The sequence below is a fragment of the Roseateles sp. So40a genome, assembly GCF_048081605.1.
GTDB lineage: Bacteria > Pseudomonadota > Gammaproteobacteria > Burkholderiales > Burkholderiaceae_C > Roseateles.
Map to the genome: position 1 here is coordinate 4,741,088 of NZ_CP182288.1, position 113,484 is coordinate 4,854,571.

General features: G+C 64.4%; 105 protein-coding genes and 3 pseudogenes (2 of these 108 only partly in view). 67 read left to right on the forward strand and 41 right to left on the reverse strand.

The window, feature by feature from the left end:
* Both gshA and ACNI65_RS21590 read right to left on the reverse strand, forming a co-directional pair.
* Positions 1-910, reverse strand: partial view of a glutamate--cysteine ligase gene (gene gshA, locus ACNI65_RS21585; RefSeq protein WP_416759280.1) — the 5' portion only. It extends 386 nt beyond the left edge of the window; the window shows 910 of its 1,296 coding nt (coding positions 1-910); the start codon lies at positions 908-910; its stop codon lies off the left edge, out of view.
* Positions 911-1,000: 90 nt separating this feature from the next.
* Positions 1,001-4,654, reverse strand: coding sequence for a hydantoinase B/oxoprolinase family protein (locus ACNI65_RS21590; RefSeq protein ID WP_416759281.1), 3,654 nt, complete (start codon positions 4,652-4,654; stop codon positions 1,001-1,003).
* A gap of 142 nt (positions 4,655-4,796) precedes the next feature.
* Between ACNI65_RS21590 and ACNI65_RS21595 the strand changes: the two genes are divergently transcribed.
* Entirely contained in the window at positions 4,797-5,705 is a 909-nt protein-coding gene (locus tag ACNI65_RS21595; RefSeq protein WP_416759284.1) for a hypothetical protein, read from the forward strand.
* Between the two features lie 75 nt (positions 5,706-5,780).
* Here ACNI65_RS21595 and amt read toward each other — a convergent pair whose 3' ends face one another.
* The 3 genes from amt to ACNI65_RS21610 form a co-directional block, all read right to left on the reverse strand.
* Entirely contained in the window at positions 5,781-7,322 is a 1,542-nt protein-coding gene (gene amt / locus ACNI65_RS21600) for an ammonium transporter (RefSeq protein ID WP_416759285.1), read from the reverse strand.
* Between the two features lie 37 nt (positions 7,323-7,359).
* Complete coding sequence (glnK, locus tag ACNI65_RS21605; protein ID WP_416759287.1) at positions 7,360-7,698, reverse strand: P-II family nitrogen regulator; 339 nt, start codon at positions 7,696-7,698, stop codon at positions 7,360-7,362.
* A gap of 69 nt (positions 7,699-7,767) precedes the next feature.
* Entirely contained in the window at positions 7,768-8,493 is a 726-nt protein-coding gene (locus ACNI65_RS21610; protein WP_416759289.1) for a TorF family putative porin, read from the reverse strand.
* A 287-nt stretch (positions 8,494-8,780) separates the two neighbouring features.
* Between ACNI65_RS21610 and ACNI65_RS21615 the strand changes: the two genes are divergently transcribed.
* From ACNI65_RS21615 to ACNI65_RS21640, 6 genes and pseudogenes are all read left to right on the forward strand, one after another.
* Positions 8,781-9,323 (forward strand): ImmA/IrrE family metallo-endopeptidase, encoded by a 543-nt coding sequence (locus ACNI65_RS21615; RefSeq protein WP_416759291.1) that lies wholly within the window; start codon positions 8,781-8,783, stop codon positions 9,321-9,323.
* Between the two features lie 100 nt (positions 9,324-9,423).
* Positions 9,424-9,600 (forward strand): annotated as a pseudogene (locus tag ACNI65_RS21620) (magnesium chelatase domain-containing protein); the annotation flags it as partial.
* Positions 9,601-10,018: 418 nt separating this feature from the next.
* On the forward strand, positions 10,019-10,825 hold the full coding sequence (locus ACNI65_RS21625) for a metallophosphoesterase family protein (RefSeq protein ID WP_416759292.1): 807 nt from the start codon (positions 10,019-10,021) through the stop codon (positions 10,823-10,825).
* Complete coding sequence (locus tag ACNI65_RS21630; RefSeq protein WP_416759293.1) at positions 10,822-11,163, forward strand: hypothetical protein; 342 nt, start codon at positions 10,822-10,824, stop codon at positions 11,161-11,163. Before ACNI65_RS21625 ends, ACNI65_RS21630 begins: the two co-directional genes overlap by 4 nt.
* Before the next feature lie 243 nt (positions 11,164-11,406).
* Complete coding sequence (locus tag ACNI65_RS21635) at positions 11,407-11,769, forward strand: hypothetical protein (protein WP_416759294.1); 363 nt, start codon at positions 11,407-11,409, stop codon at positions 11,767-11,769.
* 296 nt (positions 11,770-12,065) lie between these two features.
* The gene (locus tag ACNI65_RS21640) at positions 12,066-13,694 is read left to right on the forward strand and encodes a transposase (RefSeq protein ID WP_416759296.1); all 1,629 of its coding nucleotides are present in this window, start codon (positions 12,066-12,068) and stop codon (positions 13,692-13,694) included.
* An 86-nt stretch (positions 13,695-13,780) separates the two neighbouring features.
* On the opposite strand, the gene ACNI65_RS21645 is transcribed toward ACNI65_RS21640, so the two are convergent.
* Both ACNI65_RS21645 and ACNI65_RS21650 read right to left on the reverse strand, forming a co-directional pair.
* A complete protein-coding gene (locus tag ACNI65_RS21645) occupies positions 13,781-14,299 on the reverse strand; it encodes a GtrA family protein (RefSeq protein WP_416759298.1) in 519 nt (172 codons plus the stop codon).
* On the reverse strand, positions 14,253-15,914 hold the full coding sequence (locus ACNI65_RS21650) for an alpha-D-glucose phosphate-specific phosphoglucomutase (protein ID WP_416759300.1): 1,662 nt from the start codon (positions 15,912-15,914) through the stop codon (positions 14,253-14,255). The genes ACNI65_RS21645 and ACNI65_RS21650 overlap by 47 nt, the downstream gene beginning before the upstream one ends.
* 146 nt (positions 15,915-16,060) lie before the next feature.
* Between ACNI65_RS21650 and ACNI65_RS21655 the strand changes: the two genes are divergently transcribed.
* Positions 16,061-16,480, forward strand: a complete 420-nt coding sequence (locus ACNI65_RS21655; protein ID WP_416759302.1) for a hypothetical protein — start codon at positions 16,061-16,063, stop codon at positions 16,478-16,480.
* Here ACNI65_RS21655 and ACNI65_RS21660 read toward each other — a convergent pair.
* Positions 16,469-16,885: a zinc ribbon domain-containing protein gene (locus tag ACNI65_RS21660; protein ID WP_416759303.1), complete on the reverse strand. Its 417-nt coding sequence runs from the start codon at positions 16,883-16,885 to the stop codon at positions 16,469-16,471. The two genes, ACNI65_RS21655 and ACNI65_RS21660, sit on opposite strands and share 12 nt — an antisense overlap.
* Before the next feature lie 114 nt (positions 16,886-16,999).
* Between ACNI65_RS21660 and ACNI65_RS21665 the strand changes: the two genes are divergently transcribed.
* From ACNI65_RS21665 to ACNI65_RS21720, 12 genes are all read left to right on the forward strand, one after another.
* Complete coding sequence (locus ACNI65_RS21665; protein WP_416759304.1) at positions 17,000-17,500, forward strand: MgtC/SapB family protein; 501 nt, start codon at positions 17,000-17,002, stop codon at positions 17,498-17,500.
* A 130-nt stretch (positions 17,501-17,630) separates the two neighbouring features.
* Positions 17,631-17,960, forward strand: a complete 330-nt coding sequence (locus tag ACNI65_RS21670; protein ID WP_416759306.1) for a CzcE family metal-binding protein — start codon at positions 17,631-17,633, stop codon at positions 17,958-17,960.
* A 93-nt stretch (positions 17,961-18,053) separates the two neighbouring features.
* The gene (gene czcI / locus ACNI65_RS21675) at positions 18,054-18,425 is read left to right on the forward strand and encodes a cation efflux protein, CzcI family (protein ID WP_088404262.1); all 372 of its coding nucleotides are present in this window, start codon (positions 18,054-18,056) and stop codon (positions 18,423-18,425) included.
* A gap of 103 nt (positions 18,426-18,528) precedes the next feature.
* On the forward strand, positions 18,529-19,824 hold the full coding sequence (locus tag ACNI65_RS21680) for a TolC family protein (RefSeq protein WP_416759308.1): 1,296 nt from the start codon (positions 18,529-18,531) through the stop codon (positions 19,822-19,824).
* Positions 19,825-19,850: 26 nt separating this feature from the next.
* Positions 19,851-21,458: an efflux RND transporter periplasmic adaptor subunit gene (locus tag ACNI65_RS21685; RefSeq protein ID WP_416759310.1), complete on the forward strand. Its 1,608-nt coding sequence runs from the start codon at positions 19,851-19,853 to the stop codon at positions 21,456-21,458.
* Positions 21,459-21,472: 14 nt separating this feature from the next.
* The gene (locus ACNI65_RS21690; RefSeq protein ID WP_416759312.1) at positions 21,473-24,652 is read left to right on the forward strand and encodes a CusA/CzcA family heavy metal efflux RND transporter; all 3,180 of its coding nucleotides are present in this window, start codon (positions 21,473-21,475) and stop codon (positions 24,650-24,652) included.
* A gap of 98 nt (positions 24,653-24,750) precedes the next feature.
* Complete coding sequence (locus ACNI65_RS21695; protein ID WP_416759313.1) at positions 24,751-25,698, forward strand: cation diffusion facilitator family transporter; 948 nt, start codon at positions 24,751-24,753, stop codon at positions 25,696-25,698.
* A gap of 108 nt (positions 25,699-25,806) precedes the next feature.
* Entirely contained in the window at positions 25,807-25,956 is a 150-nt protein-coding gene (locus ACNI65_RS21700) for a hypothetical protein (protein WP_416759315.1), read from the forward strand.
* A 39-nt stretch (positions 25,957-25,995) separates the two neighbouring features.
* The gene (locus tag ACNI65_RS21705; RefSeq protein ID WP_416759317.1) at positions 25,996-28,116 is read left to right on the forward strand and encodes a heavy metal translocating P-type ATPase; all 2,121 of its coding nucleotides are present in this window, start codon (positions 25,996-25,998) and stop codon (positions 28,114-28,116) included.
* Positions 28,117-28,144: 28 nt separating this feature from the next.
* On the forward strand, positions 28,145-28,831 hold the full coding sequence (locus ACNI65_RS21710; RefSeq protein WP_088384632.1) for a heavy metal response regulator transcription factor: 687 nt from the start codon (positions 28,145-28,147) through the stop codon (positions 28,829-28,831).
* The gene (locus tag ACNI65_RS21715) at positions 28,828-30,165 is read left to right on the forward strand and encodes a heavy metal sensor histidine kinase (protein WP_416759318.1); all 1,338 of its coding nucleotides are present in this window, start codon (positions 28,828-28,830) and stop codon (positions 30,163-30,165) included. Before ACNI65_RS21710 ends, ACNI65_RS21715 begins: the two co-directional genes overlap by 4 nt.
* A 121-nt stretch (positions 30,166-30,286) precedes the next feature.
* Complete coding sequence (locus tag ACNI65_RS21720; protein WP_416759319.1) at positions 30,287-30,685, forward strand: hypothetical protein; 399 nt, start codon at positions 30,287-30,289, stop codon at positions 30,683-30,685.
* A gap of 17 nt (positions 30,686-30,702) precedes the next feature.
* On the opposite strand, the gene ACNI65_RS21725 is transcribed toward ACNI65_RS21720, so the two are convergent.
* A complete protein-coding gene (locus ACNI65_RS21725; RefSeq protein ID WP_416759321.1) occupies positions 30,703-31,269 on the reverse strand; it encodes a hypothetical protein in 567 nt (188 codons plus the stop codon).
* Positions 31,270-31,494: 225 nt separating this feature from the next.
* On the opposite strand from ACNI65_RS21725, the gene ACNI65_RS21730 reads away from it, so the two are divergent.
* Both ACNI65_RS21730 and flgB read left to right on the forward strand, forming a co-directional pair.
* Positions 31,495-31,839, forward strand: a complete 345-nt coding sequence (locus ACNI65_RS21730) for a CzcE family metal-binding protein (RefSeq protein ID WP_416759323.1) — start codon at positions 31,495-31,497, stop codon at positions 31,837-31,839.
* A 45-nt stretch (positions 31,840-31,884) separates the two neighbouring features.
* Complete coding sequence (gene flgB / locus ACNI65_RS21735) at positions 31,885-32,355, forward strand: flagellar basal body rod protein FlgB (RefSeq protein ID WP_416759324.1); 471 nt, start codon at positions 31,885-31,887, stop codon at positions 32,353-32,355.
* A 46-nt stretch (positions 32,356-32,401) separates the two neighbouring features.
* Here flgB and ACNI65_RS21740 read toward each other — a convergent pair whose 3' ends face one another.
* Both ACNI65_RS21740 and ACNI65_RS21745 read right to left on the reverse strand, forming a co-directional pair.
* Positions 32,402-32,596: a hypothetical protein gene (locus ACNI65_RS21740; protein ID WP_416759326.1), complete on the reverse strand. Its 195-nt coding sequence runs from the start codon at positions 32,594-32,596 to the stop codon at positions 32,402-32,404.
* Between the two features lie 108 nt (positions 32,597-32,704).
* Positions 32,705-33,751, reverse strand: a complete 1,047-nt coding sequence (locus ACNI65_RS21745) for a porin (RefSeq protein WP_416759328.1) — start codon at positions 33,749-33,751, stop codon at positions 32,705-32,707.
* Positions 33,752-34,129: 378 nt separating this feature from the next.
* On the opposite strand from ACNI65_RS21745, the gene ACNI65_RS21750 reads away from it, so the two are divergent.
* The 5 genes from ACNI65_RS21750 to ACNI65_RS21770 all read left to right on the forward strand — a co-directional run bounded on the left by ACNI65_RS21750 (position 34,130) and on the right by ACNI65_RS21770 (position 39,637).
* Entirely contained in the window at positions 34,130-35,704 is a 1,575-nt protein-coding gene (locus tag ACNI65_RS21750; protein ID WP_416759330.1) for a hypothetical protein, read from the forward strand.
* A 1-nt stretch (position 35,705) separates the two neighbouring features.
* On the forward strand, positions 35,706-36,740 hold the full coding sequence (locus ACNI65_RS21755; RefSeq protein ID WP_416759331.1) for a glycosyltransferase family 2 protein: 1,035 nt from the start codon (positions 35,706-35,708) through the stop codon (positions 36,738-36,740).
* Positions 36,734-38,257 carry an ArnT family glycosyltransferase gene (locus ACNI65_RS21760; RefSeq protein ID WP_416759333.1) on the forward strand — a complete coding sequence of 508 codons (1,524 nt, stop codon included), beginning with the start codon at positions 36,734-36,736 and terminating at the stop codon, positions 38,255-38,257. The genes ACNI65_RS21755 and ACNI65_RS21760 overlap by 7 nt, the downstream gene beginning before the upstream one ends.
* A 148-nt stretch (positions 38,258-38,405) precedes the next feature.
* Positions 38,406-39,266, forward strand: a complete 861-nt coding sequence (motA, locus tag ACNI65_RS21765; RefSeq protein WP_416759335.1) for a flagellar motor stator protein MotA — start codon at positions 38,406-38,408, stop codon at positions 39,264-39,266.
* Positions 39,263-39,637: a diacylglycerol kinase gene (locus ACNI65_RS21770; RefSeq protein ID WP_088404246.1), complete on the forward strand. Its 375-nt coding sequence runs from the start codon at positions 39,263-39,265 to the stop codon at positions 39,635-39,637. The genes motA and ACNI65_RS21770 overlap by 4 nt, the downstream gene beginning before the upstream one ends.
* A gap of 311 nt (positions 39,638-39,948) precedes the next feature.
* Here the strand turns inward: ACNI65_RS21770 and cadR are convergent, their stop codons facing one another.
* Positions 39,949-40,395 (reverse strand): Cd(II)/Pb(II)-responsive transcriptional regulator, encoded by a 447-nt coding sequence (gene cadR / locus ACNI65_RS21775; RefSeq protein ID WP_088404245.1) that lies wholly within the window; start codon positions 40,393-40,395, stop codon positions 39,949-39,951.
* An 85-nt stretch (positions 40,396-40,480) separates the two neighbouring features.
* Between cadR and ACNI65_RS21780 the strand changes: the two genes are divergently transcribed.
* Together ACNI65_RS21780 and ACNI65_RS21785 are read left to right on the forward strand one after the other, a co-directional pair.
* Positions 40,481-43,069 carry a heavy metal translocating P-type ATPase gene (locus tag ACNI65_RS21780; protein WP_416759338.1) on the forward strand — a complete coding sequence of 863 codons (2,589 nt, stop codon included), beginning with the start codon at positions 40,481-40,483 and terminating at the stop codon, positions 43,067-43,069.
* 135 nt (positions 43,070-43,204) lie between these two features.
* Positions 43,205-45,124 carry an FTR1 family protein gene (locus ACNI65_RS21785; RefSeq protein ID WP_416759340.1) on the forward strand — a complete coding sequence of 640 codons (1,920 nt, stop codon included), beginning with the start codon at positions 43,205-43,207 and terminating at the stop codon, positions 45,122-45,124.
* 33 nt (positions 45,125-45,157) lie between these two features.
* On the opposite strand, the pseudogene ACNI65_RS21790 reads toward ACNI65_RS21785, so the two are convergent.
* The 8 genes and pseudogenes from ACNI65_RS21790 to ACNI65_RS21825 all read right to left on the reverse strand — a co-directional run.
* A pseudogene (locus ACNI65_RS21790) lies at positions 45,158-45,418 on the reverse strand (MFS transporter); the annotation flags it as partial.
* Between the two features lie 67 nt (positions 45,419-45,485).
* Positions 45,486-46,208, reverse strand: coding sequence for an arsenical resistance protein ArsH (gene arsH, locus ACNI65_RS21795; RefSeq protein ID WP_416759342.1), 723 nt, complete (start codon positions 46,206-46,208; stop codon positions 45,486-45,488).
* Positions 46,201-47,280 (reverse strand): ACR3 family arsenite efflux transporter, encoded by a 1,080-nt coding sequence (gene arsB / locus ACNI65_RS21800; protein ID WP_416759344.1) that lies wholly within the window; start codon positions 47,278-47,280, stop codon positions 46,201-46,203. The genes arsH and arsB overlap by 8 nt, the downstream gene beginning before the upstream one ends.
* A gap of 9 nt (positions 47,281-47,289) precedes the next feature.
* Entirely contained in the window at positions 47,290-47,778 is a 489-nt protein-coding gene (locus tag ACNI65_RS21805) for an arsenate reductase ArsC (protein WP_416759345.1), read from the reverse strand.
* 3 nt (positions 47,779-47,781) lie between these two features.
* Positions 47,782-48,276 (reverse strand): arsenate reductase ArsC, encoded by a 495-nt coding sequence (locus ACNI65_RS21810; protein ID WP_416759346.1) that lies wholly within the window; start codon positions 48,274-48,276, stop codon positions 47,782-47,784.
* Positions 48,277-48,288: 12 nt separating this feature from the next.
* Entirely contained in the window at positions 48,289-48,615 is a 327-nt protein-coding gene (locus ACNI65_RS21815) for an ArsR/SmtB family transcription factor (protein ID WP_416759348.1), read from the reverse strand.
* Between the two features lie 488 nt (positions 48,616-49,103).
* On the reverse strand, positions 49,104-50,465 hold the full coding sequence (locus ACNI65_RS21820; RefSeq protein ID WP_416759350.1) for a heavy metal sensor histidine kinase: 1,362 nt from the start codon (positions 50,463-50,465) through the stop codon (positions 49,104-49,106).
* 56 nt (positions 50,466-50,521) lie between these two features.
* Positions 50,522-51,202: a heavy metal response regulator transcription factor gene (locus ACNI65_RS21825; RefSeq protein WP_416759351.1), complete on the reverse strand. Its 681-nt coding sequence runs from the start codon at positions 51,200-51,202 to the stop codon at positions 50,522-50,524.
* Between the two features lie 157 nt (positions 51,203-51,359).
* Between ACNI65_RS21825 and ACNI65_RS21830 the strand changes: the two genes are divergently transcribed.
* From ACNI65_RS21830 to ACNI65_RS21870, 9 genes are all read left to right on the forward strand, one after another.
* A complete protein-coding gene (locus tag ACNI65_RS21830) occupies positions 51,360-51,695 on the forward strand; it encodes a copper-binding protein (RefSeq protein WP_416759353.1) in 336 nt (111 codons plus the stop codon).
* Positions 51,696-51,811: 116 nt separating this feature from the next.
* Positions 51,812-52,288: a hypothetical protein gene (locus ACNI65_RS21835; RefSeq protein WP_416759354.1), complete on the forward strand. Its 477-nt coding sequence runs from the start codon at positions 51,812-51,814 to the stop codon at positions 52,286-52,288.
* A gap of 145 nt (positions 52,289-52,433) precedes the next feature.
* Positions 52,434-52,994 carry a hypothetical protein gene (locus ACNI65_RS21840; protein WP_416759355.1) on the forward strand — a complete coding sequence of 187 codons (561 nt, stop codon included), beginning with the start codon at positions 52,434-52,436 and terminating at the stop codon, positions 52,992-52,994.
* A gap of 17 nt (positions 52,995-53,011) precedes the next feature.
* Positions 53,012-54,454 (forward strand): TolC family protein, encoded by a 1,443-nt coding sequence (locus ACNI65_RS21845; RefSeq protein ID WP_416759356.1) that lies wholly within the window; start codon positions 53,012-53,014, stop codon positions 54,452-54,454.
* 17 nt (positions 54,455-54,471) lie between these two features.
* Positions 54,472-55,884, forward strand: coding sequence for a multicopper oxidase family protein (locus ACNI65_RS21850; RefSeq protein WP_416759357.1), 1,413 nt, complete (start codon positions 54,472-54,474; stop codon positions 55,882-55,884).
* A gap of 53 nt (positions 55,885-55,937) precedes the next feature.
* Positions 55,938-56,483, forward strand: a complete 546-nt coding sequence (locus ACNI65_RS21855) for a cupredoxin domain-containing protein (RefSeq protein WP_416759359.1) — start codon at positions 55,938-55,940, stop codon at positions 56,481-56,483.
* A gap of 7 nt (positions 56,484-56,490) precedes the next feature.
* Positions 56,491-56,973: a DUF411 domain-containing protein gene (locus tag ACNI65_RS21860; protein ID WP_416759360.1), complete on the forward strand. Its 483-nt coding sequence runs from the start codon at positions 56,491-56,493 to the stop codon at positions 56,971-56,973.
* Positions 56,974-56,987: 14 nt separating this feature from the next.
* Complete coding sequence (locus ACNI65_RS21865) at positions 56,988-57,347, forward strand: copper-binding protein (RefSeq protein WP_416759361.1); 360 nt, start codon at positions 56,988-56,990, stop codon at positions 57,345-57,347.
* The gene (locus ACNI65_RS21870; protein WP_416759362.1) at positions 57,344-57,727 is read left to right on the forward strand and encodes a hypothetical protein; all 384 of its coding nucleotides are present in this window, start codon (positions 57,344-57,346) and stop codon (positions 57,725-57,727) included. The genes ACNI65_RS21865 and ACNI65_RS21870 overlap by 4 nt, the downstream gene beginning before the upstream one ends.
* 292 nt (positions 57,728-58,019) lie before the next feature.
* On the opposite strand, the gene ACNI65_RS21875 is transcribed toward ACNI65_RS21870, so the two are convergent.
* Complete coding sequence (locus tag ACNI65_RS21875; RefSeq protein ID WP_416763709.1) at positions 58,020-58,178, reverse strand: hypothetical protein; 159 nt, start codon at positions 58,176-58,178, stop codon at positions 58,020-58,022.
* Here ACNI65_RS21875 and ACNI65_RS21880 point away from each other — a divergent pair.
* From ACNI65_RS21880 to ACNI65_RS21890, 3 genes are all read left to right on the forward strand, one after another.
* Complete coding sequence (locus ACNI65_RS21880; protein WP_416763680.1) at positions 58,126-58,299, forward strand: four-helix bundle copper-binding protein; 174 nt, start codon at positions 58,126-58,128, stop codon at positions 58,297-58,299. The genes ACNI65_RS21875 and ACNI65_RS21880 overlap by 53 nt on opposite strands.
* A gap of 226 nt (positions 58,300-58,525) precedes the next feature.
* The gene (locus ACNI65_RS21885) at positions 58,526-58,789 is read left to right on the forward strand and encodes a heavy-metal-associated domain-containing protein (protein WP_416759363.1); all 264 of its coding nucleotides are present in this window, start codon (positions 58,526-58,528) and stop codon (positions 58,787-58,789) included.
* A 112-nt stretch (positions 58,790-58,901) separates the two neighbouring features.
* The gene (locus ACNI65_RS21890; protein ID WP_416759364.1) at positions 58,902-61,322 is read left to right on the forward strand and encodes a copper-transporting P-type ATPase; all 2,421 of its coding nucleotides are present in this window, start codon (positions 58,902-58,904) and stop codon (positions 61,320-61,322) included.
* 96 nt (positions 61,323-61,418) lie between these two features.
* Here ACNI65_RS21890 and ACNI65_RS21895 read toward each other — a convergent pair whose 3' ends face one another.
* On the reverse strand, positions 61,419-62,123 hold the full coding sequence (locus ACNI65_RS21895; protein WP_416759365.1) for a DUF4148 domain-containing protein: 705 nt from the start codon (positions 62,121-62,123) through the stop codon (positions 61,419-61,421).
* A 165-nt stretch (positions 62,124-62,288) separates the two neighbouring features.
* On the opposite strand from ACNI65_RS21895, the gene ACNI65_RS21900 reads away from it, so the two are divergent.
* From ACNI65_RS21900 to ACNI65_RS21945, 10 genes are all read left to right on the forward strand, one after another.
* Positions 62,289-62,633 (forward strand): DUF305 domain-containing protein, encoded by a 345-nt coding sequence (locus ACNI65_RS21900; protein WP_416759366.1) that lies wholly within the window; start codon positions 62,289-62,291, stop codon positions 62,631-62,633.
* A gap of 220 nt (positions 62,634-62,853) precedes the next feature.
* Positions 62,854-63,237 carry a hypothetical protein gene (locus tag ACNI65_RS21905; protein WP_416759367.1) on the forward strand — a complete coding sequence of 128 codons (384 nt, stop codon included), beginning with the start codon at positions 62,854-62,856 and terminating at the stop codon, positions 63,235-63,237.
* 53 nt (positions 63,238-63,290) lie between these two features.
* Complete coding sequence (locus ACNI65_RS21910) at positions 63,291-64,547, forward strand: TolC family protein (RefSeq protein ID WP_416763681.1); 1,257 nt, start codon at positions 63,291-63,293, stop codon at positions 64,545-64,547.
* Entirely contained in the window at positions 64,544-66,079 is a 1,536-nt protein-coding gene (locus tag ACNI65_RS21915; protein ID WP_416759369.1) for an efflux RND transporter periplasmic adaptor subunit, read from the forward strand. Before ACNI65_RS21910 ends, ACNI65_RS21915 begins: the two co-directional genes overlap by 4 nt.
* Positions 66,076-69,255, forward strand: a complete 3,180-nt coding sequence (locus ACNI65_RS21920) for an efflux RND transporter permease subunit (RefSeq protein ID WP_416759370.1) — start codon at positions 66,076-66,078, stop codon at positions 69,253-69,255. The genes ACNI65_RS21915 and ACNI65_RS21920 overlap by 4 nt, the downstream gene beginning before the upstream one ends.
* A gap of 13 nt (positions 69,256-69,268) precedes the next feature.
* Entirely contained in the window at positions 69,269-69,613 is a 345-nt protein-coding gene (locus ACNI65_RS21925; protein WP_377154950.1) for a copper-binding protein, read from the forward strand.
* A 51-nt stretch (positions 69,614-69,664) separates the two neighbouring features.
* Positions 69,665-70,093 (forward strand): hypothetical protein, encoded by a 429-nt coding sequence (locus ACNI65_RS21930; RefSeq protein ID WP_416759372.1) that lies wholly within the window; start codon positions 69,665-69,667, stop codon positions 70,091-70,093.
* 388 nt (positions 70,094-70,481) lie between these two features.
* Positions 70,482-71,936 (forward strand): SNF2-related protein, encoded by a 1,455-nt coding sequence (locus ACNI65_RS21935; RefSeq protein ID WP_416759373.1) that lies wholly within the window; start codon positions 70,482-70,484, stop codon positions 71,934-71,936.
* The gene (locus ACNI65_RS21940; protein ID WP_416759375.1) at positions 71,933-72,793 is read left to right on the forward strand and encodes a DUF3883 domain-containing protein; all 861 of its coding nucleotides are present in this window, start codon (positions 71,933-71,935) and stop codon (positions 72,791-72,793) included. Before ACNI65_RS21935 ends, ACNI65_RS21940 begins: the two co-directional genes overlap by 4 nt.
* A 130-nt stretch (positions 72,794-72,923) precedes the next feature.
* Complete coding sequence (locus ACNI65_RS21945; protein WP_416759376.1) at positions 72,924-73,787, forward strand: DNA-methyltransferase; 864 nt, start codon at positions 72,924-72,926, stop codon at positions 73,785-73,787.
* A 76-nt stretch (positions 73,788-73,863) separates the two neighbouring features.
* Here the strand turns inward: ACNI65_RS21945 and ACNI65_RS21950 are convergent, their stop codons facing one another.
* Positions 73,864-75,600 (reverse strand): hypothetical protein, encoded by a 1,737-nt coding sequence (locus ACNI65_RS21950; protein ID WP_416759378.1) that lies wholly within the window; start codon positions 75,598-75,600, stop codon positions 73,864-73,866.
* A gap of 424 nt (positions 75,601-76,024) precedes the next feature.
* Here ACNI65_RS21950 and ACNI65_RS21955 point away from each other — a divergent pair, with 424 nt between their 5' ends.
* A complete protein-coding gene (locus tag ACNI65_RS21955) occupies positions 76,025-78,400 on the forward strand; it encodes a hypothetical protein (RefSeq protein ID WP_416759379.1) in 2,376 nt (791 codons plus the stop codon).
* A gap of 96 nt (positions 78,401-78,496) precedes the next feature.
* Here ACNI65_RS21955 and ACNI65_RS21960 read toward each other — a convergent pair whose 3' ends face one another.
* Both ACNI65_RS21960 and ACNI65_RS21965 read right to left on the reverse strand, forming a co-directional pair.
* Positions 78,497-78,751: a hypothetical protein gene (locus ACNI65_RS21960; RefSeq protein WP_416759381.1), complete on the reverse strand. Its 255-nt coding sequence runs from the start codon at positions 78,749-78,751 to the stop codon at positions 78,497-78,499.
* Positions 78,752-79,062: 311 nt separating this feature from the next.
* Complete coding sequence (locus ACNI65_RS21965; protein ID WP_416759382.1) at positions 79,063-79,647, reverse strand: hypothetical protein; 585 nt, start codon at positions 79,645-79,647, stop codon at positions 79,063-79,065.
* Positions 79,648-79,725: 78 nt separating this feature from the next.
* Here ACNI65_RS21965 and ACNI65_RS21970 point away from each other — a divergent pair, with 78 nt between their 5' ends.
* Positions 79,726-79,989, forward strand: a complete 264-nt coding sequence (locus ACNI65_RS21970; protein WP_091728574.1) for a helix-turn-helix transcriptional regulator — start codon at positions 79,726-79,728, stop codon at positions 79,987-79,989.
* Between the two features lie 479 nt (positions 79,990-80,468).
* On the opposite strand, the gene ACNI65_RS21975 is transcribed toward ACNI65_RS21970, so the two are convergent.
* Both ACNI65_RS21975 and ACNI65_RS21980 read right to left on the reverse strand, forming a co-directional pair.
* Positions 80,469-80,702 (reverse strand): hypothetical protein, encoded by a 234-nt coding sequence (locus ACNI65_RS21975; protein ID WP_416759384.1) that lies wholly within the window; start codon positions 80,700-80,702, stop codon positions 80,469-80,471.
* Positions 80,671-81,402, reverse strand: a complete 732-nt coding sequence (locus ACNI65_RS21980) for a YozE family protein (RefSeq protein ID WP_416759385.1) — start codon at positions 81,400-81,402, stop codon at positions 80,671-80,673. Before ACNI65_RS21980 ends, ACNI65_RS21975 begins: the two co-directional genes overlap by 32 nt.
* 312 nt (positions 81,403-81,714) lie before the next feature.
* Between ACNI65_RS21980 and ACNI65_RS21985 the strand changes: the two genes are divergently transcribed.
* Positions 81,715-81,963: a hypothetical protein gene (locus ACNI65_RS21985; protein WP_416759386.1), complete on the forward strand. Its 249-nt coding sequence runs from the start codon at positions 81,715-81,717 to the stop codon at positions 81,961-81,963.
* Positions 81,964-82,075: 112 nt separating this feature from the next.
* Here ACNI65_RS21985 and ACNI65_RS21990 read toward each other — a convergent pair whose 3' ends face one another.
* A complete protein-coding gene (locus tag ACNI65_RS21990; protein WP_416759387.1) occupies positions 82,076-82,843 on the reverse strand; it encodes a hypothetical protein in 768 nt (255 codons plus the stop codon).
* A 104-nt stretch (positions 82,844-82,947) separates the two neighbouring features.
* On the opposite strand from ACNI65_RS21990, the gene ACNI65_RS21995 reads away from it, so the two are divergent.
* Positions 82,948-83,304: an H-NS family nucleoid-associated regulatory protein gene (locus ACNI65_RS21995; RefSeq protein WP_416759388.1), complete on the forward strand. Its 357-nt coding sequence runs from the start codon at positions 82,948-82,950 to the stop codon at positions 83,302-83,304.
* 487 nt (positions 83,305-83,791) lie between these two features.
* Here ACNI65_RS21995 and ACNI65_RS22000 read toward each other — a convergent pair whose 3' ends face one another.
* The 8 genes from ACNI65_RS22000 to ACNI65_RS22035 all read right to left on the reverse strand — a co-directional run bounded on the left by ACNI65_RS22000 (position 83,792) and on the right by ACNI65_RS22035 (position 92,951).
* Positions 83,792-85,102: a type II toxin-antitoxin system HipA family toxin gene (locus ACNI65_RS22000; protein ID WP_416759389.1), complete on the reverse strand. Its 1,311-nt coding sequence runs from the start codon at positions 85,100-85,102 to the stop codon at positions 83,792-83,794.
* A complete protein-coding gene (locus ACNI65_RS22005) occupies positions 85,092-85,382 on the reverse strand; it encodes a helix-turn-helix transcriptional regulator (protein ID WP_416759391.1) in 291 nt (96 codons plus the stop codon). Before ACNI65_RS22005 ends, ACNI65_RS22000 begins: the two co-directional genes overlap by 11 nt.
* A gap of 185 nt (positions 85,383-85,567) precedes the next feature.
* A complete protein-coding gene (locus ACNI65_RS22010; RefSeq protein WP_416759392.1) occupies positions 85,568-86,548 on the reverse strand; it encodes a TniQ family protein in 981 nt (326 codons plus the stop codon).
* Positions 86,545-87,750 carry an ATP-binding protein gene (locus ACNI65_RS22015; protein ID WP_416759393.1) on the reverse strand — a complete coding sequence of 402 codons (1,206 nt, stop codon included), beginning with the start codon at positions 87,748-87,750 and terminating at the stop codon, positions 86,545-86,547. Before ACNI65_RS22015 ends, ACNI65_RS22010 begins: the two co-directional genes overlap by 4 nt.
* Positions 87,747-90,008, reverse strand: a complete 2,262-nt coding sequence (locus tag ACNI65_RS22020; protein WP_416759394.1) for a hypothetical protein — start codon at positions 90,006-90,008, stop codon at positions 87,747-87,749. Before ACNI65_RS22020 ends, ACNI65_RS22015 begins: the two co-directional genes overlap by 4 nt.
* Complete coding sequence (locus tag ACNI65_RS22025) at positions 90,008-90,754, reverse strand: TnsA endonuclease N-terminal domain-containing protein (protein WP_416759397.1); 747 nt, start codon at positions 90,752-90,754, stop codon at positions 90,008-90,010. Before ACNI65_RS22025 ends, ACNI65_RS22020 begins: the two co-directional genes overlap by 1 nt.
* Positions 90,755-91,110: 356 nt before the next feature.
* Positions 91,111-91,320, reverse strand: a complete 210-nt coding sequence (locus ACNI65_RS22030; RefSeq protein WP_416759398.1) for a DNA-binding protein — start codon at positions 91,318-91,320, stop codon at positions 91,111-91,113.
* Positions 91,321-91,613: 293 nt separating this feature from the next.
* Positions 91,614-92,951 (reverse strand): TniQ family protein, encoded by a 1,338-nt coding sequence (locus tag ACNI65_RS22035; RefSeq protein ID WP_416759400.1) that lies wholly within the window; start codon positions 92,949-92,951, stop codon positions 91,614-91,616.
* A gap of 138 nt (positions 92,952-93,089) precedes the next feature.
* On the opposite strand from ACNI65_RS22035, the pseudogene ACNI65_RS22040 reads away from it, so the two are divergent.
* A pseudogene (locus ACNI65_RS22040) lies at positions 93,090-94,484 on the forward strand (YifB family Mg chelatase-like AAA ATPase); the annotation flags it as partial.
* 116 nt (positions 94,485-94,600) lie between these two features.
* On the opposite strand, the gene ACNI65_RS22045 reads toward ACNI65_RS22040, so the two are convergent.
* Both ACNI65_RS22045 and metH read right to left on the reverse strand, forming a co-directional pair.
* Entirely contained in the window at positions 94,601-95,266 is a 666-nt protein-coding gene (locus tag ACNI65_RS22045) for a glycine zipper 2TM domain-containing protein (RefSeq protein WP_416759402.1), read from the reverse strand.
* Between the two features lie 162 nt (positions 95,267-95,428).
* Positions 95,429-98,164 (reverse strand): methionine synthase, encoded by a 2,736-nt coding sequence (metH, locus tag ACNI65_RS22050; RefSeq protein WP_416759403.1) that lies wholly within the window; start codon positions 98,162-98,164, stop codon positions 95,429-95,431.
* A 160-nt stretch (positions 98,165-98,324) separates the two neighbouring features.
* On the opposite strand from metH, the gene ACNI65_RS22055 reads away from it, so the two are divergent.
* Positions 98,325-99,530, forward strand: a complete 1,206-nt coding sequence (locus ACNI65_RS22055) for an HD-GYP domain-containing protein (RefSeq protein ID WP_416759404.1) — start codon at positions 98,325-98,327, stop codon at positions 99,528-99,530.
* Positions 99,531-99,679: 149 nt separating this feature from the next.
* Here the strand turns inward: ACNI65_RS22055 and ACNI65_RS22060 are convergent, their stop codons facing one another.
* From ACNI65_RS22060 to ACNI65_RS22070, 3 genes are read right to left on the reverse strand one after another with little or no spacing between them, the layout of a single operon-like run.
* Entirely contained in the window at positions 99,680-100,756 is a 1,077-nt protein-coding gene (locus ACNI65_RS22060) for a homocysteine S-methyltransferase family protein (RefSeq protein WP_416759405.1), read from the reverse strand.
* Positions 100,757-100,796: 40 nt separating this feature from the next.
* Complete coding sequence (locus ACNI65_RS22065; protein WP_416759407.1) at positions 100,797-101,474, reverse strand: DUF4197 domain-containing protein; 678 nt, start codon at positions 101,472-101,474, stop codon at positions 100,797-100,799.
* The gene (locus tag ACNI65_RS22070) at positions 101,455-102,486 is read right to left on the reverse strand and encodes a fumarylacetoacetate hydrolase family protein (RefSeq protein ID WP_416759408.1); all 1,032 of its coding nucleotides are present in this window, start codon (positions 102,484-102,486) and stop codon (positions 101,455-101,457) included. Before ACNI65_RS22070 ends, ACNI65_RS22065 begins: the two co-directional genes overlap by 20 nt.
* 43 nt (positions 102,487-102,529) lie before the next feature.
* On the opposite strand from ACNI65_RS22070, the gene ACNI65_RS22075 reads away from it, so the two are divergent.
* The 10 genes from ACNI65_RS22075 to glcE form a co-directional block, all read left to right on the forward strand.
* Positions 102,530-103,456, forward strand: a complete 927-nt coding sequence (locus tag ACNI65_RS22075; RefSeq protein WP_416759409.1) for a hypothetical protein — start codon at positions 102,530-102,532, stop codon at positions 103,454-103,456.
* Positions 103,457-103,637: 181 nt separating this feature from the next.
* Positions 103,638-103,943 carry a DUF3567 domain-containing protein gene (locus ACNI65_RS22080; protein ID WP_416759411.1) on the forward strand — a complete coding sequence of 102 codons (306 nt, stop codon included), beginning with the start codon at positions 103,638-103,640 and terminating at the stop codon, positions 103,941-103,943.
* A 167-nt stretch (positions 103,944-104,110) separates the two neighbouring features.
* The gene (locus ACNI65_RS22085; protein ID WP_416759412.1) at positions 104,111-106,441 is read left to right on the forward strand and encodes an ATP-binding protein; all 2,331 of its coding nucleotides are present in this window, start codon (positions 104,111-104,113) and stop codon (positions 106,439-106,441) included.
* 50 nt (positions 106,442-106,491) lie between these two features.
* The gene (locus tag ACNI65_RS22090; RefSeq protein ID WP_416759413.1) at positions 106,492-107,556 is read left to right on the forward strand and encodes a TraB/GumN family protein; all 1,065 of its coding nucleotides are present in this window, start codon (positions 106,492-106,494) and stop codon (positions 107,554-107,556) included.
* A gap of 67 nt (positions 107,557-107,623) precedes the next feature.
* The gene (locus ACNI65_RS22095) at positions 107,624-108,295 is read left to right on the forward strand and encodes a MarC family protein (protein ID WP_416759415.1); all 672 of its coding nucleotides are present in this window, start codon (positions 107,624-107,626) and stop codon (positions 108,293-108,295) included.
* A 29-nt stretch (positions 108,296-108,324) separates the two neighbouring features.
* On the forward strand, positions 108,325-108,972 hold the full coding sequence (locus ACNI65_RS22100; protein ID WP_416759417.1) for a PhaM family polyhydroxyalkanoate granule multifunctional regulatory protein: 648 nt from the start codon (positions 108,325-108,327) through the stop codon (positions 108,970-108,972).
* A 28-nt stretch (positions 108,973-109,000) separates the two neighbouring features.
* The gene (locus ACNI65_RS22105; protein WP_416759418.1) at positions 109,001-110,140 is read left to right on the forward strand and encodes an FIST signal transduction protein; all 1,140 of its coding nucleotides are present in this window, start codon (positions 109,001-109,003) and stop codon (positions 110,138-110,140) included.
* Positions 110,140-111,093 (forward strand): substrate-binding periplasmic protein, encoded by a 954-nt coding sequence (locus ACNI65_RS22110; RefSeq protein ID WP_416759419.1) that lies wholly within the window; start codon positions 110,140-110,142, stop codon positions 111,091-111,093. Before ACNI65_RS22105 ends, ACNI65_RS22110 begins: the two co-directional genes overlap by 1 nt.
* Entirely contained in the window at positions 111,090-112,616 is a 1,527-nt protein-coding gene (locus tag ACNI65_RS22115) for an FAD-linked oxidase C-terminal domain-containing protein (RefSeq protein ID WP_416759420.1), read from the forward strand. Before ACNI65_RS22110 ends, ACNI65_RS22115 begins: the two co-directional genes overlap by 4 nt.
* Positions 112,616-113,484, forward strand: partial view of a glycolate oxidase subunit GlcE gene (glcE, locus tag ACNI65_RS22120; protein WP_416759421.1) — the 5' portion only. The gene runs 250 nt beyond the window's last position; only the first 869 of its 1,119 coding nucleotides appear in the window; the start codon lies at positions 112,616-112,618; its stop codon lies off the right edge, out of view. The genes ACNI65_RS22115 and glcE overlap by 1 nt, the downstream gene beginning before the upstream one ends.

Consider the following 113,484-nt stretch of genomic DNA (forward strand, 5'->3'; position numbering starts at 1 on the left):
GCACGTCCAGGTCCTTGGCGTCGCGGATGGTCATCACGCCCAGGCCATGCGTGCCGGCGTCCGGCTTCACGACGACGAAGGGTTTCTCCTGGATGCCGTATTCCTTGTACTTGCGCCGCGTGCGCGTCAGCGTCGCGTCCACCTGCGCCTGCAGCGCGTCCAGGCCGGCGCCGGTGCTGAAGTCCAGACCGTCCACGCCCACCGAGTGCGGATAGATCAGCCACGGATCCATGCCCAGCAGCTTGGCGAATTTCTTGGAGACTTCCTCGTAGGCCTTGAAGTGCTGGCTCTTGCGGCGCTGCGCCCAGCCCGCGTGCAGCGGCGGCAGCAGGTACTGCTCATGCAGATGCGTCAGCACGTCGGGCACGCCCGCGGACAGGTCGTCGTTGAGCAGGATGGTGCAGGGATCGAAGTCCTTGAGCATCAACCGTGAGCGCTGGCGCACCAGCGGCTCCAGCGTCAGCGAGGACCCGTCGGGCAGCGCCAGCGTGGTGGGCTCCTTGACGGACTCGTCCAGCGAGCCGAGCCGCACGTTCAGGCCCGCCATCGAGAAGATGCGCACCAGCGTGGCCAGGTTGGACAGGTAGAAGCTGCCGCGATTCTTCGCCTCGGGCACGAGCAACAGGTTCTTGGCCTCGGGGCAGATCTTCTCGATCGCCGCCATGGCCGCCTGCACCGCCAGCGGCAGCATGTCCTGGGTCAGGTTGTTGAAACCGCCCGGGAACAGGTTGGTGTCCACCGGCGCCAGCTTGAAACCGGCATTGCGCAGATCGACCGAGCTGTAGAACGGCGGCGTGTGCTCCATCCACTCGAGCCGGAACCAGCGTTCGATCGCCGGCATCGACTCGAGCACGCGCTGCTCCAGTTCATTGATGGGCCCGGTCAGGGCGGTGATGAGGTGAGGGACCATGATGAGCGGCGCCTGGACAGCCTTTGGGGCGGGTCTTCTGATTCTAGGCACGCCCACATTGGGGTTATCCGCCCCAACTCAAGGGGGGCCTCACGGGGTGCCGTACCCTCCCCCCCCAGGGGTGCGGATGACGAAGACATCGCCGGGCGCCATCTCGACCTGGCCGATGTGGCCCAGCGGCTCGACGCGGCCGTCCGCCCGCTCGACCACGTTCTCGCCCACCGCCCCCGGTGCGCCGCCGGCCAGGCCGAAGGCACCCGAGGTCCGCCCGTTGCTCAGGATGGACGCCGTCATCGGCGTCAGGAAACGGATGCGGCGCTCCCCGCCCTCGCCGCCCGGCCAGCGCCCCGCGCCCGCCGAGCCCTGCCGGATCGTGTAGCTGTCCAGCCGGACCGGGAAGCGGAACTCCAGCACCTCGGGATCGGTCAGCCTGGAATTGGTCATGTGCGTCTGCACCACCGAGGTCCCGGGGAACCCGTCGCCCGCGCCCGAGCCGCCGGAGATCGTCTCGTAGTACTGGTGCGTCGCGTCGCCGAAAGTGAAGTTGTTCATCGTGCACTGGCCGGCGGCCATCACGCCCAGCGCGCCGTACAGCGCGTTGGTCACGCACTGCGAGGTCTCCACGTTGCCCGCGACGACGGCCGCCGGATACCGCGGGTTGAGCATGCAGCCCTCAGGCACGATCACGTCGATCGGCTTGAGGCAGCCCGCGTTGAGCGGGATCGCGTCATCCACCAGCGTGCGGAACACGTAGAGCACCGCCGCCATCGTGATGGACTTGGGCGCGTTGAAGTTGTTGGGCTGCTGCGCGCTGGTGCCGGTGAAGTCCACCGTCGCGCGGCGCGCCGCCGCGTCCACCGTCACCGCCACCTGGATGCGGGCGCCGTTGTCCAGCGGCAGCGTGAAGCGGCCGTCCTTGAGCACCGAGATCACGCGCCGCACCGAGGCCTCGGCGTTGTCCTGCACGTGCTGCATGTAGGCCTCGACGGTCGCGCGGCCGAACTGCGCCACCATGGCCTGCAGCTCTTGCACGCCCTTCTCGTTGGCGGCCACCTGCGCGCGCAGGTCCGCGAGATTCTGCGCCGGGTTGCGGCTGGGATGCGGCCCGGAACGCAGCAGCGCGTGCAGCTCGGCCTCGCGCAGCCGGCCTTGCTCGACCAGCTTGAAGTTGTCGATCAGCACGCCTTCCTCGGTGATGTCGCGCGAGAACGGCGGCATCGATCCCGGCGTGATGCCGCCGATGTCGGCATGGTGGCCGCGGCTGGCGACGAAGAAGCCGGGGCGGGCTTCGCCGTCGAGGAACACCGGCGTGACGACGGTGATGTCGGGCAGGTGCGTGCCGCCGTGGTACGGGTCGTTGAGCACGTAGACATCGCCGGGGCGCATCGCCGGGTTGCGCGCGATGACCGAGCGGATGGACTCGCTCATCGAGCCCAGATGCACCGGCATGTGCGGCGCGTTGGCGATCAGCTGGCCCTGCCCGTCGAAGAGCGCGCAGCTGAAGTCCAGCCGCTCCTTGATGTTGACCGAGTGCGCCGTGTTCTGGAGCCGCAGGCCCATCTGCTCGGCGATGTTCATGAAGAGATTGTTGAAGACCTCCAGCACCACGGGATCGGCCTCGGTGCCCAGCGCGCGGCTGCGCGCGCGCTCCCGCACCCGCGTCAGCAGCAGGTCGCCGGAGGACTGCAGCTCCGCGCGCCAGCCCGCGTCCACGACCGTGGTGGCGTTGCGCTCGGCGACGATCGCCGGGCCGTCGATGCGCGCGCCGGGCCGCAGCGATTCGCGGTGGTGCAGCTCCGCGTCGCGCCAGCCGGCGGGCTGGTCGTCGGCCAGGCAGTACATGCGCACGCGCTCCAGCGGCTCGGGACGATGCGTGCTGGCGATGGCTGCCTCGGCCGCCCCGTCCACCGCGGCGAGCGACGCGCCCGCCGCCAGCGCCTCCACCGACACCGCCTCGATCACCAGCGCGCGGTCCGGCATCAGGAAGGCGAAACGCCGCCGGTACGCCTGCTCGAAGGCCTCGCGGATCGCCGCGATCGCAGCCGTCGCCGGCCCGTCCAGCGGCAGCGGACAGGTCAGCGCGGTGTCGGTCCCTTGATAACGCACCTGCGCCCGAGCGATCGTGCGCAGGTCCGCCTCGGCCACGCCCTGCGACACCAGCTCGCCGCCCGCCTGCGCCGCCAGCGACGCGGCGATCTCGCGGGCCGCGCCCAGGCCGTCGCCGTCCAATGACCGCTCGATCGAGGCCTCGCGCATCGCGGTCTGATCGGCCAGGCCCATGCCATAGGCGCTCAGCACGCCGGCGAACGGATGCGCCAGGATGCGCGTCATGCCCAGCGCGTCGGCCACGAGACACGCGGCCTGACCGCCCGCGCCGCCGAAACACTGCAGCGTGTAGCCCGTGACGTCGTAGCCCCGAGCGACCGAGATCCGCTTGATCGCATTGGCCATCGCGCCCACGGCGATCTGCAGCGCGCCGGCCGCGGCGTCCTCGGCGCTCATCGGCTTGCCGGCCGCGGACATGCGCCCGGCCAGTTCCTCGAAGCGCGCGCGCACGACCTCGCCATCGAGCGCCTCATCCGCGCCCGGGCCGAAGACCTTGGGGAAATGCGCCGGCTGGATTCGGCCCAGCATCACGTTGGCGTCGGTCGTGGCCAGCGGACCGCCGCGGCGATAACTCGCCGGTCCGGGGTTCGCGCCGGCCGACGCCGGCCCGACACGCAGTCGCGCGCCATCGAAGGCGATCACCGAGCCCCCGCCCGCCGCCACCGTGTGGATGCTCATCATCGGCGCGCGCATGCGAACGCCGGCGACCTCGGTGTCGAAGGCGCGCTCGAACTCGCCCGCGAAGTGGCTGACATCGGTGGACGTGCCGCCCATGTCGAAGCCGATGACCTTGTCGTGTCCGGCCGCCTCGGCGGTGCGCACCATGCCGACGATGCCGCCGGCCGGGCCGCTGAGGATCGCGTCCTTGCCCTGGAAGCGCCGCGCCTCGGTCAGGCCGCCGGAGCTCTGCATGAAGAACAGCCGCACGCCGGGCATCTCCGCGGCGACCTGGTCGACGTAGCGTCGCAGGATGGGGCTCAGGTAGGCGTCGACCACCGTCGTGTCGCCGCGGGGGATCAGCTTCATCAACGGGCTGACCTCGTGCGAGACCGAGATCTGCGTGAACCCGATCGCCTGCGCCAGGCGCTTGGCGGCGAGCTCGTGCGCGGGAGCGCGCCACCCGTGCAGGAACACGATCGCGCAGGCGCGCAGGCCGGCGTCGAAGGCGGTCTGCAGGTCCGCGCGCAGCGCGGCCTCGTCCAGCGGCGCGATCTCCACGCCCTGCGCGTCGACGCGTTCGTCGGCCTCGATGACGCGCTCATAGAGCAGCTCGGGCAGCTGGATGTGGCGCTCGAAGAGCTTGGGCCGGGCTTGCGTGGCGATGCGCAACGCGTCGCGGAATCCGCGCGTGGTGACCAGCAGCGTGCGGTCGCCGCGGCGCTCCAGCAGCGCGTTGGTCGCCACGGTGGTGCCCATCTTCACGCAGTCCACGCGCTCGGCGGTGATGGGCTCATCCGGCTTCATGCCGAGCAGCCGGCGGATGCCTTCGACCGCGGCGTCGCGGTAGTGCTCGGGGTTCTCGGAGAGCAGCTTGAGCGTGCGCAGCGCGCCATCGGGCGCACGCCCCACCAGGTCGGTGAAGGTGCCGCCGCGGTCGATCCAGAACTGCCAGCGATCGGGGGTGGGAGTGGCTTGCATCGTGCGCCGATTATGGAAGCGCAACGCATGGGAGGCCGAGATGGCTCGCCTGTGCTTTCGAGGCATCTGAACTGTCGCGGATGCGCAGAACGATTGCGAGGACGATCCCAACTGAATTCTTCTTCACTGCCAGGAGCCCGGCATGACAACTTCCATCCGATCCCTAGCCCGGCGCGAGGTCTTGAGACGAGCGCTGGAGATGACGGTCGCGGCGGGATTGTCCGGCGCAGCCATCGAGGCATTCGCCCAGCCCAGCCCAGCCCGGCGCGACGTCCACACCATTCGCGGCGAGGTCGGCGCCGACGGAAGCACCCCACGATTTCGTGACAAGTGGAATGGCAACTTCCTGGTGTCGATCGAGTCCATGGGCAGCTTCACCTCCAGCGTCGCCGACATGTCGTCGCTCGACAGCGCACCAGCAACGGCCATCACCCTCAGTCTCCGCCCCCTCATCACCCAGGCCATGACCGAATGGAACCGATCCCGTGTGCCTGTCCGACAAGTCCGGGGCGACGAGGTGCCGAGTGTTCGCATCCGCCAAGGCGCGCTGGCGCAATCCACGACGCTGGGTTGGACCAATGTGCTTCCACACACGCGGGAGATCACGATCTCCCCGTCCAACATCGTCGAGAGCGCCGTGCTGAACTACAGCGAGCTGGTGCAGCGCGGCGTCCTCGACGCCAACGTCACCTCGCTCGGGGAGTACGCCAACATGCTCGCCGCATTGACCGTGCGGCATGAGCTCGGCCACGCGCTCGGGCTGGGTCACACCACGGCAGGCGGCGCCGATCAGCCGGCCGGCAACTTCAGCGTGATCATCCCGGCGACTGACTTCGACCTGGACGAGCCATCGGTCATGGTCGCGGAGCATCGCGTGTACTTCGAGTCGCTCCACGGCGTCCATCTGCGGGCCCTGACGCCCGCCGATATTCGCGTCTCCGAGCGCGACATCGATGGCGTCAACCTCATGTGGGACGGCAGGGCAACGCCCCCGGCCAGTCTTGAGCTGCTCGGATGCGGCATCTCCCCCACGGGCTGCATCTCGCCCTGACATCGAAGCACCAGAAAAAAGGCCGCCCCGAAGGGCGGCCTGAGCATTGCAGGAGACTGAAGTCTTATCGGCAGATCACTTGTGATACGCGGTCTCGCCGTGCGACGTGATGTCCAGGCCCTCGCGCTCTTCCTCTTCGGAGACGCGCAGACCGACCACCAGGTCGACGATCTTGAAGGCGATCACCGAGACCACGCCCGACCACACGATGGTCAGCAGCACGGCCTTGAGCTGCGTCCAGACCTGCGCGGCGATCGAGTAGGCATCCGGAGCAATCGCGGTGGCGGTCACCCAGTCACCGACGGCCGAGGGGCCGCCCAGGCTCGGGGAGTTGAAGACACCGGTCAGCAGCGCGCCGACGATGCCGCCCACGCCGTGCACGCCGAAGACATCCAGCGAGTCGTCCGCGCCCAGCAGCTTCTTCAGGCCCGACACACCCCACAGGCAGGCGAAGCCGGCGACCAGGCCGATCACCAGGCCACCCCCGACGCCGACGTTGCCGGCGGCCGGGGTGATCGCGACCAGACCGGCCACGGCGCCCGAGGCGGCACCCAGCATCGAGGCCTTGCCCTTGAGCAGCGCTTCACCGATGCACCAGGCCAGCACGGCGGCGGCGGTCGCGAACAGCGTGTTGATGAAGGCCAGCGCGGCGAAGCCGTTGGCTTCCAGCGCGGAACCGGCGTTGAAGCCGAACCAGCCCACCCACAGCAGCGAGGCACCGACCATCGTCAGCGTCAGGCTGTGCGGCGTGAACGCTTCCTTGCCGTAGCCGATGCGCTTGCCGACCATGAAGGCGCCGACGATGCCCGCGACGGCGGCGTTGATGTGCACCACGGTGCCGCCGGCGAAGTCCAGCGCGCCCCATTGCCAGATCAGGCCGGCCTTGCCGTTCATCTCATCGACGACCGCGGCGGAGGTGTACGCATCCGGACCCATCCAGAACCAGACCATGTGGGCCATCGGCGTGTAGCTGAAGGTGAACCACAGGACCATGAACAGCAGCACGGCGCTGAACTTGATGCGCTCGGCGAAGGCGCCCACGATCAGGCAGCAGGTGATGCCGGCGAAGGTGGCCTGGAAGGCCGCGAAGACGATCTCGGGGATCACGACGCCCTTGCTGAACGTCGCGCCGTTGGCGAAGGTGCCCGCGACGTTGTCCCAGATGCCCCTCATGAACAGCCGGTCGAAGCCGCCGATGAACTTGTTGCCCTCGGTGAACGCCAGGCTGTAGCCGTACAGGGCCCACAGCACCACGATCAGCGAGAAGGTCACCATCACCTGCATCAGCACCGACAGCATGTTCTTGCTGCGGACCAGGCCGCCATAGAACAGCGCCAGGCCGGGGACGGTCATGAGGATCACCAGCAGGGTGGAGACCATCATCCAGGTGGTGTCGCCCTTGTTGGGGACCGGGGCCGGAGCGGCGGCAGCGGAGGCGGCTTCAGCGGGGGCCGAGGCGGCGGGCGCGATGGCCGGGGCCGAGGGCGCCGCGGCGGGGGCCGCGGTCTCGCTGGCGGCGGCGACGGGCGCGGAGGCCGCGTCCTGCGCCATGGCCGCGGGGGCCAGGCTGGTGAAGGCTGCCGTGGCCAGGGCCAGGCAGGCGAGCAGTTTCTTCATGGTCGGGACTCTTTTCGTTGGGTCTTGGGGGCGGGAATCAGAGCGCGTCCTGACCGGTCTCGCCGGTACGGATGCGGATCACCTGGTCCAGCGGGGAGACGAAGATCTTGCCGTCGCCGATCTTGCCGGTGCGCGCGGCGTTCTCGATGGCCTCGATGACCTGCTCGACGACGGTGTCGGCGACGGCGGCCTCGATCTTGACCTTGGGCAGGAAGTCGACGACGTACTCGGCGCCGCGATACAGCTCGGTGTGGCCCTTCTGGCGGCCGAAGCCCTTGACCTCGGTGACGGTCAGCCCCTGGACGCCGATGGCGCTCAGGGCCTCGCGCACTTCATCCAGCTTGAAGGGCTTGATGACGGCGGTGATCAGTTTCATGACGATTTCTCCTCGATGCGCGACGCGCCGGGCGGGGGACGGGGCCGGCCGCGTCGTCCGGATTCAGATTCAGAAGACCTTCTTGACCGACAGCACGATGCCGTTCTTGCCGAGGTCCTTGCCCTTGCCGCCGATGTAGTTGTCGGTGTTGGTGGCGACGAAGCCCAGGCCGAAGGTGAAGCCCTCGAAGTCCTTGTTGGCGGTCAGCGAGTAGTCCGTGTAGGAGAAGTCGCCGTTGTTCTTGACCTTCTGATGGCCGATGTGCGGCGTCAGGGTGAAACCGCCGCCGACGTCGAAGGTGGCGCTGAGGTCGAGGTAGCCGCTCTTCTTGGAGTCGGCGAAGCCGAACAGGTTGCTGACGCTGTGCGAGTACTTCAGCGTGGCGGGGCCGAAGGAGACGGCGCCGTAGAGCTCGTTGGTGTTGGCGCTGGTCGCGAGCTTGTTGCTCGGGTAGTTGTAGCGCAGGAAACCGACGTCGACGGTGACGCCGCCGCCGACCTCGGTCTTGTAGCCGGCGTAGGTGTCGATCTCGACGTCGGAGTCACCGCCGCTGTCCTTGATCCACTTGATGGTGGAGGCCCAGGCGCCGATGTAGAAGCCGCTGGCGTGGGCGTAGTCCACACCGCCCTGCAGCGCGGGCTTGAGGCGCGACTGCGAGATGCCGCGATAGCGGTAGTCGGAGGTGACGCTGACGTTGAAGGACAGCGGGTTGGCCTCCTGGGCCAGGGCCGGGAAGGCGGTGGCGACGGTGGCGACGACGGCTGCGGCGCGGATGGCGGCGGCGATGGGCTTCATGCGCGGGGGCTCCTGATTTGTGGGGGCGACTCTGGGCAACTGCTTCCGGACGGGGCTTTGCAGCTTTTGTGCCAAGCCGCCGCCTTCCCCCGAAAGAGCCCCATTCCGGCTCATCGCGAGACGAACGGTTGCCGAAGTCGCCCCGTGGAGCGTCAACCCGCACCAAAAGCATGCGCGGACGGGGGATTGGTTAACCCTTGAAACGCCCCAACAGGGTGCTAGCCGTGAAATCCGCCGCTGGCGACACTCCCGGCCTCATGACCCGAGTGGGTGCACGGGGGAAGCGAATGCAGGACGCGAAGGTGGAGGTGAAGACAGAGGTTCAGGTGGCCTGGCCGGTGGACCTGTCGCACATGCGGCCGGAGGACGCGGCGGAATGGGTGGTGGCGAGGTATGGGGATGGCGCGATGCCGATCCTGCCGGAGCGGATCGCCAAGCAGATGGGCATCAAGGTGCTGGCGCTCGCTGAGGAGGATCGGAGTTCCGCCTATGCCGGCCCGGATGGGCAGCTGCGGATCGTCGTGGACCTGAAGGACTCCGCTTACCGTCAGCGATTCGCCATCGCCCATGCGTTGGGTCACATCGTGCTGCGACACGACAACCCGCCGCTGGAAGTCTGGAATTCATTCGCCAACGATGCGCCGGATCCTCGGGATCGGGCGGCAAATCTCTTCGCTGCCAGCTTGCTGGTTCCGACGGAGAAGTTGCGGTGGTGCGTGACGAGCGGTTGGATGAGAAACGTCGACCAGATCGTCAAGACGCTCTGGGTGCCTCGCGGTTTGCTGGACTTTCGATATGCACAGTTGCTTGACCGTCGGCGATCCCGATGAATACACGCATCCACGACAGAAAGGGGAATGACCATGACCGAAGCCTTCAGCACGGTGCTCAAGGGCCCGCCCAAGCGTTGAGCGGAGCGGCGTCATGGCGATGTCCCTCGCGATCATCCACAGCCGGGCGCTGGACGGGCTGTCGGCGCCGGCGGTCGAGGTGGAAGTGCACCTGGCCAATGGCCTCCCCAGCTTCACGCTCGTCGGCCTGGCCGACCTCGAGGTCAAGGAATCCCGCTGTCGTCAACAAATCAGTCCGAACAGGGAAGGATGCGAAATCATGGACTTACGCGCGCCCTTGAGGCCTGGACCTAGGAGGCAACTCCGAACGTTTCTGTTCGGAGTTGATTGTCGAGCACCATTTCAACAATTGATCCCGCGCCGAGGCTGCGGCCAGGCGTCTTTCACTGGCCGAGCCTCTTCGCGGCGCATCTACAACGTACCCGGGCCTGATTCTCTCGAGCCCGCAACCATTTCTCGCTTGCTCAGTATCCTTACCAGCTCAAACGCCAGTGCGCGAGAGGCTTGACGCATTCTGTGACTACGTTGTCCGGCACCGGTTTAGCTGTTAGAACATCGTAACCAACCCGTCCCTCAACATTGCCCCGAGCGCGCGCATGCAGTCCGGCAAGGAATGCGCCTCCCGGCCTGCCTTTCGACCAAGCGCGTCAAATGCGAGGCGCAGCGCCTGTCTCATGACCTTTCGACCCATCCTACTTTGCGGCGATCCTCACGGGCAGTTCATCCACATCCTTGAAGCGACAAGCAAGATCGATCCCATCGCCGTCATCCTCCTAGGAGACATGGAGCCTGACGCTCCCCTGGAGACGGTCCTAGCTCCGGTGGCCGAGCGCGTATGGTGGATCCCGGGGAACCATGACTCGGATCGGATCGTCGACATCGAGCGCACTTGGCAGAGCCGGCTGGCGGATAGGAACCTGCATGGCCGGGTTGTGAAGCTCGAGGATGGGCGAAGGATCGCGGGCCTGGGGAACGTATTCCGCGGCAGTGTTTGGCTGCCCAAGGGAGCCGGCGGCACCGCTGGCGCACCGCCAAGCTTCAGCAGCATGCGCCAACATGCGCGTTCAACACCTCGTCAGGATCGCTACGGTGACGGTCCTCACTTCAAGCACTGGGGCACCATCTACCCCGAAGACTTCGAGCGGCTCAAGCGGCAGCGGGCAGACATTCTCGTGACCCATGAGGCGAGCGGATATCACCCGTACGGGTTCCCCGTCCTGGACGACCTGGCGCGCGCGCTAGGGGTGAGTCTGCTTGCGCACGGACACCTTCACGATGCGCGGTGGCGCTTCGAGGACCAGTTGCAGGTGTGGCGATCTCAGGGCTTCAAGTCCGTAGGGGTAGGGTTGCGTGGCATCACGGCCATCATCGGGGACGGCGAGCTCGAGGTCGTGGTGCCTGGCGAGCTCGACGGGCCAAGCGCAGCTCGCATGAGTCGGGCAACCGTGGCCGCACAGTTTGTTGAAGGAGCGAAGCCATGACCCTTGCCGTTCCAGACGACTTCCCTCACCCGCCCTTCGGCGGATCGCTGTCCGGCATGCAACTCAAGTTCAGCCTGACGCGAGGGCCCGATGGCCGATTTCACGAGCCTGGCTCCCTGCCGGAGGAACGGGCTGGGGACTTCCTGCGCTGTTGCGAAGTGGTTGACTGGGCCGTGGGTTTCCTTCGAGAGAAGGCGCTCAAGCCCAAGTACGCAGCTCTGACGACGGAGCAGATGCTGGAAAAATTCAGTGTGAACCTGGCCAACGATTTCGAAATGCCCGAGAGCTACCGCTCGTGGATCTTGGCTCGCCTGACGGATCGCTTGGGTCAACGGTAGCGCATGGCCGCCAACGCGGCGGTGCAAGTAGGTTCGATGCCAAAGAGGTGCGTTATGAAGCGCGTGAAGGTAGCACCGGGAAAATTCGTCGTGGTCCGCCCGGAACTGTTCGAAAAGGCGGCTCGCATACGGATGCCCACGAAAGCAGAATTTGACGCCACCATCGAGCGGGAGCCAAGAAGCGTCCGTGTGCTGCTTGGCCCCAAAGGCGCTCGTAAGCGCTAGTCAGATCTTGAGCGATAGATGCAGTGGCCCGGCAACCGTGGCGAGGTCAACATGAAGCCGACAGACGACGCCCGTTGGATCACAGCGGCCGAGGCCGCCGAGCGATCGGGTTTGCCGCGACTGGTCGTGGAGAGACTTCTTCGCAATTACCCTGGCGACGTCCGGTGGTCCACCGAAGGTGCGCCGACGAGCGTCCTAGCCGACGAGTTCGAAGCATGGATCAAGCCCATTTTGGCTGCGTCAGATCCGGGTGACCTTGAGCAGATCCGCGCAGAGGCGATCCTCGATGACGTGCCGTCGACCGAGAAGTCAAATCCGGAGGCCCGAGAGGCCTCGCGCGCACGCGCACTGGAACTGGCAAGGAAGCTGAGCGAGCGATGAAGCGGGGCGAACGGCTCCATGCCCTTCGATTGCTCTGTCCTGGATGAGCTGGCGCGGGGCCAGCGTTCGGATGTTGGCGCATCGCCACCTGAACGGCCTGTGGCCCGGACACCTTTAAGCACCGCTCACCGCGGTGATCGGATCAGGGCAGCTGCTCAAGGCCGCCGGAGCGCGACTGGAAGCGCAGAACTCGTGCTGCGTGTGAGGGAGCAGGAGCTTTGCAGGAAGCGCGTACGAACAGGTCTGTGAGATAACTTCGATCTACGATTTCGCAGATTGAGGTGACCATGCGGCTCATGAGGTGGCGTTCCAGCGCGCACGAGATCCAACTGATTTCTGATGCCGGAAGGGAGAGGCTTGCTCGCCTTCACCATCGGCACCGGGCAGAAGTGTCGCTCGATCGAGAGCAGATTCAGGCTGCGTTGGATAGCATGTTGCAGCCTGTCATTCACGCCGCCGTCGCTGAGTTGGTTGCCGCATGCACACCAGAGCAAAGCGACGCTGTCCTGACTTACCTCTCGGAGATATTGGACCAACGAACGGCCACGGCGGCCAAGTCCGTTGTACGGCCGCCCGTCTTCGGAAACGGCGCCAACGGTCCACTGGAGCCACAGGCTCGAACGCTTCGCCTAGCCTTTTCAAAATTGGCGGGCCTCGAAGCGCTGCGGATGATGCTCGAGACCGGCAACATGTCCCCGTGGAAGAACGCGAAGAGCATCAGCTTCGCGAATCTCGCGTCCCTGGACATTGGACTTGAAGCCAAGGTTCGTTGTCCTGCTTGCGGCGAGGACGGAAGCTATCGCCTCAAGACGCTAGACGTCGCCAACCCAGCCTTGCTATTCCGCGGCATGTTCAGTTGCCAACGTTGCCGACACAGCTTGGACACAACGGACGCGAGAGTCTCGTCGAAGTCGTGCGACTGTCATTTCTGCGCTGCCTTGAACAGTCGCCTCGCCTCCGACCTGCGCCAGCTTGTCGCTGACGAATCACCCAGAGCTATGTCAACCTACGAGAGGGAGTTGGAGCACCTGAAGATGCATCAAGAGCCGACACCGGATCAGGACCGTATGCGCCGGGACTGGGTGCTCCACAAGAACGACCCCAACAAGGCCCTACGGGCCTTGATCGAGCTCAAACCGAAAGACGGGGACGATTTTCTCAACTGCTTGAACATGTACCTGAGCAAGCACAATGGGAAGAAAAACGAAATTCTCGGTCTGGCCGAACGCTACAGGCTGATCTATCGGGTGACTGAAGAGTGGCTGCCTGAGTGCCACTCCTTCCAACAGCTGATGACAGCGGCGCCGTGGCCCATCTGGAGCTCCGAGACCAAGCGCTGGTTACACGACGAGCAAGCGACGGAGGCCTTGGATAAAGCGGCAGTTTGGCTGACCAGCGCAGTACTAGATACTCCTGGCGTTCGCCATCTGGAAGTCTCCGAGCAGGCCATCACCCTCGTCGTAGACGGCGCCAGCGTGCAGCTTTATGCCGAAGGCTCGGGATGGATGTGTGAGGCGCTTCACCGCAGCACTCGCGGGCGGCTTGTGCTCAATCCTTACTTTCTGCAAGGCGAATCCTCCCTCCCACCGGAGGCAACGTCGACGCGATTGTTCAGGTCAAATACCGAGTGCAACGCCTTCCATCGGATTCGCGCCGAGTTGCCAAGCTCCATTGTGGTTCCCAACTATCCGATGCGCAGTCTGGTCGACGTGCGAGCGCTCAAGCCGCACTTCAGCGCTGAGGACTGGATGTACGTGCAAAACTGTGAGCTTGACATTGTCGTATGCAACGAAGCCGGCTACGTGACCTACGTGGAGGAGGTGCAGCGCGGTGATCACCACAATACGCCCGAGTGGTCACGCAAGGATGCTTTGAAGCGTCAGGCACTCCGGTTGGCGGGCATCCCGCTTCGCGAGAGCTTCTGAGTTCAAGAAGACTAACGGTGGCAACTGAGGTCTAGTCGAGATGCGGAATGCGCCAAGACCAGCGGAAGTCCGTACGTCGGCAGCAGTTATGGTCGACCCAACGGAGCAGAGAAGGCCCATAAGTTGCTGGCGAGATAGGTCACGCTCGCCGTAAGCAGCAACACCACCGCGAGTGCCGTGCCGTACTGAAATTCGGTCCATCGCAGCAGCGATGCGAACATGACTTGGTTGAGGACGAAGCCGGCGAGTGACACCACCAGAAACCTTGGGGCCGCGCTCCTCGTGGCGGCTCGCCTTGAACCGAACGTCCAGCGTTGGTGGCCGATGAACGACACGCCCGCGGCTGTCAACCACGCCACCAGATTTGCCCTCAAAGGCTCCCAACCGAAAGTCGAGACGGTGGCCGCGACGACAACCCAGTGAACCATAGTGGCAGCGACGCCAACCAGAAGGAAGCGTAGCGGGCGAGCGTTCGCCGCAGCTGCGAGCGTGTGATCAACGGCGAGATCGGCCGACGCACCGAGATCTTGCGCAGGTTCCGAGCGCGGCGACCGCGAGTCAGCTGTCCGCATTCGCCATCGCACCGTCGGCCAGCAACAGTGCATCGCAAAGCAGCTTCTGAAGATGCTCCTCGCTTTCGAAGCTCTCCGCGTACACCTTGTATACGTCCTCGGTACCTGAGGGACGCATCGCGACCCAGCCGCGTCGCGAAGTCAGCTTGATGCCGGCGATCGGTTGATCATTGCCTGGCGCTCGCGTTTGCACCTGCGTGATCTCATCGCCGGCGAGCACGCGTTGCTGAAAGTCTTCGGCTTTCGCGTTGGCCAACCGAGCTCGCTGATCCCGAGTAGCGGGTGCATCGATGCGATCTGACCAGGTCGAACCCTGGGTCGCGCTTAAAGTGCGGTAGTACAGCCCGGGATCTGCACCGGCACGGGCGGTGATCTCCGCGGCGAGCAGCCCCGCCACGATTCCGTCCTTCTCCGTTGTCCACACCGAACCGTCACGTCGCAAGAACGAGGCCCCTGCGCTTTCTTCACATGCCACTGCCAGTTGGCAGTCATGGAGCCCCTGGGCGAACCATTTGAAGCCCACCGGAGTTTCCAGGACGCGGCGATCCATGGCCTGCGCGACGCGGTCGATCATGGACGTGGTCACCACCGTCTTTCCCACCGCCGCCGCCATGGGCCATTGGGGTCGGTGCATCAACAGATAGTCCGTCGCGACGCTGAGGAAATGGTTGGGCGGCAGCAGACCGCTGCTCGGACATACGACGCCATGCCGGTCATGATCCGTGTCGCAGGCAAACGCGACGTCGAACAAGGAACACTGACGTGTGAGCGCCTGCATGGCGAATGGGGAAGACGGATCCATGCGGATCTGGCCGTCCCAGTCCAGCGGCATAAACGAAAACGTGGGGTCGATGTTGGCGTTGACCACGGTCAACGGGAGGCGATACCGGTCGGCGATCGCTTCCCAATACATGACGCCGGCGCCACCCATCGGGTCGACCCCGATGCGAACCCCTGAGTCTCGAATCGCTTGAAGGTCGATGACGTGACTCAGCGCCACCACGTAGCGCTGCAGAAAGTCGTAGGGGCGCGCGGCGCCAGAGGCCAAAGGCCTTGCAACTTCAACGCGTCTTACGCGCTTGCAGTGCTCGGCAAGATGCTGGTTGGCCAGCTCCTCGATCACCGAGGCGGCGTGGCTGTCGGCCGGCCCTCCGTGGGGAAGGTTGTACTTGAACCCGCCGTCTCGCGGTGGGTTGTGGGAGGGCGTCACGATGACGCCGTCGGCCAGCGGGCCGGGCGCGTGCATCCGGTTGAAGTCGAGGATCGCGAGGGAAACAGCGGGCGTTGGCGTGAACTGGCCTGACGGCGCCACACGGACATCTACGCCGTTGGCCGCGAGAACCTCCAGGGCACTCGTACGCGCGGGTAGGGAAAGCGCATGCGTGTCGATGCCAAGGAAGAGTGGGCCTGTCGTGCCCACGCTCTTTCGATAGTCACAGATGGCCTGCGTGATCGCCCAGATGTGCCGCTCATTGAAGGAGCCATCCAAGGACGAGCCGCGGTGTCCAGAGGTGCCGAACCGCACGCGTTGCTGTGGGTCTTCGGAGTTGGGGATCAGTGAGAAATAGGCTCCCCGCAGGGCGCTCACATCGATGAGGTCCTCCTCGCGCGCCGGCTCGCCGGCCCGAGGGGAAATGCGTGTCGTCATCAGAGTTCCTTGGTCCGATCGTGAGGAGCTGGGACCTCGAACGATCGGAAGTTGTCAGTCTTGTAATCCAGCGGTCAGTGTTTGGCGGGGCTGGCAGTTCCACAGTTCGACCCTTCTCGGCAATCGACGGGCACAGGGTGGTGGAAATGGGGCGAGCCAAGCAGATCGATCGGCACCGGCCTCACTGGGGCATCGTCCTGGTGACGCTGGCGCTCTTCCTGTGGGGATGTACGACGCCAGGGGTGCAGACTCACCTCGAAAGCCAGGGTTGGCGTCTTGCGACGCTTTGGGCGGTGCGCCCCGCGGCAGAGTTCAAGGTGCCGGCTGCGTCGCTGGATTGCCGCCGACCCGAAGACACGACCGCGCCCTATGCCATGGCCAGCTACCGGAGCAACCATCGGGGCTGGATCCTGCTGCTGCCGGCGGGAACGACCCGACCGATATCAGACCCTCGGTTCGTTTTCGTCAAGCCACGGTCCTGCGAAGCACCGATCGAAGAACTCGCTCAAGGCGAGTCATCGCTCTTGCAGGTCGAACGCCCGGATGAGCGGAGTTCAACCAGATGAAGCGGGAGTTGAAGCGGGAATGGGCGTGCCGCAATTTGGGCAGAACTTGCCTTCCGTGCCCAGCGGTTCGGCGCACTTGCCGCAAGCCATCGGGCGCAGCGAAAAACCGCACTGGGTACAGAAGCGTCCTGCAGCGTTATTGCTCACGCCGCAGCGCATGCAAGCGATGGTTTGTTCGTTGGAGCGCGCCACTGGCGGCTGCGACGGTTCAGACCATCCCGGATTCCGACTCCCATGAGAGTCGTACCTCGGGTCGCCGAGACGGCGATGCCCGCCGTGGTGATCACTTCGTCCGTGGCCACCGCTGTGGTGACCGCTGAACAGGCGGCGAAGAATGGACATGGTCGCTCCGATACATCGTGGTTGGCGGGCTGGGGGCCATGTGGCTGCCCAGTGCGTCGCCATGATGAGTTGCCGCTGCGGGCAAGCCGCTGACGGCGCGATTACGGTGTTGTCAGGAATGCTTGGCGCTCGCCGCGTTGCCGATCGTTCTCACTATCAAACGGCCAGGAGCCACACATGACGGGTCAAGTGAATTGGGTCGAGATCGCCTCCCACGTGATGGACTTGGCGATCGCCTATGCGCTCGCCTTGCCCATCGGCTGGGACCGGGAACGCAAGGAGCGCAGCGCCGGGATACGCACCTTCCCTCTCGTGGCCATCGCCAGTTGTGGCTTCGTCCTGGTAGCCATCCGCGTGCTGGGCATCGAGTCGATCGGTCAGGCTCGCATCCTGGAAGGTCTCATCACCGGCGTCGGCTTCATCGGAGGTGGAGCGATCCTGAAGCACTCTGCCGGCGCCTCGGGAACTGCGACTGCGGCAAGCCTTTGGGCGACCGGCGCGGTCGGTGGCGCGGTGGGATACGGCCTGTACGACATCGCCGTGATCCTTAGTCTGGTCACCTACGCCACGCTGCGCTGGATGGCGCCGCTGAAGGAGGTCGCACGCACCGACGATGAAGGGACGCCCGCAGGTGCTCAAGGTGCGCCTGTGGCGGACAGAGGCACCCTCAGAAGCTGACAGTTTTGTAATCAAGACGCACGGTTTGCTGGAAGGTGCCGACTTCTAAAGTTCACTCCGCGATGAACGTCATGTCGCCTCCGTCGGAGGTCACGTTCACCAACAAGGAGTACATAAAGTGAAGGTTTCCATGTCGATCCTCTCCGCAGTTGCCGCCCTGACGCTGACTGCCGGCGCCCAAGCTGCAACGCAGTCGGAGCTCATGATGAACGGCCGCTCGCCCCACGGCGTGGCCGTCGCCGCCGTGAAGGCCGACAAGGTGGTCGACGTCAAACAAGGCGGCTTCGTCAATGTCGACTGCGGCCAGATCGTCGAGTTCCGTGACGGTGCGAAGACCTTCACCTGGAAGTTCGACTCGGCGCAACATCGCGCCGTGAACCTGCCCGTCATCGCACCGGAAGGCTTCGCTAACACGAACTTCACGGTTTACGTCGGCCGCAACGAGTCCGAAGGCAGTTAAGCCCGGTCGGGCTGTGCCCGATTGCCTACACGTGTCCCTTAAAGGCTAGGTCAACGGCTCTTCTGAACCGTTGACCGCACTAGACTGCGCCATATGCGTCGCTGGCTCTCAATCTTCTTGCTGGTGCTGCTGCCCTTCCAGTTCACCTGGGGAGCAGCGGCAGCCTATTGCGAGCACGAGAGTTCGAGGGAGGCCAGTCACTTCGGTCATCACGTGCATTCGCACGCCGATGTTGGGCAGCAGGCTCAGGGCAAAAAGCCACAGCCCAGCGACAAGACCAAGCTCGGAAAAGCCAGCTTGGACAACGACTGCGGTGCGTGTCATCTCAGTGGTGCCAAGCCGGTCTCCAGCACCAGCATGGCGCTCGCGGATCTCAGCGCGCAGATCATGCGTGGCCTAAACGAGCAAGTCTTCTCGACTCGGGCTCCTGATCATCCAGAACGCCCCAATTGGCGCATCGCCTGATTCGGCGATCGCAGCGGGTTCCTTCCTGTTCCTCGTTTAGCGGCTTGAGCCGCGCTGCCTTCGTCGAATCCTTCGAGTTGTTTCCACAACCCTGGAGTTTTCGATGCGCAGATTGCTTGTGCCGCTTGCTTGTGCGGCACTCTTCCAAGTTCAAGCCTTCGCCCAAGCTGGCGAAACCCGTCCCGCAACCCCTGAAGCCGCGGCATCTGTCGCTGGTTCCTCGGCCGGAACTATCTATCCTCAATCTGGACTGACGCTCGATGCGGCCGTGCAAACGGCGTTGCGTCAGAATCCGCTCTTGCGATCGTTCGGCTACGAGCTCGAGTCCAACGACGGCGCGATTCGACAGGCGGGCCTGATCCCGAATCCCACGCTCGGCCTGAGCACTGAGGACACCCGCAAGGCCACGCGTACGACGCAGCTGACGCTCAGCCAGACCATCGAGCTGGGAGGCAAGCGATCCGCTCGCGTCGAACTGGCTCAGCGCACCCGCGATGTCGCAGCGCTGGAGTTGGAGGCGCAGCGTGCTGAAACTCGCGCCGGCGCCATCCAGGCCTTCTTCGAAGTGCTGATCGCGCAGGAACGCGTGAAGGTCGCCGAAGAGTCTCAGCGCATCGCCACCAACGGCGCGGACGCCGTTGGTCGTCGTGTGACCGCGGGCAAGGTGTCTCCCACCGAAGAGACGCGGGCTCGTGTTGCGCAGTCCACGGCGCGGATCGAGCAACGGCTGGCACAGGCGGACCTGACCGCAGCCCTGAAAGCGCTGAGCGCAGTGATGGGAGTGCCTCAGGGGTCGATCTCGCTGGTCGACGGCAGCCCTGACGCGCTGCCGGCACTGCCTGGTGCTGAGACCCTTGGGGACCGCATCCAGGGCTCTCCGATCCTGCGTCGGGCGCAGATGGAGGTCCAGCGCGCGGAAGCCGCCTTCAATCTGGAACGCGCTCGCGGCGTCCCCGATGTCACGTTCGGCCTTGGCGCGCAACGCGCCCCCGACATCGGCCGCACGCAGCCGTTGATCAGCGTCTCGATTCCGATTCCCTTGTTCGACCGCAATCAGGGCGCTCAATTCCAGGCGCTGCGCAAGCGCGACGCGGCGCAGGCGATGGCTCAAGCGGAGGAGCAGCGACTGCGTTCCGAGGTGCTGCAGGCCGTCGACCAGCTCGACGCGCGTACCGACGAGATCGAGGCACTACGTCGCGATGTGCTCCCCGGGGCCCAGACCGCCTACGAGGCCGCGCGCCGCGGCTTCGAGCTGGGCAAGTTCGGCTTCCTGGATGTGCTGGATGCGCAGCGCACCTTCTTGCAGGCGCGCGGGCAGTACTTCACCGCGCTCTCTCAAGCCCATCGCCTCTCCGCGGAGATCGATCGCCGGCTCGGTAGCGCCGACGCTCGTCCCTGAACAACGATCCATCAACGAGTTTCCAAATGACATCCAAGAACGAACTCAAGGAACGCCTGCGCAGCGGCGCCGGCAAGAAGCAGGCGATCGCCATTGCCGTGGTGCTGGCGCTTGGCGCCGCAGCCGCCGTCGGGCTGATGACCACGGGCGGGAAGTCTGGCGGCGAAGAGTCGCACGCACACGAAGAAGCCAAGGGCCATGGCGACGGCGAACATCACGGGGAAGCCAAGGCCGGTGGCGAAAAGGGCCACGACGACGCCAAGGGTCATGGGGACGGCGAACACCACGAAGAAGCCAAGAAGGGCAGCCGTGGTGGTGAGCTGATCTCCAAGGGCAACGTGACCGTCGAGGCGCTGCTGTCCGAGGATCAGGGTACTCCGCGCCTCAAGATCTGGGTGTCTCAGGCAGGCAAGGATGTCGCGCCGGGTCAGCTGCAGGTGACTGCGCAGATCAAGCGTCCGGGCGGCGAGGAGCAGAAGCTGACGTTCGCGGCTCAGAAGGACGCGCTTGTCAGCGCCCAACCTGTTGAAGAGCCGCATGTCTTTGAGGGCGTCATTCAGGTCGTGGTGGGCGGTCAGACCCAGTCGTTCCCGTTCTCGCCCAGCGAAGGCGTGATCGCGTTGACCGCCGAACAGCAGAAGTCTTCTGGCATCGTGGTCGAGGCCACCAAGGCCGCTTCGCTGGCGGCCAGCTACCAGTTGCCCGGCGAGGTCAAGTTCAACGAGGACACCACCGCCCACGTGGTGCCACGCGTGGCCGGAGTCGTCGAATCCGTGCCGGTGGCGCTGGGCCAGATGGTTCGCAAGGGCCAGGTACTGGCAGTGGTGAACAGCACGTCGATCTCCGACCAGCGTGCCGACCTGCAAGGTGCGCAGAAGCGCCTGCAACTGGCCAAGATCACGTACGAGCGTGAGAAGAGCCTGTACGAGGCGAAGATCTCGCCGCAGCAGGATGTTCAGATCGCCGAGCAAGCCATGCGCGAGGCGGAGATCGCGGTGTCGAACGCCCGGCAGAAGCTCCAGGCCGTCGGCGCCACGCTGGAAAGCGGCGCCCTCAACCGGTATGAGCTGCGCGCGCCGTTTGACGGCACGATCGTCGAGAAGCACATCGCGCTCGGCGAGCAGGTGCGCGAGGACGCCAATGTCTTCACGGTCGCCGACCTGCGCACCGTGTGGGCCCAGATCAATGTGCCCGCCAAGGACCTGCCGCTGGTGCGCGTCGGCGACAACGTCGTCGTGCGCGCGGCGGCGTTCGAGCAGTCCGCGATCGGCAAGGTCGCCTACGTCGGTTCCCTCATCGGCGAGTCGACCCGCACGGCTCAAGCGCGCGTGACCCTGGAGAACCCGAAAACCGCGTGGCGGCCGGGCCTGTTCGTCAACGTCGAGATGAAGAGTGAGACCTTCGACGCGGCGGTGACCGTGACCTCTGAAGCCGTTCAGACGATGGAAGAGAAGCCCGTCGTGTTCGTCAAGACCGGTTCGGGCTTTGTCGCCCAGCCCGTCAAGGTGGGCCGCACGGACGGCAAGCGGGTCGAGATCGTCGAAGGTCTGAAGGCCGGTGTGCCCTACATCGCTGTGGGCAGTTTCGTTGCCAAGGCCGAGGCCGGCAAGTCCACGGCTTCCCACGCCCATTAAAGAGATGACGCAACATGTTTGAACGCATCATCCGCTTCGCCATCGAGCACCGATGGCTTGTCATGCTTGCCGTCTTCGGGATGGCCGCACTCGGGGTGTTCAGCTATCAGAAGCTGCCCATCGACGCCGTGCCGGACATCACCAACGTGCAGGTGCAGATCAACACCGGTGCGCCAGGCTATTCGCCGCTGGAAACCGAACAGCGCGTCACCTATCCAATCGAGACGGTGATGGCCGGCCTGCCTGGCCTGCAGCAGACCCGTTCGCTGTCGCGCTACGGGCTGTCCCAAGTGACGGTCATCTTCAACGACGGCACGGACATCTACTTCGCCCGCCAGCTCGTCAACGAACGAATCCAGTCCGCGCGGTCTCAGCTGCCCGAGGGCGTGACGCCCAACATCGGGCCGATCTCGACGGGGTTGGGTGAGATTTTCCTTTGGACTGTCGAGAGCGAGCCGGGCGCGAAGAAGCCCAATGGTGAGCTGTATACGCCGGCAGACCTGCGCGAGATTCAGGACTGGGTCATCAAGCCGCAGCTGAAGAACGTGACGGGCGTGACTGAGATCAACTCCATTGGCGGCTTCGCCAAGGAGTACCACGTCGCCCCCGATCCGTCCAAGCTGTCCTCGTACGGCCTGACGCTCAGCGACGTGGTGACTGCCCTCGATCGCAACAACGCGAACGTCGGCGCGGGCTACATCGAGCGCCGCGGTGAACAGTACCTGATCCGAGCCCCGGGCCAGGTGCGCTCGATGACCGACATCGGCAACATCGTCCTGCTCAACGCAGGCGGCGTCCCGGTGCGCGTGCGCGATGTCGCCACGGTCGAAATCGGCCGTGAGTTGCGGACCGGCGCTGCGACCGACAACGGCCGCGAGGTCGTGCTCGGTACCGTCTTCATGCTAATCGGTGAGAACAGCCGGACGGTCTCGCAAGCGGTTGCCAAGAAGATGGCCGAGATCAACGCGAACATGCCCAAGGGCGTCCATGCGGTCACGGTCTACGACCGAACCAAGCTGGTCGACAAGGCGATTGCCACCGTCAAGAAGAACTTGATCGAAGGCGCTGTGCTCGTCATCGCCATCTTGTTCTTGTTCCTGGGCAACATCCGTGCGGCCATCCTGACGGCCATGGTGATTCCGCTTTCGATGCTGTTCACCTTCACCGGCATGGTGAATCAGAAGGTCAGCGCCAACCTGATGAGTCTGGGGGCACTGGACTTCGGCATCATCATCGACGGTGCGGTGGTGATCGTCGAGAACTGCGTACGGCGCCTGGCGCATGCGCAGGAGCACAAGGGACGGCTGCTGACGCGATCGGAGCGCTTCCATGAAGTGTTCCTCGCCTCGCGGGAAGCTCGTCGTCCGCTGCTGTTCGGGCAGCTGATCATCATGATCGTCTATCTGCCGATCTTTGCTCTGGCCGGCGTCGAAGGGAAGATGTTCCATCCGATGGCCTTCACGGTCGTGATCGCCCTGGTCGGCGCCATGATCCTGTCGATCACGTTCGTTCCCGCAGCGGTCGCGCTGTTCATCGGCAAGAAGGTTGCTGAGAAAGAAAACTGGCTGATGAGCTGGGCGCGCCGCGCGTATGAGCCGTTGCTCAACTACGTGATGGGTGCCAAGGCGGTGGTGTTGGCGTTCGCAGCAGTGATGATCGTGCTGACGGGCCTGATCGCCGCGCGCATGGGTAGCGAATTCATCCCCAGCCTGAACGAGGGCGACTTCGCGATCCAAGCGCTGCGAATTCCGGGCACGAGCCTCACGCAGTCGCTGGCGATGCAGCAGCAGCTGGAGTCGACGTTGAAGGCCAAGTTCCCTGAGATCGACCGTGTCTTCGCTCGAACCGGTACCGCCGAGATCGCGTCGGACCCGATGCCACCGAACATCTCGGACGGCTACGTGATGCTCAAGCCGCAGGACGAGTGGCCTGATCCGAAGCGCACGCGTGACGACCTGTTGGCCGCCGTGCAGGCCGAGGCGGCCAAGCTGCCGGGTCAGAACTACGAGTTCTCGCAACCGATTCAGCTGCGTTTCAACGAACTGATCTCGGGCGTGCGTTCCGACGTCGCGGTGAAGATCTTCGGCGACGACATGGACGTCCTGAACGCCACGGCTCAGAAGATCCAGGGCTTGCTGCAAGGCATCCAGGGTTCGTCCGAGGTGAACGTGGAGCAGACCACCGGCCTTCCGATGCTGAGCGTGACTGTCGACCGGGAGCGCACCGCGCGCTACGGGATCAACGTTCAAGACGTGCAGGACACACTCGCAACGGCAGTCGGCGGGCGTGACGCGGGGATCATGTTCGAAGGCGATCGCCGCTTCGGCATCCTCGTCCGACTGCCCGAAGTGCTGCGCGCCGACGTGGAGGCCATCAAGCGACTGCCTATCCCGATGCCAGTCGGGGCTGATGGCGCGCGCCGCTTCATCCCGCTCAGTGAAGTCGCTGACTTCACGACTGCACCGGGTCCCAACCAGGTCAGTCGCGAGAACGGCAAGCGCCGCATCGTGGTGAGCTCGAACGTGCGTGGTCGCGACCTGGGCAGCTTCGTCGCCGAGGCCCAGCAGTTGATTGGCGCGCAGGTCCAGGTTCCGACCGGCTACTGGATGGTCTGGGGCGGCCAGTTCGAGAACCTGCAGTCTGCCACTCAACGTCTCCAGATCGTGGTCCCGGTGTCATTGCTGCTGGTGTTCGTGCTGCTCTTTGCCATGTTCGGAAACATGAAGGATGGCTTCATCGTCTTCACCGGGATTCCGTTCGCCTTGACGGGCGGCATCGTGGCCTTGTGGTTGCGAGACATCCCCCTTTCGATCTCCGCGGCAGTCGGGTTCATCGCGCTTTCCGGGGTGGCGGTGCTCAACGGGCTCGTGATGATCTCGTTCATCCGCAACCTGCGCGAGTCGGGCAAGGGACTGGACGAGGCGATCCACGAAGGCGCGCTGACGCGTCTGCGTCCGGTGCTGATGACGGCGCTCGTGGCCTCGCTTGGCTTCGTTCCGATGGCGCTTGCCACCGGCACCGGCGCCGAGGTGCAACGTCCGCTCGCCACCGTGGTGATCGGGGGCATCTTGTCCTCGACGGCGTTGACGCTGCTGGTTCTCCCCATCCTCTACCGCCTGGCACACCGGCGCGACGAGGAGGAGGAGCAACTTGAGAGCCGCTCCGTGGCTGTCGAGCAGGGCAGCGCCCATTGAGCGCCGGCGGTCCCGCGCAAGGCTGAAGAGCCGGGTGTGGGGCCGCTGGGTATCGCTGTTGCCGAGGATGGGATTCAAAACGAACAAGGAGATGACCCATGTCCAAGGACCACGACCACTCTGCCGCGGCAGGAGGAAATGAGCGCTCGCTCTGGATCGCCTTCACGCTGACCTTCGGCTTTCTGATCGCCGAGGTCATCGGTGGTATCGCGACGAAGAGCTTGGCGCTCATCTCGGACGCCGCCCACATGTTCACTGACGCGGCCGCCCTCGCAATCGCGCTGGCAGCCATACGCATCGCCAGACGGCCGGCAGACAAGAAGAGGAGCTTCGGCTATCACCGCTTCGAGATCCTCGCCGCGGCGTTCAACGCCTTGCTGCTCTTCGGGGTGGCGATCTACATCCTGTATGAGGCTTGGCAGCGGTTGAACTCGCCTGCTGAGGTTCAGTCGGTAGGCATGCTGGTGATCGCCTCGCTCGGTCTGATCGTCAACATCGTGAGCATGCGCATGCTCATGGGCGGCAAGGATTCAAGTCTCAACGTCAAGGGCGCCTACCTGGAGGTCTGGAGCGACCTCCTGGGATCGGTCGGCGTCATCGTTGCGGCCATCGTCATTCGTTTCACCGGCTGGGCCTGGGTCGACAGTCTGGTCGCCGTGGGCATCGGTCTTTGGGTGTTGCCTCGGACCTGGGTGCTCCTGCGTGAGAGCCTGAACATCCTCCTTGAAGGCGTGCCTGACGGGGTGGACGTAACAGCGATCGAGTCCGCGATGACCGCAACTTCCGGCGTCACGGGGATCCATGACCTGCACATCTGGGGGCTGTCCAGCGGCAAGACGAGTCTGAGCGCGCATGTTGTGCACGAGGGCTCGGTCTCCGTGGGTCCGCTGTTGACCCAACTGCGTCAGATGCTCAAGGAGCAGTTCGAGATTGCTCACGTCACCTTGCAGATGGAGACCGAGGCTTGCAGCGACGCACTCGATCAGAACCACTGGGTTGAGCCGCGCACCGGGCTTGCGGAGAAGGCTTTGAAGGCCTCCAGGTAAATCAAGGAATGCGGATGCTTTGCTTGGGTCATCGGTATGAGCCCGGGCGTGAGCGTTCGCGAGCGAAAGTCTCAGATGAGCTCGGGCTCTCACGAAACCCTCCATGTGATGTTCAAGTACCTGGCCATCGTCGGCTGGGGAGTCGCGCTCGTTTACCTGACCTACACCTCGATCCGGGACTACATGTCGCTGAAGGATCGTCGTGCAGCGAGAAGAGCCGAGCGGCTTGCGAAGAGGTCCAGGAAGAAGCGACGGTAGGTCGCCGACGCCCCCATGCACTTAAAGCCGGAGAACCAGATGGCTGAACCAAAAAATTCTGAACAGGCCAAGTCCCAGTCGCTGGAGTTCGACACGCCTAGCGCGTCGACTCCTCCGTCGCCGGATCACAAGCATGTGCAGGGCGAGAAGCATGACCACGGGAACGAGGCCGCCGAGGACCATGGCGATCACGATCATGGCCATGAGGGCGGCATCTTCGGCAGCAACTCGGAGTTGATCTTCTCGCTGCTGTGCGGTGCGCTGTTGTTGGCGGGGTGGCTGCTCGGCAAGTATCAACTGCTCTCGTCCACGCTGGAGACGAGCCTGTACGTTGTGGCCTACGTCTTCGGCGGCTTCTTCACGCTGCGCGAGGCGGTGGAGAACATCCGGAAGCGGCGCTTCGAGATCGACACGCTGATGCTCGTTGCCGCAGCCGGCGCGGCCGCGCTCGGCGAATGGGCTGAAGGCGCCTTGCTGCTGTTCCTCTTCAGTCTCGGACATTCCCTTGAGCACTACGCGATGGGCCGCGCAAGACGGGCGATCGAGGCGTTGTCCAAGCTGGCGCCCGAGACCGCGCTTCGCAAGCGCGACGGCACGACGCAAGAGGTGCCAATCGCCGAACTGGAGCCCGGTGACATCGTTGTGATCAAGCCCAACGAGCGGATGCCGGCCGACGGCTTTGTGATCACGGGCAAGTCCAGCGTGAACCAGGCGCCTGTCACCGGGGAGAGTATTCCCGTGGAGAAGCAGCCCGTGGAAGACGCGCAGCAGGCGCTTGCCGCGTTCGATCGCGTCGCAGCGACGAGTCGCGTTTTTGCCGGCACGATCAACGGCACCGGATCACTGGAGGTGATGGTCGCCAAGCGATCCACCGAATCCACCATGGCGCGCGTCGTGAAGATGGTGACCGAGGCGCAGCAGCAGCAGTCACCCACCCAGTCGTTCACGGCGAAGTTCGAACGCATCTTCGTGCCGACGGTGCTGGGCTTCGTCGGTGCGTTGCTGTTCGCGGGTTTCATCGTCGACGAGCCATTCAGTGCCACGTTCTACCGTGCGATGGCAGTGTTGGTGGCTGCTAGCCCATGTGCGCTTGCCATCTCGGTCCCCAGCGCCGTTCTGAGCGGCGTTGCACGGGCGGCGCGTGGTGGCGTTCTCATCAAGGGCGGTGCGCCGCTGGAGAACTTGGGCGTCTTGACCGCGATCGCGTTCGACAAGACGGGCACGCTCACGGAAGGCAAACCCAAGCTCGTGGATGTCCAGGCTGCGCCTGGCGTTGATCAGGATGAACTGCTGGCCGTGGCTGTCGCCATTGAAAGTCACAGCGATCACCCGCTGGCAGCCGCCATCGTGTCCGGCGCGAAAGAGCGGATGCAGGGGACGGATCAGCCCTTGAACGCGGAAGATGTTCACAGCGTCACCGGCAAGGGAGTCACGGGACGGATCGGCGCCGACGACGTCTGGATTGGCAAGGCCAAGCTCTTCGTGGAAGATGTTGGCGGCCTGCCGCCGGAAGTCGCGGGCATCGATCAGCACCTGATCGAGAAGGGCCGCACAACGATGATCGTCAAGCGCGGAGCGCGCTTCTTGGGTGTCATTGGCGTCATGGACACGCCGCGCCCGGCCGCCGCGGACGTGATGAGCAAGCTTCAGAAGCTTGGGGTCAAGGACTTGATCATGATCTCGGGGGACAACCAGCGGGTTGCCGACGCGGTGGCAAAGTCCGTCGGCCTGAGCGAGGCTAAGGGGGAGTTGATGCCGGACGACAAGGTCGGCTTCATCAAGCAGCTCAGCGCCAATGAGGGCAAGGTGGCGATGGTCGGGGACGGCGTCAACGATGCTCCGGCCATGGCCAGTGCAACGGTCGGAATTGCCATGGGCGCGGCCGGATCGGACGTGGCGTTGGAAACGGCTGACGTGGCCTTGATGGCGGACGATCTCTCGAAGCTTCCGTTCGTGGTCGGACTCTCCCGCAGGGCGAGCGGCGTCATCCGGCAGAACCTGTGGGTCTCCCTGGGCGTCGTGGCGGTCTTGATTCCGGCCACGCTCTTCGGCTTGAATATCGGCACCACGGTCCTGTTCCACGAGGGTTCCACCCTCATCGTGGTCATCAACGCGCTTCGCCTGCTCGCCTACGGCGACCAGAAGGCGTCGGACGCATGAGATCGACGAACAACAACGAGATCCGCCCATGAAACTTTTGATCGTCGAGGACGAGGAAAAGGCCGCTGAGTACCTTCGCAAGGGCCTCACCGAGGAGGGCTACTCCGTGGAGGTCGCCCACAACGGCGTCGACGGACTGCACATGGCCTCGGTCAACAACTACGACTTGCTCATCCTTGACGGGCAGTTGCCGGGCATTGATGGGCTCGCCATGCTGAGCGCGATCCGTCAGAGCAGCGATGTACCCATCCTGATGGTCACGGCACGCTCGCGCGTCGAAGATCGCGTCAAGGGCCTGCAAAGCGGCGCTGACGACTACCTCACCAAGCCCTACGCGTTCTCCGAACTCGTGGCCCGGGTGCAGGTTCTCCTGCGCCGGCGCACGGGCGGTCGACAGGTGACCGAGGAGTCCGTGTACCGTGTGGCCGATCTGGAGGTGGATCCCATCCGTCGCAAGGTCAGCCGCGCCGGTCAGCGGATTGACCTCACCACCAAGGAGTTTGGTCTCCTCGCGCTCTTGATGCGTCGAAAAGGCGAGGTGCTCTCCAGGACAGAGATCGCGGAGCAGGTCTGGGACATGAACTTCGACAGTGACACCAATGTGGTCGAGGTGGCCATACGCCGACTGCGCGTGAAGATTGATCAGCCTTTCGATCGAGCCCTGATCCACACCGTGCGTGGGATGGGTTACGTCATCGAAGACCGGCCCGCATGAGCGTCGCAATGCATGCGGGAAGCCTTCGGGCACGGCTCCTTCGTCGACTCGCTCTGCAGTCCATGGCGGGGCTCGGCGTCGTGTGCGTGGCTGTCTACGTGGTGATCTTCCTGACGCTCGATCAGCGCCAGAACCAGACCCTAGACATGAAGCGCGAGGCCGTTGAGCATCTCCTGAGGGAAGGTCGTGGCGCGCACGATCTGGACAGTGTGCGGCACCTGCTGAACGACTTTCTCGCTGGGCACGACGAGCTCACGCTGAGCGTGGCGGACAACTCGGGCCACATCTTTCTTCCGCCGCAACGCGCGGCGAGCGCCGACGTCAAGGTCGAGCGATTCCCGGTGCCGCTGCCTCCCGATCTGGGGGGCGCGGGGACAGCGTCGCTTGCCTTCGACCAGAGCAAGGACAAAGAGCTGCTCCTGCGGCTCGCATGGACGCTCGGTTTCGCCGCTGTCGGCGGCTCCCTGGTGCTCTCGGCAGCGGCGGCTTTTGGGGTCAGGCGCGAACTCGCGCCCCTTCGTGCACTTGTCAGACAGACCGCTGCAGTGAGCGCGGATCGTTTGGAGCTGCGGCTCGACGGCCGCGACCAGGTCGAAGAACTGCAGCCGCTCATCGCTCAAACGAACGATCTGCTTGATCGCCTCGCCATTGCCTACAGGCAGATGGAGTCGTTCAACGCTGATGTCGCACACGAGCTGAACAACCCGCTCTCGATTCTCATCAACAGCTGCGACTTCGCGATCCGGCGCCCTCGCTCGCCCGACGAGCTCAAGGAGACGCTCCATTCCAATCTCGAGGAGCTTCGTCGCATCGCCAGGATCGTCGCTGACATGCTGTTTCTCGCGAATGCACAGCGCGGCGCCCAGGCCAGCCGCGATGAGGTCACGGAGTTGGCAGAACTCTGTGCCGAGGTACTGGACTATCACGAAGGCTCGCTGCAGGAAGCGGGTGTTCGCGGCGTCGTGCGAGGGCGTGCCAGAGCCAGTGTGGACACCGGCCTGTTGCAGCGCGCGATCGCCAATCTGGTGGGGAACGCTCGCCGCTATGCGACGCATGGGACTGACGTGGTGGTTGAAATCGAGCCTCGTGGCAGGGAGATCTATATCGGCGTGATCAATGAGGGGCAGGAGATCCCCGCGGAGCACCTGCCAAGGCTCTTCGACCGTTTCTACCGCGTGGATCCTTCTCGCACTAGCGCCAACAAGAATCACGGTCTTGGGCTCTCCATCGTCGCTGCGATTGCGCGCATGCATGGAGGCAAGGCGACCGCTGCGTCTAAGGGTGGCAAAACGCGCATCGGCTTCACGATCTCTTCCAGCGCGGTGCCCATGTGATTGGCCAAAACGCTGCCGACTCGGAGGAGGACTGCCTGCCACGACTGGGCCAAAATTCGGGCCTGGGCGCATGCGCCCCTCCGGCATGCGCCCCTACGGCGCCTGCGCAAGAATCTGAACGATGCTGAAGCCTGAAGAATCCGGGAGCGCTACCGACGCCGGACTGCGCATGCCTGAGCAGGCAGCCGTCCGGGTTACGAGGGAGCTGCGGGATCTGGACAAGCTGATCCTTGCGCTTCCTTCGATGTTGGCGCACTGCAAAGTCGCCACGTTGAAGCGGCAAGCTGAGGCGATGAAGTCGTTGAGCTCAGTGCTGATGTTGACGATCCTTCTGGATCGTCCATTTTCGGAGGTGCTCGATGCGTCCGACGATCTGGCCAGGTCTGTTCGCCCCTTTGTCCAGCTCGCATCCAAGTCGCGCTTGTCTCTAAGCGCGCAGCTCGCCACGCGGCTGCTCTCGGATTTGGGCAATCAGCTGCACGCAAACATTGCCATCGCGCTACGTGGCGAAGGCGCGTAACCCTTGCGATACGCAGACTAGTCGCTGCCCGCGGCGGGGGTCTTCTCCTTCAAGAGGGTGCTCAGATGAGGGATCACGTTCTCATCGACGTGGTCCAGCATGGCCTTCGAGGCGTGGGCGTCTACGCTGGGAAGGTCGATGCCGACCTGTTGAGACCAGCTTCGGATCACGCCAAGGAAGATCATCGAAAGGCTTTGGCCATCTTCCATGAAGCGCAACAAGAAGGCCTTCAGGTTCTTCCTCCCATCATCCGAATGAAGATCCAAGCCTCCCGGCACGTCGAACAAGCGGTGAGCGATGATGTTCCGGCTCTCTAGAAAGCGCTCGAAGCGCTCGTCGAAACTGGGGTGCAGGTCCACCCGCTCCCGCAAGATGCGCAGTAGCTGGCCAAGCGTCGCCTTGCTGTGGCGTCGCAGGATTCCTTCCAGCTGTGCTTCCGACACGAGCGGCTCGTCCCGGAGCACAAACGTCAGGCAGGTGCTCATCAGGCGCTCCACGCCTTGTCCAGCCACCACCGCCAACCCCAGCGTCTTCAGCACGTCGTCCTGTTCGGGCGTGTAGCCCGATGCGATGTCGTTGTTCACCTTCGCACCTCCATCGCTCCATTCTCCGCTCGATGTCTGTCTTGTTCATCCCGGAACTGGCGCGTCCTTGGGGCGTGGAATCCCGATGAACAAAGGGCGCGAGCTAACAAACTTGTCATCGCTACGACAGGTCCGTTGAAAGCGGCAGATTTCTAAAGTGCTGTTCATGGTGGATGCGGTTGATGCTCTTGGTGAGCACGGCTCCACCGGAACAAGGAGATCTGTATGAACCGAACCGTTGCCATGATCGCTGTCGCTGCCAGCCTGTTCGCAGGCCTCAACTCGCCGGTCGCAGCACAGACGGCCGAACGCCTGATGAACGGAAATTCCATCTACGGCGTGCCGTTCGCGGGGCAGAAGACGGACTTCGTCGTTGACCTGGATTCGCGCCGGGCCATCAACATCGAATGTGGCCAAACCGTGCAATTCCGCCAAGGCGGGAAGACCTTCGCCTGGAAGTTCGACGTCGTCGGCCACCGCTCGGTGGACCTGTCCAAGATCGCCCCGGCGGGCTTCGCAAGCAAGCCGTTCAAGGTTTACGTCGACAAGAACGAAGGCGAACGAGCCTGAAACCCACGAAGCCGCAATAGCGGCTTCGCTTCTTTGGGGGATGCCATGGATGGGATCAAGGACGCGAGGTTCGGCACCGCCACGGCCAAGCAGGCTCAGGAATCGGATGAGTGGCGGGCGCAGGCGCTGGTATTTCGCGGAAAGCGCCAAGCCATGCTGGCGAGCAACATCGCCAACGCTGACACGCCCAACTACAAGGCGCGCGACATCTCGTTCGCAGACGTCCTGCGGGCATCAAGCCAAGCCGAGGAACTCATCGACCAGGATGGCAAGGAAATTGGGACGGCGCGTGAAGTGCCGCTCATACCGGCGAGCACGCTGGCGTTTGCTGGCTATAGACAGCCGTTGCAAGACAGCATCGATGGCAACACCGTAGAGGTCGAGCGCGAGCAGGCCGAGTTCGCTCGCAACACGATTCTGTACACCCTGGCGATGGCCTCGTTGGACGACGAGGCCACGGAGTTCAAACAGGCAGCTGCTCTGCCAAACGCCGCGTCGCCCACGAAGCGTGGTTGACGGCTGATCCACTCGCGGCAGGCATGTAGATGTGCTTCGGCGCGGTTCAGTCGCCTCGGGTCATCGCGGCGAAGGTGTCGAGCGCAGCTTCCTCGGCGAGCTCCGGGCGGTCATGCTCTCCAGCGATCGGCACACGCACGGGTGGTCCCAGCTCCGGCGGCGGGGTGAGCACAAGCACGGCCACAAAACGGCCGGATTCGCTGCGCACGATCTCAACATTCGGAACCCAGCTCTCGTCCATGAGCTCTCCCGCTCAGTGTTTGCTTCTGAAAGCCAGATGGTAGGCCGGTAAAAAAAGGGGATGCGCGATGCGCATCCCCTTCGCCTTTACCTTGCAATGAGCCTAGCCTTAGAAGCTGTGGCGCACCCCCACTTCCGCGCCGGAGGAGTTCTGGCCGCCCAGCATGCCCGCCGGCGTCGTGTACAGCACGGAGCTGCGAGCGGCGCCCTTGTTAGTCACGCGAGCCACGGTGCCGTAGAGCGCCGTGCGCTTCGAGAAGTCGTAGACGTAGCCCAGCGCCAGGCGGGTGCTGTCGTCGCCATCGGCGAAGTCGGAACCCACCGCGCCGCCGGAGCGGTTGGCGTTGGTGTAGCCCACGCGGATCTGGCCGACGGTCACCGGGATGGTCGCGCCCAGCGAGATTTCGGTCGACTTGCGTTCGCCCCACTTCTTCACGTCGACCAGGGTGTGCAACACACCCCACGGCGACTTGTAGTTGAACAGCAGGTTGTAGTTCTTGAACTTGGACAGGTTGGCGCCGACATCCGTCGTGCCGTAGGCACCGCCCACCAGGAAGCTCTTGTCTTCGTAGCCGATGCGGCCGCCGTAGTACTTGTTGCCCACGGTGTTCCCCTCGCCTGCGGCGACATGGAACTGACCGTAGACGCCGCCCAGGTTCTTCGGCAGGAAGTAGCTCACGCCGTTGTCTGTACGCTGGATCGTGGTTGCACCACTGCCCAGGTTCGCGCCGCTGCCATAAACAAAGATGCCACGAGATCCCACACCCACGATGCCGAACTCATCATTTAGCGCGTTGTTGTAGGTCGGCGTCGTGTCGCGGCCCAGGCGGACCTCACCGAAGTCACCCATCAGGCTGATCGTCGAGCGGCGGTTCCAGTACTTGCTCGCGTTGGAGGTACCGGTATCCAGATCGATGCCTGACTCCAGGTGGAAGCCAGCCGACAGACCGCCGCCCAGTTCTTCAACGCCACGAACGCCCAGCCGGCTAGTCGTGTTGGCACCGGACGTCACGCCCTTGACCGTACCCGCGTTGCCGTTCTTCACCTGGCGGACCGCAACGTCGGCGACGCCGAACAGCGTCACGGACGAGGTTTGCGCGAAGGCCGAGCCGGCAAGCGCGCTGCATGCCAATGCCAAGAGGACTGGCTTATTCATGAACTTCTCCTATTCGATGGTCGATGCATAGAGACGCGATTCGCCTCAAGCACGACGCAGGCTAGGGAGAAGAGCAAGGGAAATCCACGAGTTCTACCGATTGAGCGGGTGCGTGCTCGCGCACGGTGGTCCAAACGGTCGTGAGGCGTGTCGCTGAGGACACAGCCGAAGCAGCAGGAAATTTCTGATGCGAGGTCACATGTTCGACACGTCCGGGAACGACCGACGCCATCGCCATCGAAGCTGACGAACCGGTAATCAGACGGTCAGTTGTTGGTCAATGCCTGATCTCTAGTCTCTCGTCTGCTCGCGATGTTCCGGCGATGCGAGTGTCCCGAGGATGCTCGGCAAATGCGCCAGTGCGAAGAAAGGCGCTCGATGAGAAGACAAGACATTCAACTGATTTCCAGGGCAAGACGAGGAGATGCTGCGGCCTGCTTCGAGGCGGGGCGCATGTACTTGGAAGGGATGAAGGGATTCCCGCGGCACGTGCCGCTTGGACTTGAGTACCTGAGTCATGTCGAGACTCTCAGGGAAGAAGAGGCTCAACGTCTTATCGTTGAGGCGCTCGATTTGCATGAGATCGCTGTTCACGGACGCGTCGCCACCCTTGAGCGGGCGGCACGCCTGGGTAGCGGAGAAGCGCAGCTCAGAGTCGCTATCTGGAATCTGCTCACGCAGGTCGATCAACGCGAGGCGATGGGCTGGCTTGGGCTTGCTGCGAGGTCTGGTCAGGTCGGAGCAAAGGACGCGCTGACGCTGCCGGCCTCCGCGGTTGACTCCGACGATGCGGCGGTGGTGCGTGTAAAGGCGCTGCTGGGGGTCCCGAAGATTGGATGGCCCGAGCTGATCGCGTTGGCGATGGAGCGGGCGCTGGTTAGAAAGGAGCCGCGCCTTCTACTGCGAGCCCTCGCGGTGAGCTTGGCCCTCGGGCAGTTATCCAACTCGACCCTGGCCGATCAGGTGTACGCGGCGATCAGCTTTGCCAAGTCGATCCCCGACGTGCGGATCACGGTCGATACGAAGGCCATCGAGGTGTTGCTCGATGACTGCGTTGATCGCGGGAACTGTGCCGCGGCGTTACTGCTGGGCCAGGCGCTGAGCGGCAACAACGTCGGATCGATTGACTGGGACATGCTGGTGCCGGCGCCGAACAGGCGCAAGGCTTCTGCCTTGCTCATGCGGGCAGCCGACGCTGGGTATGGCGAAGCCTGGACCCGGCTCTACGAACTGCATGCCAACAACCACAGCTCCGTAGCCAATCCTCCGATGGCGCGCTTCTTCTTGGAGAAGGCTGCAGCGAGCGGGGACGTCTCAGCGCAGCGCCGGCTGGGCGCAACGATCCTGCGCGCCGCTGCATCCCTACGCGATGCTGAACAAGGGATGCACTGGCTGTACCTGGCCTCGCAGTCTCAGGACTTCCAAGCCCAGGGACTGATCCGCACCTTAATCCTCCCGGTTCAAGGTTGCGAGTCCGACGCTGCGCGCGGCATCTTCGAAGTCGCGAAGACCAACGGCGCCTTGGCCGCACGGTTGAGGGTGGCAAGGGACTTTGGTCTCACCAAGCTCGAAGCCATGACCGTAGACATCGTCGAAGGACTGCGGCCATGGGGCTTGGTCGTGGGGAAGAACCCGTTCATCCAACATGCCAGGCTGTCTTCTCCGCGGGCTATACCTGCGCTCTCCTCTTCGACCTTGCAGACACTGAAGCGCAGCGCGGGCTACCTCGCTGATGGCAGCGTGCAGGGCTCTGGGCCTCGTGATATCGAGCTCCGGCATCGCGCGGCCAGATTGAAGCAGGCGTTGGACAACCACGGATTGTCTGAGTCTCTCTACTTCGCGAAGGCGAGTTCTGACGAGTTGGATGCCATGCGCGGTGGACCTCGATGGGCCCGCCAAGTGAAGTTGCAGCTGGATGCAGCCATGGGGCACGAGGGAGAGGAGCTTGGTTGAGATGTTCAACACTGCCTGGTCCCCGGCTCCCCTTCAACTTGTCCCCGCCGCGCCAATGCGCCAGATGGCCGGTGCAGTTTCCGTCGTCGTGCCGGTCTTCAATGAAGCGGCCAGCCTGAAGGCATTCCACGAAAGACTGAGCTTAGCACTGCTGTCTCTGGATCGACGCGTAGAGATCCTCTACATCGACGACGGCAGCACTGACGGGACGCGCGACGCCTTGAACGCGCTCCGAGCGCTAGACCCTCGCGTGGGTGTCGCAGCCTTCAGCCGAAATTTCGGCAAGGAAGCGGCCATGACCGCGGGGCTGCATCTGGCGCGCGGCGAAGCGGTGATCCTGATCGACGCCGACCTCCAAGATCCTCCCGCGTTGATCCCCGAGATGATTCGTACTTGGGAGGAAGGCGCCGATGTCGTCACGATGCGCCGGAGGTCGCGCGCCGGAGAGAGCTGGCTCAAGACGTTTTCGGCGTTCGCGTTCTACCGCATCTTCAACATGCTGTCGGATACCTCCATGCCGCCCGACGTGGGGGACTTCCGCCTGCTGAGCCGTCGCGTTGTTGACGCCATCAATCGGATCCCGGAACGCAACCGCTTCATGAAGGGCCTGTTTGCGTGGGTCGGGTTCAAGGCTGTCACGATCGACTATGACCGGGACGCGAGAAACCAAGGCCACACCAAGTGGGGCTTTCGCAAGCTCTGGCGCTTCGCGGTGGAGGGGATCGTCGGATTCTCGACGGTGCCGTTGAAGATGGCCACCTACGTGGGCCTGACCTGCGCTGTCGCGTCTTTCCTCTACGCGGTGTACTTCCTCGCGAAGACAGCGCTGTTTGGCGAGCCCATACATGGGTTTCCGACCCTGATCATCAGCATTCTGATCCTCGGCGGACTTCAGCTGATGGCCATCGGCATCCTCGGTGAGTACGTGAGCCGTCTTTTCATCGAGTCCAAAGCCAGGCCGCTGTACCTGATCGAAGAGTTCCGTCCCGCGGTGTCCTCGCCACCCCTGTGGGTCGCTGGAGCCAGGCCGTGGTGAACCGCGCCTTGGATGTACTCGAAGCGTCTCACACACCTCCCAGAGCGATATCGACCACGTTCTGGGTGGTCGTCTTGTTGGCGCTGTGCATCGGCCTTCGCACCCTGACGCTGGGAACCTACCCGCTCTCGGACAACACCGAGGCCCGGTACGCGGAGATCGCTCGAATCATGATGTCGGGCGGCGACTGGATCAATCTTCACCTGCCTGGGGATGTCGTCTTCTGGGGCAAGCCGCCGCTGTCGACCTGGTTCTCCGCGACCGGTCAACTGGCTCTCGGCGCCAACGAGTGGGGTGCTCGCCTGCCCATGCTGGTGCTCGCCATGATGGCCACGCTGATCGTCTGGAGATGGTTGCGTGACTCCAGTTCCCGCGAGGCCATCCTTGGCGTCGCCGTGTTGTGGAGCAGCGCGGTGTTCTTCGTGAGTGCGGGCGCAGTGATGACCGACATGGCTCTGACCGTCGCCGTGACGCTCAGCATTGGCGGCTTCTGGTGGGCGATCTCCGGGACCAACCTGACCAGAGTGCGTGTAGGCGCACTGGCGTTCTTTGTGGGGCTCGCCTTGGGACTGCTGGCAAAGGGTCCGGTGGCGCTTGTTCTATCTTTGGTCCCGGTCGTCGTGCATGGCCTGAGCTGTCGCGGTGCCTTCCGAGATGTGACCGCGCTGCCCTGGTTCAAGGGGGGACTGCTGGTCTTGAGCATTGCTGGACCTTGGTACGCGCTGGCGGAACTTCGCAGCCCAGGGTTCCTTGAATACTTCCTTGTCGGGGAGCACTGGAGCCGGTTCACGCAGCCGGGATGGACCGGTGACCTCTATGGCACCGCGCACGAGCAGGCCAGGGGAATCGTCTGGGCATACCAGGCAGTCGGATTCTTGCCTTGGAGCCTGCTTCTGCCCTGGCTGCTGATCGGCAGGCGCGGGGCCGCGAGACAAATCGCCGGCGGTACGCGATCGGGGAGATCTCCGGACACGGCGCTACTCGTCGCATGGGCGTTGACGCCAGCGCTGCTGTTCTCGGCGTCGAGGAACATTCTTTGGACGTACGTGCTTCCGGCCGCGCCTGCGTTGGCGATTCTTGCCGGGCGCTGGCTTGCACGAGATTCGCGGCAACGCGTTGTTCACGGGCTTGTCGCGACTGGACTTGTCATCCTGGCCGGTGCGGCCGCAGCGTTGCTCTTGAGCCAAGGGGCGATTGGCGCCATCCGATCAGCATCTGGCGTGCTGCTCCCGCTGCTGTCGGGCGGTCACAAAGCCTCGGAAGTGTCGTTCCTCAATGCGCTGCCGTACTCCGCCAGTTTCTACACGGGCGGCAAGGCGCACGACGTGGTCAAGGACGAAGAGCTTGACCTTTGGCTTCGCCGGGATCCGAAGCTCGGTCCGCTTCACGAGCACGAGTTCCTGGTGACCACCGAGAAGTCCTGGCGCTCCCTGTCCGAGGGCCGCCGCTCCCAGCTGCATGTGCTCTTCGATGCCGATGGCTATGTCCTGCTGGTCCGCGCAGGGCCGGCCGGATGAATCGCGGGACGCTGCCCAACGCGGCGCGCGCACGCGAAGCCGGCATGACACCTCATCAACTCGCCGCGCCTTTTGGTCGCGGCCTCTGCGCCGTGGCCGTCACGGCGAAATCGTCGACGCGCAGCACCTCAATTTTGGAGATTGATCAATGTTCATAGCCATCGGGTGGGCGCTCGCCTTGGCTTGCATCTTTGGCGTGTTCATCGCGCACGGGGGCAATATCGGTGTCGTGCTCAAAGCCTTGCCGTTCGAGATGACCACCATCTTCGGCGCGGCGATCGGCGCCATGTTGGCGACCAATCCTCCCAAGGTCATGAAGGCGACGGTGAAGGGTCTCGCAGCCTGCTTTAAGGGCAGCAAGTACACGAAGGCGCGCTACATGGAGCTGCTGGCGCTCATGTACGACATCCTTCAGAAGGCTCGCAAGGAAGGCCTGATGTCCATCGAGAAGGACGTCGAGGATCCGCACAGCTCGCCACTGTTTCAGAAATATGCGGCGGTGGGCAACGATCACCACGTCACCGAGTTCATCACCGACTACCTGCGGATGATGGTCTCGGGCAACCTGAATGCGCACGAGATCGAGTCCCTGATGGACGCTGAGATCGACACGCATCATCACGAGGCCTTCCTCGCCGTGATCGCGGTGCAGCGCCTGGCGGGCGGTCTGCCGGCCTTCGGCATCGTGGCTGCGGTGCTGGGCGTGGTGAACACCATGGGCTCGGTCGGCCAACCGCCGGCGGTGCTGGGCGGGATGATCGGTTCGGCGCTGGTGGGGACCTTCCTCGGGATCCTGCTGGCCTACGCCTTCGCTGAGCCGTTGGCCGGCGCGCTCGAATCCAAGGTGGACGAGGCCGGCAAGGAGCTTCAGTGCATCAAGACCACGCTCCTGGCTTCCATGCAGGGTTACGCGCCGCAAGTGGCCATCGAGTTCGGTCGCAAGGTGCTCTATTCGACCGAGCGTCCGTCGTTCGCGGAACTCGAAGGTCACGTGAAGGGCAAGCGGTGAATCCCCACAAGGGCCGAACGGGCCTCGATCGGCTCGTACATGCGTTTGGGTATTCGCTGCAAGGCCTTCGAGCTGCGTTTGTCGGCGAGTCCGCCTTCCGACAGGAGGTAGCGGTCGCCATCGTGCTGATGCCGCTTGCGCTCTGGTTGGGAGGAAACGGCGTTGAGCGGGCGCTGCTGATATCGTCGATCTGGTTGGTGCTTATCGTGGAGCTGCTCAACTCAGCTCTTGAAGCCGCGATTGATCGGATCTCTTTTGACCGTCACGAGTTGTCCAAGCGGGCCAAAGACATGGGCAGCGCCGCTGTCTTGCTCGCCATCGCGTTGGCTGCGACAGTCTGGGCTGCGGTGCTTGCGAGCCGCTGGCTATGACCGGGAAGCCTCGCGATGCCATCCCGCAGCCCTGTCATGCTCTGACAGGGCGGGCGCACTCGATGAATTGCAGTTGCCGCTTCCAAGCGCCTCGCCAGATTCCATAGCCAGTGAAGCTGCAGCTGGAAGCTGCCGTGGGTCGTGAGAATGAGGAGCCTGGCTGAGATGTTAGATCCCGTTCTACGCACCCTACAACTTGTTCCTGCAGTGCTGAGGCGGCATATTCAGGTGCAACGTTCATGACAGCTGTCAGCCCATCCGAAGGCGGCGGCGGCGCGCTGGTAGATAGCGGTGGGTGCGGCGAGTTAAGGTCAGTGTCCGTGAACGGCGCGTCGCTTGGGAACGGCCGTCGAGAGCCCCTCCTGCGAAGCTTCGTTCAGCCCGGCAAGGATGCCGCAATGCTGGGCCGTACGCTCGTCGTCGCATCGCCTGCGCAGATCCACGAGCTGCTCTTCCAGCAGACGCAGCTCCTCGATGCGTTTTGAGACATGACCAATGTGCTCGTCCAACAACGCGTTTACGTCGCCGCACGCGGCGGCGGGCTCATCACGAAAACGAAGCAACACCCGCACCTCGTCTAAAGACATGTCCAGGCTACGGCAGTACCGAATCATCTGAAGGCGATCCAGGTGGGCCGCTTCGTAGATCCGAAAGTTTCCGGAGGTCCGCGCCGGCGCCGGAAGTAAACCTTCCCGTTCATAGAACCGGATCGTTTCGATCGGCGTCGATGCGGCGGAGGAGAGTTCGCCAATCTTCATGGGGCTCCCGGCAGCGGATAAGTCATCTCGATTTTAGGGGTCATTGGGTTGACTCTGTAGTCGGTATAGGTTTTCCAATCGGGGCATGAGCACCTCTTCGCTGAATGACATCACTGCCTCCAAGGCTACGGTAGGCACAGCCGCCTGCGCGGGCAGCTGTTCCTCGTCAGGCTGCGGTGACCAGGCCGAGGCCCCCAAGGCGTCGGCGCTCGCCAGCGCACACACCAGCGTCCTCGACCTGCACATCCCTTCCATGGACTGCCCCAACGAGGAGCGTCCCATTCGAGCAGCGGTGGAAAAGATCGCCGGCGTTCGGCACATGCGGTTCGATCTGGCTCAGCGCGGCTTAGCTGTCGACGCTCCTCAAGACGCGTGGCCGCACGTGATCGCGGCCATCAACGGCTTGGGCTTCGCTACGGTTCCTGCGGCGCAATCGCCCGAGTCGGCATCTGAGACGCACGTCGAGATGGGCGCGGTGTCCGCTGGCGCCACGGCATGTCGCGACCCCTCGTGCTCGGAGCGGATCGCCGTTTCCAGCGAGGCGGCGCCGCACGGCGGCACCGCCTTCGCAGGCCTGCTGCTACGCGTGCCAGCGATGGATTGCCCGACCGAGGAGGCGCAGATTCGACGCGCGCTTGAGCGGGTCCCAGATGTCCGTCGCCTACAGTTCGACCTTCCCGCACGCACACTGTCGGTGGACGCGCCGGCTTGGGCCAAGGATGCCGTGGTGCAGGCGCTGCTGGCAACCGGCTTCAAGTCTGAGGTGCTCAGCGAGCCACCGTCGGCCGAATTGACTGCGAAATCCCAACGCGCCGAGTTGACGCGGTTGATCGCTGCGCTGGCGGTGGCCATCCTCGCGGAAGGCTTCCATTTCTTCGCTCCCGACACCACCGTCTGGAAGGTAGTCGGCATGGGCGCTGCGGCTGCGGCCATTGCTCTCTCGGGCCTTTCTGTCTTCAAGAAGGGGCTGTCCGCGCTGCTGCGCGGGCAGCTCAACATCAACGCGCTGATGAGCGTGGCCGTGATCGGCGCCTTCCTCATTGGTCAGTGGCCTGAGGCCGCCATGGTGATGGCCCTGTACTCGCTGGCCGAGCTGATCGAAGCCCGCTCGGTCGACAGGGCAAGAAACGCCATCGCAGGGCTGCTGTCGCTTTCACCCAGCCAAGCGGAAGTCCAGCAGCCGGATGGGTCCTGGACGCTCCGACAAGCCAAGCTTGTCCAGGTCGGCTCGCTCGTGCGGGTCAAGCCTGGCGAACGATTTGCACTGGACGGCCGCGTGAGCGCTGGCCATGGCGCCGTGGACCAATCGCCGGTGACGGGCGAGAGCGTGCCGGTGGACAAGGCGCCAGGCGACGACGTATTTGCGGGAACGATCAACCAGAGCGGCTCGCTGGAGTTCCGCGTCACCAAGCCGGCCAGCGACACGGTGCTTGCTGGAATCATCCACGCAGTCGAAGAGGCCCAGAGCCAACGCGCGCCGACGCAGCGGTTCGTCGACAAGTTCGCCGCCGTCTACACACCGGCGATCTTCGTATTGGCGCTCGCGGTGGCGCTGGGTACGCCGCTTCTGCTTGGCTGGGACTGGATGACCGCCGTCTACAAAGCACTGGTGCTGCTTGTCATCGCCTGCCCGTGTGCGCTGGTGATCTCCACGCCGGTGACTGTTGTGAGCGGCCTCGCAGCTGCTGCGCGCCGCGGCATCTTGATCAAGGGGGGCGCCTACCTGGAGCATGCCCGCAAACTCTCCGTCCTTGGCCTGGACAAGACCGGCACCCTGACCGAGGGACGGCCCAAGTTGGTGGCGAGCCAGGTCGTTGCTGACAGCGGCGACGAGGGCAAGGTCCTTCGCTTGGCCAAGAGCCTGGCGGCCCGATCCGATCATCCGGTGTCCAAGGCTGTCGTGGACGGTCTGGCCGGCGAGCCCCTTGAGGTGACGGCCTTCGGCGCTGAACTGGGCAAAGGCGTTCACGGCACGATCGACGGTGTCGAGTACGTCCTGGGCAACCACCGCTGGATCCACGAACGCGGACAGTGTTCGGCCGAGCTGGAGGCGGCCCTGCTTAAGCACGAGTCGCAAGGCCGCACGCTCTCCCTGCTTGCCAGCAGCAGCCAAGTGCTCGCGATGTTTGCCGTTGCAGACACCACCAAAGACACAAGCCGCCAGGCGATCGCCGAACTCAAGGCCGTAGGCGTGCGCACGGTCATGCTGACCGGGGACAACGAGGCGACGGCCAAGGCGATTGGTCAGGAGGTCGGCGTCGACGAGGTTCGCGCGAACTTGCTGCCCCAAGACAAGCAGGCATGGGTGACCCAAACCGCTGCGGCTCAGGATGTAGGCATGGTCGGCGACGGGGTCAATGACAGTCCGTCGCTGGCCGCCGCCTCGGTGGGGTTCTCCATGGGCGCTGCGGGCACGGACACCGCTAAGGAAGCCGCCGACGTCTTGATCATGAACGACGACCTCCGCAAGGTTGCAGAAACCATCAGGCTTTCGAAGCGGACATACTCGATCCTTTGGCAGAACATCACGCTCGCGCTGGGCATCAAGGCCGTTTTCTTTGTCTTGGCGGTGTTCGGCAGCGCCTCCATGTGGATGGCCGTGTTCGCCGACATGGGAGCCAGCTTGCTGGTGGTGTTCAACGGGCTGCGACTTCTCAAACCGCTTCGCGCTTGACCCAATCCTTTTTGCCCAATCGTTAGCTCGCCTAAGCAGTAGTTAACGCAATCTTTAGGCCCGCTCGACGGGCCGCCTTTTCGTTCGGGAACAACAATGAGTCGCACTCACGGCGTTCTACATGCCGGTCTCAGCATGGCGCGCAAGATCCTCACAGCGGGCTTGATCCTCTTCAGCATGGTGGTGAGCGGCGCTGCGAGTGCCGCGGAGGCTGACGTGCGCCGCATATGGCAGATCCTCGATTACTTGGCTGTCGACTATTCGGGTGCGGTACAGGACGGCAAGATCGTTGCGCAGTCCGAGTACGACGAGATGCGGGAGTTCGCCAAGACCGCGCACGACAAGATCGCTGCCTTGGAAGACAAGCCCGAACGCGCGACCTTGCTGCGCGAAAGCGAGGCCCTTCAAGCGGAGATTGCTGCCAAATCCGATGCCACCAAGGTCGGTGGTTTGGCCAAGGCGTTGGCGAATCACCTGATCGCGGTCTACCCGGTCCCGCTCGCACCCACCGCGCTGCCTGACCTGAAGCTGGGCGCCTCGGTCTACGCGGCGAACTGCGCGGCCTGCCATGGAGCGTCGGGCAACGGCGACGGCCCTCTGGCCAAGCAGCTCGATCCCAAGCCGATCGCGTTCACTGACCACGACCGGGCTCGCCAGCGCAGCGTGTTCGCGCTGTACCAAGCGGCCAGCCAGGGGATCGCCGGAACCGCGATGCCTGCGTTTGGTCAGCTCTCCGAGGAAGATCGTTGGGCGGTCGCGATGTACTTGGGCACTTTCGCCCATGACGACAAGCAGCGCGAGCAGGGACAGCGCATCTGGAAGGAATCCGATAAGGCGCGCAGCGAGGTCAGCGGGATCGATCACTTCGTTCGCCTGACTGAATCCGAACTCGCGGGCGCCCTCGGGGAGGCCCAAGCTGCGGCGACGATGGCCTATCTCCATGCGCACCCGGAGGCACTTGCGGCGCCGAGCGCGAACAGCCTCACGCTGGCGCGCGAGCGGTTGCATCAAAGCGTTGACGCGTTCAAGGCGGGCAAGCCCAAGGACGCCGCCGAGCTGGCGTTGTCTTCCTATCTCGACGGCGTGGAACCTTACGAGCAAGCGCTGGCAGCCCGTGAAGGCTCCCTGAAGGACCAGATCGAAGTGGCGATGGGCCAGTACCGCTCGCTGATCGCATCCCAAGCCCCGCTTCAAGTAATCGAAGCGTCTGCCGCCAAGATTGACGGGCTGTTCGACGCCGCAGATCAAGTGCTGGCATCCGCGGGCGCTGACTCGACGGCCGCATTCTTCGGAAGCCTGACCATCCTGCTGCGCGAAGGCATCGAAGCGCTGCTGGTCGTGGTCGCGATGATCGCGTTCCTGCGACAGGCCAAGCGTCCCGACGTGCTGCCGTACGTTCATGCAGGCTGGATTGGCGCCCTGGCGGTCGGGGGCGTCACCTGGGCCATCGCGACGTATGCGGTGTCGATCAGCGGCGCCAACCGTGAGGTCACCGAGGGGCTGTCGAGCCTGTTCGCGGCCATCGTGCTCCTGAGCGTTGGCATCTGGATGCATCAGAAGAGCGTGGCCGGCCAATGGCAGGCCTACCTCCGCGAGCGCATGTCCGCAGCGCTGAACCGACGATCGGCCTTCTTCATGTTCGGTCTGGCCTTCGTGGCCGTTTACCGCGAGGTGTTTGAGACGATCCTGTTCTACGCCGCATTGTGGGGCCAGGGAAACGACGGTGCCATTCTTGCGGGTCTGGGCGTCGGGGTGCTTTTCCTGGTGCTCATCACGGTGCTCCTGCTGCGGTACAGCGCCCGGCTTCCGATCGGCAAGTTCTTCTCCGTGAGTTCGTGGCTCGTGGCCATCCTCGCTGTGGTCCTGACGGGCAAGGGCGTGGCCGCCCTGCAAGAGGCTGGCTGGATCGCGCCGAGCGCGCTGTCCGCTCCGCGTCTCGAAGTTCTGGGGGTCTATCCATCGGTCATCGGCCTGACCGCCCAGGGGGCCGTTCTTCTGCTCGTCCTGGCCTTCTTCCTGCGAAATGCAAGATCAAAAGCGGTGCGCGCTCATTGAAGCGGACCGAGCGGCATGCAACACTCGGCGGGCCTAGGGATGCCGAGCTGTGGTCCGCACTTCCAGCGATAGGAAGAAGAGGCTAGCAAGAGCCAGGGTGCTGAGTCCGGCAGTGATCGCGAGCGCACCCGCTCCCCATACATCGACGGCCAGACCAAAAGCCCAAGGCGCCAGCGCTTGCGCGATTCGCGCAGGCACCCTCAAGACTCCCTGCCGATATCCGTACCCGTGGGCAACCGCGAGCGGAAGCGTCCCCTTGGCGATAGTCAGGATGCCGTTTCCCGCGCCGTGCAGCTGACCTCGCGGCGAAGCTCGACGGACAGGCTTTGGAGAGATCGGGGCCGCAGCCCCGCACTCGCGCTCAAATGGCGCTCTGATTGACCCGTTCGGACAGCTTCTCCGCCGTCTCCTTGCGCTCGCTGTACCGATCGACTAGGTAGTCGCCGTGATCGCGCGTCAGCAGCGTGAACTTGAACAGCTCTTCCATCACGTCGACCACGCGGTCGTAGTACGAGGACGGCTTCATGCGTCCCTCCTCGGTGAACTCCGCGAAAGCCTTGGCGACGGACGACTGGTTCGGGATGGTCAGCATCCGCATCCAACGGCCGAGCACGCGCATCTGGTTCACCGCGTTGAAGCTCTGCGAGCCGCCCGAGACCTGCATCACCGCCAGCGTCTTGCCCTGCGTCGGACGCACGGCGCCCGACGTGAGCGGGATCCAGTCGATCTGCGACTTCATCACGCCGGTCATCGCGCCGTGGCGCTCGGGGGAGCACCACACCATGCCTTCGGACCAGTCGGCCAACTTGCGCAGTTCCTGGACCTTGGAATGGGTGTCGGCCGCATCGTCGGGCAGCGGCAAACCGGACGGATCGAAGATCTTCACCTCGCCGCCCATGGCCTCCAGCAGCCGTGCCGCTTCAAAGGTCAGGAGACGGCTGTAGGACCGGACACGCAGCGACCCATACAGCATCAGGAATCGCGGACGATGTTTCGACGGCTCGCGCACCGTCAGCCGCTGCTGATCCGGCACATCGAAAAGGTCGGACTGCAGTGCCGGGAAAGTCGGATCGAGCTCAAGCACGTTGCGCTCCTTGTTCGTACCAGGCTTGCGAGCGGTTCACGATGGCGACGACTGCGAGCATCACCGGCACTTCGATCAGCACGCCGACCACGGTGGCCAAGGCGGCGCCGGATTGGAAGCCGAAGAGGCTGATGGCGGTGGCCACGGCCAGCTCGAAGAAGTTGCTCGCGCCGATCAGCGCCGACGGACCGGCGACGCAGTGCTGAACGCCCATCCTGCGGTTGAGCCAATAGGCCAGGCCCGAGTTCAGCACGACCTGGATGAGGATGGGCACGGCCAGCAAGGCGATGACCAACGGTTGCTCGATGATGCGATCGCCCTGGAAGGCGAACAGCAGCACGAGCGTCAGCAGCAGCGCAGCAATCGAAAGCGGGCCCAGCTTGGTGGCGACTACCTGGAAGTGCGCGGCACCAGGCTTGAGTAGCTGTCCGCGCCACAGCTGGGACAGGATGACTGGCACGACGATGTAGAGGCCGACCGAGGTCATCAACGTGTCCCACGGCACCGTGATCGAGGACAGGCCCAGCAACAGCGCGACGATGGGTGCGAAGGCGACGATCATGATCGCGTCGTTGAGAGCCACCTGCGACAGCGTGAAGTACGGATCTCCCTTGCAGAGCTGGCTCCACACGAAGACCATGGCCGTGCACGGCGCCGCAGCAAGCAGGATGAGCCCGGCGATGTAGCTGTCGAGTTGATCGGCCGGAAGCCACGCGGCGAACAGGTGGCGGACGAAGATCCAGCCGAGCAGCGCCATCGAGAAGGGCTTCACCGCCCAATTGATGAACAGCGTGACGCCGATGCCCCTGGCGTGCGCCTTGACCTGGCCGAGCGCCGCGAAGTCGATCTTCAGCAGCATCGGAACGATCATGACCCAGATGAGCAGGCCTACAGGAATGTTGACCTGGGCCACTTCGAGGGAGGCGACCGCCTTGAATACGCCGGGAAAGAACTGACCCAGCGCGACGCCCACGACGATGCACAGGGCTACCCAGACGCTGAGGTAGCGTTCGAAGAAGCTGATGGCCGGCTTGGCCGCGGCGGCGACGGGCTTGAGAGTTGCGGTAGTCATGGCCGGACGTCAGGACTTCGAGATGGCATCGAGCGCGCGCTGGAGCTCGGCGTTGGACATGGTCTCCAGCGGCAGTTGTGCCAGCTGGAGCATTCGGTACCCGATGGCCTGCCGCGTGAGCTCGAAGGCCTGCGGCTTGTCCGCCTCGGGCGCATTCGACGGGTCGGCGTAGCCCCAATGAACCTTGACGGGGCTGCCGGGCCAGTAGGGACACTGCTCAGCCGCGGCGCTGTCGCACACGGTGATGACAACGCGCATCTCGGGCGCGCCATCGGTGACGAACTCGTCCCAGCTCTTGCTGCGATAGGCGCTCGTGTCGATGCCTGCGTCGCCCAGCGCTTGGAGGGCATAGGGATTGATGCGCCCGCTCGGCGCGCTACCGGCGCTGAAGGCCTTGATGTCTTTGCCCAGACGCTGGGCCCAATGGTTCAGCATGCCCTCGCTCAGCACGCTTCGCGCCGAGTTGTGGGTGCACAGGATGAGAACGTTGGTGGTCATGGCTCAGCGGGTCCCGATGTCTTTGACTTCCTTGTGGATGGCCATGGCGTCCAGGCTCTGCAGCGGCAAGGACATCATCAGTTCGAGGCGGCGCTTCATCGTGACCGCCGCGGCGCGGAAGGCTTGCTGCTTCGTGTCTTCGCTGCCCTCGACAGCCGCAGGGTCCGGCATGCCCCAATGCGCGGTCAGCGGCTGGCCGGGCCACACCGGGCAAACCTCGCCAGCGGCCTGGTCGCAGACGGTGAACACGAAATCCATCTCGGGAGCGCCCGGCTGAGCGAACTCCTCCCAGCTCTTGCTACGGAACCCGTCCGTGGGGATGCCCAGTTGGCTGAGCTCCTTGAGGGCCAGCGGATGGACTGCGCCCTTGGGGTGGCTGCCTGCCGAATACGCCTGGAAGCGGCCATTCCCCAGGTGGTTGAGCAAGCCCTCGGCGAGGACGGACCGTGCAGAGTTGCCCGTGCAGATGAACAGCACGTTGTAGACCGTCGATGTCATGCCAGTTTCCTTTCAGCAGTCGCAGTTGGTCGATGTGGGTTCCACGGCGCAGGCGGTGCCCTGGCAGCAGTTTTCGGTGAGGTAGGCCAGGAGCGCGTTCATCTGCGGGTACACGGCGCGATAGATCACATGCCGGCCCGATTGCTCCGAGGTGACGAGTCCTGCTTCGCTGAGGTCCTTCAGATGGAAGCCCAGCTTGGCGTAGGCCACCCCCAGCATCTCGACGAGGGCGCCCGGTGTGAGGCCGTCCTCTCCCGCGACGACCAGTGCGCGAAATGCGTCGAGACGAATCGGATGCGCCAGCGCGCCGAGGCCAGCAAGGGCTGTTGTCTTGTCCATGGCAATAATTACAACAAAACTTGTAATTATCCGCAAGGTCCCGGCCTTGAAGAAATCAATGAGGCCGCTACACTCCGCGCCCTCCCTGCTCGGCCGCTTTGCCCATCGCCCGGGAACCTCTCTCGTAAACACATGGCCAGCCAGGCGAAGCCCTCACTCTTGCAACGCATTCCTAAGGCCGACGCCTACTCCAACTATGACTACGCTGCGGCTCCGCTGGCTGGGGCGCGCCAATGGGTGGATCTGAAGGAAGATATGAAACATGAGGGTGGCGCGACGTGAACTCAGCGCTTCGCCACATCGATGCGCCTCAGGATGCGCTGAATTCCAAGAATGAACGCGCACTCGCCGCTAGCGAAAAAGCTGGGGCCGATAAGCATGGACCATCTGATGAGCGATTAGCGGGCGCTTCCCGAGAAGCCCAGGTGTGGCAGGACTTAATGTCTCCGACGCCGTGATGATCGTCGTAGGCTCTCCTCCCGAGAGGTTCAGGCGCTGGGGGCAGAGGCTCGCTGATTTGGCCATTCAAGGCCTACAGCGGTCCAGCCATTCTGTGATCCGGCGAAAACGCGCCCGCCATGCATGACTGCGATGGCCCTGACGATGGCCAAACCCAGCCCGTGATGGCTGCCCGACTTTTCACGCGCGGGATCGCCTCGCACGAAGCGATCGAAGAGTCGCGGCAGCAGTTCCGGAGCAAGGGCGGGCCCCGGATTCCGCACGGACACACTCACGGCGTTTGATTCAAGCATCTTCAACTCGATGATGATCGCCTCGCCGCGCGGCGTGTACCGGGCCGCGTTGCCGACAAGATTCACAAGCGCCCGCCGAATCAGACCGGCGTTGCCCTGGACCTTGGCATTGCCTTCGATGCGCAACCGAACGCCTTGCTCTTCGAGCATGGGTTCGAAGTACTCGGCGATGTGCTCTGCCTGTGCTCGAAGATCGAGCGGATCGAGGCGATCGGCGAGCTGCCCTTGATCAGCCTTGGACAGGAACAACATGTCATTGACGAGGCTGGAGAGTTCCCGCAGAACTTCCAGGTTCGTTCCCAACACTTCGCGCAGTTCAGCTGCAGGACGATCTCGAATCAGCGCTACTTCGGTGCTGCTTATCATGGTGGCCAGCGGCGTGCGTAGTTCATGCGCGACGTCTGCGCTGAAGCCTTCCAGTTGACCGTAGGCCGCCTCGACACGGCCAAGCGCGCTGTTGAACGCGTGAACCAACTCCTGCACCTCTGCAGTGTTGACCGGCGATAGTCGTGAAGAGAGCGACCGCGGGTTGAGCGCCGCCGCCTCCTCTGAAAGCTGACGTACCGGACGAAGCGATCTGCGCGCGACCCACGCGGAGATCAAGACGATCAGCGCAACGCCCACACCACACACAATTGCGAGGCGGTTGCCATAGCGACGCAACATCGCTTCCTGATCGCGAGCGTCAATCGCGACGATCAACGCCTGATGTCCAAGTACCGGGTGGGCCGGGATGGACACTTGCCGCGCCTGCATCACAAGCCCGTCCTCCCGAACGACTTCGAGCTGATTGGCCGTCTTCGCAAGGACTGGCGGCTGACTTCCACCATAGAGGCTGCGGCCGTTTTCTCCCACCAGCCAGATGCGCATCTGTCCATGCCCGATCAATACGTCGTTGAGGTGATGCGTCAGCGCCGGCACATCTGCGGGACTGCGCACTTCCTCCAACAGATGCTCGACCACGTCGATCTTGCCCTCAAGGTCATGCTCCCGGGCCCGCTCGATCTCGCGCTTGAGACCGCTGTGAAGAAGGAGTGCGACTGCGACGAAAACGGCAACGGCCAGCAAAGTCATTGCAAGCGTCAGCCGCTGAGCCATCGACCGCAAGGGACTTCGCGGCCACGAGGGGGCGAGCAGTGAGAGATGGTCTCGCCTCAACCGCGATCCTCCAGCACATACCCCATGCCGCGGACCGTGTGCAGCAAGGGCTTGTCGAAACCCTCATCAAGTTTCACCCGCAACCGACGTACCGCGACATCAATCGCGTTGGTCTCGCTATCGAAATTCAGATCCCAGACCTGCTCTGCGAGCACCGTTCGGGAAAGGACTTCGCCGTGGCGCCGCAGCATGACGGACAACAGGGTGAACTCCTTGGGCGAAAGATCCAGACGCTTGCCCGCCCGCGTCACCTTGCGTCGGGACAGATCGACCTCTAGGTCCCCCAAGCGCAGCGAGGTCAAGGGTTGGGAGGCATGCGTGGCGCCGCGGCGAAGAAGCGCTTCGATGCGAGCGAGAAGCTCAGTGAAGGCGAAGGGCTTGATCAGGTAATCGTCCGCGCCAACCTTGAGACCATGCACCCGGTCTTCCACCTTGTCGCGCGCTGTGAGCATCAGCACCGGCGTGGACTTGTCCTCCCTTAGCCGGCGCAGGACCTCGAACCCGTCAATGCCAGGCAGCATCACATCAAGTACGACGAGGTCGTACTGACCTTCGACGGACAAATGCTGCCCATCAATCCCGTCGCCGGCCAAATCCACCACATAGCCGCTTTCCGTGAGGCCCTTCTTGAGGTAACTGGCCAAGCGGGCCTCGTCCTCGATCACTAAGATTCTCATGACCAAAGTGTGACGCAGGACGGCCTTCCGCACGAGGACAGCCACATTACCGGTCTGTCATGTTCCTGTCCCCGCGCCGTGGGGACAGGGTTTGTACAGTCGCGCCCAAGCTACTTGCGAACGCCCTGCAGGTAGCTCTTCCTTCAGGAGCTACGTCATGAGTCTGCGCACCCTTGTGGTCTCGATCGCCTTGGCCGGCGCCGCGTCTGTCGCACCGTGGGTCGCGGTGGCGGCCAACGAGGTGGTCAGCGGCACTGCGACCAAGGCATCGTCAAGCAGCAGCTTCGCCCAGGGCGAGGTCAAAAGGATCGATGCTGGCCAAGGCAAGTTGACGCTCAAGCATGGCCCCATCGAGAACCTTGGCATGCCGGGCATGACGATGGTTTTTCGGGCTGACGCGTCGGTCCTGGCGCAGCTCCAGGTCGGCGACCAGATCAGGTTCAAGGCTGACAAAGTGGATGGAACGATCCAGATCACGGAGCTGCAAAAGTGAGTGGTTTCCCTGAGTCTTGCCGCACCGATTCCGAGCGCTACACCGCCTTGTAGAACCTCCCGGTTCACCGATTGCCCCACTTTCACAACTGGCCTTTGCGCCCCTACACTGACGCCATGACCCTGTTGGTCCGAACCGTCTTCGTTTGCTTGCTTGCCGTCGCCATCCCCTTGCAGGGTGCGGTGGCTGCGGCCATGCGCTGCTGCGGAATGGAACACCATCAAGTTGACACCGCGCTCGACGAGGAGCACGCGGGCCACGACCATCATGACCAATCCGCCCCTTCGGACGTCCTGGATGAGCACTTGCAAGACGGTCACGGTCATGCGCAGCCAAGAGTTCACGGAGTTGATTCCAGCGCCGCGCACAACCACGGGCTTTCGCACGGGGACCTGAAGCAGTCCGGGGCAGCCAAGGCCTCGGCCAAATGCAACGTCTGCGCGTCCTGCTGTGGCGCCGCCGCGCTGCCGTCGCGCGCCGCAACCGTGATCCAAGTCGCGACCGAAAAGGATCGCTACTGCGCGTCGGTCGCTCCTGACGCGGAGTTCACGACAAGCGGCCCTGAGCGGCCCCCACGAACCTCCTTCCTCTGACGACGTTCGCCGTATGCGACGCCGGGTCCGCTCGTCTTGAGCGCGGACCCCGGTTGAACGCGTCGAGTTGAGCTGCTATGCCTTCGGACCTGTTCGAGGCGTGGCGAGTCTGTCCTACCCCAGGACGGCGTTCACGAGGAATGACATGTTTTCCCGAACTACCCTTGGCGCGTGGGCACTGGCCCTTGCGACGCCCGCATTCGCCCAACATCCGGGCCACGGCACCGCGCTCAATACAGTGCCTGCCCGATCGACTCCCAAGTCGCAGGCCGCGGTGTCGGCATTTGCACTTGGTCAAGGCGCCGGCACTGGAGAAGCGGCGCCAGGCACAGCCGCAAACGACCTACGCCACCTCCCAACTTTCGAGAGCTACCGCCGGTTCGCCGACGAACCGATTCAATCCTGGAAGGCCGCCAACGACCGGGTGGGCCAGATCGGGGGCTGGCGCGCCTACGCCAAGGAGGCCTCGGGCGTGTCGGAGCAGCAGTCTCCCGATCGTCAAGGGCATGCCGGTCATGAAGCGAAGCCGGAGCAGCCGAGTGCGAACTCGCCGCGTCCGAACACTGCCACGGCGACAAATGCCTCGCAGCAGACCGAGATGGCAATACCGCCAGCCAACGCTGCGGGTCGCGCACCCGCCAAGGCAGCGCAGCCAGCCGCCGCGCCTGCAAGCCAGGCCGGAGGCAGCCATCCCCAATATCACTGAACTACTGGAGACCGTGCATGAATAGCCGGCACAGCCGCGTCCCGCGGCGCACTACCTGGGCGGTCGTTCCGCTAGCCGCAACGTTGCTGGCCGGTTGCGCCAGCACCGCCATCGACAGCAACTTCAATGACGTGCAGCTCCTTGCGCAGAGCCGACTCGGCGCCGAAGTGAAATGGCTGCGCTCGCCTGAGGCTCGCGAGCAGGCCTCCAAGGAAGTGCAGTCGATCTTGGCCCAGCCCCTCAGCGCCGACGACGCAGTACGTCTTGCGCTGGCCTACAGCCCGGCGCTGCAGGCCACGCTCTACGACAGCGCGGCTGCGTCCGCCGCGGCCGCTCAAGGTGCCAGGCTACCCAACCCGGTGTTCACCTTCGAGCGCCTGGTGCGAGGACAAGGGGCCGATCGAGACCTCGACATCGGTCGGTCGCTGGGCATCTCCGTTTTCGACCTCTTGCTGCTGCCAAGCCGCATGCGGATCGCCAACTTCCAACAGCAGCAGATCCAACTGCGACTCGCCGGCGACGTCGTTCAGGCAGCCACTGACGCCAGGCAGAACTGGGTCCGCGCAGTTGCCGCACAGCAGCAGGTCCAGTACGCAGAGCAGGTCAAGGCCGCGGCCGACGCAAGCGCTGAACTCGCTCGACGCATGCAGGCCGTGGGCAACTTCAGCAGGCTCCAGCGCGCCAGGGAGCAGGCATTTGCCGCTGAGGCGGTGGCACAACTGGCCCGTGCGCGGCAAAGCGCGCAAAGCAGCCGCGAAGCGCTTGTGCGCACTCTGGGGCTGGATGCCGCGCAGGCGCGCCAGCTCAAGCTGCCGGAGCGACTGCCGGACCTGCCCAAAACTCCGCGCGATGAGGCCCAGGTCGCGCAGCAGGCAATCGAGCAGCGACTCGACGTGCGCATGGCGCAGGCCGATCTTCGAGCGACGGCCCGTGAACTTGGACTCAGTCGCGTGACCAGCGTCATCAACGGACTCCATGTCGCAGCAGTGCGCAACCGCGAGACCGGCGAGCCGCCGCAAAGAGGGTTTGAGCTTGAACTGCCGATTCCGCTGTTCGATTTTGGCGACGCGGTCCGTGCGCGTTCGCAGGCCACCTACATGGCCGCGGTCAATCGCACCGCGCAGTTGGCCGTGGACGCGACCTCGCAAGTGCGCGAGACCTACGGTGCCTATCGAACCTCATTCGACGTTGCCCGGCATTACATGGACGAAGTGGTGCCGCTGCGCAAAACCATCTCGGAAGAGAACCAGCTTCGCTACAACGGCATGTTGATCGGGGTGTTCGAGCTCATAGCCGACGCGCGCGACCAGGTCGCCAGCGTCAACCAAGCACTGGAAGCGCAGCGCGACTTCTGGTTGGCAGATGCGGCGCTTCAAGCCACCTTGATCGGCAAGCCCGCAGGACCCATCGCCTTCCAATCTCCCTCCGCTGCCCCGACCGGCGGCGACGCAGGCCACTGATTTCCACGGAGAGTTCCATGACAAACAGCCGACGCCGATTTCTGGCGGGAACCGCGGCCGCGGGCGCCGCCCTGGCGGCCTCGACCGTGAGCAAAGTGGCGATGGCCGCCTTGCCCGAGCCGGTCTATCAATCCAACCCCTTGTCCGCCGCACCGCTTCATCCCACAACGGGCCGTCCCTACAACCCGATGGTGACGCTCAACGGCTGGAGCTTGCCCTGGCGCATGAATAACGGCGTCAAGGAGTTCCACCTCGTGGCCGAGCCTGTGGTGCGAGAGTTCGCTCCCGGGATGAAGGCTCACCTCTGGGGCTACAACGGTAGCTCGCCGGGGCCGACCATCGAGCTCGTGGAAGGCGACAAGGTTCGCTTGTTTGTGACCAACAAGTTGCCCGAGCACACGACGATTCACTGGCATGGCGTGCGGCTTCCTAACGGCATGGACGGCGTGGGCGGACTCACGCAGCCGCACATTCAGCCGGGTAAGACTTTCGTGTACGAGTTCGTCGTGCGGCGAAGCGGCACCTTCATGTACCACCCGCATGCTGACGAAATGGTGCAGATGGCCATGGGGATGTACGGCATGTTCATCGTGCATCCAAAAGAGCCGAAGTTCATGCCGGTCGATCGCGACTACGGCTTCATCTTGACGGCCTTCGACATCGAGCCGGGCAGTTACACCCCGCGGGTGAGCGAGATGACCGACTTCAATCTGTGGACCTTCAACTCGCGCGTCTTCCCGGGAATCGACCCGATGGTGGCACGCCAAGGTGAGCGCGTGCGCATCCGCGTGGGCAACCTCACGATGACAAACCATCCCATCCACCTGCACGGACATGAATTCGTGGTCGCGGGGACCGACGGCGGCTGGACTCGAGACAGTGCCCGCTGGGAAGAGGTGACCACGGATGTGGCTGTCGGTCAGATGCGTGCTATCGAGTTCGTCGCTAACGAACCGGGGGACTGGGCGTTCCATTGCCACAAGAGTCACCACACGATGAATGCCATGGGCCACGGTCTGCCCAACATGATCGGCGTCGACCACACCGGCATCGTCAAGCAGGTCAACAACCTCATCCCTGACTACATGGCCATGGGCGAGCGAGGGATGGCCGACATGGCGGAAATGGAGATGCCGATTCCCGACAACACGCTGCCCATGATGACTGGGCAAGGCCCGTTCGGCCCCGTGGAAATGGGCGGCATGTTCACCGTGCTGAAGGTGCGCGCCGACCAAAAGCGTGGCGACTTCAAGGATCCGGGCTGGTACCAGCATCCCAAGGGCGAGGTGGCGTACGAGTTCACCGGTGCACTGCCCGAGCCGGCGCGATCGTTCAGCGCTGGCGGCCAGTCCATGCCACTGGCGCGCAAACCGGCGAGCAACGTCGAAATGCGCGTGCGCAAGCCCAGCGGCGGGCACGACAACCACTGACTGCCAATCTCACTCTCAACTCCCAAGCAAAAAACGTTCTAGAAGGAAGCATCATGAAAATCAAACACACATTCGTGGCGACTCTCGTCGCCATTGCCACCAGCGCGGCATTTGCCTCTGGCAACCACGCCGGCACACACGCGCATGGCGATGAAGACAGTGCCATCGGCAAGCCCGGCAAGGCACAACAGGTCACGCGCACCGTCAACGTGGACATGACCGACAACATGCGCTTCACGCCTGCCAGCATTGACGTCAAGCAAGGCGAGACGATCCGCTTCAAGGTCAAAAACTCCGGTCAGGTCAAACACGAATTCGTGCTGGGCACCGAGCAGGAGCTCAAGGAACACTACCAGGTCATGCTCAAGAACCCGGAGATGGAGCATGAAGATCCCCAGATGATCACCTTGGCTGGCGGGAAAACCGGTGAGGTGATCTGGCAGTTCACGAAGGCTGGCAAGGTCGACTTTGCATGTCTGCAGCCCGGTCACTACGACGCGGGCATGAAGGGGGCGGTCACGGTCGCGAAGTCGGGCTCCAAGGCGGCCTCTAACAAGCCCGGGTCTAAGGCGGACGGACACGCGGACCACGCGCACTGACCGAGCCATGACCAGTTTCGTGAACCGCCGGGACGTCGTATGGGCCGGTCTTGGCTTGACGCTCGCAGCGGCTGGCTCTGCCGTCGCCCGGACGTCGCCGGCTGCCGTGTCCTTGGAAGTCTGGAAGTCGCCCGAGTGCGGCTGCTGCAAAGCCTGGCTCTCACATTTGCAAGCACAGGGACTGAACGTCGGCGCGGTGCACAACACTGGCAACACCGACGTGCGCAAGTCCATTGGCATCCCCTTGGCACTCGGCTCTTGTCACACCGCCCGCATCGATGGTTACGCGATCGAAGGGCACGTACCGGCCAGAGAGATCAAGCGGCTGCTCAAGGAGCGTCCCGCCGCAGTCGGGCTGGCCGTGCCCGGCATGCCGCTGGGCAGCCCCGGAATGGATGGCCCGGATTTTGACAACCAGACACAGCCCTACGACGTATTGCTCGTTCTCAAGGACGGCACCACCCGCGTTCTCCAGTCCTATCACCGTTGACCAAAGGAGCTCTCATGAAGTCCAACTCTGTGCGCTGCACCCTGACCGCGCTGGCACTGATGGCCGCCAGCTGGGCCCACGCAGCAGGAGATCAAGCCCTGCAACAGCCGCCCCTGTCCGCCTCGGCGCAGGCCTCGACGGCCGACGCGTCGGCCATGACCGACGGCGAAGTCCGGCGCATCGACGCTGCCAACAAAAAGATCACCCTCAAGCACGGCGAGATCAAGAACCTTGAGATGCCGCCCATGACCATGGTGTTCCAGGTCGAGGACGCATCCGCGCTAGAGAAATTGAAGGTGGGCGACAAGGTGCGCTTCGCCGCCGAGAAGCGCGCGGGCGCCCTGGTCGTCACGCGCATCGAGGCCGCCAAGTGAGGCCGCGCTGGGCCGTCATTGCCTTCGCCGTGATCTCGGTCCTGGCCACGTCAGCGCACGCAGACCTTGTTGACGTGCCGTGGCAGGCGGACGCAACGGCGCAGGGCGAGTGGCAGATCGCCCCGGGCAAGTTTGCCGAGTGGTGCACTCAGTTGCGTCCAGGGGAGAAAGTCCAGTGGCGGTTCGACGCCGACGCGCCGTTGAACTTCAACGTGCACTACCACGAGGGAAAAGAGGTGCGCTTTCCCGCCAAACAGGATGCGGCGAGCAAGTCCGAAGGTTTACTCGACGTTCCCAGCGATCAGCACTACTGCTGGATGTGGTCCAACAAGTCCAAGGCAGCTGTGACAGCGCGCGCGACGCTGCGAAAGGTCCCTTGAGCCACCCCGGCGGCGCCGCGCAACAAACCACGATGTAGATCACGTCACTGCGACAGCACATCTTGCAAACACCTTTGCCTGACTTGCCCCGTTGAGGCAGGCAGGCAGGGGCGTGCGCGTTTTTCGGCTTGATTCGGAGCGGTCCGGTGGAACTCAACCGCGCGTCGCCGGGTGCGTGATTTGCTCGCTGAATTGGCCGAATCGCCGGCGAACATATGGAGCGAAAGATCATGGCTCATCAGGAATTCGACTTGTGCATCGACGCGTGCGACGACTGCGCGGCTGCGTGCAATCACTGCGCCAGCGCCTGTGTCCAAGAGACGGACGTGAACGCGATGTCACGCTGCATCGCGCTCGACATTGACTGCGCCGCGATCTGCCAGCTCGCGTCGGCCGCGATGGCTCGCAACAGCGAGCACGCCGGCTCGATCTGCAAGCTTTGCGCGGACATCTGCGAAGCATGCGCAAAGGAATGTGGGCAGCACGAGATGGACCATTGCGCGGCCTGCGCGCGGGCGTGTCGGCGTTGCGCCGACGAGTGTCGTCGCATGGCTGAAGCGGCCAGCGCATAGGCCGGCGCATCGGTCAGAGCACAGGCCAGAGGGACCGCGCTCCTGGGCAGGGGGCCATCGGTAGCGCCCATACCGTGTCTGTTGCGAGGAACTCTGAACGTTCTCGAGCGAACCCGGGAATGCGCAAGTTCTGGGTAGGGACTACCAGAAAGTGCTGGACCTTCCCACGGTGGGAGGCTTCAAAGTGGCACTTGGCGGAACGTTCCGGTCTGATAGGGAATAGCCCATGCATGAGTTTGAAGTCCCCGACATGAGCTGCCGCAGTTGCGCCGGCAAGATCAGCAAGGCGATCAGGGAGGTGGATCCCCAGGCGCAGGTGGACGTGGACCTGGCTTCCAAGCGCGTGCGAGTCGACTCGACCGGGACGGCGCCGGAGGAGCTCAGCGCGGCCATCGCTCAGGTGGGATACACCCCCAGTGTGCAGACACAAGTCACGCTGAGGGCCGGCGCCGAGGGCAACGGCATCAGCTGCTGCGGCGGTTGCCGATAGCCGCATTGCCATTGGTAGTGCGAGCCAGAGGTTGCGCGAGGCCGTCGCCTGCCTGTAAGGCTGTGGCGCGATGCATCCACACCGTCATGTCCCAACAAGCGGAAGCAGAAAAATGAGCGAAGACGCCAGCGATCAAGCTTCGGGTTACCGTCACGCGCAGACCGCGCCAAGTGGCGCCTCAGCTGTGCCTCAGTTCACCTGCCCCATGCACCCCGAGGTCCATCAAGATGGTCCCGGGCGCTGCCCGAGGTGCGGCATGCAGCTGATCCAGACAGCCGGCGACAACGGCCAGAACCTTGCACCCGCAGGAACGTATCAGGGATCGGGCCATCGCTGCTCCAATCTCGCTTCATCTGACTTTGAGCCGTCAGCGCAGGCCTCAGCTCCAGGCTTGCCCGCACAGGCCTCGATGATCTACACCTGCCCCATGCATCCGGAAGTCCGGCAGGATCACCCGGGTAGCTGCCCGAAGTGCGGCATGACCTTGGAGCCCCTCATTCCTGAGGCCGCTCAAGACGATGACAACCCTGAACTTCGCGACTTCGCGCGACGCTTTTGGTGGACCTTGCCGCTGACCGCGACCGTGACGGTCCTGGCCATGGCCGGTCATCGAGTGGGGTGGCTCTCACCGGCCAGGCAGAGCTGGGTGGAACTTGCGCTGTCGTTGCCAATCGTTCTTTGGGCGGGTTGGCCGTTCTTGGTGCGGTGCGTACAGTCGGTGAAGCTGCGCAGCCCCAACATGTGGACCTTGATCGGCCTGGGGATCGGCGCCGCCTTTGCCTACAGCATCGTCGCCACGATGGTGCCCCATGTATTCCCATCGAGCTTTATGGCTCATGGCCGCATTGGCGTGTATTTCGAGGCCGCGGCGGTGATCATTTCGCTGACTCTGCTCGGCCAGATGCTGGAACTGCGCGCGCGCTCGCAGACCTCCGCGGCGATCAAGTCGCTGCTCGGCCTCGCTCCCAAAACCGCCAGACGAATCGATTCAGATGGCAGTGAGGAGGATGTACCGCTGACCCAGGTGCATGTGGGGGATCGCCTGCGCATCCGACGTGGCGAGAAGGTGCCGGTGGATGGCGTCGTCGAGGAGGGACAAAGCGCGATCGATGAATCGATGTTGACGGGTGAACCTGTACCTGTGACCAAGCGGGTTGGAGATCGGGTGATCGGCGCGACCATCAACACGTCAGGCGCGCTGATCATGCGATCGGAGCGTGTCGGGTCCCAGACGATGCTTTCTCAGATAGTACAGATGGTCGCCCAGGCCCAGCGCTCCAGAGCACCTATGCAGCGGATGGCAGACCAGGTCGCTGGCTGGTTTGTGCTGGCTGTCATCGCAGTGGCGCTGCTGTCGTTCCTCGCTTGGGGGCTGCTGGGTGGGGAGCAAGGATGGCAGTACGGCTTGATCAACGCGGTCAGTGTGCTGATCATTGCTTGCCCGTGCGCGTTGGGCTTGGCCACGCCGATGTCCATCATGGTGGCCACGGGGAAGGCGGCCACTCAAGGAATCTTGTTCCGGGACGCCTCTGCCATTGAACATCTGCGACGCGTGGACACGATGGTGGTCGACAAGACCGGCACGTTGACCGAAGGTCGACCGGTCTTCGAGCAGGTCATAGCGGTTCCCGGCCAAACCCAAGCGGAGGTGTTGCGCTTGGCCGCAAGCTTGGATCAGGGCAGCGAGCACCCGCTGGCCCAAGCGATCGTTGAAGCCGCGCGGGCTCAGCAGCTGGAGCTCGTAGCCGCCACGAACTTCGAGTCATCGACTGGCATCGGGGTGCGCGGCCAAGTCGCTGACCAACGCTTGTCGCTTGGCAACACGGCATTGATGGCACAGGACGGTGTTGATGTGAGCCCGCTGCGCAAGTCTGCTGAAGTGCTTCGGGCCCATGGCAGCAGCGTGATGTACCTGGCCGGCAACCAAGTGCTGATGGGTTTGCTGGCCGTCTCTGATCCCATCAAGCAAAGCACACCCGAAGCGCTACGTTCATTGCATGCGGCAGGTATGCGGGTCGTGATGGCAACCGGTGATGGTCTCACAACGGCGCTGGCAGTCGCGCGCGAATTGGGAATCGACGAGGTGCACGGCGAAGTGCAGCCCGCAGACAAGCTTGCGCTTGTGCAGCGTCTGCAAGATGAAGGTCGCGTCGTGGGCATGGCGGGAGACGGCATCAACGACGCTCCAGCGCTAGCAAAGGCCGATGTGGGCGTGGCCATGGGTACGGGCACCGACGTGGCCATGAACAGCGCGCAGTTGACGCTGGTCAAGGGAGATCTGCGCGGCATCGCTCGGGCCAAGGAGATCTCAGACGCGACAGTGACCAACATGCGTCAGAACCTGGGTTTCGCCTTTTTCTACAACGCGTTGGGCGTTCCTTTGGCCGCAGGTGTCCTGTATCCCTTCACGGGCTGGCTTCTGTCGCCGATGATCGCGGCGCTCGCCATGAGCTTGTCTTCGGTCAGCGTGGTATTCAATTCCCTGCGCCTGCGACAGGCCGCGCCAGCGCAGGAGAATGATCGACTTCAGTGAAGATACGCAGCCTTGCAAGCCTGAGCGAGCTGGTGCGCGACCAACCTCGGGCCGGTCGCCACCCATGCCAACACCCCGGCACAAGACGCTTGCCGTTCAGTAGCCGCGGTTGGTGTTCATGCGTCGAAGGGTGCCGTTCTCACGAGCCACACGCAACTCTTCCAGGACTTCTGCGCGACTGAGTCCTCCAGCTGCCAGCGCCTCGAACTGCAATGCGCTGCTTTGCGTCTGCGCCGCCGACGTCGACAGACCTTCCTTCGATGGGACGCGGCGGGCCGGCGCCGGTTCGAACTCAGGGGCATAGCCGCTCTCGCTATTCATTTTGGCCAGCGAGCCATCTTCCCTGGCGCGCTGGAGTTCGTCGATCACCTCGGCGCGAGTCCGGCCGCCTCCGGCGGCAGGTGCGTCGAACTGCAGCGGTGCCATCTGGCCAGCCGCAGCGGCGTTGGATGCCTTGGCGCGCACGGCTTGGCGACCGTTGGTTTCAAACTCCGGGGCGTAGCCTGCTTCGCTGTTGATCTTGGCCAACGAGCCGTCGGCTCGCGCCCGTTGCAGCTCGGCAATGACGTCCGCCCGCGTCTTGGTCGACGGCATGAGGTGGTAAGAACCTCCCGATTCGCTGTTGCTTTGCGTGGAGCCACTGTCGGCGAGCGCCGGGGTAGCCATCGCAACGAGCGCTGCAGCGGCAGCCAATGCGAAGGGGGTGACGATGCGGGACATGATGAACTCCTGTAGGTTTGTCTCACGAGCGCCCCCTTGGCAGGCGGCGCTCGGGGCCTTGGCGTCGAGATTGATCGCCATGGAATCACTGTAGAAATCTGGCAGCCACAAAGGCCTGTCGAGACCATTACGAAGCTGTCATGGACTGGCATGCGCCCTAGCATTGGGATTGCCTCTTGCCCTTGAGAGCCAGCCATTTCACATCGTGATCGGGCTGGTCCTTCAACCTTTTCGCAGGAGCGCCTCATGAACTCAATCCACGTTTTTCGCAAGCTCGGTCTCATCGCGATCGCCGCCGCCTTGAGCGCCGCTGCCGCTTTTGCGCAGTCGTCGAACCCCGCTTCGGAACAACTCAAGAAGTCGATGGACGCGGGCATGCGATCGATGCAAGGGATGAAGCTCAGCGGTGATACCGACATGGACTTCGCCATGATGATGAAAATGCATCATCAACAGGCGCTTGAGATGGCGAAGGTTCAAGTCCAGCAAGGAAGATCTGCGCCCCTGAAGACGATGGCCCAGAAGATCATCGACGACCAGACAAAGGAGATCGCGCAGCTCGATGCTTGGATGCAGCAGCACCATCGGTGACCCAAGTCGGGAGAGCCCGGCCGACGAGGGCAAACAAGATGAGGCGCTCCAGCCACTCCGTGGGCAGACGTCCAGGCGTGCGCACCTGTTGGCCGGGCACGTTGAAGCGTGAACGGAAGAGAGTACGAGCCGTCCATGCGGCATCTGCACGCTGAGCTGAAGGGGCCCCATGGTGGGTCGCGTGCGGCCATGCAAAGGTTGCTACTACACTTAGACGATCATGCTTCTCCGCCTTGCCCACCGCCTGACCGTCACGTGCTACGTGGCGTTGTCGCTGCTGTTCTCGCAGCTGGCGTTGGCCAACTACGTCTGCCCGCAGGAGCAGGACATGGCGGCGATGGCCGAGATGGTGGCGTCCGGCACGCCGTGCGAAGGCATGGACATGGACCAGCCCGCGCTGTGCGCGGAGCACTCGTCCAACACGCCCCAGTCGTTCGAGCCCATCAAGCTGCCGACTCTCGCGCCGGCCCTAGTGGTGTCGATCCTGGAGCTGACCTTCGACGTCGGCGACGACGGCCGACTGACGGCTTCGGTGACGACGCCGGCCGAGGATCGACCTCCGCCCGATCCGCTTTTCCTTTCCACGCTCAGACTCCGAGTCTGATCAGCTCCGTCGATTGACCGGCGCCGGTGCGGCATATCCGCCACCCGGCCTTGATGTCGTTCGTCTTCGGAGCTCTTGTGAACCCAAGAATCACCCTGCGCGCCGCCGCCTTGGCTGCCGCATGGCTGCCCCTGCTTAGTCAGGGCGCCCCTCTCACGCTTGACCAGGCCATGAGACTGGCAGTCCAGCGATCGGAAGCCACCCGGTCCGCCCGGGCCGGCGTCGCAAGCGCGGTCGAGTCCGCGCGCGTCGCCGCCCAACTGCCGGATCCCGTGCTGCGCGCGGGCATCGACAACCTGCCCGTTTCTGGCAGCGACCGCTTCAGCGGCCGGGATTCGATGACCATGAAGCGTGTCGGCATCTCCCAGGAATGGCTGTCCGCCGGAAAACGCGCTGCGCGACAAGCCGTCGTGGATGCCGCAGTCCAACGCGAGGCCGCCGTCGCGCGGGCGTCGCAGACCGACGTACGCCTGCAGACCGGGCTGGCGTTCCTGGACGTCTACTTCGCGCGCTCTGCCTTGGACCTGGTGACGGAGGCGGAACATCACGCCCATGATGAGCTGGAGGCCGCCCGCGCGCGGCTCGCTTCGGCCACGGCGACCAGCCAGGAAGTGCTTGGACTGTCCGGTGCGCGCGGCATGGCGGAAGACGAGACCGCCGAGGCGCGTCAGCAATTGGAAGTGGCGCGTGTCGCGTTGACACGCTGGATCGGAGCTTCCGTCGATGACCTGGCCGCGCCGGAGGCGCTGCTGGCGCCCACCGAGTCCGCGTACGTTGCGAATCATCCTGCCGTCATCGCTGCGGAGCGGGATGTCGATCTGGCTCGCGCGGACACCGAGTCGGCGCGAACAAATCGCCACCCGAACTGGTCCTGGGAGGTGAGCTACGGACAGCGGTCGCGCTATCCGGACATGGTGTCGGTGGGCATCAGCATCCCGCTCGCAATTGCGCCGGCGCAACGCCAGGACCGCGAGCTCGCGGCCAAGCTCGCCCTCGCGGAGAAGGCTGAGGCACAGCTCGCGGAGACGACCCGCATGGCCACCGGCGAGTACCGCATGCTTGCCGCCGAAGCGGCGCGCCTGGCCGGACGCGTGGACCGCTATCGGACGGCGGTCGTCCTGCCGGCGCAGCAGCGCACCGCCGTGGCAATGGCCGCCTATCGTTCGAACCAGGTGCCGCTGACCACGCTCTTCGAATCGCGCCACGCCGAACTGGAGGCGCGGCGCAAGCTCCTTGCGCTCCAGCGCGATCTGGCCAGGGCGCAAGCGTCGCTCGCGTTCAAAGCCAGCCTCGAAGGAGACCGTCCATGAAGCGCGCAGCAATCGTTGTTTCGCTGGTGGCGATCGGCGTCGCGCTGGCGCTGGGTGGCTTCTACCTGGGACGAGCGGTCAACGGCTCCGCCCCCATGCACGATGGGCGACTCGCAGCGGCCTCTCCCGGCGAGAATGTTCGCAAGGTGCTGTACTGGCATGACCCCATGGTGCCGGGGCGCCGATTCGACAAGCCTGGCAAGTCCCCGTTCATGGACATGCAGCTGGTGCCGGTGTACGCCGACGAAGCCGCGGACGCCGGCGTCAAGATCGGCGCCACGGTGCAGCAGAACCTGGGCGTACGCACAGTCGCCGCGAAGATGGCCGACGTGTCGTCGTCGTTCGACGCGGTCGGCGCGGTGCAGTTCGATGAGAGGCTCAACGTCGCCGTGCAGACGCGCGTCGCGGGCTACGTCGAACGCCTGCTTGTGCGGGCGCCCATGTCCACGGTGCAAAAGGGGCAGCCGCTCGCCACGATCTTCGCGCCGGATTGGCTGGGACCCCTGAACGAACTGCTCGCGCTAAAGCGTGCCGGCGCCGCGCCGGAACTGATCGCAGCTGCACGGGATCGCCTGAAGGCGATGTCCATTCCCGAGACCTTGGTTCGGCACAGCGAGGAGGCAGGAACGGCCCAGGCGCGCTTCACCCTCGATGCGCCCGCGAGCGGCGTGGTGGCGGAGTTGGGCGTTCGCGAAGGTGTGGCGGTGGCGGCAGGAACCACGCTCTTTCGCATCGCCGGGCTGGAACGGGTGTGGGCTGTGGTCGAGGTGCCGGAGGTCCAGGCTGTCCACCTGGCTCGCGGCCAGAAGGTCAGCGTGACGCTGCAGTCCGACGCCGCACAGGTGTTCAACGGCGAACTGAAAGAGATCCTTCCGCAGGTCAATGCCGACACGCGCACGCTGCAGGCGCGCTTCGAGGTCGACAACCGGAGCGGGAAGCTGGTGCCCGGCATGCTGCTGCGCCTGCGGATCGCTGGCGCGACCGCATCACGGCTCGTTGTGCCCGCCGAGGCCGTGATCCGCACCGGAGCACGCGCCGTCGTCATCGTTCGCCAACAGGGCGGCACCTTCGAGCCGCGGGAGGTCAAGCTGGGGGTGGATCTGGGCAACGACGTCGAGGTCCTCGATGGGGTGCGTCCCGGTGAGGAGGTGGTGGCCAGCGGCCAGTTCCTCATCGATTCCGAGGCGAACTTGAAGTCCTCGCTGGGGACGATGAGCGCGGCGCCGGCCGTGCCTTCCGCCTCTATGGCGTCGATGGCTTCCGGCCCTGTCGCAACGCCGAAATCCGCTGTCGCCGCGACCACGTATCGCGCAGAGGGCACGATCGAGAGCATCGATGCCGACAGCATCACCCTGTCGCACGGCCCCGTGCCGGCCCTGAAGTGGCCTGGCATGACCATGGGCTTCAGTAAGCCTGATCCCCATGCCTTCGCCGACGTGAAGCCCGGCGACAAGGTCCGTATCGAGTTCAGGCAAGGCGGCCCCATGGAGTGGGAACTCGTGTCGGTGCGCAGGATCGGAGGCGCGCCATGATCGCCGCGCTCATCCGCTGGTCCATCGGCAACCGCTTCCTGGTGCTCATTGCCACCGCAATGCTGGTCGCCGCGGGCCTGTGGTCCGTCGCACGCACGCCGGTGGACGCCTTGCCCGACCTGTCGGACACACAGGTCATCGTGCGAACCAGCTACCCGGGCAAGCCGCCGCAGGTGGTCGAGGACCTGGTCACCTACCCGCTGACCACGACGATGCTCAGCGTCCCCGGCGCGAAGACCGTCCGCGGGTACAGCTTCTTCGGCGACTCCTTCGTCTACGTGCTCTTCGACGATCGGACCGACCCGTACTGGGCCCGATCCCGGGTGAGCGAGGCGCTCGGTCAGGTGCAGGGACGCTTGCCGCCGGGGGCCACCGCGGTGCTGGGTCCGGATGCGACCGGCGTGGGCTGGATCTACGAATACGCCCTGGTCGATCGCACGGGCGCGCACGACCTCGGGCAACTGCGCGCGCTCAACGACTGGTTCCTGAAGTTCGAGCTCAAGACGGTGCCGGACGTGGCCGAAGTGGCCAGCCTGGGCGGCATGGTCCGGCAGTACCAGGTCGTGCTCGATCCGGATCGGATGCGCGCGCTCGGCGTGACGCAGGAGGCCATCCTGGCCGCGCTGCGCAACGCCAATCAGGCGTCGGGCGGCTCCGTCGTGGAGATGGCGGAGAGCGAGTACATGGTGCGGTCGCGCGGCTTCCTGAAGTCGCTGGACGACTTCCGCGACATCCCGATCCGCGTCGCCCGGGCGACGCCGGTGATGCTGCGGGAGGTTGCTTTCGTGCAGGTCGGTCCCGAGATGCGCCGCGGCATCGCGGAGCTGGACGGCGAGGGCGAGGTCGCCGGCGGCGTGATCGTCATGCGCTCGGGGAAGAACGCCCGTACGACGATCGAGGCGGTCAAGGCCAGGATCGCCGCACTCAAGCCGGGTCTGCCGCCGGGTGTGGAGATCGTGGAGACCTACGACCGGTCGACCCTCATCGATCGCGCGGTCGACCATCTGCGCGACAAGCTCATCGAGGAGTTCATTGTCGTGGCGGTGGTCTGCGCGGTGTTCCTGTTCCACCTGCGCTCCGCGCTGGTCGCGGTCGTGACCTTGCCCGTGGGGGTGCTGACGGCCTTCATCGTGATGCATTGGCAGGGTCTGAGCGCCAACATCTTGAGCCTGGGCGGCGTGGCGATCGCGCTGGGCGCGATGGTCGACGCGAGCGTGGTGCTGGTCGAAGCCGCGCATAAGCATCTGGAGCACTTCGAGGCGCGACAGGGGCGGCCGGCCTGTATCGCCGAGCGCTGGGCGCTGATCACCGAGGCCGCCGTCGAGGTCGGCCCGGCGCTGTTCTTCTCGCTGCTGGTGATCACGCTGTCCTTCCTGCCGGTGTTCACGCTGGAGGCGCAGGAGGGGCGGCTGTTCTCGCCCCTGGCGCTGACCAAGACCTATGCGATGGCTGCGGCCGCCGGCCTGTCCGTGACGCTTGTGCCCGTGCTGATGGGCTATCTGATCCGGGGCCGCATCCCGAGGGAAACCGCCAATCCGATCAACCGGCTGCTCATCGCGATCTACCGGCCGGCGCTGGAGGCCGTGCTGCGATTCCCCAAGGCGACGCTGGTGGCGTCGGCGCTGGTGCTGGCGATGACGGCGGTGCCGCTGATGAGACTTGGCGGGGAGTTCATGCCGCCGCTGGATGAGGGCGATCTGCTGTACATGCCCTCGGCGCTGCCCGGGCTGTCCGCGTCCAAGGCGGCGGAACTGCTGCAGCAGACCGATCGGCTCATCAAGACGGTGCCCGAAGTGGAGCGTGTCTTCGGCAAGGCCGGTCGCGCGGACACCGCGACGGATCCGGCGCCGCTGGAGATGTTCGAGACGACGATCCGCTTCAAGCCGCGCGCGCAGTGGCGATCTGGCATGACGCCGGAAAAGCTCACCGAGGAACTGGACCGTGTCGTCAAGGTCCCCGGCTTGTCCAACGTCTGGGTGCCACCGATCCGCAACCGTATCGACATGCTGGCGACCGGCATCAAGAGCCCCGTCGGCATCAAGGTGTCCGGTCCCGACCTGGCCACGTTGGACCGGCTGACGACGCAGATCGAATCGGCCGTCAAGCCAGTGCCCGGCGTGTCGTCCGCGTTGGCGGAGCGGCTGACGGGCGGCCGCTACATCGATGTCGATGTCGATCGCGCGGCCGCGGCGCGGTATGGACTGTCCGTGGCCGCGGTGCAGGCCATCGTCTCGACAGCCATCGGCGGCGAGAACGTCGGCGAGGTGATCGCGGGACGCGAGCGGTACCCCATCAACGTTCGATACCCGCGAGAGATCCGGGATTCGCTGGAGCGACTGCGCCGGTTGCCGTTCGTGACAGACCAGGGCGCGACCGTGCTGCTGCAGGACGTGGCGCGCGTGACTGTCGAAGAGGGGCCGCCCATGCTGCGCAGCGAGAACGCCCGGCTGTCCGGCTGGGTGTACGTCGATGTCCGCGGACGGGACCTGCGCTCGGTGGTTCGCGACATGCAATCGGCAGTGACGCAGCGCCTGGCTCTGCCGGCGGGGTATGCGTTGTCATGGTCCGGTCAGTTCGAGTACCTGGAGCGCGCCACCGAACGGTTGAAGGTGGTGGTGCCGGCAACCTTGGTCGTGATCTTCGTGCTGCTCTACCTCCTGTTCCGCTCGGCGGGTGACGCGCTGCTCGTGATGGCGGCGGTGCCGCTGTCGCTCGTGGGCGGCTTCTGGCTGGTGTGGGCGCTCGGCCATGCGGTGTCCGTAGCCACCGCCGTGGGCTTCATCGCCTTGGCCGGCCTGGCGGCGGAGTTCGGCGTGGTCATGCTGGTCTACCTCAAGAACGCGCATGCGCAGCGCTTGGCGGCGGGCGAGCCGGACGACGATGCCACGCTGCTCGCGGCAATCCGCGAAGGCGCCGTCCTGCGCGTGCGACCCAAGGCGATGACCGTCGCCGTGGTGATGGCGGGACTGCTGCCCATCCTGCTCGGCAGCGGGACGGGATCCGAAGTCATGGGGCGCATCGCCGCGCCGATGGTGGGCGGCATGGTCACGGCACCGCTGCTCAGCATGCTCGTCGTTCCGGCCGCCTGGTACCTGCTACGGCGTCGACGCACCGCGGCGCCGCAAGTCTCCGACTCGCCTCCCATCGTTTCACCTGTCCAACCCACGCAACTCTGAAGGAGTTTCATCGATGAAGACCATCAACATGCTTGCCACCGCGCTGTTCGCCCTCGCCGGGATGCAGGCTCATGCTCAGGGCTCGTCTGGCACGATGTCCATGCCGATGCCGAGCAAGAACGCTGCGTCGGCCGCCATGCCCCTGGTGCAGGGCGAGGTGCGCAAGGTCGACCTCGCCAAGGGCCAAGTCGTCCTGCGGCATGGCGACATTCCCAATCTCGCGATGCCGGGGATGACCATGGGGTTTGACGTTGCAGAGAAGAAGCTGCTCGACGGTCTCAAGGTCGGCGATCAAGTCGAGTTCCAGGCCGAAATGATCAAGGGCAAGGCGACGGTGACGGAGCTCAAGCGGCGCTGATCTCAATTTGGTGGCACTTGGCGTGCTCATCAACAAGGCAGACAAGCTGCCGTGGACCAGCTCGCCGCGGTGCTGCCGCTTTCGCTGGGTAGCCAACAAGGTGTTGAGCTTGTCGAGCGTGCCGCTGGGCGCCTAGCCCTCACCGAGCAGGCCGACGTGTTGGAGATGCTCGTCGAAGGACTGGGCAGCAACATGTCGTTCGCCGGCTGGCGCATCTATGGGACCGACCTGGGCCACCGTGTCGAGGTTCGACTCTGGGGAAATGGCGAGCTGGAGGTGATCGCCAGACTCGACGCAAGAGTCAAGGATTCAGATCGCTTCGTGCGCGACATCTGCATTTGCGCTCAGGCCCTGCACTGTCGCCTGTTCAGCGTGGACTTGAGCGAGGACCTTGAGCCGGATCCCGATGTCGTCAAGGAAGCACTGCGTCGATCGTCTGCTTGGCGCGTTGCGGCGGCGATGGGACCGATCGTGCATTGAATCGGAGCGCGTCGTCATGCTGCGAATATGCAAAGGCTCCGACGGCCCCATTATTGGCGGCTCGAATCGAAACCGATACAGATTCACGGCGTAACCATCGCTGAGAGATTTGTACGCATGGGCAGATCACGCGGCGGCGATAGAAAACCGGTACTTCGATCCCCGACATAAGGGGAGAGCAAACCTCGGATAGGTCGAGTTTCAAACCTTCGGTTACTCTTGCCCCCGCCCAGCAAGTCCCTTGAAGACCGTCCGCGGCTGCTTGGAGTGACTGTCATGGGACGGATGTCGCAAGCGTTGCTGATGACGGACCAGACGAAGTCACGCTCAGTACCAATCGGAAAATCTCCGAGCCCTTCTCTCGCTGCCTAACGGCGCGAACTTTTCGGTGCCCGGCGCTGGGAAGACGACGGTCACGTTTGCGCTACACCTGCTTGCTGGCGAGACGGACCGACTGTTGGTCGTCGCTCCGCGCAACGCGTTCATGGCCTGGGAAGAGGTCATCGACGAATGCCTACTGCCGTCGGCGAGCCCCAGCGTTCGAACGCCATTCGTCCAACTTGTGGATGGTGAGGCGCGCATCCTTGAGGCGCTGAAGAGTCAACCCAAGCGGCTGCTCATCACGTACGGCCAGCTGATCAGGGTCTTGCCGATCGTTGAAGAACTGCTTTCAAGGGAACGCGTGCATCTCGTGCTTGATGAGGCACATCGGATGAAGGCGGGCTCCGCCACCAGAAGCGGCAGCGCCCTTTTGAGAATCGCATCAATGCCCATACGCCGTGACATCCTCACCGGTACGCCGATGCCGCAGCGGCCTGCGGATCTCCAATCGCAACTGGACTTTCTCTGGCCCGGTTCAGGTTTGGGTGTCCGCATCGGAAACGGAGAGAACCCGCGTGATGTACTCGGGCGCCTTTACGTGCGCACCACGAAGAAAGAGCTTGGACTTGGCCCTCGCGAGCGCCATCCAGTACGTGTCGATCTAACCGACGCGCACTTGGCGTTCTACGGCGTGCTCTCCAAGGACGTGCATGCACAGGCAAGCGCGTTGCGTCGCGGTCGCTCAGCAGTTGAACTGATACGTGCTCGCCGTTCAGTCCTGAAGCTACTACTTGCTGCTGTTAATCCGTTGCTCGTGGCCAAGCAATTTGCCGACGCGCTTGTCCCGGAGCAGCAAGAGCTGCTCGACCGCGTGATGGCAGAAGGTCCATCAGCCCGTCTGAGGGCTGCTGCGGATCTGGCTCGAGCGCTCGCTGCGCAGGGCCGCAAATCGTTGCTTTGGACCAACTTCCGCAGCTCGTTGAACGAGCTGAAAGACCTGCTGCAGGATCTCGCACCCGCGGTGATCGATGGTTCGACCACCGTCGGGGACGAAGAGAATCCCGATTCGCGCCAGGGTCAGATCCGCAGATTTAAGACCGATGCCCAATGTTTGGTGATGCTTGCCAACCCTGCAGCCGCTTCTGAAGGGATGAGCCTGCACAAGGTTTGTCATGACGCCATATACGTTGATCGAAGCTACAACGCGACGCACTACCTGCAATCCATCGATCGCATTCACCGGCTCGACATGCCGCCGAACACGACGACACGTGTGCACGTCCTCGAAAATAGACTCCCTGCCGATGTCGGCTCCATTGACTTGTCCGTGGCTCGCAGACTTGGCGAGAAGATTCGGAACATGGAGCAACTCTTGGGGGATCCGGACCTCCATGAGTTAGCACTCGACGAAGAGGCGATGGGCGCGAGCATTGAAGACTCGATCGACTGGCGCGACGTGGATGACTTGATCTGCGAAATCGAATCGCCGAGCAGTTCACTCGATGAGGAGGGGTTGGAATGATCAATGCGGGCCGAGATTCGGCCCGCGCTCCCGATATGCGCTGGCTGCGCCCGTCGGTGATTGACGGGTGGCGGCGGCTTAGCGCGCGGCTGCATGCTGATTCGCTGTTCGTTGCCGAAGAGGAAATTGCCAAACAACGCACCGCTTACGTCGGATCTGGCTTCGACTACGAGGCCGCCGCGGACGTGCTGAAGAAAATTGGGCCGACGCCGAACGGCCCGCAGGCAAGCTACAGGGCGTTGATTGGCGCTGTGGCCAAGTTGGAGCGGCCATCTTGGTTGAGCGTTATCCCACGGGGGCGGATGCTCCTCGAATCCGTGCTTGATGTCGACGCGCGTGGATGCTTTGCGCGAGCCGGCCTTCTTGACGGCCATCCAGACGACCAGGCGGTCGAACTGTTGGACCAGCTTGCGCAGCTGGCGCGGGGCTGGAATGCGTTGGAACGGATGGATTCTGCTCGCAAGGCCGAGCGCCTCTCGCTCGAGGTGGAGCGCCGACGTTGTGCCGCAATCCGAGGAGCGCAACCACCAGTGTGGGTCGCACTCGACAACAACGCTGCGGGCTATGACATCCTGTCATCGTGCCAGCGGGGCGGTCAAATCGCACCCAAGTACATCGAGGTCAAGTCGAGCCGCGCGACGCCTCCCGTGGTCTTCCTCTCCCGAAACGAGTGGGAGGTAGGTTCCCGGAGCCCAGACGCATGGGTTCTACATTGTTGGATCATGCACGAGGCCCGTTTGGTCGAGCTCACCTGGGATCAACTGCGCCCGCACGTGCCGAACGACGCAGGTGTTGGTCGATGGGAAATTGCCACGATTTCACCGGACGGTTGCTCCCCGATTTGCGGAGATCTATGATCCGAAGCAAATGAAGAGATCTACTGCTCCCGTCGCATCGCCGACGGTATCCACCTACCAGACTGCAGGCCGTGCAGCGCACTGGCTTGCTGCGTCGCCCGCGGCTGGCTCCGCGGCCCTTTTTCAGGGCATGAGCGAGAAACTGCTTGCCGCGTTGCCCGAAGAGTCGGTGGACCTCATCGTCACATCACCGCCCTATTGCATGGGCAAGGCGTACGAGCGGCGCAGCGATGGCATCGAAGAGTTTGTCACCAATCACGAACTCATCCTTCCGCAAGCCTGCCGACTGCTCAAGCCTGGCGGCAGCCTGTGCTGGCAGGTGGGATTGCACGTTCAGGACGGCGTTTCCACGCCGTTGGATTACTTGGTCTACGACATCATGCGGCGCATCGATGGGATGAAGCTGCGCAACCGGATTGCTTGGACGTTCGGACACGGTCTTCACTGTCGCACCCGCTTCAGCGGCCGCCACGAGACGGTGCTCTGGTTCACGAAGGGCGACGACTACACGTTCGATCTGGACGCCGTACGCGTGCCCCAGAAGTATCCGGGGAAGCAACACACCAGCGGGCCCAAGAAGGGTCAACCGAGCGGCAACCCAGCGGGGAAAAATCCTGGGGATGTGTGGGACATCCCTAACGTCAATTCCAACCACGTGGAGAAGACGGAACATCCGTGCCAGTTCCCCGTCGCGCTGGTCCAGCGCCTCGTGCGCGCACTGACCAAGCCTGGCGACGTGGTGCTGGATCCGTTCTGCGGAGTTGCCTCCAGTGGAGTCGCTGCGGTGCTGGAGCAGCGGGTCTTCCTCGGCGCCGAACTTGAGGAAGACTACGTCAACGTGGGCAAGTCGCGCATCAAGGATGCGCAGGCCGGCGTGGCTCGCTTTCGGCCCGTGGACCGTGCGGTCCATCAACCTAGCCCGACGTCTATTGTGGGGCGACGTCCTCCGAATTTTGCGTCGTCGGATTCCATGCTGGAAGTTGTGCTGGCTTGAAGAAGGCCGGCTTCTGAAGCCGACCTTGCGCCAACTGCTGGCTATTGATGGCTAGGCCGATGGCCGCCCGATGGCCTTAAAGCGCCGCGTGCAGATCTTCTGCCAGCTTGCGCCAACTGCTGCCCGTGTATTCGTCGAATGCAAAGGTGGTGATGTTTGCCATCCGCTTCTTGAAGTTGATGGAGGACAGGGGCTTGCCCTCCTTGAGAAAGTGCTCCAGCAGCAGGATTAGTCCGCCTACAGCGGTAGTCGACAGGACACCTTTATTCGGCACTGAGGCCCAGCGACTCTTCAAGAGACTCGCTGCGGCGGAGAGCAACTCCCGCAGCTGAGTGACGCAAAAGTCGATGAAGTCTTGTCGGTCCTGCGCATTCGTGAAGTCGCGCGCGCCAGCGCTATCCCATGCCTTGTATAAAGGGCCGCTCCGCCGGATAAGCGTCTTGACTACATACGGACCCAACGATCCGGAGGAAATCAAGTCTGACGGATCAAATTGGGACATCTGGAGTTTTCCCTTCAGTGGCCCGTCCTTGGACAACCGCAAAATGATCGATCTCGCGATGGCCAAAGGAGTTTCCGGGTTGATGAGCCGCTGCAGATCTTGTCGCAGCTGCGTGTGAACCGTCGTCTGGTTATCGTTGATCCCGAGGAATATCTCCGCCTCAAACTTCGCGCGCATTTCCGGCGTGTAAGACGGTGGGAAAATGATTCCCGTCACCAGCAAGTTTTGTCTACCCCGGAGCTTCTTAATTGCTGGTTCCGTGGCATCGGACCCTTCATAGTAGGACAGGATTCGATGTTGCCCGTCCACGATTCCGACCGTTCCAAGCTCTAGAGGCAGCAGCAAATTAACGGAACTCTTTGCCGCCAGAGAATTGACATCGATGGCGTGCACCGAATCCTTTGCGGTAATCAATGCCGTCGGCGGCAAAGTCACCACCAAGTTGTTGATAAATACTTTGCCGTTGTCGGCGAGATACCCGCGCATCTCGAGAAGTTTTTCCGCTCTGACAAATCGTTGGTAGGAAAGGTCTGGGTCTTCCCACCCATCTCTTCGCATCACATAAGCGCGCTGGATCAATGCCATGGGATCCGCGTAAAACGAGACTACCGCGAAGCCAGTTGGATAGCTCGTGTGCGCGGCCGGTAGGGCAAATGCGGAGAAGGTGTTCAATGCCACTTCCGACCCGGCAGTGCGCGCCTCTCCGATCTGCGCTAATTTCACGTCCAGATACTTCAATAATTCGTATTTGGCGGAACGCTGAATCGTTTGCGCCAAGGACGCGAAATACTCTGCTTGAGCACGCGTCAAGATTTTGAGCGGCGCAGAGTCTCCCAGCGGTGAGACATCTGCCTTTTCAGAAAAGTAGACGTGCCGAATTTCCAGGTCGGCGAAGGCATACTCGTCACCAATTGACTGTGGCAATGCTGGATTTAATACTGTGTATTTTGTCCAGAATGCCGCCGGATTTTGAGCAATCTTGTTGTGGAAGAATATTTTGTTGGTGCAGTGGCCGGTGGGGTGCGCTTCTGTTGTCTCCTCGCACAGGACGACTACGTTTTCCCAAACAAAGATGTGATCGATTTCCCCGGTTCGGTCGTCGACTTTAAAATGGATGTTGTCGGCGTTCACATGCTTGAATCCGGCCCCTTCGAAAATCTGTCGCAACTTAGATGGTGGAGTTTTGACAGCTAATTTTTGCGCGCTGGCGCCAGTCGCACTCTTTGCTTTGGCTGAAGTCTGAGTTTTCTTGGTGGCGGTTTTCCCGCTACCGCTGGATTTTGACGAGTTCGAACTCGGTTTACTTGCCACGATTTTCCTCTAATAGGTATTAGGCAGGGCCTCCCTGGTGGCCCAATCTAGGGCGAGCGCAATCTCCCTCTTGCCGCTCTGCTTCGGAGGATAGCGCCGCCGTCATGATTTCGAGGCACGGCTTTTCCCCGAGCTTGCTCGCGCAATTCCTGCGTCAGCTCGACTCCAGCTCGCTCTGGTTCAATGTCGCCGTAGAGCTCGAATCGGTTGGAGGCCGCCTCCAGCGCTGCTCTCGGAAAAGAACGATCCGCTGCAGCATGGTGCTGCGGGATATCGGGACGCAGCGCATCGAAGCACAGGAATGTCGCGCGGCGGCTGAACAGCTCACACGATTCTTGAGAAATTTGCCCACGAGCATGCGTCTCGTTGGCCCAAGAATGGACGCCTCTGGAAGACTCATCCATCTCGCCTGAGCGAACTCTGCATGCCCTCCAAACAACTGACCACCACGTCCACCGAATCTGATCTGGAAGCTGCCATTCATGGCGCGATCGCGTTGGCCTTCCCGTGGCTACCTTCAGGGGCAGTCCGTCATCAGACAAGCTTCTCGTTCACCTTCGGCGGTCGAAGAATCATGGTTGGGGACCAGGAGAGGGAGTGGGTAAAGGGGCGGTCGGACGTGATCCTCTACAGCGGGAACGATCCGCTGGCCGTTCTGGAACTTAAACGGGAGGGCATCGAGCTCACTGAGGATGACGACGCGCAAGGCCTGTCCTACGCGCGCCTTTTGACTGCGATGCCGCCGCTGGTGGTCGTGACCAATGGCAAGGACATCAGGTTCATCGAGACCTACACGGGCAAGCCGTGGTTGCCGACACAAGCATCTGAGCAGGCGTTCCACCAGTTGATCGCAAGCGCTTCAAAGCTCGCCGCCGCGGATCTCAAGAATGCTGTGGAAACGTTGATGGGCCTGGTGCCCACGGTCTGGATGCAAGCAATACGCGCGGTAAGTGATCAGACGCTTGAGGAGATATGCACAGCAGAGGAGCATCTCCAGAGCCCTTTTGCTCGCGACTTCTTGATCCCGCGCGACGTTACTGAGAGCTTGGAGAAGGCTTTGCTGGCAGGCGAGAAGCTCGTTCTGGTGGATGGGCATCCGCTTTGTGGCAAGAGCAATGTGCTGCGCGAACTTTGCGTGCGAACCAGCGAGAGTGAAAACCTCGCCGCGCTGTATGTGGAGGCTAGTTCTGGCTCGGGCATCCTGCAGGCCGTGGCCGATGCACTCAGCCGCGAACTCCATTGGGATCTGACGGTGCACGAGGTGCGAGCCTGGCTGAGGAGGCTTTCCCAGTCTGCTGAGCCTGAGCGTCGCCTCGTCCTGGTCATCGATGGACTCGACCCGAGCGACACGTCGTCGCGCGAAATGATCGAAGTCCTTACCTCAACGGCGTTCGGCGCAGGGCTCGGTATCGTTGCATCGCTCGACGACACCGCTGCAGACGCGCTGACTCAGAAGCTCAACGCCCGTGCCAATTCGACGATCGGGCGCCGGGCTGTTCGCATGCGTGTGGAGGCTCTGAGCAACGTTGAGTTCACGAGGGCAGTTGAGCTGTTGTCCTCTCGGCGGATCCAAATCATGAAGGGCGCGGAGTACTCACTTGAGTTGCGTGAGCCATGGATACTGCGGTCCCTAGTGAGCACGGCTCAGGAGCAACTTGGAGAGGCGCCCGAAGGGGCCTTCGCTGGCATTCCTCCTTTGCTGAGTCTCGATCTGATCCGCCGCGCGCGAACACGGTTTTCTGATCCTGAGCTTCGGCGAATCTTTCGAGCCGTGGCGCGAGCGGTGCAGGCCGAAGCTTCGGACAGAAAGCGTCCAAAACCCCTCATTCTTCGATCGCTCCAGGCTTACAGCATCCGCCGCGCCGTACTGCTGTCGCACATCGACGTGCACGACCTCCGTTGGCTATCTGAGCACGGTCTTGCAAAACAATCGATCAGTGACGCGAGCGATGCAGTCATCTCAATTCGCCTGCCAGAACTGCTGGCGAGCGAACTGGCCATCGTGCTCGCTGAACAGCTTACGGAGACTGCTCAACAAGACGCAGGCAAGGCTGCTGCGTGGCTCGCCAGCATGGCCAACTGTTTGCACCTGGGGGACGTCGTTGCTGCTCAAGCGGTCCTCGATGCTGTGGGGACGAATGGGAAGCTTCCCTACGACGTGATCGATAGCTTGTTGAGCACGCCGCCGACAAGGGGCGCGCCGGCAGTTGGCAGGAGCGTGCTAACGCTGGATCCCGACGGAGTGCTCATTGAGATGACAGTCCTTGAGGGAGGGAGGATGTTAGTGGTCAAGGAGGGCAAGCAGCGCGTCATCCAGCTAGAAGATGACGCGTCGGGACTTGAATACGAGCACCTCGAGCAATGGCTCATCCTTTCTCATCTTGCCGGCGTTCCGTTCATCGCAGAGAACGAGGACGCGGCAGGACGGCTGGATCATGAGCTCGCTCTCGTCGTCGGTTCCGCTGATGTCGTTCTTCGTAGACCCGGAGGAAGCCCCGATGTCGTCGCGGTGCCCACTCATGATGTGCCCAGTGTCGGCTCGATGGTGTGCAGTGCCGCGGGCATCGTGGAAGCGATCACCTTCTCGATCTTCCAGTTGTTCATGCGACAGGAACCCACCGTTGACCAATGGATTGATGAAGCAATCGCACGTCAGTCCACGTCCTTGCTTTGTCGCGTCGACATCGCTCTTCGGCAAGTTGCGCAGTCGGCGGACCAGAGCCTGAAGCACTGGGCAGAGCAGACACGGGTCAACCGGATCGCCCCCGCTTTGGCCAACTTCCCCGGACTGCACCACTGAACCCAGCTGGCTTCCCGCGGAGATAGCTTTGGCGGCCGCTTGTCCCACTCGCTGTGCGACAGGCCATGGCGATGAGGGCGATCCTCCTTAGTGCCGCTAGCGATATGAGTTGATCCCGTGGATCCAAAAATAGGTGTTTGACGTTGGCGTCGTGGTTCCCACAGGTTTGACGAGCCCGAAGTCCCGCTGCTCGCGGTCGGTGTTCAGGGTGTAGATGCAAATTTCCTTGCCAAGCAGCGTCCGTGGGTCAAGCGATGAAATCGCGATCAACGGATGGCGCGGCTTGTTCCATCGTTGGCCCAACGCAAGCCACTCGTCGTGGGTTCCCAGATCGGTAAACGGATAGTCCATGGCGGCCTCCTAGGGCTCACAGCATCCAACTCTTCAGCAGCGCGTCATCCTCAAGGTTGCTGATGAACGGACGGCGTGGCGGCTCGCCTCCCTTGGGGCGTCAGGGGAGTTGGCAGTTCATGGTCCTAGGACAGCAGGGCCCGAGCAGCGGCTGGCGCGTTTCTCCTGGATCCGCTCGACCAACGTGGTTCGAGAAATCCGAATAGCAGTGACGCCGCGAAAGGGACTCTTCACCGCAACTGCAGCCCCTCCTGAGCACGGTGCCCGCCGGCGGCGAATCCAGGCAAGGGTAGTGGCTCAAACCGGACGGTTCAATCGCCAGCCTGCAGGAGGGCGGCCACCCCGAGCGCATTGATCTGTGCCGCCAACTCGCCGAGGCGCGCCTGTGGGCCAATTCGGAAGCCGACAAAGTACCAGGCCACGCTACCTAGGATGAACCCACCGATGGCGCCCCAGAAGGCGGCGAAGATCCTGTTGTCCAGCCGCGTGGCGGGGGAGGCGAAGGCAAGCAGAGCAAGGGCGAGGCAAGAAGTGAAAGCCCAGATCAAGAAGCTCTTCCCCTCGGCCACATCCAGTCGCCAACTCCGAAGTGCCTGCCCCGCCACCATGATGTCGCAGGCCACCTCACCGGTCGTGTGATTCATCGCGCCAAACATCACGCCATCAACCTGCGCAGACGGAGCGCCGTACACGAGAGAGACGCGATGGCTAGGTCGAACGGCGATGCCAAGGCCGGCGGAGCGCATGAAGCTCTCTTTGCCCTCGCTATCGAGCAACCAGAATCCGCCTTTTTTGCGTGGCGCGCCGGTAGAGCCGGAGGAGTCGAGCACGGTGCCCGACATGGTGGCAATGCGGATGCTCTGGCCATTGGCGAGCGCAGCTTCTTTGAAGTTCATGATCGCTTGACTGAATGCGTGGCGATTGTGACTTAAAAGCGGGTGACGTATAGGCGATGGGTGTGAAGACTTCCACACGTGTCCACACCTCGTCACCAGCCCAAGGAGATTGCCGTCAGCGCGCGTGAGCAGCTGGCGCTCAACCTCATCCGGCTGCGAGCACAAAAGGGGTGGTCACAGGAAGCGCTCGCACTGGAATGTGGGCTTCATCGCACCTTCGTCGCTCATGTGGAGCGACTGCGCAGGAATGCGTCGCTGGACAACATTGAGCGCATGGCTCAGGCCCTTGGGGTACCGATACGCGACCTCTTTGCGCCGGTGTTCCACGAGCAGCGGCAATGACGTAATCGCGTGATCGCGCGCTCAACGCGGCGACACGGTGAGTGACCTAGTTCAATGCCCGATCCAGCTGCTGAGCCTGCCTACCGCGGCCGCACCGGCGCAGGTGATCGTGGTCCCAGGCGCAAAGTAGAGTCCGAGAACGAACACGGCAAAACCCACGGCCAGGGCGACATAACAGAATCGTTCGCGCACGCGAGGCGACAGCAGCTTGAGCACCGCCACGACAAGCGGCTCTCCCTCAGCAACATTTGAACGGGAGGGGCGGGACGTGTCCCCGCTGGATTGCGTTTTCATATGACTCCATGCTTCCCGACGTTTCCGATACGTAAGACGTACCTCCCTCGCTCGAGGGCTGCCACTCAGAAATGCTACGGAGACGAATCTGCCATCCTTGGCACGAGTCCCACGTCATGTGGGGCCCGTCCCTTGATTGAAGTTCGAGCTGGCGGCGGCATGCCACCAGCCTTGGGTCTGGAAGGTCAGCGCGGCAACTCGCTGCCCTCGATGCCGTCGTAGAACCAGGGACCCACCCGGAGGGTCAAAGACCGATGCTTGCGCATCAGCTTTGCGGCCAGCTCCGGCGAGGCGTGGCTGGAGAAGTCGAACTCGTAGCCGTAAGTTCCGTCGCCGCTGTGGCCGGTCAGTTCAATCGGTTCGACGTCGACCAGTTCCTGCGCCTCTTCACGGGAAATCTTGAGCTCGGTCGCGTGCATCCGCGCGTGTCCACGCCAAACGATCCCCACCCTTGAACTCGCGCCAGGCTTGTCGCAGTGCCTTCTTCACATGCGAGCCATAGATGTCGAGGTGTTCTTCGAGCTCGCGACGGGTAGCCAAGCCGATGGGGAAGGCAGCGTCGCGAAGGATGTCGCTGGCTAAGTCACCGACCGGATCGTTGCGACGGCGCTGATGGTCCAGCCAACGGTGGAACGGCGACCGCGCAGCCTCCCGCGCGTCGCGCGCGGCCGTCGCCAGGGCGGACAGGATGTTGGGAGCCGCTTGAGGCCGAAAGTTGAGCCCGCGCTCGTCCTTGGTCAGCGCGTTCCAGCTTGCCAAGTCTTGAAGGAACCGCTCGCCGTCCCTCCCATCAGCGTGGTGGCTGACGGGTAGCAGGTGATCGTGCGGCCAGAAGACGTCGCAGCGCGCGCAGTAGCACTGCGATGGATCGGTTTCACGAATGTCCCCGTGCAGGTAGTACCGGATGCGGCGAGGTGACTCAGGCTTTGGCGTTCGAGCGCGCGAGGGAAGGACCTCCGCGCTGTTGCTGTGCTTGGCCAGTAAAGACCAATTAGCAAAGCCGTTTTTGACCGCGATGCGATCCAGCGCTTCGCTGTGCGGGATGAAAGCCTCGCGGCCAAGCTTCTTGGCTTCGCGGCGGAAGCGCCCGAGTTGGGCGGGAGGGAAGGACATAGTCATGGCTTGACTCCGCGGTCGCGGCAGCTCAGATGCGCCCACACACCGAGCCGGCGGCGACCAGTGGATGGTCAAAGCCTGTCTCGTCATCTTGAAGATCACGCTGTCGATACGACTTCGCCTCGTGGGCGGGCAGGCCGGCGTGCGGGCCATGAACTGAGGATATCAGACTTTGCCTGCCACCCTGCTTGGCTGCGCGGCCGCCTGGGTCAGTAAAAACACTAGATGTAGGGCCTTGAACTCAAATCGCCCACTACCTATAGTGGTAAAACTGGATTTAATCCCAGTCATCAGCCCGTCTCGTTAGGAGCCTTCATGAGCAAGAACATCAAGCAGACGTCCCCTCGGGTCGCCTCTCTCGCTGGCAAGACATTGCAGAGCGATTCCGCCAGTGTGCTGCAGCGTTCGCTGGCGGGTTCCGCACTGCGCCAAGCCGGCTCAGCAGCGCAGACCGGAGCAAAAACGGAAGCGAAAGCTGGCGGTGCGCTCGACAACGCGCGGTCATCCACTACGACGAAGACGCTCGCTGCCACCGTCGTGGCGCAGTCGAACCGCAAGCGCTGAACGCACTTCCTACGGCGCAAACAGTTCCCCGCCTCTCAAAGCGGTCCGGGATTGCAAATCGTTTAGGTACGTCCAGACAACTGGACAGGGTCGTCGAAAAGGATTGGCGTCGTCACGCGGCGGGTGTTCCCCCCAACGCTGCAAACAGCGCGCGCATCGGTTCCTCCGCGCCCCTGACTAACTCCAAAGCCTTTCGATGCTGCGTCAATGCGTCGCTGAATGGCCTTGGATCAATTTCACACGTGAGACTGTAGAAGCTGCAACCGGACGCGTGTGCCCGCGGGCCTGGCTCAAGACTCTTTGACCGCTCCGCGACATCATGTCGGACGCACTCCTGGACCGCGCTCTCAAACTTGTGCTTAAGGCTGCTCATGATTTTTACGATCTCCTCGTACGCGAGCGCGCAGAACCCCGACGCCTCCTTCAAGTTAAGAATCTCGCCTTTGTGAATGACCCGATTGCGAATCTCCACAAGTTTCTTCAGAGGCTTGTAAGGGCTCCCAAAGGCAAGGGTGTGCTCGACGATAAATGCCCCCAGTTGCCGTTCGGACTGGCGGGCAATCTCGCTATACGTCGCAGTCCACGCCTCGGACGACATGCCTCGTGCTGTGCACAGCACTCGCAAGGCGAACTCGATCGCACGCTCGAGTGCGGATGCGAAGCTACTGCAGGCCTCAAGGGTGAAACCCTCAAGCAGCGCATTTGCGCCGGATTCCATAAGCACTTCGAATTTTTGGCTTTGGAGCATGAGCAGGCTCTTATGGCCGCGCGCGCACATAACGCTCCCTACGCGGTCATCGTAATAGTCAACGTACATCGGCTCGAAGCTTGGGTGTCCTAGCTCCTTCAAGCATTCCATGCAGGTAGAAAACATCTTCATGTAGCTGTCCTTTCAAGCACAACAAGGAATGGTGCCGCCGCTCGGTCGGCTCCGTGCGTGCCGGCGGGTGGCGCGGGTACGATATGGCCCAAATTGACTCTCCCATGCATTCGATGCCCAACGTTGATGTGTCCAAGCTCTCGTACGCCGAATTGATAGAGCTGAGCAAGGAACTTGAGCGGCAGATCGAGGCAAAGCGCGAAGAGGAGCTCAAGGTGATCGTCGACGGCTTCGCCAAGAAGGTACAGGCTGCTGGATTTACGGTCGACGAAGCTATGGTGGCGCTGCAGCCCTACGCTGCTTCCGCCAAACGTAGGAGTGCTGCTGTCAGCGGCGCCGCGCAGATCCTGTACCGCGACCCCGCAAATCCGACCAGTACGTGGTCCGGCCGCGGACGTGCGCCCAGGTGGCTCGCGGACTACGAGTCGCAAGGACGCCGGCGAGAAGACTTTAAGGTGTGATCCATAAGGTGATCGCGCTGCGCTTGCGGTGGCAGGCACAGCGCTGATCCACTCCTCCAAGTTCGCGGCAGTCCAATTGCCGCCGCGCCACCCACTTCGTCGGCATCCCAGGTCGAAGCTGGGCAGTCAACTGCCGCCCGCGCGGGTGCTTCGTAACTACCGGCGACGGGAAAATCAACTTTCCATAACGCTAGTCAAGTTTCGCAAAAAGAAACCGATGTTTGCGATCTAGGCGATCGAGCAACTTCCCGCCAAAAAAGGGTCGTGCGACGGGCGAGAGACCTCGACAACGCCACAGACATCCACTGGGGGCGTGCACATCCGCTGACTGCAAATAGAGGCCAAAGGTCCGTGACTTCCGAGAGGACGCGAACTACCTACAGGCCGAACTTCAGTCGCAATTATTTCGACCAAGTCGCATCTATTTGAATGCGGGACACCAAAACAAGCGCGTTTGAAGGATAAGTTGTTTGATATCAATGATTTGTCACTCAGGATCGGCCTTGATCGACACCCCATCGCGGGGAAGCTCGTCAAAACAGGGTGCCAGTAGCGCGACCTCCTCCGCAGTCATGCCGCGATCCTGAAGGCAGCTTCTCCAGTGCAGCGCGACGACCTGCTGAACGTCGTCGATGACCGCCTGCGCATCCCGCGCTCCGATGCCGAAGTCGGCCGCGCAGCTCAACAGGTTGTCAACGGTCGCCGGGGCGCCTTCGGCGCCAATGCCCATGGCTTGCTCGCGCCGCCTAGTGCCACTCAGACGCGGCACGATGTCGAATGCTGGCGAAAGACGGAGGTGTCCGGCATCGTCGGCCAGCAGCCCGTGGTTGCGCTCGTGATCATCGGTGTTGGACACACAGCAGTTGAAGACCATCCGCCGGTAGAGCTCGAAGCGGTCGGCGGCGGCATGGCCGCTCCATCGCTGCAACTGGCTCGCCAGCTCGGGATAGGTGCCCATGTACTGCCCGGAGCGTCTCGATGCTTCGGAAGTTAGTACCGTGCGTGCGCTCACGTAGGCCTCGCGCAGCCAGCCGCGGCCTTTGGGGTGGCGGGTGCGGTCGAAGCGCTTGATCAACGCCACGACGCCTTCCTGCCCGTCGTGGGCCCGCACCTCGCGCAGCTCGGCCTTAGAGGCGTCTATGCCGCACCGGGCGGCCAGGTCGAGTGTTGCCGCCTCAAGTCGCGCCTGCGCGTAGCGCCTGTCATCGCGACTTGACGGAAACTTGGCGAGCCACTGAGTTTGCCCGTCGCTGATCGTGAGCTTGGGGCGCGCGCCGCCGATCGCGGTGTTGGCGCGCACGCGTTTCTCCAGGTCAGGCGGCAGCGGCTTTCCGGTGTCCAGGCCCAGCACCACTGACCAGGCGTCGTCCAGCAACTCGATGTTGGCCGGCTCGCCAATGGCAGGCATTTCTGCGACGTTGCGCGAGAAGCAGAGGTTGCCCACGCGGTCCTCCTGGGTGCTCAGGAGGTAGCCCGTCGGGAAGCGCTGTTCGCCATGGCGGCGGTTGATGACGTAGCGCCCCCAGTCATCGGGGCAGGCGTCGGCGATGACGCCGAACACGTCGGGGTCCCCTCCCTGTGGCGTGCTTACGGCTCTTTGCACCGCGTTTCCCAGCGGAAGGCGAATTGGGTCCAGGGCCACCGCGTCGTCACGAGACAGGTAGCTGCTGCCGTAGATGAACTCCGCCACTGTGGCGCCACCCGCCTCACGGCTTACGGTCAGACGCCCGCAAATCGTTGGTTCGACGTCGCCCGGGAGAAAAGCCCAAACGTACACCTGATCGCGCTCAGAAGTCATTGTCGACCTTCCTCTGCACCTGCACTCGCATGCTTTGCGTGTTGAGCTCCAAGGCCAGCCCGTCGCGGTCCAGTCCCGGGTCGGCTACCAAGCCTAGGCCGTCGGCCAAGCCCATCGCCCACAGGGCCTGCAGGTACGTTCCCAGGCCGGTGGAGAGCTTGCCTGACTCAACCGCTTCGATAGCAGTGCGGCTGAGGCCGGCTCGGTCGGCCAGGTCCTGCTGGCGAAGCTTGCGCCGGATGCGGGCCGAGCGTATCCGCTTGCCCAGTTGAGCAGCCAAGTCCGCTACGGCAGGTGGATTGGGAACCGCTGCGCTTATGCGTTTCATAGAATGCATTAACGGCCTTGGCGCCCTCTATGAAACTCCAAGCAGATGGCGCGGGGTGGGTAGAGGTTTTGGGTCAACCGATGGCGAGCACACACGGCTTAGCCTCGGGGCGGGACGTTGGCGCAAAAGCCTCCTGTTCAAAAACGGTCACTCATTCGTCCGAAAGGTTCGTTGGGCCCACGTCCCCATCGTTCTAATAGATATGGCCCCCCTTCCCCTCCTTCCGCAAGCTCAAGTCTCTCTGACAGCGGCCCCCCTGCAATCGCCATCGATGCAACGAGGATAAGAGGGGTATAGCCGATCGATGCAAACAACGTCCCTTGCGACATATCCTCCAAGCAGGATTGCAAGCAACGATCGTTGAGCCCTAGAGCCTGGAGGAAGCTAGGCGGCTGCATTTCGCGAATTGCATCGGCGATAAGCTTCGTCTTCCATTCTCGGTGCTTTATCGACTTCGAGCTTCGTAGTCCACGCACAAAGTGGCGGCCTGCACCTTCCGCAAATAGCGCGTTATGAGAGATGTTGGCAAAGCAGATCTCTTCGGTGCTGGCCAAACGCGACGGCCATGACAGTCGGCGATGTGGAAGCATCGCCCCGGTTGGATCCCAACTCATGCCGGCGAGTGCCCGGCAATGCTTCCAGCACGCAGTTACGCCAGGCAAATTGTGAGAACGCAGCCACGTTCTAAATCCGTGGACTGCATATTGCTCGTCCCAACACTCTTCGCAGGCGCGCATCTGCGAATGCAGCATTGGCTTAGCAAGTCCACCCTCCTTTTTGCAGCGCCCGGTAACCCATAAGTCGGCCGCCCGCTCCGGAAACTTACCGCCGTCAAGTCCCCCCAGGAACTGCCGAAAGTAGTTAGGGAACCCATAACTATTGGCGGCCATCTCGGGCTCCCCCCACAGGCCCGAAGCAATGGCATGGCGCGCCGTACTTTCCAAACCATTGAAGTCGGACGTTCCAAGGAACTCGGGAAAGAACCTTCGCGCCGGGGGCACGCAAGCTAACCAATGCACACGCCCAAGTAGACCGACGACCCATTCATCGTCGATAGGACGGATGAAGCACCATTGTCTTGGCCAAGTAGCGGCGATTTTGAGTAGATTGACGTTCACTGGTGCAATTCGGAAGAGGCGGCCTGAGCGAAAGCCTCGACTTCCGAAAGCTTGGGGTTGAGGTCTCGGAGCTGCGCGGCGAGCACCTTCAATGAGGCAGCTGCCGCCTTATAATGGGCGAGCGTCAACGACACGGAACCGGCTTTTACATGCGGCGCTTTCATTGCGATCTTTTGTGCGTCGATGTGCAGCTTCTTCAGTACTGCGGTCACACCCTTCGACATATCGTAGAGTTCCTGTACCAACTCGGAGGTCACCTCTAACGGGCGATCCACCAATTGGAAGCTCAGTAGGTGTCTGGCAAGAGCATCAAAAATCGAATCGCTCGCGCTCTTTGCCCGAGTTATCTCGAACGCTCCCAATGAGCACGCACGCCGCGCAACCTCAAAACCGCCGCCGAAGAACTTAGTGGCCTCTAGAGTACCGGTGAGCAGCAACGGCACCTTGACCACCTCAGTTAGCCTGACCAAAAATCCCCGGACCTCATCTTCCCCGCGTGTGCTCGCGCAGAACTGCTGAACATCGTCTATGTGAATCAGCCCAAGAAAGAGCGTCCTGGCCGCACGGCTAAGTCGATCCATTAGATCGCCCTTCTTTTGAGACGGCCGGAATGAACTCTGAATTCCATGAGCCGCTAACGCTTGGTCGATCGCTCCCAGCAGATCCCATAGCAGCTGAATCGTCGCTCCGCCTCTGGGGGTTTGAACTCTGATCCAAACTAGCTGCGTCTGGTGAAAGGGCACGCCCCTATACGCTTGATGGATGATCACCTGGGGATAGCGCGCAAGTATGCGGTTGAACATGGTGGTCTTTCCGAGGCCGCTCTCTGCCTCTGCGTAGAGGCATCCAAGAGATGCGACGCTGGAGATCGGAGACCAGGATGGGTCAAAATCCTGATACCGATAGTGCTCTCCGTCCCGGGTCATGGGATTGCGGGGTACATAAGCAGCTCTAAGCGCTTCGTCCGTTGCATCAGCAATCCTCAGAGACACTGGAGTCGGTAAGTAGACGGAGTCCAGGGTGTGGACGTTGTGAACGCGCAGGTGAAGCGGATCAGCTCTGCAGGCTTCCATCGACATCCTTGGGCCAAGCTGCAATTCCTTAGTCAGAGTCGCACGATCGGCCGTGATGGGCGGCAGCGCTTCGATGAGCGGATTGCCTCGATGCAGAGCAGGTTGTAGGTCGGAGTAATTGATAGTCATTCGATCGCCCTGAGGATCTGTCGCATCTCCTCGGCCTCGGAGAGGTCGACGGAAGGCTCTGTCGAACGTGCAGGGTTTGAACGTTTCCCAGGAGCGGCATGCAGGAGGAGGGGAGTGGCGCCCTGCTGATGCGCCATCTCGGCGGCCCGGTTAGCTCGAAGGTCGCCCAACTTTTGGGACGCTGGTCGAGAGTCATTTGCCTGCGCAAACTCGGATTGCCGTATAGCCTCCTCGACCTCCTGCTTCCTGATGTGCGTCAGGGCCTTCTTCTGCCCCGCGAGGGATTTTTGAATGTCATCTGCGTCATATGTGGCATGGGCCACCGCATCGGCGTGATCGTCTAGAAACACATCACCCGCAAGGTCGCCTCGACGATCCAAGATCGCCGCCTCTAATCGCTCGCCGTGTTCCCCGAAGAGGAAGCAGCGGGTCTGGGCGTCCGGGTCCCGATAGACGGTGAGCTGCCCGTCTTGCATGCGGTGGAAGTACCACGCGTTCTCGATCATCCAGCTCGCGACGTACCGCGTCTTTTCATGCGTGATGCCGTCACGGCGCGCATGTCCCTTGAGAGGAGCAAGAAATGTACGGACGGCTTCGTCTCGACTCATGTAGGCCGCAGAGCCATGGAGCCAACGAAGACCAGCCTCATAAAGACCGAGCGGTGTGGTGAGGAACTCCTCGCCGCAATTGCTGAGACTTCTTGGAACGTGCTCCGAACAGTCGTGGGTCAAATTCCACTCGGCGGCCAGCGCCAGAAGCAGGCGTTTGAGGTCGGCGAGGGTCAGCTTGCCGTCAAGCCGGCAATCTCGGTCGCCGCGCTCGCGCTGCCGCCCCTTCGTAGCGCCGGGCAGAAAATGGATCTCGGCGTCATTCTGGAGCTTGAAATAACGTTCGACGAGCGCCTTCCAGTCTGCACGATATGCGGCAGCAACCGCATGGATGATGCCTGCCTCCCCGTTGGCCTCTCGGACCTTCATCGACAGCACGTCGCTGCCTCGATCCGAAAACACAGTCTGCGGGATCACGCCGGCAACAAGACCTTCAGCGACCTGCGGCCGCAATGACAGCGCCTCTGCCGATCGTTCCTTGGGAGTGACTGCCTGATAAAGAGCAATCTTCGCTTGATCGGCGCTCGCGGCCTCTAAGCAGACATGCACGGCTAAGATCAAGTACGAGAAGGCATCAAGCACCACGTAGATGACAGGCCGGCCAATCAATCGTTTCCTACCGAGGGATGAGACCAAGTAAACATCAGCGATCGTCGAATCAATGATGTAGGTCGATCCAGGGAACAGGTCTTCCACCCGCGCGTGTGACGTAATGACCCTTCTATCTTTTGCCCAGCGCAACTCCCCGGCGCGCCGCTTGGCTTCTGCCAGAGCGCTTTCCTCTTTCCTCCAGTAGTAGAGGAATTGCCGCTCGGTAAGTGCAAAAGTGGGGTTCGTCCCGATATTCACCCTGCCGTCGGGCCCGATCTCTTCCGGCACATCGACATATTGCGTGAGGTAGTCACGCCAATGCTTAGAAACCGGGGTGTTGCGCGTTGTTCCCGGCGCCTCACGGTTGACCTGTTCAGCACACGTTCGGTGGAACGTCGCCACCGCCAATTTCGCTTCCTCCGTAGCGTTGAAGCCCTCGTCTTCCGGATTTTCACGAGCCTTGAACTTCTTGCTTTTCGCGCCGAGCTTTCTACTTACCTTCCTGAGTTGCGTTCGCGGCAAACCATGGGTGGGCATGCAGGCGACTTCCAGACTTCCGCCTGATAGAAAATATCGGACCAGCTTCTTCTTCACACTTGATTCGCTGACCCTATACAATTTAACGACGCTAGTGATGATCTCTGAGAAGCGGCCGAAAACAAACATCCGTTCCAATTGATGGTTATCGATGATATCTCGCAGCACCCGCGTCCACTTGTCGACATGGCGCTGCTGGCACTCAGTTAGTTTGTCTGCATACGAAGTCTGCCATTCGTATTTCAGGATTGAGACAAGGCCGATGGCGCCTCTTACTAGATGTCGCTCGATCAACGAGAGCGGAACGCGGGAAGGTTTGCCGGCCGGTTCGCTTCTGCGAGACCGCCCATCTAGTCCCACATGTGCCTTGGGATCGCCCAAAGCTAGCAGGTAGGCTCCGTCGCTTAGTCGATGCACATAAGCGACCATGAAGACGCCGGCATGCAGTCCGACCTCGTCCGCCACTCGTTCAGGAACATGAATCGCGGTGTTCGCGTTAAGGTGATGCGTCTCATCTGTCATCACGCACCACCGAGCAAATGGATGGCGGCGGCCGGACCATTGAGCATTTTCCAAGGCGAAGCCAAGTGGAGGTCGGTAGTGCTGTGATCGACCGGAATGAGACCGAACATGACGGCCTTCTTCAGCCACACCACTTGCTGCTCAACAGTTACTTCATAAGTAAGCGCCAGGCGCTCGAGGATTCCGCGCATCGGAAAGCGTTTCGACGCGTTCAGATCGAAAACGTCCCGAATCCAATTGGACGGGATGTCATTGTTGGCGCGGTAGTTCGCGTCGGACGACATGGCAGATAGCGCCCACTTCAGATTGTTGACGAGACGCCGCGGCATGGAAACTTCTGTGACGACCACCAGCCGAACGTCCCGCTGGCGCCAGTACTCCTCCTCCAGCTTGCGAAGTTGGATGTTCCGAATCTTCGCTAGGTCGGCCGCCCACTTGCAATGAACGGCTACGATAGAGCCATCGCCAAGGGTGACGACGAAATCAGTCGTCATGTGCGCAGTCGATCCCTTATGCGGCGGATGTCTAATCCTCTGCTCCTTCGCTATGGCAAGCGTGCCCGGACCAAATGACAACTCCGGCAGACCCGGTGGCAGAAGCAAAACATCAATGCCCGACTCCAACATCAGCGGATACTGCTCTCGCACGTCCACCGGTCTGAATGTGAGCAGAGCGAGAAAGACATTGCGCTCCAAGTCGCTCAATACGTGATGTGCACGTCCTGCGTGCAGCGGGCTGGGAATCACGTGAGAGCGTCCACGAGAACTGAAGTCGCCTCGTGTCACCTGTATATACGCCTCGTACGCGGCGCCATGACCAGTGCCGCGCTTCTGATTTCGGCGTCTCATCGCCATAGTCCAGTTTCGACGGAGCGATCTAGATGCATGGAATACTTCCCCGTAACGCACAGGCGTGGCTGAGTCTCGCCTAACGCGATCTAACATATTTATACTCAGTGGGGATTGACCGCGCGCGAACGCGCGCTACCATGACGACTCAGTCTCCGCCATAGCTCCCCGCTGGGTGTAGATAGACTGCTCGAAAGGTATCAGCTCTCGGGCAGTCGCCTTTTTTCAGCTTTTGGTTTTATCGACTTTGAGGGTTATTCCTCCTCAGACTTGAGGCCAAGGGCGACGGCAATCCGGTGGGATTCGCCGCGTAGACATTTACGCTTCCCGCCGAGGATGACGTAGACCAAGTCTGCGTCAAACCCTCGACTCTTCGCCCAGTCCGCGATGGAGACTCCCCGCCTGTGGAAGTCGCGCTTGATTTCTTGGGCCGTAGAGGTCTTTTTCAGGTGCATCTGAGACATCGTTGCTTTGCAGTTCTTATCTGCGCGCGATGAGCGCGGATAGGCGAGTCCCAACTGATCTTGGAGAGTTTTGGGGCGACGCCGGCGTTCTGTCAATGTTTATCGGATCGCGTCTGCGGCGTCACGTAGTCAAAAAATATGAATGGTGATATCTCATACGCCATTGCATTTCTGCGCAGCAGCGACCAAATGGTCGTATTGATATTTCATACACCATTCGGGCATCAAAAAAATTGTGTTGGTACTATTTTGTGGCGCGCTAAAGATGACGAGTGCTTTGTCGCTTATAGGCCTCAAAGGCCCAGCTCGCGCTGACTAGCCAAGTGCCCCAAAGCACGTGGGAGTACGCCTTCAATCCACGCGAGATCGTGGAGAAATAGCCATCTGACATGCCGACCGCAGCGGTGAATCAGCTCGCTCCGCAGAGCTGTTGGATGGTCTTTCAAGTAGTTCAGAACGGCGGATCGAGAGTGCTCACGCCGTCTGGCGATCTTGGCGGCACTCCAAGCCATCTGAAGTTCACCATCGCGGCGCATCCACGCTCTGCCCTCGCTGAGAGTCATCAAGCAGGCCGAGCACGCGTCAGAAAGTAATCGATGCTTCTGAAGCGCCTCATACAGGCGATCAGGGGCACGAGTGCGACGCGTTCTGGCGGTGCCCGGTAATGACATAGGACTCACACGCGTCTGCGCTTCACGCAAATCGCGATCAAGAGCGTTGAATTCGCAATCTCCGCTGGTTGCGATAAGCACGCCCCACTTAGCTGGATGAAGTGCGCGTCGATCGGCAAGCACCTCACGAATCCAGCGAGGATCCCTTGGAAGGTTTTTTAGATCCGGGCAGCCAGCCGCAGTGAGCGGCATGATCTGACTTACATTGAACCTTGCGAGATCCTCGTCGGCGATCGTGATGTCGGTTCTTGAGAATCCGGCTATGGCTAGGCGCCCGCGAACCATGACGGACAGCTCGACGCTCGACAGGGAGTCCTTCTCACTGATCCAGCTCATGGCCTTGGCCAAATTCGCCAGTTCCGGCGAACAGTCGATAGAGACTGCCGTTTCCACAGACCGCTGATTACCTGGAAGCGCCCAACGGTTGCAGCCGGCCGGCACTTCTACGGCTGACAGACGGGTACGGTGCTCCAAGCAGATCCAGACGCCGGGGAGCTGATGCTCGTTGCGCCAGATCGGTACCCCCGTCTCTTGGAGATCCTTTCGCAAACAGTGGGAGCAATGACGTAGAAAGACGGTTTTGGGAAGAACGTTCCATTGAAGGCCGCTCGGCTGCCTCGTGCCTTTGAGCGGTGGCGAGGCTGCTTGTTCGAGCAGACTTTGTCTCTTTCGCTGATCGAGAAACGGCCAGAGGGCAGCTAAGCCGCTTCGTCTTCGCAGCAAATCTGCATCCAACACCACGAGTCCAACGGAGATCTCGCAGAGATGACCAAGCCCCGCCGGCATGGCATGGAGACATGACGCGCGCCGATGGCCAAGCAAGGCACGGCTGATTGGTTGACTATCGGGGTTGCCCGTTAGATGCGCGTAGCGCGAGCACAAGGAATACAAGGTTTCGGTTGGCGCCAAGAACCGCGGCATAAAGGGCACCATGCGATCGCCGCGCTTCAGACTAGACATGGCCCTCTCCATCGACGCCCAGACGCACAAGTTCGGGAGACTTTGAGCTGTTCGGAGTAGCCGTTGGTGCTCTCATGCAAGTGACTGATTTCATTGATGAGCGTGTTCGGACTTAGTTGTTGCTGTTCGGACTGATTTGTCAGGCATACCCGCGAGCGCGTGCGCGCCGCGCTGCAGAGCGCCGGCCTCGAGTTCCCCGCCAACAAGCGCATCACCGTCAACCTGTCGCCCGCCGACCTGCCCAAGGAAGGCGCGCGCTTCGACCTGCCCATCGCGCTGGGGCTGCTCGCCGCGAGCGGCCAGATCGACACCGACCTGCTGACCCACCTCGAATGCGCCGGTGAACTCGGCCTGTCCGGCGAGCTGCGTCCGGTGAAGGGCGCCCTGGCGATGGCGCTCGCGCTGCGCGCGGCGAAGCTGCAGCGCGAGTTGATCCTGCCGCGCGGATGCGCGGAGGAAGCCGCGCTGGTGCAAGGCCTGGTCGTGCGTGAGGCCGCGCATCTGATCGACCTCGTCCATGCACTGCAACCGCGCAGCGACCAGCCCTTGCCGCGCATCCAGCGCGATCCGCCGCCGACCTGCGACACCACGCTCGACCTGCGCGACATCAAGGGCCAGTCCGGCCCCAAGCGGGCGTTGGAGATCGCCGCCACCGGTGGACTGAGCCTGCTGCTGGTGGGCCCGCCCGGCACCGGCAAGTCGATGCTCGCTCAGCGCCTGCCCGGCCTGCTGCCGCCCTTGTCAGAGGCGGAAGCGCTGGAGTCCGCCGCGCTGCTCAGCGCGAATGGGCAGTTTCGGCCGGCGATGTGGGCACGGCGGGCCTTTCGCGCGCCGCATCACAGCGCCTCCGCGGCGGCCTTGATCGGAGGCGGCTCACCGCCGCGTCCCGGCGAGATTACGCTCGCCCAGCACGGTGTCCTGTTCCTCGACGAGCTCCCCGAATTTCAACGGTTGTCGCTGGAAGCGCTGCGTGAGCCGCTGGAGACCGGAAGGGTGCACATCTCGCGCTCAGCGCATCAGGCGGAATTCCCGGCGCGATTCCAGCTGGTGGCCGCGATGAACCCCTGCCCCTGCGGTCATCTGGGCAATCCGCACAAGCCTTGCCAGTGCTCGCCCGATCAGGTGAGGCGATATCAGAACCGCCTGTCGGGGCCGCTGCTCGATCGCATCGACCTCACGGTGGAAGTGCCGGTGCTGCCCCCGGAAACGCTGACCGGTTCTGCGGATGGCGAGTTGAGCGCGGTGGTGGCGGCGCGCGTCGCGCAGGCGCGGCAACGCGCGGTGGATCGACAGGGCTGCGCGAACGGGCAGCTTTCCGCCGGGCAGGTCGATGAACACCTGCGGCTGGAGGACGAGGCGCTGAGCCTGCTGCATCGGGTCTCGGCGAGGTTGTCGTGGTCCGGGCGCAGCTTCCACCGCGTGCTGCGGATCGCTCGCACCATCGCGGATCTCGCCGACAACGACACGATCGCTCCGATCCACGTCAGCGAGGCGATCCAGTGGCGACGGGCGCTGCCGGGGCGGGAGTCGTGATCGGGCGCCATTCGTGACCCTCAATGAAAAATGCCGGCTCTCGCCGGCATTCCTCTTCAACGCAGTGATCGAGATCAGATCCCGATCAACGCCATCAGTGCGCGATCAGCATGCGGTCATTGGCGCACCAGCTGACCGTCGCTCACGCGGACGATGTCGCCGCTCTGCACGCCCGGGTCGTGGCTGAACGTCATCGTGCGGTTGCTCTGATCGGCGTTGCGAAGCTTCACGACCCAGACAGTCGTGCTGCGCTGGCGCTTCTCGATCTCGTTGCCGGCATAACCGCCCGCGACCGCGCCGCCCACCGTGGCGATCTTCTTGCCGGTGCCGCCGCCGACCGCGCTGCCCAGCAGGCCGCCGACCACCGCGCCACCGACCACGCCCAGGCCCGTGCCTTGGCCCTGGCGGGCTTCCGTGTGCACGCCCAGCACCGTCGAGCACGACGAGCACAGACGCGAATCCGCCTGACCCGAGCCCGACGAGCCGGTGTTGTCCGCATAACCGGTCGAGCCGCCATCGCGGGAGTTCTGCGCCGGTTGCGAGCGACGCGAGTCGTTCGAGCGCTGCGATTGCACCGCGTCATCGCCCGAGCGGCGTGCCGCGCGAGCCTCGTCCGCGGCGTTCGCGCCGTTGCGATCCACGATGTTGCCGGACTGCTCGGCCGCCGCGAGCGGCGTGTCCGGCATCGACGGAGCCGACTGATGGCGCCCCGCGAAGAAGGCCGCCACGACCAGCACGGCCGCCCCAACGGCTCCCGCCGCGATCTTGTGATTGGTAGTCATCGCCATGATTCACCTCTTATGGTTTTCCCCTAGCTCGGGGGATGGGCGAAGAATGCCACGCTGTTACAAGTCGCGGGGGCCAGTTTTCGTTCCGTTTGTAAATGGGTGAAACGCGGCCTGTAGGACAAGGCCGCGTCCTGCGTTTTTCGTTGCGCGCCCGCGTCAGCCGAGCAGCGGCGCCAGCGCCTTGCGCGCCGCGTTCTGGTCCAGCGCCATGCGCGCGGCCCAGTCCGCCACCTGATCGTCGCCAATGCGTCCGACGTTGAAGTACGTCGACTCGGGATGCGCGAAATAGAAGCCGCTCACGCTCGCCGCCGGCGTCATCGCCATGCCCTCGGTCAGCGCCATGCCGATGTCCTCAGCCTGCAGCACGCGGAAGACGTCGCGCTTGACCAGGTGATCCGGGCAGGCCGGATAACCCGGCGCCGGACGAATGCCGCGGTAGGCCTCGGCGATCAGCTGCTCGTTGCTGAGCGCCTCATCCGACGCATAGCCCCAGAACTCCTGGCGCACCCGCTGGTGCAGCCGCTCGGCGAAGGCCTCGGCCAGGCGGTCCGCCAGCGCCTTCAGCATGATCGCGGAGTAGTCGTCCAGGTCGTCGATGAACTGCCGCTCCTTCTTGTCCACGCCCAGCCCGGCGGTGACGGCGAACAGCCCGATGTAGTCCGGCACCGAGCCCTTGGCCGCGATGAAGTCCGCCAGCGCGCGGTTGGGCCGGCGCACGCCGTCCACCACCGGCCGCTCGGACTGCATGCGCAGACCGCGCCAGGTCATCAGCACCTCGGTGCGCGACTCGTCGCTGTAGATCTCGATGTCGTCGTCATTGACCTGCGCGGCCGGGTACATCCCCAGCACGCCGCTGGCGCTCAGCCACCGGCCCTCGATCAGCCGCTGCAGCATGCGCTTGCCGTCGCTGAAGACGCGTTGCGCCTCCGTGCCCACGACCTCGTCCTTGAGGATCGCCGGGAACGGGCCCGCGAGGTCCCAGGTCTGGAAGAACGGACCCCAGTCGATGCACTGCGCCAGCTCGGCCAGGTCGTAGTTGCGGAACTGGCGCCGGCCGATGAAGCGCGGCACCGGCGGCGTGTAGGTCGTGAAGTCCGCGCGCTGCTTGTTCTCGCGCGCCTGCGCCAGCGTCACCAGCGGCGTCTGCTTCTTGTTGGCGTGCAGCTCGCGGACCTTCTCGTAGTCGGACTTCAGCTCATCGATGAAGCGCGTGGCGCGCTCGTCCGACAGCAGCTCCGAGCACACGCCCACCGAGCGCGACGCGTCCGGCACGTAGACCACCGGGCCTTCGTAATGGGGCGAGATCTTCACCGCCGTGTGCACGCGGCTGGTGGTCGCGCCGCCGATCAGCAGCGGGATCTTCTTGACGCGGAAATAGTCGTCGCGTTGCATCTCGGCCGCGACGTGCTGCATCTCCTCGAGGCTGGGCGTGATCAGGCCCGACAGCCCGATGATGTCCGCGCCCTCCACCTTCGCCTTGGCGAGGATGTCCTGGCACGGGACCATCACGCCCATGTTCACGACCTCGAAGTTGTTGCACTGCAGGACCACCGTGACGATGTTCTTGCCGATGTCGTGCACGTCGCCCTTCACCGTGGCGATGACGATCTTGCCCTTGGAGCGCACGTCCGCGCCCGAGGCGGCGAGCTGGCGCTTCTCCTCCTCGATGTAGGGCACCAGGTGCGCCACCGCGGACTTCATCACCCGCGCGCTCTTGACTACCTGCGGCAGGAACATCTTGCCCGCGCCGAAGAGGTCGCCCACGACGTTCATGCCCGCCATCAGCGGGCCCTCGATCACGTGCAGCGGCCGGCCGCCCTTGGCCAGGATGCCCTGCCAGGCTTCCTCGGTGTCCTCGACGATGAAATCGGTGATCCCGTGGATCAGCGCATGCGACAGCCGCGCGCCGACGTCGCCCGCGCGCCAGGCCAGCTTGGCGCTGTCGTCCTTGGCCGCGCCCTTGACCGACTCGGCCACCTCCAGCAGCCGCTCGGTCGAGTCCTCGCGGCGGTTGAGCACCACGTCCTCGACGCGCTCGCGCAGGTCGGCGGGGATCTCGTCGTACACGCCGACCATGCCGGCGTTGACGATGCCCATGTCCATGCCGGCCTGGATCGCGTGGTACAGGAACACGGTGTGGATGGCCTCGCGCACCGGCTCGTTGCCGCGGAAGCTGAAGGACACGTTGGACACGCCGCCGCTGACCTTGGCGCCGGGCAGGTTCTGCTTGATCCAGCGCGTGGCCTCGATGAAATCGACGGCGTAGTTGTTGTGCTCCTCGATGCCGGTGGCGATCGCGAAGATGTTGGGGTCGAAGATGATGTCCTCGGGCGGGAAACCGATCTCCTCGACCAGCATCCGGTACGCGCGCTCGCAGATCTGGATCTTGCGCTCGTAGGTGTCGGCCTGGCCGGTCTCGTCGAAGGCCATCACGACGGTGGCCGCGCCGTAGCGGCGGATCAGCTTCGCCTGCCGGCGGAACTCGTCCTCACCCTCCTTGAGCGAGATCGAGTTGACGATGCCCTTGCCCTGGATGCACTTCAGGCCCGCCTCGATCACCTCCCACTTGGACGAGTCGATCATGATCGGCACGCGCGCGATCTCGGGTTCCGAGGCGATCAGGTTGAGGAATCGCACCATCGCGGCCTTGCTGTCGAGCATGGCCTCGTCCATGTTGATGTCGATGACCTGGGCGCCGTTCTCGACCTGCTGGCGGGCGACGCTCAGCGCGGCCTCGAACTCGCCGTTCAGGATCAGCCGCGCGAAGGCCTTGGATCCGGTGACGTTGGTGCGCTCGCCGATGTTGACGAACAAGGTGCCGGCGCCGATGTTCACCGGCTCCAGGCCGGACAGCTTCATCGGGGAGACTGGAGAGGATTGCGAGGCGGACATGGCGTGCCGCCAACGCGGCCTTGCTGGTAGCGGAAACGGCGTGCATTCTACCGGTCGGGGCCTGGTTTGTTCGTGCCGGAAGCCTCCCGGCGACACCCGCGCCCGTATGCTCGACCGCAAACGACAACGAGGAGCGACCGCGAGTCGCCGGGAAGCCGACGTGGATCTGGTCCAACTGCCTTCCAACAGCCTGCGCGTGGGACAGGTGCTGACGTTCTCGCTGCGCGACGCGGCGGGTCATCTGCTGTTCGCCGCCGGCCATCCGCTGCCCGACACGCCGCAGGTGCGCGACCTGATCGCGCGCGGCCCCTGGGTGCAGGCGCACGAAACGCGCGAGTACCAGCGCGCGCTGGCCCACAAGCTCGACACGATGATGCTGCAGGGCGCGTCGCTGTCCGCGCTCGCCAACGCCAAGGCGGAATACAAACCCACCCGTCCGATGCCGATCGCCGCCGCGACGGGACCGGCGCACACCGCCATCTGGGCCGACCTGCAGTGGCATGCGCAGCAGGTGCTGCGCGACGCCCAGCGGCCGGACTTCCTGATGCGGCTCACCGAGCTGCTGGACAAGGTGCTGGCGCGGCTGACGCAGCAGCCCGACGCCTCGTTGGCGGTGCTGGTGCATGACGCGGCGCAGGAGCCGCTGCAGTACAGCGCGCGGCACGCGCTGCTGTCGCTGGCGCTGGCGGAGATGACGACCCGGCAGCTCGGCTGGGGAGAGGGCCGCCGGCGCACGCTGGGCATGGCGGCGCTGACGATGAACCTGGACAGCGGCGCGCTGCAGGATCAGCACGCGTTGCGGCCGGAATCGCTGGGAGACTCGCACCGCGAGCAGCTCGCCGGACATGGCGACCGCGCCGCGGCGACGCTGCGCTCGATCGGGGTGGATGACGACGACTGGCTGATCGCGGTGCGCCTGCATCACGACGCCGGACCGGGCCCGCTGGCCGGGCGGTCCGATGGCGAGCTGATGGCGAGGCTGCTGCGTCGCGTGGATGTCTATGGCGCCCGGCTCAGTCCGCGGCGCAGCCGCCGGGCCCTGTCCGCGGCGCAGGCGGCGCGCGCGGTCTACCTGGACGAGGCGCAGCAGCCCGACGAGGCCGGCGCCGCGCTGATCAAGGCGATCGGGCTGTATCCGCCGGGATCGCTGGTGCGGCTGGCCAATGGCGAGGAGGGCATGGTGCTCAAGCGCGGCCACACCGCGAGCGAGCCGCTGGTGGCGTCGCTGGTGGGACGCAGCGGCACGCCGCTGACCGTGCCGGTGCTGCGCGACACGCGCCTGCCGGCGCAAGCGGTCACCGCGAGCCTCGCGCCGCATGAGATCCGGCTGCGCATCCACATGGATGCGATGCTCAAGCTGTATTGAATGGGACTGCCCAGGCCGCTGACCCTGGAAGCCCCTCGCCCGCGAAGCGGGAGAGGGGTTGGGGTGAGGGCTCGTGTGAGGGCACGGAGCCCTTCGTAGAGCCCTCACCCCCGCCCTCTCCCGCTACGCGGGAGAGGGGGTCTTGAAGCTCAAGCCTCTTCGGGGATCAGAGCGCTGAAGATCGGCTGGCCCCAGCGGCGCGGCTGATAGGCGGAAACCTTCTGCGCGATCGCGCGGATGTGGTCCGGCGTCGTGCCGCAGCAGCCGCCGGCGATGTTCAGGAAACCCGCCGCGGCGAACTCGCCGACCAGCCGGCCCGTGACGTCCGGCGTCTCGTCGAAGCCGGTGTCGCTCATCGGGTTGGGCAGACCCGCGTTGGGATAGCAGGAGATCGGCGTATCGCCCGCGGCCTTCGAGAGTTCCTCGATGTAGGGCCGCATCAGCGCCGCGCCCAGCGCGCAGTTCAGGCCGATGGCCAGCGGCTGCGCGTGCCGCACCGAGTGCCAGAACGCGGTCACCGTCTGGCCAGACAGGATGCGCCCGGACGCGTCGGTCACCGTGCCGGAGATGATCACCGGCAACCGCTCGCCGGTGTCTTCCATCAGCTGGTCGACGGCGAAGATCGCCGCCTTGGCGTTGAGCGTGTCGAAGATGGTCTCGATCAGGAACAGGTCCACGCCCCCTTCGAGCAAGCCCTTGGCCTGCTCGTAGTACGCCTCGCGCAGCGTGTCGAAGTCGACGTTGCGCGCGCCGGGGTCGTTGACGTCAGGGCTGATCGACGCGGTGCGCGGCGTCGGGCCGAGCGCGCCGGCCGCGAACCGCGGCTTGCCCGGCGTGCTGAACGCGTCGCAGGCCTCGCGGGCCAGCCGCGCGGCGGCGACGTTCATCTCGTAGGCAAAGGCTTCCAGGCCGTAGTCCTCCTGCGCGACGGTGGTCGTGCCGAAGGTGTTGGTCTCGATGATGTCGGCGCCGGCGTCCAGGTACTGGCGATGGATCTCGCTGATGACCTCGGGCCGGGTCAGCACCAGCAGGTCGTTGTTGCCCTTCAGGTCCTTGGGGTGATCCGCGAAGCGCGCGCCGCGGAAGTCCGCTTCGGTCAGCTTGTAGCGCTGGATCATCGTGCCCATCGCGCCGTCCAGGACGGCGATGCGTTTCGCCAGGATGGCGGGCAAGGCGGCGCCGCGGGTGTAGGCGGCGGCGGGACGGGTCTGGATCGGGGCGTTCATGGGACGCGATTGTAGAAAACCGCGCCCCGCGCCACCCTTCTCAACCGCCAAAGACCTTCTTCAGGATCGCGCTGCCGGTGCCCACCGGGTCCTGGCGGATCTTCTTCTCCTCCTGGCCGATCATGAAGTACAGCCCGTCCAGCGCCTTGTCGGTAACGTAGGACTGGAGGTTGGCGTCTTCCTTGCGGATCAGGCCGAAACCCGAGGCCTTGCCGGCGACGGCGTTGTACTTCTCGCTGAGCGACTGGCGCTCGGTGGCCTTCGTGACGATGGGCAGGAACTTCGTGGTCAACGGCGAGCGGGTCTTCTCCTCGAAGAACTGCGTCACCGCGTTGTCGCCGCCCCGCACGATCCGCACCGCGTCCTCGACGCTGATGTTGCGCACCGTGTTGACCAGCAGCTGGCGCGCCTCGGGCATCGCCTGCTCGGCGGCACGGTTCATCGAGGTCACGAGGTCGTCGATGCGCTTGCCCTGGCCGGTGGTGCGCAGCAGCCGCGCGGCGTCCTTGAGCGCGCCCGGCAGCTCGATGCGCACCTGCGGGTTGCCGAGGAAGCCGTCGGTGCGCCCCAGGTTCGTGAGCGCCGCCTGGGCGCCACGCTCCAGCGCCGCGCGCACGCCGGACGCGGCGTCGCCCTCGCTCAGGCTCAGCGCCATCGCCCAGGGCGAGGCGCATCCCGCGCCCAGCAGCGCGATCAGGTCACGGCGAAGCAGCTTCATCGAGGTCTCCTTGTTCAGCATCGGCAGTGGCGTCGCCATCGGGGGCGGCGTCCGGGGATTCGTCGCCGGCAGCGTCCGGCGCAGGGTCGTTCTCGGCGGCGGTCTCTGCATCTTCCGACTCCGCGAGGTCCATGTCGATGGCGCCGAAGGGGCCGGGACCGTCACCGAGCTTGAACTCGATGCGCAGGCTGTCGCCCTGCTCCAGCACCACGGGCTTGGCCAGCGCCGGCATGCCCGCGCCGATCAGCGTGCCGGCGCGCAGGGGCCGATGCCGGGCGGCCTCGGCGAGCAGGTCGCCGAAGCTCCACTGCATGCCGGCCTTCGCGTCGAGCACCGCCTGCTTGCGGCCGTTGCGCATGATCTGCAGCTGCAGCGCGGCGCGGCCGAGGTACCAGGCGCCGGGGAGTTCATCGGGCGTGACCGCGACGGGCGCGAACTGCAGCGCCGGGCGGCTGTGCCAGGCCGGCCAGCCGTTGGCGAGTTCCTCCTGCTGCACCGGCCGCAGCACCCAGTCGCTGACGAGCATCAGCAGCCGGACCGATTCCAGCGCCTGCGACGGGACCGCGCCCTGCGGCAGATCGCCGGTCATCACGGCCAGCTGGGCCTCGGGTTCCAGGCCGGGGACGCGCAGGTCCAGGACGTCGGCCGGCCCGAGCAGCGCCTCGGCGCCGCCGGCGCGCAGCAAGGGCGCGCTGAGCCGCTCGGGCCAGGCCAGGCCGCGCTCGCGCAGCCCCTGGCCCTGGTCGGGATAGGCCTCGCCGGCGATCCATCCGGCCAGCCGCGGCAGCGGGGCCTGGCATTGCTTCGGGTCGAAGGCGAAGGCGTGCCGCGCGCGGCCCTGGTTCAGCGCCAGCGACAGCGTCTCGAGCTGCGGCGCCATGAAGTTCCAGTCGTCGAGCACCTGCTGCAGGCGCGTCGCGATGCCGTTGGCATAGCATGCCTGGCTCAGGTCCTTGGACACGACCACCAGTTGGCCGTCGCGGGACCCGTCGCGGTAGGTAGCAAGTTTCATTGTGGTGAACGGACAGTCAATCGTCGGGCGAGCGGTGGCGGCATTGTCACCCCAGGACCGGATCGCGCTGGCGGCGGCGACCGCCGGCGCGCTGGCGCTCCACGCCTGGGCGCTGATGGGCGCGCCGCCGACGCCGCCGCGCGCGGTTGAGGCCTCGGCGGTCGCCGTCCGGATGGTGAGCCCGCCACCGAAAGAGGCGACCACCACGCCGCCCTCGCCGTCACCTGCACCGCCACGGAAAGCATCGGTCAACACGCCCGAGCTCGAGGCCCAGGTCCAGGCCCCGGCTGAACCGAGGCACCTCGCATCGACCGCCGCGGCCGTTCAGTCCGCCAAGGACGCCCGGCCCGTGCCGGCGCTGCTCGCGCTGCCGCTGCGCGGCGCGGGGTCCCTCACCTACGCGTTGACGGTCAACGGGCAGCCCGGCGAGGCCTCGCTGAGCTTCCGCGTCGAGGACGGCCGGTATGACCTGCTGCTGGAGCGTCGCGCCGGCGATCGCGCCCTGCCGTCCTGGCACAGCGAAGGCCGGGTCGGTCCGCAAGGCCTGATGCCGGAACGCCACCGGGTGCGGCGCCAGGGCCGGGAACGCGAGCTGATCGTGTTCGACCGGGACGCCGACACGCCGCGTCTGCTCGTCGGCGCACGCGCCTACGCGCTGTCGGCGGGCACGCAGGATCGGCTGTCCTGGTGGTTGCAGCTGTCGGCGCTGATGGCGGCAGAGCCCGACCTGCACCTGGGCCTGCGCCTGCGCATTCCGGTCGCCGGCCCGCAGGGCGCGATCGACTGGGATTTCGAGGTCGCCGCCCGGGAGGGGGACCGCTGGCTGCTGCGCCGCGAGCGGCCGGCCGCGGCGGGGCGTCCGGCGCTGGCATGGACGGCCTGGCTGGACGGGCAGCGGGCGTTCCTGCCGGTCGAGTTGAGCTTCAGCCTGGATGACGATGAGCAGTGGGCGCTCCGTTTGCTGGAGTGAACCCGTGGGCGCGCGCGTCGATCGATGAAAACGTGAAACCCTGTGCGGTTGGCACCACAAATGCTTGGTTCCCGGTGCGTCCGGCCCGGACAGTTCTGCCACCATGGGGTCATGGCCTGGTTGGGAGCGGGGGTTGAAACCCTCGCGGCAGGCCATAACTCCTCATGCAAAGGAGTCTTTCATGCACATGCTCTACGACTCGCCGAGCTACATCGTTGTCCAGTTCGATGTGCCGGTCGATCCCTCGCCCGGCGACGCCGCGCACGCCGCGCTCGTGGAGCACACGAACCTGCCCTCGCTGCAGCGTGACGGTTTCGAGATCGTCGACAAGTTCACCCGCAAGGAAATCTTCATCGAGGGCGCGCTGGCGCAGACCTTCCAGGAAGGCGTCGAGGCGCTGATCGAGCAGGGCCCCGACGTCGACGACCTCGACGCGTTCATCGCCCAATACGCCAACCTCGGCCAGCAACCCGTGGTCATGCACTGACCCGCCACCCACGCTGACCCCCGGCCCCGTCACCCCGGGGCTTGTCCTGCGCCCACCGCTGCGCCAAGATCGTGCGGTCGCGCACCTGCCAGGCGCGCGCGGCCGGCGGCGCCCGAGTTCGGGGCCATGTCCTCACTGCTCGTCCCGGAGCTCGTTGCCGATCGACCATGGCCAAGCGCGCGCAGCCTCCGCTGGTGTCCCCGGGCCTGTCCGAGAGTCCGGTGCTGGACCGCATGTGCTCGCACTTCGTGCTGACGCTGACGGTCCGCCATGCCAATCGCTTCAATCCCCGCCGTGACCTGAGCGGCCTGCTCGCGCTCACCGCGCGTCACCTCGTGTGGCCGCCGCAGGTGCTGTCGCGCGTTCGCGGCTATCTCGCGCGCCGCTGCCAGGGCCACGCGCTGTGGGCCGGCCACGAGCGCCTCGCCGACGCGACCTTCCTCGCCCGGCATGGCGTGTGGCGCGGGCCCTTCGCCGAGGGCACGCTGTTCTTCTATCTCGACGAGTACATCAAGGACGCACCCAAGGACCTGCTCGCGCTGCTGTCCTGCACCTGCGACGCGCTCGACCAGCAACTCCGCAGCCAGTCCACGCTGGTGGAGCAGAACATCGATGTGCTCGGTCGCCTGCTGCAGCTCAACGCCGCGGAACGCGCGCTGCTGCTGTACGGCACCCTGGCGCGCTACCAGCGCGAGCTGCGCGGGGCGCTGGTCGAGTTCAAGGTCAACACCGCGCAGGAGGCCTTCGCCGCGATCGCGGAGGTGGCCGGCGTGGATCCGCACGAGGTCGCTGACGCCCTGCGCGCCGGCTCGCGCCTGGAACGCGTGGGCATGATCGAGAACCTGATCGCCGAGCACAACATCACCGACCTGTCCGACCTCATGAAGGTCAGCGAGCAACTGCCGCCGGTGCTGATGCGGGCCTACGACGGTCCGCAGGACCTGATGGCGGTGTTCACCCGCCCGGTCACGCCCAGCCCGCTGCAGCGCGCCGACTTCGAGTTCATCGGCGAGGACCTGACGCTGCTGGCCACGCTGCTGCGCAACGCGGTCGCGCAGCAGCAGGCCGGCGTCAACGTGCTGATCTACGGCCCGCCCGGCACCGGCAAGACCGAGTTCGCGAAGGTCGTCGCGCGCGAGGCGGGCCTGGCGCTCTACGAGGTCGAGTACGCGGACCGCGACGGCAACGCGCTGTCGGGTCGCGACCGCTACCGCTCGCTGCAGATCAGCCAGGTGTTCCTGAAGGCCAGCCGAGACGTGGCACTGCTGTTCGACGAGGTCGAGGACGTGTTCCCGCACCTGAGCGGCGATGCCGCCCATCTGATGGCGCGACTGGACGCGGCGCTGGAGATGCCCGCGCCGATGGCGGTCAACGGCAAGGCGTGGGTCAATCAGATCCTGGAGAGCAACCCCGTCCCCGTGCTGTGGATCACCAACCGCATCGAGCACATCGATCCCGCGTTCCGCCGGCGATTCCAGTACCACCTGGAGCTGAAGTCGCCGCCGCCGGGCGCGCGGCTGGGCCTGGTGCGCAAGGCACTGGAGGACCTCGCCGTCCCCGACGGTTTCGCCGAGCGCCTGTGCGAGCGCCGAGGGCTCACGCCGGCGCAGATCCGCACCGCGGTGCGCTTCGCGAGGCTCGCGGGTGAGGACGCGCCGGCCGAGGCCAACGAACGCCTCGTCAGCCGCCAGCTGCTGCACGCCGACAAGGCGCTGGGCCAGGGCGACGCGTCGCCGCGCGTGAGGCCGTCGTCGACGCGTTACTCGCTGGACCTGATCCATTGCGAGAGCCGATTCGCGCTGCCGCGCCTGATCGAGGCGCTGCGTCGCCGCGGCATGGGCACGCTGTGCTTCCACGGTCCGCCGGGCAGCGGCAAGACCGCCCTGGCCGAGCACATCGCCGCCGAGCTGCAGCGGCCGCTGATGGTGCGCCTGGCCAGCGACCTGATGTCCAAGTACGTCGGCGAGACCGAGCAGAACATGGCGCGCATGTTCGAGACCGCCGCCGCCGAGGGCGCGGTGCTGCTGCTGGACGAGGCCGACAGCTTCCTGCGCAGCCGTCGCATGGCCGAGCGCCATTACGAGGTCAGCGAGGTCAACGAAATGCTCGCCGGCATGGAGCGCTACGCGGGCCTGTTCATCTGCACGACCAACGCCTTCGACGACCTCGACGAGGCCGCGCTGCGGCGTTTCAGCTTCAAGATCCGGTTCAAGCCGCTGCGACCCGACCAACGCCGCGCGATGTTCGAGCGCGAGCTCGGCGCGTTCGACGAGCCGGCCGGCCCGGCCGGTGCGGGGATCGAGGAGGCGCTGCTGGCGCGTCTCGACGCGCTGGATGCCCTGACGCTGGGCGATTTCGCCGCAGTGCGGCAGCAGGCCGAGATCCTGGGCGAGACGCTCTCCCCGGCGGAATTCATGACCTTGCTCGAGGCCGAGCATCGCGTCAAACCCGAGGTGCGCCAGCGCCGCGAGATGGGCTTCCGCGCCGGCAAGGCCTGACCCTGGTCCGGTTCTGTGGCATCGTGCCCCACATGCTTCAGAGCTCCGTCATGTCACCCTCCCCCCGCACCGCGTCCGTCCCGCGGATCCGCCGGACGGGCCTCGCCGCCAAGGGCGCGGCGGCCACCGTCCTCGTCTCGATCGCCGCGCTGCTGACCGGCGCGAGCGCCGCGGTGGCCCAACCCGCCAAACCGGCCGCCGCCGCGAAACCCGCCCCAACCGCCGCACTCGCCACGCCCGCCGCACCCCCCAGTTGCCCGCCCCAGCCCGCCGCGCTGTCTGACGCCAGCCTCGCCGCGCAGGCCCGGGACCGTGGTCTGATGTGGACGCTGCAGCGCGACGGACGGACGTCCTATCTGTACGCCAGCCTGCATGTCGGCAAGCCGTCCTGGGCCGCGCCGGGTCCGCGATTGCTGCGGGCGCTGAGCGCCGTCGACGCGGTGGCGCTGGAGCTCGACCCGCTGGACCGCGACAGCTGGAAGATGCCCCCGATGCCGGCGCTGCCGCTGGACGCCTCGCTGCGCAAGCGGCTGGACGCCCAGGCCGCCGCCGTGTGCCTGGACCCGAACGCGCTGTCCGGCCTGCATCCGCTGCTGCAGACCAGCACCTACATGCTGTTCCGGGCCCGGGCGCTGGGACTGGACACCCGGTACGGCCAGGAGATGCTGCTCAGCCAGTGGGCGCGCGACCGCGGCCTGCCGGTGCTGGCGCTGGAGACGCTGCAAGGTCAGCTCGAGGCGCTGCTGCCGTCGGATCCCGAGGCCGCGAAGCACGAGCTGCGCGCCAACCTGCGCCAGCTCGAGCGGCCGAAAGCGCTGCTGCGCACGCTGGACACGATGGTGACCGTGTATGACCGCGGCGACCTGGCGCGGCTCAACCGCTACGCCGAGTGGTGCGACTGCGTCACCGACGCCAGCGACCGTGCGGCGCTGCAACGGATCAACGATGGCCGCAATCCGGCCCTCGCCCAACGGATCTCCGAACTGCACCAGCGCGGCCAGTCGCTGCTGGTGGCCGTCGGCGCGATGCACATGACCGGTCCGAAGGCGCTGCCGGCTCTGTTGCGCCAGCAGGGCTTCGAGGTAACCCTGATGCCGCCTTCCGGATCGCGGTGACGGAGTTGCGGCACACTGAGCCGCTCTGTCACCCGTCGTCCCGACCCGTTCCTTCGGAGCCCGCATCTTGGACCCCTTGCCGTCCTTCCTCCAGCAGCTGTTCCTGGTGCCGCTGACGCTGCTGCCCATCATCAATCCGGTGGGCGTGGCCCCGATCGTCATCGGCGCGGCCGGCGGCGACGACAAGGTCCTCAAGCGTCTGTCGCGCCAGGTCGCGATCAACGGCTGGGTCGTGATCATGGTGTCGCTGCTGGTGGGCACCTACGTGCTGGACCTGTTCGGCATCTCGCTGCCGGTGGTGCGCGTGGGCGGCGGCCTGCTGGTGGCCTACAGCGCGTGGGTCATGCTCACCCGCAACGAGACCGACGACGTGCAGACCGCGGTCGTGCACGCCTCGCCCGGCGACATCAGCGAGAGCGAGATCGTGCGCCGGAGCTTCTTCCCGATCACCTTCCCGCTGACGACCGGTCCGGGCAGCATCGCCGCGGCGATCGCGCTGGGCGCGCAGATCCCGCGCTCGCCGGTGCCCTACGTGATGGGCGCGGGCATCGCGGCCATCGGCGCGGCCATCACCGCCGCGGTCGTCTACCTGATCTACCGCAACGGCGGCCGGCTGCTGATGAAGATGGGCGAGGTCGGCACGCTCGTCATGATGCGGCTGATGGCCTTCGTGCTGCTGTGCATCGGCATCCAGATCCTGTGGTCCGGCTGGGCCGACCTGAACCACATCCCGACCTGAGGCCCACCGGCCTGCCCCGAGGAGACACCATGGCGGACACCGACTTCAGCAAATTCGTTCCCGGCTTCGACTTCCTGCAGGGGCTCATGAAGAACGCCGGCGCCGCCATCCCCGGTTTCAACCAGTGGGTGGCACCGACGCTGGACCCGGCGGAACTGGACAAGCGCATCGACGAGCTGCGCACCGTGCAGTTCTGGCTCGAGAACAACGCCCGCCTGCTGTCCGCGACGATCCAGTCGCTGGAGGTCCAGCGCATGACGCTGTCCACGCTGCATGCGATGAACGTGCCGATGGCCGACTTGAAGGAAGCGCTGAAGTCCAAGGTGCCTCCCGTGGCGCCCGCCGCCCCGTCCGCTCCGGCCGGCGAGGACAAGCGCCCCGATCCGTCCGCGGAGAAGCCCGCCGGGGCTGATCCCCTGCAGTGGTGGAATGCCCTGACCCAGCAATTCACGCAGGTCGCGGCCAATGCGATGAAGACGGCGCAGACGGCCGCCACCGCCGCGACTGCAGCGACCACCGCCGCAACCACCGCTGCCGCGGCGGCCAGCACCAGCGCGCCGGAGAAGGCCGCCACCAAGGCCGCGGCCAAGTCCACCGCGACCGCCGCCAAACCCAGACCCGCCGCCAAGAAGGCCGCCCCGGCGCGCAAGCCCGCCGCCAAGCGCAAGACCTCCTGAGCCTCCCGCAGTTCCCCGAGGGCCGTTCATGCCTCGCTTCATCCAGGCGCACGCCACCCATCCCGATCCGCACATGGCGCTCGCGCTGGTCGGCGCGCAGCTCGACGGCCAGCGCGCCGGCATGACGCCGACGCTCGGCTTCCTCTATCTCACGCACCCCTACGTGCCCCACGCGCAGGCGCTGCTGGACGAGGTCCGGCTGCGCTGGCCGGGCTGCGGCTGGGTCGGCGCGTCGGCGCTGGCGGTCAGCGCCAGCGGCGTGGAGTACTTCGATGAACCGGCGCTCGTCGTCATGCTGTGCGACCTGCCGGCGGACCAGTGGCGCATCTTCTCCGGCCGCCAGCCGCTGACGCCAGAGTGCGACGCCCGCAGCCTGCTGCTGCACGCGGACGGCGCCACGCCCGACCTGCAGGAGCTGATCGGCGAGCTCGCCCAGCGCTGCAGCAGCGGCTACCTGTTCGGCGGCCTGGTCAGCGGCGGCGACGCGGCGGTGCAGATCGCCGACGGCGTCTTCGAGGGCGGTCTGTCCGGGCTCGCGCTGGGGTCCGACCTGCGCTGGATCTCCCGCGTGAGCCAGGGCTGCCAGCCGCTGGGCCGTGAACGCCGCGTCACCGCGTGCGACGGCCCGCTGGTCACCGAGCTGGACGGCCAGCCGGCGCTGGATGCGCTGCTCGAGGACCTCAAGCTGCCCGCCTACACCGGCGAATCCGGCAGCCTGCGCCAGGCGATGCCGCTGTTCCGCCGCACGCTGGTCGGGCTGAACGACGAACCCGGCACCCGGCGCGAGTACGGCCCGGAGGTGCGCGTGCGTCACCTGGTCGGCCTGGATCCGGCCAAGCGCGGCGTCGCCGTCGCCGAGCAGGTGCGCCAGGGCGAGCTGCTGAGCTTCTGCGAACGCCACCCCGATGCCGCGCGGCGGGACCTGGTGCGCATCTGCACCGAGATCCGCGCCGAGGCCGAGGAACGCGGCGCGCGCATGGCCGGCGCGCTGTACTTCAGCTGCACCGGGCGCGGCGGGCCGCATTTCGGCGCGCCGTCGGCGGAACTCCAGTGGGTGCAGCACGCGCTGGGCGAGGTGCCCCTGGCCGGCTTCTTCGCCAACGGGGAGATCGCGCACGCCCGGCTGCACGGCTACACCGGCGTCCTGACCGTCTTCCTGGAGTCCTGATGCCCGCCCGCCGCCACCTGCTGCAGGCCGCGGCGGCGTCCGCGCTGACGGGGGCCCTGCCCGGCCTGCCTGGCCTGCGCCCCGCGGTCGCTGCGTCGCGCGCGGCCCCGGCGGTGCTGCCGCCCGAGCCCACCACCGTCATCTATCCGCGCCATCTGCCGCAGCAGGACAAGCAGGTCGACTACTTCATCAGCCTGCTGCACGCCGCGCTGCAGCGCAGCGGCACGCGTTACGCGCTGGTCCAGACGCAGTCGGAGATGGTGCAGAGCCGCGCGCTGCTGGAGATGGCCGGCGACGATCCCGGCATCGATGTCTTCTGGACGATGACCGACCCGCAGCGCGAGCAGACGCTGCTGCCGATCCGCGTGCCGCTGGACCGCGGGCTGATCGGCTGGCGCCTGTGCCTGACCCGCGCCGAGGACCGCGACCGGCTGCGCGGCGTGATGGACCTGGCGGACCTGGCGCGGCTCACCGCAGGGCAGATGCATGACTGGCCTGACACCGCCGTGCTGCGGGCCAACGGCCTGCCGGTGACCGTCAGCACGCATTACCAGGGCCTGTTCCAGATGCTGTCGCAGGGCCGCTTCGACTACTTCCCGCGGTCCATCTTCGAGATCGACGCCGAACTGGCCAGTTTCAGCGAGCAGCGGCTGGCGATCGATCCGCACCTGCTGCTGCATTACCCGGCGGCGCTCTACATGTTCGTGCGGCCCGGCCGGCCGCGGCTGGCCGCCGATCTGACGCGCGGCATGGACGCGCTGATCGCCGACGGCAGCTTCGAGCGGCTCTCGCGCCAGCTGTTCGGCGACCTGGTCCGGCGCCATCGCATCGACCAGCGGCGGGTGCTGCGGCTGCGCAACCCGCTGTTGCCGCCGCGCACGCCGCTGGAGCGCAAGGCGCTGTGGTGGCCGCTGCCCACCGCCCCGTCGCGCGGCTACAGTTCGACGCCATGACCGCCGTCCTTCCTGCCACCCACGAGCCGCCTGGCGAGCAGGCCGCCCAGCTGGCCGCATTCCGCGCGGACCGGCGCGCGGCGCTGGTCCGCGCGCTGCGCACGGTGCTGCCCGCGCATGCGGTGCTGTCGCAGGACGAGCAGACGCGGCCCTACGAATGCGACGGCCTCACGGCCTATCGCGAGCGCCCGCTGGCCGTGGCGCTGCCCGAGACCGAGGCGCAGGTGGCGGCCGTGCTGCGGGCCTGCCACGCGCTGGGCGTGCCGGTGGTGGCACGCGGCGCCGGCACCGGCCTGTCCGGCGGCGCGATGCCCCACGCCGAGGGCCTGACGCTGGCGCTGGCCAAGTTCAACCGCATCGTCGCGATCGACCCGCTGGCGCGGACCGCGCGCGTGCAATGCGGCGTGCGCAACCTCGCGATCTCCGAGGCGGCCGCGGCGCACGGTCTGTACTACGCGCCCGATCCCAGCAGCCAGATCGCCTGCACGATCGGCGGCAACGTCGCGGAGAACTCCGGCGGCGTGCACTGCCTGAAGTACGGCTTGACGCTGCACAACGTGCTCAAGGTGCGCGGCTTCACCGTCGAGGGTGAGCCGGTCGAATTCGGCTCCGAGGCGCTGGACGCCGCGGGGCTGGACCTGCTCAGCGTGGTCATCGGCAGCGAGGGCATGCTGGCCGTCGTCACCGAGGTGGTCGTCAAGCTCACGCCCAAGCCGCAGCTCGCGCGCTGCATCATGGCCAGCTTCGACGACCTGCGCCGCGCCGGCGACGCGGTGGCCGCGATCATCGCCGCGGGCATCATCCCGGCCGGTCTGGAGATGATGGACAAGCCGATGACCGCCGCGGTCGAGGACTTCGTGCACGCGGGGTATGACCTCGACGCCGAAGCCATCCTGCTGTGCGAGAGCGACGGCACGCCCGAGGAGGTCGAGGAAGAGATCGGCCGCATGAGCGAGGTGCTGCGCGCCAGCGGCGCCACGCGGCTGGAGGTCAGCGAGAGCGAGGCGCAACGGCTGCGCTTCTGGAGCGGCCGCAAGAACGCGTTCCCGGCGTCGGGGCGGATCAGCCCCGACTACATGTGCATGGACTCGACCATCCCGCGCAAGCGCCTGGCCGACATCCTGCTGGCGATCCAGGAGATGGAGCGCAAGTACGGGCTGCGCTGCGCCAACGTCTTCCATGCCGGCGACGGCAACCTGCATCCGCTGATCCTTTTCGACGCCAACGATCCCGACCAGCTGCACCGCTGCGAGCGCTTCGGCGCGGACATCCTCGAGACCAGCGTCGCCATGGGCGGCACGGTGACCGGCGAGCATGGCGTCGGTGTGGAGAAGCTCAACAGCATGTGCGTGCAGTTCTCGCCGCAGGAGCGCGAGGCGATGCTGGCGCTCAAGCGCGCGTTCGACGCACGCGGACTGCTCAATCCCGGCAAGGTGATCCCGACGCTGCAGCGCTGTGCCGAGTACGGCCGCATGCATGTGAAGCGGGGCGCCCTGTCCTTCCCTGAACTGGAGCGTTTCTGATGACGGCCTTCGTCCCCGCGACGACTTTGATCGACCCGCTCGAGGCCTTGGCGGCGCGATTCCGGGAGGGCGGCCCGGCGCGCTTGACCGGTCATGGCAGCAAGGATTTCTACGGCGGCCCGCTGGGCGAGGCCGAAGCAGTGTCGACGCTGGCGCTGAGCGGCGTGCTCGCGTACGAGCCCAGCGAGCTCTACATCACCGTGGCCGCCGGCACGCCGGTGGCGGAGGTCGAGGCGCTGCTCGCCGAGCACGGCCAGCACCTGGCGTTCGAGCCGCCGCGATTCATGGGCGCCGCCTCGGGCGGCACCGGCACGGTGGGCGGCATGGTGGCCACGGGTCTGTCGGGCCCGGCGCGGGCCACAGCGGGCGCGGTGCGCGATCACGTGCTGGGGCTGACGCTGCTGGACGCCAAGGGCGAGCTGCTGCATTTCGGCGGCACGGTGATGAAGAACGTCGCGGGTTATGACGTGTCGCGGCTGATGGCGGGCTCGATGGGCGTGCTGGGGTTGATCGCGCAGGTCACGCTGAAGGTGCTGCCGCGACCGGTGGCCTCGGTGACCCTGCGTTTCGAGGCCTCGCAGGAGGAAGCGCTGCTGGAGATGAACCGCTGGGGCGGCCAGCCGCTGCCGGTGTCGGCGACGGCGTGGTGGGATGGCGCGCTGGTGCTGCGCCTGTCGGGCGCCGAGGCAGCCGTGACCGCGGCGACGCGCCGGCTGGGCGGCGATGTGATTCCGGAGGCGATGGCCGCGCCGTTCTGGCAGGGGCTGCGCGACCAGAGCGACGAGTTCTTCCTGGGGGCCCGGCGCGCGGTGCAGGGCGGCGCGACGCTGTGGCGGATCGCGGTGCCGTCGACGACGCTGGCGATGTC

Bases quoted from the DNA above. Each gene is read 5' to 3' on its own strand.
- ACNI65_RS21590 (WP_416759281.1), bottom strand. From the start codon at position 4,654: ATGCAAGCCACTCCCACCCCCGATCGCTGGCAGTTCTGGATCGACCGC.
- ACNI65_RS21595 (WP_416759284.1), top strand. From the start codon at position 4,797: ATGACAACTTCCATCCGATCCCTAGCCCGGCGCGAGGTCTTGAGACGA.
- amt (WP_416759285.1), bottom strand. From the start codon at position 7,322: ATGAAGAAACTGCTCGCCTGCCTGGCCCTGGCCACGGCAGCCTTCACC.
- glnK (WP_416759287.1), bottom strand. From the start codon at position 7,698: ATGAAACTGATCACCGCCGTCATCAAGCCCTTCAAGCTGGATGAAGTG.
- ACNI65_RS21610 (WP_416759289.1), bottom strand. From the start codon at position 8,493: ATGAAGCCCATCGCCGCCGCCATCCGCGCCGCAGCCGTCGTCGCCACC.
- ACNI65_RS21615 (WP_416759291.1), top strand. From the start codon at position 8,781: ATGCAGGACGCGAAGGTGGAGGTGAAGACAGAGGTTCAGGTGGCCTGG.
- ACNI65_RS21625 (WP_416759292.1), top strand. From the start codon at position 10,019: ATGACCTTTCGACCCATCCTACTTTGCGGCGATCCTCACGGGCAGTTC.
- ACNI65_RS21630 (WP_416759293.1), top strand. From the start codon at position 10,822: ATGACCCTTGCCGTTCCAGACGACTTCCCTCACCCGCCCTTCGGCGGA.
- ACNI65_RS21635 (WP_416759294.1), top strand. From the start codon at position 11,407: ATGCAGTGGCCCGGCAACCGTGGCGAGGTCAACATGAAGCCGACAGAC.
- ACNI65_RS21640 (WP_416759296.1), top strand. From the start codon at position 12,066: ATGAGGTGGCGTTCCAGCGCGCACGAGATCCAACTGATTTCTGATGCC.
- ACNI65_RS21645 (WP_416759298.1), bottom strand. From the start codon at position 14,299: ATGCACTGTTGCTGGCCGACGGTGCGATGGCGAATGCGGACAGCTGAC.
- ACNI65_RS21650 (WP_416759300.1), bottom strand. From the start codon at position 15,914: ATGACGACACGCATTTCCCCTCGGGCCGGCGAGCCGGCGCGCGAGGAG.
- ACNI65_RS21655 (WP_416759302.1), top strand. From the start codon at position 16,061: ATGGGGCGAGCCAAGCAGATCGATCGGCACCGGCCTCACTGGGGCATC.
- ACNI65_RS21660 (WP_416759303.1), bottom strand. From the start codon at position 16,885: ATGGCGACGCACTGGGCAGCCACATGGCCCCCAGCCCGCCAACCACGA.
- ACNI65_RS21665 (WP_416759304.1), top strand. From the start codon at position 17,000: ATGACGGGTCAAGTGAATTGGGTCGAGATCGCCTCCCACGTGATGGAC.
- ACNI65_RS21670 (WP_416759306.1), top strand. From the start codon at position 17,631: ATGTCGATCCTCTCCGCAGTTGCCGCCCTGACGCTGACTGCCGGCGCC.
- czcI (WP_088404262.1), top strand. From the start codon at position 18,054: ATGCGTCGCTGGCTCTCAATCTTCTTGCTGGTGCTGCTGCCCTTCCAG.
- ACNI65_RS21680 (WP_416759308.1), top strand. From the start codon at position 18,529: ATGCGCAGATTGCTTGTGCCGCTTGCTTGTGCGGCACTCTTCCAAGTT.
- ACNI65_RS21685 (WP_416759310.1), top strand. From the start codon at position 19,851: ATGACATCCAAGAACGAACTCAAGGAACGCCTGCGCAGCGGCGCCGGC.
- ACNI65_RS21690 (WP_416759312.1), top strand. From the start codon at position 21,473: ATGTTTGAACGCATCATCCGCTTCGCCATCGAGCACCGATGGCTTGTC.
- ACNI65_RS21695 (WP_416759313.1), top strand. From the start codon at position 24,751: ATGTCCAAGGACCACGACCACTCTGCCGCGGCAGGAGGAAATGAGCGC.
- ACNI65_RS21700 (WP_416759315.1), top strand. From the start codon at position 25,807: ATGTTCAAGTACCTGGCCATCGTCGGCTGGGGAGTCGCGCTCGTTTAC.
- ACNI65_RS21705 (WP_416759317.1), top strand. From the start codon at position 25,996: ATGGCTGAACCAAAAAATTCTGAACAGGCCAAGTCCCAGTCGCTGGAG.
- ACNI65_RS21710 (WP_088384632.1), top strand. From the start codon at position 28,145: ATGAAACTTTTGATCGTCGAGGACGAGGAAAAGGCCGCTGAGTACCTT.
- ACNI65_RS21715 (WP_416759318.1), top strand. From the start codon at position 28,828: ATGAGCGTCGCAATGCATGCGGGAAGCCTTCGGGCACGGCTCCTTCGT.
- ACNI65_RS21720 (WP_416759319.1), top strand. From the start codon at position 30,287: ATGCTGAAGCCTGAAGAATCCGGGAGCGCTACCGACGCCGGACTGCGC.
- ACNI65_RS21730 (WP_416759323.1), top strand. From the start codon at position 31,495: ATGAACCGAACCGTTGCCATGATCGCTGTCGCTGCCAGCCTGTTCGCA.
- flgB (WP_416759324.1), top strand. From the start codon at position 31,885: ATGGATGGGATCAAGGACGCGAGGTTCGGCACCGCCACGGCCAAGCAG.
- ACNI65_RS21740 (WP_416759326.1), bottom strand. From the start codon at position 32,596: ATGGACGAGAGCTGGGTTCCGAATGTTGAGATCGTGCGCAGCGAATCC.
- ACNI65_RS21745 (WP_416759328.1), bottom strand. From the start codon at position 33,751: ATGAATAAGCCAGTCCTCTTGGCATTGGCATGCAGCGCGCTTGCCGGC.
- ACNI65_RS21750 (WP_416759330.1), top strand. From the start codon at position 34,130: ATGAGAAGACAAGACATTCAACTGATTTCCAGGGCAAGACGAGGAGAT.
- ACNI65_RS21755 (WP_416759331.1), top strand. From the start codon at position 35,706: ATGTTCAACACTGCCTGGTCCCCGGCTCCCCTTCAACTTGTCCCCGCC.
- motA (WP_416759335.1), top strand. From the start codon at position 38,406: ATGTTCATAGCCATCGGGTGGGCGCTCGCCTTGGCTTGCATCTTTGGC.
- cadR (WP_088404245.1), bottom strand. From the start codon at position 40,395: ATGAAGATTGGCGAACTCTCCTCCGCCGCATCGACGCCGATCGAAACG.
- ACNI65_RS21780 (WP_416759338.1), top strand. From the start codon at position 40,481: ATGAGCACCTCTTCGCTGAATGACATCACTGCCTCCAAGGCTACGGTA.
- ACNI65_RS21785 (WP_416759340.1), top strand. From the start codon at position 43,205: ATGGCGCGCAAGATCCTCACAGCGGGCTTGATCCTCTTCAGCATGGTG.
- arsB (WP_416759344.1), bottom strand. From the start codon at position 47,280: ATGACTACCGCAACTCTCAAGCCCGTCGCCGCCGCGGCCAAGCCGGCC.
- ACNI65_RS21805 (WP_416759345.1), bottom strand. From the start codon at position 47,778: ATGACCACCAACGTTCTCATCCTGTGCACCCACAACTCGGCGCGAAGC.
- ACNI65_RS21810 (WP_416759346.1), bottom strand. From the start codon at position 48,276: ATGACATCGACGGTCTACAACGTGCTGTTCATCTGCACGGGCAACTCT.
- ACNI65_RS21815 (WP_416759348.1), bottom strand. From the start codon at position 48,615: ATGGACAAGACAACAGCCCTTGCTGGCCTCGGCGCGCTGGCGCATCCG.
- ACNI65_RS21820 (WP_416759350.1), bottom strand. From the start codon at position 50,465: ATGGCTCAGCGGCTGACGCTTGCAATGACTTTGCTGGCCGTTGCCGTT.
- ACNI65_RS21825 (WP_416759351.1), bottom strand. From the start codon at position 51,202: ATGAGAATCTTAGTGATCGAGGACGAGGCCCGCTTGGCCAGTTACCTC.
- ACNI65_RS21830 (WP_416759353.1), top strand. From the start codon at position 51,360: ATGAGTCTGCGCACCCTTGTGGTCTCGATCGCCTTGGCCGGCGCCGCG.
- ACNI65_RS21835 (WP_416759354.1), top strand. From the start codon at position 51,812: ATGACCCTGTTGGTCCGAACCGTCTTCGTTTGCTTGCTTGCCGTCGCC.
- ACNI65_RS21840 (WP_416759355.1), top strand. From the start codon at position 52,434: ATGTTTTCCCGAACTACCCTTGGCGCGTGGGCACTGGCCCTTGCGACG.
- ACNI65_RS21845 (WP_416759356.1), top strand. From the start codon at position 53,012: ATGAATAGCCGGCACAGCCGCGTCCCGCGGCGCACTACCTGGGCGGTC.
- ACNI65_RS21850 (WP_416759357.1), top strand. From the start codon at position 54,472: ATGACAAACAGCCGACGCCGATTTCTGGCGGGAACCGCGGCCGCGGGC.
- ACNI65_RS21855 (WP_416759359.1), top strand. From the start codon at position 55,938: ATGAAAATCAAACACACATTCGTGGCGACTCTCGTCGCCATTGCCACC.
- ACNI65_RS21860 (WP_416759360.1), top strand. From the start codon at position 56,491: ATGACCAGTTTCGTGAACCGCCGGGACGTCGTATGGGCCGGTCTTGGC.
- ACNI65_RS21865 (WP_416759361.1), top strand. From the start codon at position 56,988: ATGAAGTCCAACTCTGTGCGCTGCACCCTGACCGCGCTGGCACTGATG.
- ACNI65_RS21880 (WP_416763680.1), top strand. From the start codon at position 58,126: ATGGCTCGCAACAGCGAGCACGCCGGCTCGATCTGCAAGCTTTGCGCG.
- ACNI65_RS21875 (WP_416763709.1), bottom strand. From the start codon at position 58,178: ATGTCCGCGCAAAGCTTGCAGATCGAGCCGGCGTGCTCGCTGTTGCGA.
- ACNI65_RS21885 (WP_416759363.1), top strand. From the start codon at position 58,526: ATGCATGAGTTTGAAGTCCCCGACATGAGCTGCCGCAGTTGCGCCGGC.
- ACNI65_RS21890 (WP_416759364.1), top strand. From the start codon at position 58,902: ATGAGCGAAGACGCCAGCGATCAAGCTTCGGGTTACCGTCACGCGCAG.
- ACNI65_RS21895 (WP_416759365.1), bottom strand. From the start codon at position 62,123: ATGGCGATCAATCTCGACGCCAAGGCCCCGAGCGCCGCCTGCCAAGGG.
- ACNI65_RS21900 (WP_416759366.1), top strand. From the start codon at position 62,289: ATGAACTCAATCCACGTTTTTCGCAAGCTCGGTCTCATCGCGATCGCC.
- ACNI65_RS21905 (WP_416759367.1), top strand. From the start codon at position 62,854: ATGCTTCTCCGCCTTGCCCACCGCCTGACCGTCACGTGCTACGTGGCG.
- ACNI65_RS21910 (WP_416763681.1), top strand. From the start codon at position 63,291: ATGTCGTTCGTCTTCGGAGCTCTTGTGAACCCAAGAATCACCCTGCGC.
- ACNI65_RS21915 (WP_416759369.1), top strand. From the start codon at position 64,544: ATGAAGCGCGCAGCAATCGTTGTTTCGCTGGTGGCGATCGGCGTCGCG.
- ACNI65_RS21920 (WP_416759370.1), top strand. From the start codon at position 66,076: ATGATCGCCGCGCTCATCCGCTGGTCCATCGGCAACCGCTTCCTGGTG.
- ACNI65_RS21925 (WP_377154950.1), top strand. From the start codon at position 69,269: ATGAAGACCATCAACATGCTTGCCACCGCGCTGTTCGCCCTCGCCGGG.
- ACNI65_RS21940 (WP_416759375.1), top strand. From the start codon at position 71,933: ATGATCAATGCGGGCCGAGATTCGGCCCGCGCTCCCGATATGCGCTGG.
- ACNI65_RS21945 (WP_416759376.1), top strand. From the start codon at position 72,924: ATGAGCGAGAAACTGCTTGCCGCGTTGCCCGAAGAGTCGGTGGACCTC.
- ACNI65_RS21955 (WP_416759379.1), top strand. From the start codon at position 76,025: ATGCCCTCCAAACAACTGACCACCACGTCCACCGAATCTGATCTGGAA.
- ACNI65_RS21960 (WP_416759381.1), bottom strand. From the start codon at position 78,751: ATGGACTATCCGTTTACCGATCTGGGAACCCACGACGAGTGGCTTGCG.
- ACNI65_RS21965 (WP_416759382.1), bottom strand. From the start codon at position 79,647: ATGAACTTCAAAGAAGCTGCGCTCGCCAATGGCCAGAGCATCCGCATT.
- ACNI65_RS21975 (WP_416759384.1), bottom strand. From the start codon at position 80,702: ATGCACGCGACCGAGCTCAAGATTTCCCGTGAAGAGGCGCAGGAACTG.
- ACNI65_RS21980 (WP_416759385.1), bottom strand. From the start codon at position 81,402: ATGACTATGTCCTTCCCTCCCGCCCAACTCGGGCGCTTCCGCCGCGAA.
- ACNI65_RS21985 (WP_416759386.1), top strand. From the start codon at position 81,715: ATGAGCAAGAACATCAAGCAGACGTCCCCTCGGGTCGCCTCTCTCGCT.
- ACNI65_RS21990 (WP_416759387.1), bottom strand. From the start codon at position 82,843: ATGAAGATGTTTTCTACCTGCATGGAATGCTTGAAGGAGCTAGGACAC.
- ACNI65_RS21995 (WP_416759388.1), top strand. From the start codon at position 82,948: ATGCATTCGATGCCCAACGTTGATGTGTCCAAGCTCTCGTACGCCGAA.
- ACNI65_RS22000 (WP_416759389.1), bottom strand. From the start codon at position 85,102: ATGACTTCTGAGCGCGATCAGGTGTACGTTTGGGCTTTTCTCCCGGGC.
- ACNI65_RS22015 (WP_416759393.1), bottom strand. From the start codon at position 87,750: ATGACTATCAATTACTCCGACCTACAACCTGCTCTGCATCGAGGCAAT.
- ACNI65_RS22020 (WP_416759394.1), bottom strand. From the start codon at position 90,008: ATGACAGATGAGACGCATCACCTTAACGCGAACACCGCGATTCATGTT.
- ACNI65_RS22030 (WP_416759398.1), bottom strand. From the start codon at position 91,320: ATGTCTCAGATGCACCTGAAAAAGACCTCTACGGCCCAAGAAATCAAG.
- ACNI65_RS22035 (WP_416759400.1), bottom strand. From the start codon at position 92,951: ATGTCTAGTCTGAAGCGCGGCGATCGCATGGTGCCCTTTATGCCGCGG.
- ACNI65_RS22045 (WP_416759402.1), bottom strand. From the start codon at position 95,266: ATGACTACCAATCACAAGATCGCGGCGGGAGCCGTTGGGGCGGCCGTG.
- metH (WP_416759403.1), bottom strand. From the start codon at position 98,164: ATGTCCGCCTCGCAATCCTCTCCAGTCTCCCCGATGAAGCTGTCCGGC.
- ACNI65_RS22060 (WP_416759405.1), bottom strand. From the start codon at position 100,756: ATGAACGCCCCGATCCAGACCCGTCCCGCCGCCGCCTACACCCGCGGC.
- ACNI65_RS22065 (WP_416759407.1), bottom strand. From the start codon at position 101,474: ATGAAGCTGCTTCGCCGTGACCTGATCGCGCTGCTGGGCGCGGGATGC.
- ACNI65_RS22070 (WP_416759408.1), bottom strand. From the start codon at position 102,486: ATGAAACTTGCTACCTACCGCGACGGGTCCCGCGACGGCCAACTGGTG.
- ACNI65_RS22080 (WP_416759411.1), top strand. From the start codon at position 103,638: ATGCACATGCTCTACGACTCGCCGAGCTACATCGTTGTCCAGTTCGAT.
- ACNI65_RS22085 (WP_416759412.1), top strand. From the start codon at position 104,111: ATGGCCAAGCGCGCGCAGCCTCCGCTGGTGTCCCCGGGCCTGTCCGAG.
- ACNI65_RS22090 (WP_416759413.1), top strand. From the start codon at position 106,492: ATGTCACCCTCCCCCCGCACCGCGTCCGTCCCGCGGATCCGCCGGACG.
- ACNI65_RS22100 (WP_416759417.1), top strand. From the start codon at position 108,325: ATGGCGGACACCGACTTCAGCAAATTCGTTCCCGGCTTCGACTTCCTG.
- ACNI65_RS22105 (WP_416759418.1), top strand. From the start codon at position 109,001: ATGCCTCGCTTCATCCAGGCGCACGCCACCCATCCCGATCCGCACATG.
- ACNI65_RS22110 (WP_416759419.1), top strand. From the start codon at position 110,140: ATGCCCGCCCGCCGCCACCTGCTGCAGGCCGCGGCGGCGTCCGCGCTG.
- ACNI65_RS22115 (WP_416759420.1), top strand. From the start codon at position 111,090: ATGACCGCCGTCCTTCCTGCCACCCACGAGCCGCCTGGCGAGCAGGCC.